This window comes from Acinetobacter sp. Ac_3412 (assembly GCF_013072675.1).
GTDB lineage: Bacteria > Pseudomonadota > Gammaproteobacteria > Pseudomonadales > Moraxellaceae > Acinetobacter > Acinetobacter higginsii.
This window is the reverse complement of the sequence record NZ_LXUJ01000014.1, coordinates 115,344-230,686: the sequence shown is the minus strand read 5'-3', so window position 1 is coordinate 230,686 and position 115,343 is coordinate 115,344. Positions and strand designations below refer to the sequence as shown.

Here is a 115,343-nt window from a genome sequence, read left to right as displayed (position 1 = left end):
GCCATATTGGCTACCCAACAGAATCACCACATAATCACAATCATCAATTTGACGACGGGCAATCGAGGTACTTAAAGGCGTACGTTGCTCTAAACCCCAAGACAGGAATCCCATTCCCACAAGAGTTTGTGCCAAAACCGCTCGCTCTGGTTGCATTTCATTGCCAGAGGTAGAAATAAAGACTTGATAACGAGTATCTTGCATAGGCGAAGCCCCAATTCATTTATCAATAATATCAAGTATGCATCTTGATTTTTATTAACAGCTAACCCCAATAAAATATATAAAACTGGCTCAATTTAGATATGAGAAACACCTAGATCGTCCAAATTTCTAACTTTCCATGTTAATTGTTCTGGTATAAGGTGCTGAAGGACTGATTGCAGTGCGACAGCATTGTTACCACTGACATAACATTCAATACGTGTAATATTATGACGCAATTTGTCACATAATAACCCATTTTTAATTAAAATATAGGTTGTTTGTCGTGCAACTGCTTGTCCAGAATCAATTAATTTTAATTTTTCTGCAAAAATCTGATGAATCGCTTGTTTTAGAAATGGATAGTGCGTGCATCCCAACACTAAATAATCAGCCCCCAGCTCAACCACAGGTTGAAGTATCTGTTGCAAGACATTTAAACACGCCTGACTCATCTCCTGACCCGCTTCTACAAACGGCACCAAGTCTAAATTCGTCACTGTTAAAACATTAACCCCAGCAGGCTCCGCAAATTTAGCGATGACATCTTTAATCAACTGACCGCGAAAGGTTGCAGGTGTCGCCAGTACTGCTACAACTTTTGACTGGGTTTGGATCACTGCGGGTTTCAATGCAGGCACTAAACCAACAATTGGAAATCGTTCACCATAATGGTCACGTAAATAATCCAAACTAAATGCCGAAGCTGTATTACATGCGACTACCGCAATTTTGCAGCCTTGACGATACAGCCATTCAATCGCTTGAGCCGTGAGCTGGCGGATTTCCTGATCGCTACGTGCCCCATACGGGACATGTGCCGTATCTGCATAGTAGATAATCCGCTCATTGGGTAAATGTCGGGCAATCTCCTGCGCAACCGACAATCCACCTACCCCTGAATCAAAGACACCAATAGGCGCATCTGATGACGCATGTGGCATAGGATTGAGTAAAAGAGGCATCGATTGAACAGCTGTCATACACACTTAGGCATTGGTTTATTCGCTCTTTTAAGCTTAAACCTCAGGTGCTCAAATGCAAGACCAAATCACCACTTTTTAGTGTTAAAACCGTCTCGCCCTGCGCATTTTCAGACAAACTGCCGTAGTTCACGAGATGATAAAAACTCTGACGTTGAATCAAGGCATTCATACCAAAGCGAACATGTACATAGGGCCTTAACTCACCGTCATATTCACGCATAAAAATGGGATGTTGCTCATCAACAATCACCACATCCTGATTGATCGTCGTCAGCTGCAAATAGGTTTTACCTTCGATTTCCACCTGATCTGCCTGATTAACGAGCAAAGGCTCATCTTCGACTTCAATTTCAATCTGTTCAACTGGGGTTTTAAGATAGAATTTGCCATCTTCTTTCCACAAGACTTTGCTAAACAGGTCGAGTAGCGCTTGTCGTTTGACCAATTGACCTTCGTGCCACCATTCGCCATTGGCTTTTATGCGTAGATCCATTTTGCCGCAATGCTTTGGATGCCACTGCTCCAATGGAGGAATTGACCTTTTGTGACTTTGCTGTACATCTTTTATGTATTGTGCAATGTCGATTAAGTTTTTATCATCAGAAAACATGATTTTTCCCTGATTTTCTAAAGGGTTTTGTGGAGAATCATTTTCATTTATCATAGTTTATGCCTTGATGACGAGAAAATATGACCGCTCAGCCAATTGGCGAGACCAAGGTTTAAAACTATACTAGCCCAAACGTTTGCGAGCACATACTATCATTTGTGTTCGGCAATTCAGAACACTCATGGCAGCACCGAATCGCAATATTACGGTTGCCACCCTTAAAAATATGAGGAGTCCTACATGGAACACATCGAACGTGAAGCGATGGAGTTTGACGTAGTGATCGTTGGCGCAGGACCTTCGGGTTTATCTGCTGCGATTAAAATTCGTCAATTAGCGATTGAAAACAACCTACCTGATCTTTCTGTATGTGTTGTTGAAAAAGGCTCTGAAGTAGGTGCGCATATCCTTTCTGGTGCTGTACTTGAACCACGTGCCATGAACGAATTATTTCCGAACTGGAAAGAAGAAGGTGCGCCACTGAATGTCCCTGTAACAGGCGACGAAACATATTTCTTATTGTCTGATAGCAAAGCACAAAAAATGCCGCATTGGATGGTGCCTAAATCAATGCACAACGATGGAAACTATGTGGTTTCTCTTGGTAACGTTGTTCGCTGGTTAGGTCAAAAAGCCGAAGAACTTGAAGTTTCAATCTTCCCAGGCTTTGCTGCCGCTGAAGTGCTTTACCATGAAGATGGTACGGTAAAAGGCATCCAAACAGGTGATATGGGGATTGGCAAAAATGGTGAGCCAACACATAACTTCACGCCTGGCTATGAACTGCATGCCAAATACACATTATTTGCTGAAGGCTGCCGCGGCCACCTTGGTAAGCGCCTGATTGCCAAATACAATTTAGATAAAGATGCTGATCCGCAACATTACGGTATCGGCATTAAAGAACTTTGGGAAATTGATCCTGCAAAACACAAACCAGGTTTAGTGATGCATGGCGCTGGTTGGCCTTTGTCTGAAACAGGTTCTACTGGTGGTTGGTGGTTATATCACGCAGAAAACAATCAAGTTACCATGGGCATGATCGTCGATTTATCTTATGAAAATCCACACATGTACCCATTCATGGAAATGCAACGTTGGAAAACACACCCAACCATCAAGCAATTCCTTGAAGGCGGCAAACGTATTTCTTATGGTGCACGTGCTGTTGTGAAAGGCGGTTTCAATGCTTTACCTAAACTTACCTTTCCAGGCGGTTGCTTGATTGGTGATGATGCTGGTTTCTTGAACTTCTCAAAAATCAAAGGCTCACACACTGCAATGAAGTCAGGTATGTTGTGTGGTGAGGCAGTATTCGAAGCGATTGCAGCGGGTGTTGCAAAAGGTGGCGATCTTGCGATTGCACGTGTGCTTGAGGGCGAAGACCACTTCGATAAAGAATTAACTGCTTACACAGATAAATATAACAATTCTTGGTTAAAAGAAGAGTTATATAGCTCGCGTAACTTTGGTCCAGCGATGCATAAGTTCGGTCAATGGATTGGTGGTGCATTTAACTTTATCGATCAAAACATCTTTAAAGTGCCATTCACTCTGCATGATCTTAAACAAGACTTTGCCGTGCTTAAAACAGTGGATGCTTCAACGTTTAAGCCAAACTATCCAAAACCAGATGGCAAGTTGACCTTTGACCGTTTATCTTCTGTATTCGTATCCAATACCGTACATGAAGAAAACCAGCCTGCTCATTTGAAGTTAACTGATCCTTCAATTCCAGTGGATGTAAACCTACCAAAATGGGATGAGCCAGCTCAACGCTACTGCCCCGCTGGTGTTTATGAAATCATGGAAAATGATGACGGTTCTAAACGCTTCCAAATCAACGCAGCCAACTGTGTCCACTGTAAGACTTGTGATATCAAAGACCCATCACAGAACATTACGTGGGTAACGCCTGAAGGTGGCGGTGGTCCGAACTACCCGAATATGTAATTCAAAATAAAAAATCCGAGTTTAGACTCGGATTTTTTTATGCTTTTGTTTTATTTGGCTGAAATGACAGTTAACCCTTCTGCACTAAATAACGATATTCCGTATTGCTGTTTTCATCTTGGCTTTCTTCTTTGAGTACCAACTCATGCCCAAGATGCATACAAAATTTTGGAATATCCCATGATGTTGATGGATCTGTAGCCAAGACCTCAACAATATCGCCCGACTTGGCTTTGCGAATGGCTTGATGCAACATCATCACAGGTTCAGGGCAACGTAAACCTCGCGTATTGATTTGCACAGCAGGAAGTTTTGGTTGTTCAGACATCATAAAACTCAAATATTCTAATTTTCACATTTTAGCATAAACTGCTGATATGAAAATCATCAGCAGCTTTTTGAAAAACTGTACGTTTTTTACATAGTATTATTGATGCATATCCGCTTTATCTTCGGTATGATGAAAATCATCTAATTGATATAGAGAGTCTTTAGGAAAGATCATGGTCGAGGAATCCAGTCCATCGTGGGGTATGCGTGGCTTAAGAAAATGGTTAGGTACCGCACCTGAAACCCGCGATGAATTACTCAAGTTAGTTCAAGACTCACGTCGCTTTTTAGAGCCAGATACTGTTGCTATGCTTGAGGGTGTTCTCGATCTGCCAGCAACCAAGATTCGAGAAGTCATGACGCCGCGTACAGCGATTATCAGTTTGCAGGAAGATGATCAATTACTTGATATTCTGCATGTGTTGATTGATTCTGCACATTCACGCTTTCCAGTATTCTCTGCGGATCAAACGGATAATGTCGTTGGTATCTTATTAGCAAAAGATCTATTGCCCTTCTTAACCGAGCGCAATGTCAAAGTCGATATTCGTTCATTGATGCGTCAGCCTGTATTTGTACCTGAAAGTGCACGTTCAGACCAAGTGTTGCGCATGTTGAAAAATACCCAAACCCATATTGCGATTGTTATCGATGAATATGGCTCGACTTCTGGTTTGGTTACCCTCGAAGATATTCTCGAAGAGATTGTCGGTGAAATTGAAGATGAGCACGATATTGCAGATGAAGAAGCACTGTATATCGTCCCAGACAATGACCCGACCACAGCCAATACTTGGATTGTGCAGGCACTTACACCAATCGAACACTTCAACACTATTTTAGATGCAGATTTTTCTGACGATGAAGTTGAAACTATGGGCGGTTTACTGCTGCAAGAGATTGGTTTAGTGAGCGATTTACAAGGTCAAACCATTGAACTTGGAGATTGGCAATTTACCATTATTGAAGCAGATGCACGTACTATCCATCTGATTCGAGCTGTCCGTCAATGAGAACCTATTTTGAGAAGCTGTTAAATCCATCTCAAGCACACACTCAGCTTCCTTTTATTTTTCCCCTATTGATTGCACTAATTTCTGGTGCAATCTTTAGTTTGGCTTTAGCCCCCTATTATTTTTGGTGGCTTGCGATTCTGTCGCCTGCACTATTGTATGCGGTATTACGTCAACGTAGTCCACGCCAAGCCTTTGCGCTCGGTTGGGCTTATGGTTTTGGTTTATGGTTTGTCGGCGCATTCTGGCTGTATACCTCAATCCATACCTATGGCGATACCAATGCCTTTCTAAGCATTTTGATGATTGTCTTTATGGCAGCCGCAATGGGCTTATTTACCGCATTTCAAACTTGGTTGTATCGTCGCTTTTTCCCAGAAACACCGTTAACTTTCGCGCCACTCTGGGTGTTATTTGAGTGGGCAAAAACTTGGGTCTTTACAGGTTTCCCATGGTTATTTGCAGGTTATGCCTTCACTGAACGCTTACTCGATGGCTATGCACCTTTATTCGGGGTCTATGCCGTTTCATTTGTCGTGATTGTATTGGCCTGTGCCTTGGTTGAGATTTTAAACCGTCGTTGGTTCTGGGCCATTCCTTCTGCACTTCTCGTATTAGGTGCTTGGGGCGCTGGTTTTATTCAATTTGTGCAGCCTAAAGCAGCGAAGCCGCTGAGTGTTTCACTGATCCAAGGGAATATCCCGCAAGATCTGAAATGGCTGACTGAATATCAGATTAAAACCTTAGAAATCTATGCCACCCTGACGCGCGCAGAATGGGGCCGTGATCTTATCGTTTGGCCTGAATCCTCAATTCCAATGTTCCAGACCGATATTCAAGAGTTCTTGGATGCAATGTCGGCACAAGCCAAGAAAACCGATAGCGCTTGGGTCACAGGTATTCCCTATTGGGATCTAGCCAAATCGCAGCAAGTGGGTGAGCCGTTATATTACAACAGTATTATGGCATCGGGTAGCGACTCCTTTGGCTTGTATAAGAAACAACGTTTAGTACCCTTTGGCGAATATATTCCATTGTCAGGCATGCTGAAATGGGTACTGCCTGCGATGCAGAACGATGTCAGCATGAGTGGTTTTTCACGCGGTGAAGCCAATCAAAAACCGCTGACTGTAAAAGGTCATGCACTGGCAGCCGCCATTTGCTATGAAGTAGCCTATCCAAACCTGACTCGTCGTAATGCTGCTAATAGTGACTTCTTAATCACCGTATCGAATGATGCTTGGTTCACGGGGACGGCTGGACCTTGGCAACATCTACAAATGGTACAGATGCGTGCCAAAGAAAATGGTCGTTGGTTTATTCGTGCCACCAATACAGGTGTGACCGCATTTATCGATCAGCATGGTCATATTGTTAAACAGGCGCCAATGGATCAAGAAGCCGTGTTACGTGGCGAATTACCTGCCATGCAAGGGCAAACTCTCTATAATCGTTTAAGTGATTACCCGATCTTGATTTTCTCATTGCTTTTATTAATCGTAGGCTGGATCTATCGTCCACGTAAAGTTGATATTAGCTTCAAATCACGTCGATAAATTACAGTAACTTTGTGCCCAGAGGAACATCAAACTCTGGGACACAAAGCGCGACATCCCCGTCTGCATTATGAAAACCTGTCACCAGACATTCGGACTGAATCGGCCCAATCTGCTTTTTCGGAAAATTGATGACAGCAACCACCAATTTTCCAATCAAATTCTCAGGCTGATACAGCTTGGTAATTTGTGCACTGGATTTTCTGATCCCCAGCTCTTCACCAAAATCCACCTGCAAAATATAAGCGGGTTTTCGCGCTTGTTGAAACACTTCCGCTTGAATGATTCTACCCACACGTAATTCAACCTTAGTAAAGTCATTCCATTCGATCTGTTGCATGCTTTTTCCTTTTCTCTCTTTTAAGCCCAGTTGCAGCATAGCGAATCTATCCAACTCAATAAATACGCTTATTTTTATTTTCAATTGCGCAACTCCATGCTAAATTAATTTTGCTGATCATAAAGCCGTAAACGTTTACGTCAATCAACGTGCTAACATATCTCCAACAAGGCTTGGAGCTATTTCATCAAGATATTTTTATCTTTGATCAGGCACTGGCGTTTGTTGGTTTACGGAGTAAAAAATGCAGAGTTCAAAATCTTCTAGTTTTAATTTTCAAAAAATTCCTAATCGTTACGCATCCATTGTTTTACCCTTCTTCTTGTCCATTATTATGACTTTTATTGTGTCTTGTATTAGTACGCTCAGAAGTATGGGGTTTGAGCAGTTCTCTTTTGCAACGTGGATGTCAGCATGGGGAATTTCTTGGCTGATCGCATTTCCTGTGCTGCTCTTGGTGTTGCCTATCGTGCGTAAAATGACAATGCTCTTGGTGCGACCAGTTTAAGTTTAGACCATAAAAAACGTAGATCTTGGGTCTACGTTTTTTGAATATCTCCGGCTTAGAAATTAATCGACAATTGCACCGATAAATACGCCACCAGACTCGATAAAAACAGCATCGGAATATATCGATAGGCTTTAAATACAAGCTGCTCATATTTAGAAATCAGCTCTTGGTTATCCCAGACACTGGTTTTTAAGGCACTTAAAAAACACAATACAAACCATGCACTCAACATACTCAATGCAAAAAAGCCGATCATGATTTGACTACTTCCTTCTGAAGCTTGCCACAAACTTAAAGCACCTTCACTAAAGGGTAATAGGCTTAAGATGAGCAATACAGATTTAAGCATTGCCCAATGAAACTGATTCAGTTCATCCAACATAAAGAATGCTTTCATCTGATTTCTCCACATCTTATTTTTCAATGGCTTGAATTTATTATGCAAAGCTTTGATCTAAAGAAATAGTCTATTTTTCTGCATAATTTCTTTTTCTTGTAACTATCAAATATGGGAATAATTCTTATTATAACTCTCACATATTCAATATTTTATTCATTTTATATTTTTCAAATAGTTATGTTGTTTTATTGAATTAAGAAACATTATCACTTCACTCTCTATTTATTTAATGCAAAAGTGAAGTGATATTTTATTCAAGCATTATGGCTGATAATAAATATCCGCATCATTGCCTTCGCCACCTTCTTTACCATCCGCGCCAAACGAATATAAATCAAATGGACGACCTTCACGACCTGGGATCACATACTGTAAATCATTCTCCCAACTGTCTTTTGGATAGCCGCCTTTGACATAACCACCCGGTAACCAGTTCTTTGCAGAAGCAGGTTGATTCACCAACGCATCTAGACCACCATCTTGCATCGATGGGTAACGACCATTGTCCAACTTATACTGATCCAAAGCACCCGCAACACCTTTTAAGGTAATACTGGTGGTATCCACTTTGGCCTTTTCACCACGACCCATCACGTTCGGAACGATCAGTGCAGCCAGAACACCTAAAATTACAATAACAACCATCACTTCAATGAGTGTAAATCCTGAGACCCGATTAAACCGAGCAGCGCTCGGTCGGGTCGCAAGACGAGAAGCTATGCTTCGAGTGGCAGGATTCAAGCTTTGTTCAACATTGTGCTTATTCATTGAATTATTCATATTCATCTCTTACATGTCACTCATTAAATCATATTGTTCATATTAATAATTGGCAACATTACCGCAATCACAATCACCAATACTATTGCTGCCATAAAAATCAGCATCAAGGGTTCGAGTAACGCCAGTAATGTGGAAATAAAGGTGGTGACCTCACGATCTTGCATGGTCGATGCCCGATCCAACATCCGATCTAGCTCACCAGACGCTTCACCACTTCGAATCATTTGTACCATCATTGGTGGAAAATAACCGCAACGCTCCAATTGCGTTGCCAAATTACCACCTTCTGTTACACGCTCCATCGCCACTTCAATGGCATCACGAATCACCCAGTTATTACTGACTTCAGCACCGATACGGAGGGCTTCAACCAAAGGCACCCCTGAACGGGTTAGAATCGATAAGGTGCTGGCAAAACGTGCCGCATTTATACCACGTGAAAGTTTACCAAATAGTGGCAGTCTGAGTGTTAATCGGTCAAATGCATAATGTCCCGCATTGGTTCTTAAAAAACGGGTAAATACAATAATGGCAATAAATGCAAGAATGAGCATGCCAATCCAAGTATGCCGAATAAAGGCACTGGCCTTCATCAATGCAACCGTGATCCAAGGCAAGGCTTCTTTACTTTGTTCAAAGGTTTTGACGATTTCAGGCACGACGTAGGTCATCAGGCCCATCACGATCCCGAAAGACATCAGCATCAGTACAATCGGATAGATCATCGCACCCTGTACTTTCTTCTGCATAGCAAAACGATTTTCGGTGTAGTCCGACAGCTGATCTAAGATTAAATCAAGATGACCTGAGCGCTCGCCTGCAGCAACGGTGGCAATATACAGTTCGGGAAAGCGACCCGATTGCTGCATACTTTTCGCCAGTGAATGTCCTTCTAGAACCTTGGACCGTACGGCGATTAATAGGTTTTGCACATGTGATTTTTCACTTTGCTTACTCACTGCACGTAGTGCTTCTTCAAGTGGAATACCTGCAGCAACTAACACAGAAAGCTGTCGGGTCATTAATGCCAAATCATAGGCACTAAAGCTTTTTTTAAACCATGAACGTTGTTGCTGTTTGTCTTTTTGCTCAACGGCATCGACCGCAATGGGTGTCCATGCTTTATCGCGTAACTGTTGACGAATTTGGCGTGCAGAATCCCCTTCCAGCACACCTTTATGTTGCTTTCCTGAGGCATCAAGCGCGGTAAATTGATAAGCAGGCATGGTTCTGTTCTAATTGTCCCAAAATAGTTGTTGTTACAGTTGCATCCGTGTTTGAAGTGAAACCTGAGCGTTTCACAAGAAATTCATCGACATAACACTTCGCACTTTAGCATAATTCCATGACATGCAGTCATGCCATTTTACCCATGAATGAAGCCTATATGCCTAGCCAAAATTCTAACGCTATTCTCTACCGTATTCGAGTCGCGATACCCGTCTATGTGTATGACACCTTTGACTATACAGTCAGTGCTGAGCAATATGCACAAGCACAAATCGGTGCACGCGTTGCCATTTCTTTTGGGCGGCAAAACCTCGTGGGAATTATTACTGAAAAAGTAGATCCTCACGAAGTATTTACAGGACAATTCAAACTTAAGGCCATCACAGAATTACTTGATCAGGAAACGATTCTAGACCAACAAGTTTTAACTTTGTTGACATGGTCAGCACAATATTACCAATTCCCGATTGGTGAAGTGATGCAAAGTGCCCTGCCCAGCTTATTAAGACAAGGGCGAGCCTTAGATATCCTGTTTCATTTATGGAAGATCATTCCCCATGAAGACCCAGCCTCTTTATTAAAACGCTCTCAAAAACAATATGATGCTTATCAGGTTCTTAAACTGCATCCAAACGGCACCACTGAAAATGTGCTCAATCTAAGTGGTGTAGAAACCTCAACCCTCAAAGCCCTAGAAAAGAAAGGCTTGGTTGAATGCTGTCTTGAACCACATGATTTCACCCCAACACCAGTACAACTGGCACAAGTACCTTTGACACCGAACGAAGATCAAAAGAAAGCGATTCAACAGATCCTCAAAGTGCAGCATCAATACCAAGCATTTTTATTGGATGGTTTGACCGGCAGTGGTAAAACTGAAGTCTATTTGCAAGTCATGTATGAGGTATTAAAACAAGGTAAACAGGTGCTGGTACTGGTACCTGAAATTGGCTTAACCCCGCAAACGGTCGCTCGTTTTAAGTCACGCTTTCATTGTGATGTTGCCTTACTACATTCAGGCTTAAATGATTCAAAACGCATGCAAGCGTGGCAACATGCGCAAACGGGCAAAGCCTCGATTATTATTGGTACACGTTCTGCAATTTACACCCCACTCCCTCAGCTGGGTTTAATTATCTTGGATGAGGAGCATGATCTCTCCTTTAAGCAGCAAGAAGGTTTCCGCTACCATACCCGTGATGTAGCCCTATATCGTGGTCATTTACAGAACTGCCCTGTCATTCTCGGATCTGCAACACCAAGTATCGACAGTTATCACTTAGTAGAGTCGAGCAAGTTACATTTGCTTGAACTGAATCAACGTGCGGGCGTGGCGGTACTGCCGAAAATGCATGTGGTTGATTTAAAAATCGCAAAAAAGAAGCACGGACTCAGCCAAACGCTCATCGAACAGATCAAGCATACGTTAGAGCGTAAAGAACAAGTGCTGATCTTTTTAAATCGACGCGGCTATGCACCGATCCTGATGTGTGAAAGCTGTGGTTGGCAAGCCAACTGCCCACATTGTGATGCGCATTTTACTTTGCATTCACAGCCCTATCATTATTTACATTGCCATCACTGCGGCACCATCAATCGCCTGCCTGATCATTGTCCTGCATGTCAGAAACAAAGCTTAAAAACCATTGGTGCAGGCACAGCAAAACTTGAAGAACACTTACAAGAGTTATTCCCACACCATGAAGTGATTCGGGTCGACCGTGACAGTACCAGCAAAGTGGGTAGCTGGCAGAAAATTTATGATCGCATTCAACAAAATAAACCCAATATTTTGTTGGGCACACAGATGCTGGCCAAAGGTCACCATTTCCCACATGTGACGCTCGTTGCGATTTTAGATATTGATGCTGGCTTGCTCAGCGTTGACCCGCGCGCGCCTGAACGTACCGCACAACTGATTGTTCAAGTTGCAGGTCGTGCTGGACGCGGTGAACATAAAGGCAGTGTTTATTTACAAAGCCTGCGCCCCGATCATCCAATGTTGACCACTTTAATTGAGCATGACTACCGTACTGTCGCCAAACAAATGCTGGCTGATCGTAAAATCGCACTACTTCCACCCTATCGCTATGCGGTATTAGTTCGGGTCGAATCTAAAGATCGAGACTATAGTCAGCAATTCTTAGCGGATATTGCACAACAATTACGGACAATGGCTGGAGATTTAGTCGACATTTGGGGACCGATTCCCGCACCGATGGAACGTAAAGCAGGCCGTTATCGTGCACATATGGTGATTTTGTCTAGCGATCGAGCAAAACTGCATTTTTATTTGCGCCAGTGGTGGCAACACGTCGTACACTTACCTCGCCAGCATCTACTGAGGCTATCGATTGATGTTGATCCGCAAGAGTTTAGTTAGAGGCTTAATCTGAGCGTGTTCAAGTTATCGAACGTTTTCCAATATCATCTTTTCAGATCATATTTTTACAGACGACTCATTTGAGTTAGTCTAGACAAAATAGAAAAATTTGAGGCATTCAATGTCTTTACTGCTACCAATTATTTTATTACTGGCTGCGACTTTAATTTTTGTTCCATTAGCAAAACGCTATGCCGCCAATACTGTTCTGGGTTATCTGATTGCAGGGCTGTTACTTGGCTCCAGTGTTTCGGGCCTGATTGAAGATCCTCAACTCATCAATCAGTTGCTGCATTTTGGTATGATTGCAGTGATGTTCTTTGTCGGCTTTGCTTTTCGACCACAACAACTTTGGCTCGAGCGTAGAGGCATTCTAAAAAACAGCGGATTACAACTCCTAATCATTACTCTTGTTCTGATTGGCGCATGTTTTTTACTGTTTAATGATGTGCTAACCAGTTTGATTCTCGGATTTGCTTTAGCACTATCCGCAGTCGCTTTACCATTACAACTCCTAGAAAAAAAACAGCAGCTCAATAACAAATTAGGACAAGCGACTTTAGCAACCTTGCAATTTCAAGCCTTTGTTGCCCTCATCTTGATTGTGTTATTTCCATTACTCGAAGACACTGCTTCTACACGACATGGCATTGCCTATTTTGCAGCAATCATCGCGACATTTTCAGGATTATTCTTAGCCAGCCGCTATTTAGTTCGGCCGGCATTCCGTTTTTTAGCCCGTAAACACAGTATTCATTTGATTCCTGTACTCAGTTTACTGGTCTTTCTTTCTGTCATCCTCATCATGGATATTTTAAATATCCATATTCTAATTGGTGCATTTCTGGGGGGCTTATTACTCGCAGAGACAGAATTTAAAAGTGAAGTTGAACGCATTCTTGAACCATTTAAAGATGCTGCAACAGGACTATTTTTTCTGGCCATCGGCTTGGGGCTTTCACTGCAACCCCTTATCCAAACACCATTATTGATCATCGCATCAATCTTTGGTTTAGTTGTGATCAAGGCTGCTGTTGTTACAGCTATCTGCTATTACCAACAACGTCATGCCAAGCTCAGTACCCTGTTTGCAATCATCTTGGCTCAAAGTGGTGAACTCAGTTTTATTTTACTCAAACTGGCAGAAAGCGAAAGTTTAGTTAGCAAAGCGTTACTAGAATCGATGTTCCTGATTATATTAGGTTCAATGCTCTTGACCCCACTGCTGTATTGGTTATTTGATTCAAAAGTTTTGCCAAAATTGCAGAAGCAGGTGGCAGTACAGATTGACGATGTCCCTCAACACCCGATTCTTATTTTGGGCTTTGGCCGTTTTGGGCAAGTCATCGCACGGGCCTTACACGCACAAGGCAAACAATTCAGTGTCATTGATAGCAATCAACCTGACGCTGATTTTATTGAACAATATGGACATCGTTTCTTTGATGCTGATGTCACCCAAGTCGAGAACTTACGTGCTGCAGGCATTGAATATTGCAAATTATTGATTATTGCAATTGATGATGTTGAAGACAGTATGAATCTGGCGCGGCATCTCCGTTTGAACTATCCAGATTTAACCCTGTTTGTACGAGCACGTGACCGCCATCATGCGCATTTACTCAATGATTTGGGCGTACAACATATTTGGCGTGAAACCTATGCTTCATCGTTAAATATGGCACAACAGGCATTGATTGAAACTGGTCTCTCCGTTGAAGATGCACATATTCAAATTGAGCGCTTTAAACAGGAAGATGAACAGCTGCTGATCCAGCAACATTGGTCCCATGATCAACAAGATGTCCTTGAAAACTATCCAAGTGCGATTGCAGAACTTGAGTATTTATTTGAAAACACAAAAACTTTAAGATCAGATCGCTTGAGCAATGATCAAAACACACAAAGTGATGCAAATTCACTCAATGAAACATCTTGAGTTTTGGCAAACTGACACCATTATTGACTGCATACCATGCACCTTTTTATAAAGCCTGAAGTGCTTTACAAGGCAAAGCGTTGCTTTGTTTTCCCCTTAGGGGGTACTGGAGAAAAATATGTCTGATTTACGCCAACGCTTTTTTATCGAAGACTGCCCTGTTCGTGGTGAAGTCGTGCACTTAGAAGAAGCGCTTCAAACGATTTTGGCGCAACGTGAATATATGCCTGCGGTACAAAGCCTGTTAGGTGAAATGCTCAGTGCAACAGCCTTACTGGCCAGTACACTCAAGATTCGTGGCCGGATTAGTTTACAGATCCAAGCAAATGGAACTTTTAAATGGGCCATGGCTGAGTGCAACCATTTAGGTGAAGTTCGCGCATTGGCCGATTATGAAGAAGATCCTCGTTTCGTTAAAGGTGGCGACAGTCGTACTGTGCTTGCAGCTTTAAGCAATCCAGTGCTGTTCATCAACATTGAACCTGAACACGGCGAACGCTATCAAGGGATCGTCCCACTTGATCAACCGACCTTGGCAGGTTGTTTGACACAGTATTACGATTTGTCTGCACAGATCCCAACCCATATTGTATTGGCAACCAATAACCAACGTTCGGGTGGTCTATTGATTCAGCTGCTTCCTCGTAATGATGAAGAAGAGCAAAAGTTGGTTGATGAAGATCTATGGCCACGTTTGACCATGCTCACTGAAACCCTTAAACCAGAAGAGTTAACCGATCTTCCTGCAAATGAAATCCTCTATCGTTTGTATAATGAAGAAGAAGTGCGTTTACCTGAAGTTGAGCAGTTAAAGTTTGGCTGTACCTGTTCGAAAGAACGTTGTGCCAATGCCTTGATCCAAATCGGCGTGACTGCAGTTCATGAAACACTGGAAGCTCAAAATCCAATCCAAATGGATTGTCAGTTCTGTAATACACGTTATGAATTTACCGCAGAAGAAGCTTTGGGCTTGTTCGGTGAACATTTAAGTTAATTAACTAAATGTTAAAAAATAAAAAAAGACGGGCTTCCGTCTTTTTTTATTTTGTATTAAGGTCTATGCGATAAAACAATGCTCAAATCTCCCAATAACATAGACCTAACATTTGACTTATGAATTACTTCGAATACTTGCTGTTTATTATTAGCGTGGTTGTACTGATTGCGACCCCTGGTCCTGTGATGATTTTGGTGGCCAGTGCTGGCCTTAAGGGTGGCTATAAAAAAGCACTAGAGACAATTTTTGGAACTAATTTCGCCTCTTTAATCCTAATTTTTATTTCCGTACTCATTCTCAAAGGTTTTCTGACTATTGATGAGAATTACCTAAAAGCCATTCGGGTATTGGGCTGCCTGTATATCGCCTATCTGGGTTATAGCATTATTAAAGAAGTACTTCAGGCACCACATCCAACCGCTATTCAAACCGTATCTGCACAAAGCGGTGGTTTTAAAAAAGGCTTTCTGGTGGGGATTTCCAATCCGAAAGACATCATTTTCTTTTCGGCTTTTTTCCCGCAGTTTATTCATATCTCACCGAACATCAATTTCAGTTTAAGCCTACTGACTGTGACTTGGATTATTTTGGACTTCCTCACCTTGTCTTTGGTGTATCTGTTCTTCCGCAGTCTCTCTCAAAGCAGTATCTATCCGAAGATTCTGGGACTATGTGGCGTCCTGCTAGTCTTGATTGCACTTTATGGTCTGGTTGATACCTTTCTCTAAAATCGACCTCAAGTCCACATTAAAAGCCATAGCGGTGTACATTTTTAGCCAAACAGAACAAGTCTTATACAATCGAATCCATTGAAATCTCTTGGATTCGTTTCATAATGAAACAAACACATCATTATATTTATTATAGATCATGGCAAAAAATTATTATGAAGAGCTGGGTGTTTCAAGAGACGCCACAGCAGATGAAATCAAAAAAGCCTATCGAAAATTGGCACGTAAATATCATCCTGATATTAGCAAAGAAGCCGATGCAGAAACTAAAATGCAGGCCATCAATGTTGCCTATGACACCCTAAGTGATAGCACCAAGAAATCAGAATATGACCAAATGCTGGATCACCCACAAGGCTTCTCTAATTTTGGGCAAGGCAATCAAAGTGGTTTTGATGGTTCACAGTTCTATCGCCAAAGTTCGGGTGATGGTGCTGACTTTAGCGGATTTGAGGACTTATTTGGCCGTTTTGGTTCTGGCTTTGGTGGAGGTCAGCAACGCTCTCAACGTCAACAACGTAGCTATCGTGGTGAAGACCAGCACGCCAGTATTCAAGTCGACGTAGATATTGCTTATCACGGTTCAACTCAACAAATTACCCTACAGATTCCGACTTATAACGTTTATGGTGAACCTGAGGTACAACGTAAAACCTTAGAGGTTAAAATTCCAAAAGGCATGAAGGAAGGTCAACAAATCCGCTTAAACGGTCAAGGTCAAACGGGTATCAATGGCGGTGAAAACGGTGATCTTTACATTGAAATCCAATATAAAGACACGGATCGAATTCGTGTCGAAGGTGCCGATGTGTATCAAACCATTGATGTCAGTCCTTGGGAAGCTGGTATAGGGCAAAGCATCGAGCTCAGTACCCCTGCTGGGCAGCTCAAAGTTAACTTACCGAAAAATGCCAAGAATGGGCAACAACTGCGTTTAAAAGACAAAGGCATTCCAAACAAAACTGCAGGACATTTATACCTGATTATTAATATTGTTTTACCGCCAGTGCACAGTGAGCAAGAGCAACAGGCCTACCAACAATTTGCCGATGCCTTTGCTTCATTCCGACCTCGCGCCTCATAAGGAGTAAGATCATGACAACCATTCAATACAAAGAAATTCAATATGACGGTCATAGCCAAGTTGAAATCATTGATGAACAATTGGCACTTGATCTTGAGCACTTCGCTGAGGCATGCGGTCAAAGTACCGACTGGGTGTTAAAACTGATTGATTACGATATTTTGCAGATTTCTGTGGAACCGCAAAGCTATCAGTTTATTGGTGAAGATGTCAGTCGGGCTAGACGTGCTTACCGTTTACAACGTGACTTCGATGCAAGCTTATCAGCCGTAGCGGTGATGCTGGATTTAATCGATGAAGTGCAACAGCTGCGTAAACAGCTCAAGCATTTTCATTAAGCCATCCTGTAAATGACCAAGCCCCTTCTATTTCAGCTTGGTCATTTTCTCCACTTCTTTCAGCGTTTGCTTAATCGGTTCATAATCCAAAAACCACAACAGATTAAAATTACGCTGCCGATGCTGCTGTGCCAGTAAATCAATCACACTGCGCTCACCACGTCCAACCAAATGCTGTCGATAAAAATAATACAGCAACATCACCGTACTCATCAGCATCACACCCAGCATAATCCAAAAACCAACAGGTGACTTCAGCCCAGGGATAAACTCAAAGTTCATCCCATAGACCCCAGTCAATAAAGTCAGTGGTGCAAAGATGGCGGTAATAATCGCCAAGATGCGCATGTTTTCATTGGTTTGATTGGCAATAGCAGAGAAATGCAAATCAATGGCCGATTGAATGGCATTTCTTAAGCGCAAAGTATGCTTTTGCACCCGCTCCACATGACTCATCAAATCGTTCAGACGTACCAACAGAATATCTTGCGCTTTGTGCTTATGTTCACCCACTACATGATGATAATTATCGACCAGTTCATCCCTAAATTCTTGCAAGGTTTCGATCTGCTCCTCACAGAGATTTTCGATTTGCTGAAAGGCCATATCTTCATGAAACAATTGATGCCACTGCTTAAAACGACGATTGCCCTGTAAAAGTTGTTGTTGCCAATATTCGACACGGCGGGTTAAGGGCGTGCGTAAATTCAGATAACCATCAATCATGCTATTCAATAAGCGTAGGCATAAATCTGCGGGGGTGCTGGCTAACTTACGTGGTTTATTCTGCTCTGTACTCGGTCGTCCCATAATGGTCTGAATACGCTGAATATAGCTCTCTACCGCCTGATTGCCCTGCTCTCTCACACTCACCAAAACCGTGGGGGTTAAGATAAAACTCATGGGTGTGGTCGCCAAACCAAAAACACTTTCATGCGATTCTGAAGCACTCTCATTTGCCAAAATCTGGTCATCTGGGCTAATCAGTTTACGGAATACCAACAGGTCATATTCCTCCACCGTATCAAATGCACAAGGATGCTCGATATTGAGTAAATCCCGCAAATGGAATTCATTCAGTACCAATCCTGTATGCTCATAAATATTCTTCTGCCAAGCCTCTGTATGATTCACCAGATCCTGCCTAAGACTATCAACCCATAAAAATTCAAGCGTATGTTCTGTTTGTTGTTCCGCACTGATAAAAATCGTATTTTCACTGTTATGACGATAAAAATAATAAAGTTGCATAGGACAATAGAAATTAGAATGGCGAGAGAAATGCTGCCACGAAGCCAGATAAAAAGCTACGGCTATTACAGGACTAAAACGACATCCAATAAAAAAGCCTCACATGCACAGCATGGAGGCTTTTCCGAATCTCAGGAAGATTACACTTCTTTCTTCTCAACCACACCATATTTAAGGGCTTGGTCAAGTTGCTCTTTGTCCAACGCATTATCCCATTTTGCCACCACGATTGTGGCACAAGCATTACCCACCAAGTTGGTTAATGCACGGCATTCTGACATAAAGCGGTCGATACCCAGAATCAATGCCATACCTGCGACTGGAATTGCAGGAACAACCGACAGTGTCGCAGCCAGAGTAATAAAGCCTGCACCTGTGATGCCTGCTGCACCTTTAGAGCTCAGCATCGCCACCAACAGAATCGTGATTTGTTGCGTGAGGGTTAATTCAATATTACAGGCTTGGGCGATGAACAATGCCGCCAATGTCATGTAAATATTGGTACCATCAAGGTTAAATGAATAACCCGTTGGAATCACCAGACCAACCACCGACTTTTCACAGCCCGCTTTTTCCATTTTTGCCATCAATGACGGTAATGCTGCTTCTGATGAGCTTGTTCCGAGTACCAACCAAAGTTCGTCTTTAATATAACGAATCAGATCAATAATCGAGAAACCATTATAGCGAGCCACTGCGCCCAAAATAATAATCACGAACAGCAAAGCGGTAATGTAGAAGGTCGCAATCAATAACATCAAATTACCGATTGAACTGATCCCATAAGCACCAATGGTAAAGGCCATGGCACCGAATGCACCAATCGGCGCAAACTTCATCAACATACCGACTAAGGTAAATACTGGCGTAGTGAGCTGCTGTAGAAAATCTGTGACTGGACGACCTAAATCACCTGATTTTGCCAAAGCCAAACCAAACAATACCGCGACAAACAGGACTTGAAGAATTTGACCTGATACAAATGGACTGACCAATGTATCTGGAATAATATTCATCAAGAAGCCCGTAATCGTCGACTCATGTGCTTTGGCAGCATATTCATCAACTTTGGTACTGTGCAAGCTACTTGGATCAATATTCAAACCGTGACCTGGCTCAATCACATTCCCGACAATCAATCCTACGATCAAGGCCAAGGTTGAAAACGTCAGGAAGTAGATCATGGCCTTCGCGGTCACCCGACCTACACTGCCGAGGTTTTTCATGCCTGCAATCCCTGTCACAACGGTCAGGAAAATTACAGGAGCAATAATCATTTTAACTAATTTAATGAAGGCTTCGCCGAGTGGCTTCAAGCTTTCACCTAATTCTGGGAAGAAATGACCTAACAATATCCCCGCGACAATCGCGAAGATCACTTGCACATAGAGAATCTGATAAAACTTTGGTTTCTTGGGAGGCTGTTGGTCATCTTGACCTGTGGCGACATGATCGACAAGCATGTGCGATATTCCTTCATATTGAGATGAACAAATAGACTTCCGACTGTCTATCTAAAACCACATAAACGCAGGCAGGCACGGAAATTTGGGGAATTCTACGTTAATTGTGAGGCACACAATTAAAGCATTAGACTAATGTCTAATATCAAGAAATTTTATGTTTATAGTTTCAGTTTTTTATGTTCTTAACAATCATTCACTTAATAAAAAAGCGCATTGTTAAAACAATGCGCTTTTTTTAAGCAAAATGCCTGCTAGCATTAAGCTTGTTCAATGTCTTTCATTGTCAACTTGATACGACCACGGTTGTCGACATCAGCAACTTGTACTTTAACGTCCTGACCTTCTTTTAATACGTCAGTCACATTCGCAATACGCTCATTTGAGATTTGTGAAATGTGAAGCAAACCGTCAGTACCTGGCATGATATTGACGAATGCACCAAATTCAACGATACGAATAACTTTACCCGCATAGATTGTACCTGGTTCAACTTCTGCAGTAAGCGCTTGGATTTTCGCAATCGCAGCTTTCGCAGCCGCTTTAGTTTCACCAAACACGCGTACAGTACCGTTATCTTCGATATCAATCGCTGCTTTAGTCTCTTCAGTAATCGCACGGATGGTTGCACCACCTTTACCAATCACGTCACGGATCTTATCAGGGTTGATGTTGATCACTTCAAACGTCGGCGCATGTGCATTGATTTCTGAACGTGCACGTGAAATGACTTTGTTCATTTCATTCAGGATGTGCATACGACCAGCAAATGCTTGGTTTAATGCCACTTCCATGATCTCTTCAGTGATCCCTTCGATCTTGATGTCCATTTGAAGTGCAGTAATACCGTTGGCAGAACCCGCAACTTTAAAGTCCATATCGCCCAAGTGATCTTCATCACCTAAGATGTCAGAAAGAACGGCAAAACGCTCACCTTCTTTAACCAAGCCCATTGCGATACCCGCAACTGGTGCTTTCAATGGTACACCAGCATCCATAAGTGACAATGAAGCACCACATACAGAAGCCATAGAAGATGAACCATTAGATTCAGTAATATCAGATACGATACGGATCACATACGGGAAACGATCAGCCGCAGGAAGAACGGCTTGAACACCACGACGTGCTAAACGACCATGACCGATTTCACGACGTTTAGGACCTGATTCACGACCCGTTTCACCTACAGAATATGCAGGGAAGTTGTAGTGCAACATAAAGTTGTCAGTTTTGGTACCAGAAAGCGTATCAACCATCAACGCATCACGTGTATTACCCAAAGTCGTTGTAACTAACGCTTGAGTTTCACCGCGTGTGAATAATGCAGAACCGTGCGCACGACCTAATACACCAACCTGAACGTCAATACCACGAACAGTCTTGGTATCACGACCATCGATACGCGGCTTACCAGACAAGATGTTGTCACGTACAGTACGGTATTTAAGATCTTCAAATAATTCGTTTACTTCATCAGCAATACCAGTTTCGTCATTTTCAGGAACGAACTGAGCAACGGCTTCTGCATAAAGTGCATCAAGTGCTGCATAACGATCTTGCTTTACTGCAATGGTATATGCTTCAGAAATTTTCGCTTCAAAAGCAGTTTTTAATTGCTCAAGAAGTGCTTCGTTTTTGCTTGGCGCAACCCAAGTTGATTCAACTGCACCAGCTGCTGCTGCAAACTCTTTAATTGCTTGAATCGCAATTTGCATTTCGTCATGACCGAAAAGAACTGCACCCAACATTTGATCTTCTGAAAGTTCTTTCGCTTCAGATTCAACCATAAGCACAGCAGATTCTGTACCCGCAACCACAAGGTCAAGATCAGATTGTGCAAGTTGTTCAAAGTTCGGGTTAAGTACGTATTCGCCATTGATTAAACCAACACGCGCACCACCAATCGGACCACGGAATGGTGTACCTGCAATCGATAATGCAGCTGAAGTACCTAACATTGCAGCAATATCGGCATCCATCGTCTTATCAGAAGAAACAACTGTTGCTGTCACTTGGATTTCGTTGAAATAACCTTCTGGGAACAACGGACGAATCGGACGGTCAATCAGACGTGAAATTAAAGTTTCAGCTTCAGAAGCACGACCTTCACGCTTGCCATAACCACCTGGGATACGACCAGCAGCATATTGTTTTTCTTGATAGTTAACAGTTAACGGGAAAAAGTCTTGACCCGCTTTTGCTTTAGGCTGAGCCACAACCGCAACGAGCACAGTCACGCCACCCATGGTAACTAAAACTGTATTTGCTTGACGTGCAACACGACCCGTTTCTAAAACAACTTGGTGTTGACCAAATTGGAATTCTTTACGAACGATATTAAACATTGACATGTATTATATTTTCCTAGTTTTATTCTAGTGAGACCCCTAAGGTTTGGCATTCAGACTACAACTGCTGTGTAGATAAATGACAAAGCTTAGAAGCCATCGCACTAGATCAAAATTTTAAATAAATTTAAACACAAAGAAGGAGCGAACAAGCGCCCCTTCTAAAAATCATCTAAGGTAAATTAGATGAAACTCTCTTTTCAGCGATAAAGCATTGCAACATGCGAAATAGCGAAAACAAAGTAAAATCGAATTAACGACGTAAACCTAATGCGCCGATCAAAGCAACATAACGACCGTGATCTTTACCGTTTAAGTAGTCAAGTAATTTACGACGTTGGTTAACCATACGGATCAAACCACGACGGCTATGATGGTCGTGTTTGTGTTCTTTAAAGTGACCTTGCAAATCATTGATTTGAGCAGTCAATAAAGCAACTTGTACTTCAGGTGAACCAGTGTCGTTTTCAGCACGAGCAAATTTAGCGATGATCTCTGCGCGATCAGTGTTAGTTAAAGCCATTCGATTTCTCCGAGATGCTTACAAAAATAAAATGATAATGATCAGTTGAAACCAACCGACTGCCGTGCATCACTACAGCAAGGCGCCCATTTTAAGTGATCTATCGCTATATTGCAAAATTGTTTTATATCTGCCGGCAATTCGGCAGCTGACAGCATTGAACAAAATAGGCACACTACCCTTGTTCTGTTTTCAATTTATGACAGAGAAGAAAGAAAACGAAAATATTGCGAGGGAATCGTGAAAATTTTATCAACCAATACCTGTTATGTACCACATGACTTAAATCAAGTGATTCGCAGTAAAGAAGAGGTCTCAGCCGAATCGGGTGGTATGACTGAGAGACAGATTCAAAAGATATGGAACAGTGTTGAAGGTCTATATAAAACAGGCAATTATCCACTCATTACTTTATGTTTACGTCGTCAGGGGAAAATTCTTTTAAATCGTAGCATCGGCTATGCGCAAGGCAACTCCCCAGATGGCTTAGCAACCAATGCCAAAATCGGCAGCCCAGATACACCAGTCTGCCTGTTCTCTGCATCCAAAATGGTCACGGCGATGTTGATTCATATGTTGGATGAACGTGGTGAGCTAAATTTACTTGATCCGATTAGTTATTACATTCCGGAATATGGCGTGAATGGTAAACGTCGTGCCACGATTTTCCATCTACTCTCCCATCGTGGTGGTATTCCACGTATCGACACTGAAGTCACACCAGAACTTCTGTTTAACCAAGATGATATTTTAAAACTGCTCTGTGCCGCTAAACCCGTTTCTCCTTCAGGGACTCATCTTGCCTACCATGCTGTTACCGCAGGTTATATTCTGGGTGAAATCGTTCAACGTGTAACAGGTCAAAGCGTTCGAGAGTTTTTGGCTGAAAATATTGAAAAACCAATGGGCTTGGATTATTTCAATTATGGTTTAAAACCTGAATATCGCGCTGATGTTGCCTTGAACTATGCGACAGGTATCCATCCAAGTTTAGGTACAGATCATTATCTCAACCATGTACTCGGTGGCGGTCTACAGCTTGCAGTCGATGTCACCAATGATACCCGTTTCATGGACACCATTTGCCCAGCTGGCAACATCTATACCAGTGCCGAACAAGCAGGACGTTTTTTTGAAATGCTATTAAGTGGAGGAGAATATCAGGGCAAACAAATTATGAGTGCTCAAACTGTATTCCGCTCCACCCTGCCAACCTCTGGTGTTAGCTTAGATCGGACCCTATTAGCTCCAATGCGCTATGCGTTGGGTCCAATGCTCGGCAGTAATCCTGTCGGCTTGTTTGGCCCAATGACAGGACAAGCTTTTGGACATATTGGCTTTTCCAATATTCTATGCTGGGCTGATCCTGAACGGGATATCAGTGTATCGCTGTTAACCACAGGCAAATCTGTGGTCGGTACCCACTTACCAGCCTTGGCAAAAACACTTTATCAAATCTCAACCAACTGCCCAAAGATTCCAAAAAATCAACGTCGCTCATTGTTCGCAACTGACAGTACTGAAGCAGATTTGGTATAAGGGCTATTCATCCAAATCACACGCACAAAAAAGCCCAAGTTAAACTTGGGCTTTTGCGCTTGAACTTATCATTCTTCTTAATTTTGTTATTTTTTATTCTTTTTTCCTATACCATTCAGACCCTCTGAATGCAGACTCCACACCCTTCTCTTTTATTGTTGTTTCTCTTGCTATTCGCTCTTCCTATACCGACTATTCTGTCAGATTCAATTGTGAAGAAAAATAGCATTTTTCTTATCTCTGTGTAAGAAAAAACGTACAAGTCTGTATAACATTTAACTTAATAATAACAAAAAATTGTCAGACAATAAGTTTTATATTTCTTCCTTTTATTTAATCATTTAATTGAAGCGAAATAGATTCATATTCCGAAAAGCATGAATTTTCACATATTCTCAGAATACTTTATGAGCGATATGGATTATGTTGATTTTATAGTGAATTTTGACATGAAAATAAAAAAGCCCTGTAGTCTCTCCCAAAACTACAAGGCTTAGCGGCTGTAAGTTTCCTCTTTTATCACTTACTTCACTGTAAGTTCGCTGTCATACGACGTTATTATTATATTTTTGCGATTTACCTAGCTTTCCATGCTAGGCTCTTTGTGTGTACATAATCTCAAAAACCTTGCGCTTGCTCTAGCGACAATATCTCGAATCCTTGTAAGCTTTTACTTACAAAATAGTGAATTCTAAAGAATAAGTTCACAATCTGTTCAAATTGATCTTTTGCACTAAACCGCTACGACGAACAGTCCGTATTGTCAATGCCTGCTGCAAAGCCTTTGAATCAGCCAAAATACTCACCACTTTTTTAGCACGGGTGACTGCGGTATAAATCAATTCCTGACTCAACAGCTTCTCGGCATGCGCATCTAAAACAATCGCGGTATGGGTAAACTCCGAGCCTTGTGATTTATGAATAGTTAAAGCAAAGGCGGTTTGCATACTGCGTGGCAGTCGATGTGCTGCAATCCACTTATTTAAGCTCGGGAAAAAGACTTCAAATTGCTGTGACTGGGTGCGATGTTTAAAACAGATTCCGATATCACCATTGGAAATTCCAAGCTGATAGTCATTATAGGTCATCATTACAGGACGCCCGATATACCAGTCTCCAACAGCGATTTGTTTGAGTTGCTGATTGAGCCAATGTCCGGCATAACGATTCAGTTGTTCAATCCCCAGTGGCCCATGTCGAACTGCCGTTAAGATTCGATAATCATCAAAGGCTTGAATCACGTTCTGAATCTGTTCGGCAGGTTCATCTGCCTGTATATAATGTTTCAAAGCTTCGATATAAGCTTGAAATCCAGCCATTAACTGATGTTGATAAGGTTCAATCTCCACATCCTGCTGCTCGGGTAGATATTCCAGCTGGATCAGGTCAGGCATATCTTTATTCAAGGAAATGGCTTGCAAAGGTGCAGCCTGAACAATTTCCGTCTCTAGTTTTGATAAGACTAAATCGGGGTCGCTTAGATCTTGTTGCGCCTGAATAAATCGAGCGAATTGCCCAATCTTGGCTTCACCAGAGAAACGACGGCTGGTCTGTAGCTGGACTCGGTTTTCAGCCAATGCCTGTACTTGCTGTAAATCAGCCAAAACCGAGCCGACATCAACCGAAGCCAACTGATTGGCATCACCAAGCAAAATAATTCGGCATTGATCTGGGACTGCCTCGAATAATAGAGTTGCCAAATTCAAATCCAGCATTGAGGCTTCATCAACCACAATCACGTCATAAGGCAAAAGCTGTTTTTGATTAAACCTCGGTATTTGTCGATTGCCCATGCCCAGTAAACGGTGCAAGGTCTGCGTGGTTTGATTACGCAACTCATCTGTAATTAAACCTGATTCCAATAATTTTGGATCATTCAATGAGTTCTGTAATGCTTCCTGCATACGTTGCGCGGCTTTACCTGTCGGTGCAGCCATGGCAATACGAATATCGGGAATGGTCTGGTTGAGGGCTGCAATAATACGTGCCAAGGTATAGGTTTTACCTGTCCCTGGACCGCCGGTAATAATGCTCAGACCTTGTTGCAGCACCATTTTCAGTGCAGCCTGCTGGTGCACGTCACTCAATAAGTCTTGATAATGTTCAGCATCAACCACCTGAATCGTTTGTCGCTTTAATCGACAAATCTGCTGTGCGAGGCGTTGCTCTAGATGCCAATATCGGTATAATGCCAAGCCCTGCTGATCATAGACACATGGGGCAACTTGAGTGACTGCATTTTCACTCGAAATGGCCAAATCGGCCAGTGCTTCAATCTGTGCTGCATCAGCCTCAATACAACTGTCTCCTTGTAAGCTGGCTTCAACCAGTTGTTGTAGTACCTGTGCAGCGTTAACGGTTTGAGTAGATTGAGAAAATGGTGCTTGTGAGAGGTAGTTACTCCACATATTTAACCATGTCATTTGTGCTGACTGATCATCAACTTGTTTGTCCACAGAGTTATCCTCAAACTTACCCACACGCTTGTCCACAAGGTTATAAACAGAGTTATTCACAACCTAAGCTTTTGTTTAATTTAAAATCATGCACTTTATCTACACCATTTTTCCAGCTTTATCCTCAGAAAAATATCCAAGTATTGCATCCAAACGCAAGATAAACTCATCCTCAGGCTTCCAATAGTAACAACCTTGCTGCGCCTGCCCATTCATGCCTCGCAAATACAGATAAGATGCGCCGCCTAAATGCTGCTGCATATCATAATCCTGCAATTTCACCGACAGATAACGATGTAGTGCCACCAGATATAACGCTGCTTGTAACCAATAACTCGACAGCGACATACTTTCTGCAATCTGAGGCTGCTGATAATCCAGTTGCTCCGCTCCCAGATAATTACTCTTATAATCGGCAATATGGTAACGCTGACCATCGAAGTAAACCAAGTCAATAGAGCCATTCAAGTAACGGGCAGATTTAGCCTCGAGTAACTCTGGCATTTCGATGCCATATTCCTCAAACAGCTGCTGTACACGCTGCATCGCCAGCACTCGATCCGATAAAGACAGATAGAAAGGACATTCAGACAAGTATTGTCCTGCAGCTAATTGCTTTAACTGAAAACCCTGATTGAGTGGCGTGTGTAATACCTCACCAAGCCAATCAGCAATCCATTGATACAGTTGCTGCTCGCTATTTTCTTGTTCAGGAAAATGCAGCTGATATTGCTGCAACAATTCTGACCATAAACTTTGATAGGTATTTTTAAAACGACGGCGAATTTCTTCCACCCACATGTGGGGTTGCTGAAAATCAATCTGCTCAAAAATCTCATGCAAGAAATTGCCAGCCAAAGTCCCTTTCGGGAAATACTGTTTAATCCAGGCAATCGGCTGAGCCGTGGTTTTATTTTCCAATTCAGCAAGATTCAACTCATCTTCAGCTTGCTCAAAATCAGTATCGATATTGGCCAAGCGATCAGCCCGAGTCGCTTTATGCTTTAAATGTTGTGCCAGATAGCTAAAACTGGTTTTTCCGCGTGCATAAAAACGTTGTGTCGGCAGTGTTTGGGCCAACAGTACGCGCTGTTGTTGAGTTTGTTGCATCTGTAAGGCTTGTGGTCGCGCTAAGATCAGCGCAGCATCGGCACTATAGGGATGTTGAAAGTTATCGCCCTGATTCTTCCAAAAAGCCAAACCTGAAAACTTATTTTTATCGCCTTTTTCCGGTTCAAACACGGCGTAAACACGGTGACTGGCACGCGTCAGTGCCACATACCACAACCGGTTTTGTTCCGCTAAAGCGCGTTGCTGATGTTGATCCAGCTCAGTTTGCTGTAAAAAATTTTTATCCGCCACGGCTACCACCCGTTGCGTCCGTATTTGACCCGTCTCAGGCAACTGGATTTCAGTGGTAGAAAAATTCAGTGTTTTCTGTACTTCAGCAAAAGCCTTATTCGCCCCCAGTAAAAAGACGATTTTAAACTCCAAGCCTTTGGACTGGTGAATAGTCATCAGTTGCACACCCGCTTCACTCGACAGCTTGTGTTCAAGCTCCCAATCGCGATCACTTGGCGAATTTAATTGTTTTAAATACCAGTGATACAGGTTTTGCATCCCTTGTACATGTTCACTGTGCTGACTCAACAGATCAGTGAGGTGGCGTAGATTCACCACGGCACGTTCATTGTCTTTACTTTGTGTGGCCACCAGTTGCTGCCAAAGACCAAACTGATTTAAGCAGCGCTGCCATGCCGATAAAAAGCCCTGATTCAGCCACATTTCACGTATATCATCAAACTGCTGAATATAATCACTCAAGCCTTCTGCACTTTGTTCTAAGGCCAATAGTCGAGCCAAATCAAAGCCAAATAAACGACTGAGCAAAGCCCGTTTGAGCTTGGCTTCATCATAAGGATGAAGCAACGCCGTGAGCAGGGCCCCCACATCCTGTGCAATGCTGGAATCAAACACACTGCGTTTCGATGGTCGATTGACCCGAATCCCCATACGTTCCAATACATATTGCACTTCATCCAGTTGGCGATGGCTACGCGAAAGAATGGCAATATCATCTTCATCAATCGCAGTCGGAACATCACCCTCTAAGTACAATTGCTTTAAATACGATTGGTTGAGTAAGTGCTGAATCTGCCACGCCACCTGTGTGGCATGTTCATTGCCTTCTTGTAGTTGTACCCAACGTAAAGGCTGCGGATTAAATTGTGCATTTTCAACCAAGGCGGGATGTGGACGTGAACCTGCTTGAATCGGGTCATAGCTGACCTGCTCACCAAAATCGATCTGGCGCTGAAATAGCACATCCACCACTTCCACCAGTTCTTTCACCGAGCGGTGGTTATGCACCAACTTATACTCACGCCCCTGTTTGGCCATAATATCCTGATAAGCATTCAGAAAGGTCAGCATGTCTCCACCACGGAAACCATAAATCGCCTGCTTACGGTCACCCACCATAATCATGCAGCCCTTTTGATAACGCTGTGGATGGCGCCAGATACTGGCCAACATATCATCTTGATCTTGGTTGGTATCCTGAAACTCATCCACTAGAATCAATGGATAGCGTGACTGTACAAATACCGCGAAAGATTGTCCTTGCTCACCTTTTAAAGCTTCAGACAGGGTTTTGATTTGCTGAGCAAAGGTGGTCTCCCCTTTTTGCTGCAACACTTGAGGCAAACGCTTTTTGACTTCAACACACAAATAAGCTTTTAAATAGACCTGTAACTGCTCAAATTCTTGCTGAGTCTGCTGTACAGCTTGAAACAGCTGTTGCAGTTGCAACACGCATGGATGTTGATAGAAGCCTTCGGCAATTTCTGCAGGACATTTCTTAAAAATTTTTTGTGCTTCGAGTTTGTCTAAAAACTTAAATACCGCATCACGTGCATCGGCAAAATAGGCATCAAAGATCTGTATATTCTCAGGACTGTTGAGTGCAGTTAATAAGGGCGGCAAGGATTCTGTAAACAGTTTATGAAAGGCATTGTTACGGAAAGAAGCACCATTGATATGTGCATAATAGGCGCCCTCTAACTGAAAGTATTCAGCCAAGCTGCTCAGGTCAATCTGCTGTGCTTGCAGTTGCCACTGCTGCAACTGAGCCAACTCAATTTCAGGCATGGCAGGTAGTTTAAATTGTGCCGAACTAAAATTCAGCGAGCTTTCCACCATCCCGACAAAATGATCGACACTTTTCAGCCCCCCCACACTATACAAGGCATTGATTACTTGCTGTGGTTGGGTCTGAATCCATTCCCGCAACACATCATGAATTAATTGACGGGTATAGCTTTTGGCATCCTCTGTGATTTCAGCGCGTTCGATTTTACCACTTTCAAAGGCAAACTCACGCAATAGCTTTTGGCTAAAGCTATCCAAGGTTCCGACGAACAATTCATCTAACTGATCAATCACCAATTTTAGCCGTTCACAGGCATAGGCAATCCGCGGCGCAAAGTTTTGTAAGACCTGTTGTTTTAAGGGATCAGACTCTTGTAATGCCTTGGCCTGAATATCTTGTTCCAATACATCACGGAAAGGCTCTAAAAATTCAAGGATTTCGACCAGACGCAAACGGATACGTGTTTTGAGTTCTGCGGCTGCAGCACGGGTAAAGGTGGTGGCAATCACCTGATTGGGCAAATATTTCTCTAAGAAAATCCGCACCATCAAACTGGATAGCGTATAGGTTTTCCCTGTCCCTGCTGAGGCTTCGATTAAATGCAGCCCTTCAAATTGAATATCACCAATCGGCCGATAAGATACGGGATACTTCGAGTTCATCTCTTACTCCACCCGTAAAAATTCAAAAATCGGTTGATACAACGCATAGGAATAATGATCACAGGCATACTGCAATAAAGCGGTTGCATCTTGTTCCTGCAAAATGAATTGCCAATCACGGTGCAATTTACAAGCTTCATTCTGGGTCATATCAAAACCCGAGAAATCACCCGTATCATTCCAGTCTTTCAATACTTGCTTTTGACTCTCTTCAGTTAACACCTGAGTTGAATCCAGCTCAATCCACACATATTGCTTGCCCTTTTCTAAAGGCTTTAACACTAAGGCAGCAGGCAAGACCACAGGCTGCTGCTGTGCATCGTGCCAAAGCTGTAACCATGCCTTTAAATAATGCTGTGCCTGTTGTGAACTTAAGCCTTCACAAATCACGGTCTGATCGCTAAACACTACAATTCGACGCTTCTCTGTAGCAGCGTCACTATTGATTAGCGCCAACCAAAGCAGATATTCCAGCCAGACTTTGGTAAAGCGCTTGGCACGTGCACTTGACGCCTCCAAACTGACCCAATCTTGGGTTAGTTGTTTCGGGGTCACACAGGCGATTTGTAATTGTTTCGAGACCCGCCAAACCCGTTGCGTGGTTTCAGTCGGTGCTGGGGCATATTGCTGCAAGCGCTCCAACAAGCGTTGCTGCTCTAAGCGACTTTGCTGCCAAGCACTGTGCTGAACTTTGCCAACGGGCAACTGATCTTGCAAAAGACTTGGAGAGAGCTGGTCATCCTGCAGCTGTAAAAAATGTCGAATGGCATATTTACCGAGACCATCGAGTAATAATGGTTCAGCTTGATCAAGCGATGCTTGTGCGGTTAAATTTTCCACACCTAATGTCTTTAAATACAGCCGCGCAGGGAAACTGATATCTTGAATCCATTGCTGACTCTCCAAAATGATCATTTCATTTTGTTCAACGGGATAGACGGTATTGGCCCACGCCTGTCGCTCACCCTTCACCTGCTGAATCTGTGAAGCGACCTTAAACCATTGGTCTTGAAAGCGCACAGGACGATCCGAAACAAAGCCGAGTGGATCGAACGGTTGTAGACGATGTAAATGATACAACGGATAAAGCTGTGCAGGGACTTGCAAAGCATTCAATCCGGCTAAATCCGCTTCGGATAAAGGAGGACCATCTTCGCGGCTAGTCGGTTTTACAATCAAAGCCAAATGCTCGCGGAAACCCTGCAACACACTGGATGGCTCTCTGACTTCGCCATCATTGAGATCAAAGCCATTATAAAACAGCCAAACCTGTTCTTGTGCCAATAAGATGGCATCCAAAAATGCCCCCTGATCATCCTCCAAACGAGAACGATCACCCAATTGCTGACGCAGTGCATCCATCAAATCAAACGGAATATGGCTATCTCGATTTGGAAATTTACCTGTATCCAAATTCAACAGTACAATCAGCCGATAAGGAATCGGACGAATCTGTCCAACCTGACTAAAGGTGATTTGTCCTGTCGGTTCAACTTGCGCAGACTGGCTTTCTAAAGTGCGTTGAATTTCTTCAACAATATAAGGCAAAGGCAAGGAAATTTGGCGTAACTGGGTTTCGGTATCTTCATAATAGCTGGCCAAAGTCAGCATACGTTCTTGCTTCTGAATAATTTCACGGATTGCTTTTAAAGCAACCACATCGGCTTGTTCAAACTCTTGCACATCCTGTTTGATGCGTTGTAACCAGACTTCAACAGGCAAACGCTGTCCTTGTTCATGCGCCACCAACCAGTCTCGCCGTGCCGATAGCTGGTGATAAATCTGAATCAAAATCCCAATCAGTTCAAAATCGCTTGGTTGCACCAGCGCATAACTTAAGATGTCTTGCACCATCACATGGGCTGGCACGGCAATCCCAAGCGCCAAACGATCGAGGGCAAATTTAAAACTATAACGGTAGTCTTGATCGTCATCACTGAGCGTTTGTTTTAAATGTTCAGCATCCAAACCACGCTTAAAGCCAGCATCATCGAGTAAACTCAGAATCCGTTGTACCTGTGTGTAATCCAACCCATAACGTTGTTGCGTCGCGGAAAGATTGAGCCAATCAGCAAAGTCATCCTGCGTAAAACGACCCTGTGTCAATTGCAAGCGTCCAAGTACAGCACGCCATGCATTTAACGCATCTAACTGCGCCACCCCAGCAATTTTAACGGGTAAAAATACTTCATGTTCATTTGCAACCGCAGGAAAGACACTGCGAATTAAAGGCTCAAGCTCGGCTAGATTCGGGGTCAAAACCAGCACATCACTTGGGCGACGCGGTGTCGTATCTGCTTGAGATAACCAATACAGCAACTGTTCTTTTAAGACTTCCAACTGTCGCACACTTGAGTGGCAAACATGAATCTGAATTGACTCGTCCTCAGGCGCAAGTTCATATTGCTGAGCCTGAGGTTCAGCTAAATAGAAAATATCAGACTGAATCTTACCGAGTAGCGTTTCAGGAAACTGCTCTACAAAGGCATCGACCCACTTTCCCTCCTCTCCTGTTGCCAGTTGTGATAACAGGGAAAAATGATCACGCGCTTGCTTACCTAACCGTGTCAGTAAGGGATGCCGAGACTCTCGATTTAAGGCATTAAACCCCAGACTAAAACTGTCGAAGAATGCGGTAATGTCTGCATCACTGGCATGGGGATGTTTGGCGATATAGCGCTCTTTCACGCCGAGGTCATAACGCTTTTTCCAGAGTGGATCGACACTGTCGGCCCAATATTCCTGCGATGGGTTATAGTGCAGAATCACCACATCCAGATACTGTCCCAAACGACGTAAAAATTGCAGTTGGCTCGGTGGTAAATCTAAAATCGTAAATACAACCACCTGACTCGGCAATTGTGCCAAAGCTCGTGATCGTGTCTGCTCATTGTCTAGAAGCTGCCAGAAATCAGCATCAATGCTTTGTATTTCAACAAAATCATCATGAAAGTAGTTTTGCCACAACCAACGCTGCCAAGCTTCCAGTTGTTCAGTTTGCTGCAAGCTAAAGGCTGAAGTGGGTTGATCCGTATGCGCAATCAATTGTTCGATATTTAAGGCTTTATTCTGTCCCCAGGTCGCTAACCAATTCCCTGCACAAGTACAATTGCTTTGGCAGCCGCGTTGACAATGACCACGATAAATCATGTAGTTGTTAAACAGTTGTGAAACCTGCTCCGCCACCCAATACAACATGCTCTGTTTTTTAAGTTGTTTTTCAGTGCCTTGTTGCAGTTGATCGGCGCTGTCGTAAATCCGTTGCACAATTGAATATAAAGGGTGCTCATTCGCAACAGTATTCTGTTCGGGTTGAATAAAAGGCTGTAAGGCTTGATGAATACGCCACTTTAAAATCAAACGTGGAATATTGGCTTTACGCACTTGCTCTTTATTTTCCAAAACTTGTTGGTAGGCATACCATTGAAAACCACGAATGCGTTGGTGAAATTGATAGTTGGCGGTCATGCCTTGTTGTTCGGCAACTTTTTGCGTCAGCCATTGTTCTTGTGCGGGGCTCGGGACAATAAAATGCTGGGTTTTAAACACCTGAAAGGGTGAGTTACTTGGCTGAGTGATTGATGCCATCACACCTTGTAATAACACGTCAAGGCGTTGACTTTGAATAACATGAATACCCATGCGTTAATATAACCCCATCAATAAATCACCATTTTGCTCTACCAAAATGTCTATCATCATCACTATACAACTTCAGATCACTATGTCACGCTAAACACACAATCCAATAAAAAAATTGTTTTGAATTTCACCACTCAATACGATTGAATGTACTATCAAGGGATAGACTTTAGGTATAACTTTATGAAAATTGAAAAAATTCCTGATGCAATTGACCCAAGTTTGAACTTGGAACAGATTCGTGATGAATGTTTGGAGCTCGCCAAGAAGCGTGCCTATTGGTCAGCGGGTGCAGCGATTGTACCGATTCCATTTTTTGATGTTGTTGTCGATTTAGGCATGCTGACACAAATCATTCCAGATATTAATGCACGTTTTGGTCTCGCTCCTGAACATATCAGTGTTTATGATCCTGAAACCAAAAAAGTTCACTGGGATGAACTACGTAAACGTGGTTTTGAGTTTTCAGGTTTTGTGGTGGCACGTACTGCCATGAAAAAATCATTTAATGGTTTTTTCACCAAAATCGCCACCAAACAAGTGACTAAATTTATTCCCTTAGGCGGGCAACTTGTTGCAGCCAGTTTAGGCTATTTCATGATGCGTAAAATCACCGAAGCGCATGTACAAGATTGCTATAACCTTGCCAAACGTATTCAGCAAAAAAGTCGCAGTACTATTGTGGCTTAAAGTTACAATGGTTAATTCGACCTGCCCTTCTTCTGCATCATTGTAAAATGAAGATATTTACAGTGATGCAACAGATCCATAAAAAAACCACACAAATACGTTAATATTCACTTAATTTTTTAAGCTTTGATAAAGATTGTATTTTTAACCTCCACATCTCGATGATAAATAGATGATGGAGCGTCATTGTGCAAACTAGCCAATCTCCTTCTCGGGTCCGTTCAATTTTCAACGTGACCAGCGGGAACTTCCTTGAACAATACGACTTCTTCCTGTTCGGACTCTACGCACAAGCCATAGGTGAAACCTTTTTCCATTCAGACAGCAGCTATGCCGCGCTGATGAAAACCTTCCTCGTATTTGCCGTCAGCTTTCTGATGCGGCCAATCGGCGCCTTGGTGCTTGGCCCTTATGTCGATCGCATCGGCCGTCGCCGCGGTCTGATGGTGACCCTGAGTATTATGGCCTTTGGTTCATTAATCATTGCCTTCACGCCCAGCTATGCCAGTATTGGCTTTGCCGCAACCATATTGATCTTCGTGGGGCGTCTAGCGCAAGGCTTTTCCGCAGGGGTTGAACTGGGTGGTGTCTCGGTCTATTTAGCTGAAATTGCGGAGCCGCATAACCGTGGTTTTATTACCAGTTGGCAATCGGCCAGTCAGCAAGTTGCCGTGATTTTCGCAGCCGTTTTGGGTTATATCGTCAGTGTGGTGTTTACCAAGGCTCAGGTCGATGCGTGGGCATGGCGGATTCCATTCTTTGTTGGCTGTGCCATCATCCCCTTTATTTTCTGGTTGCGTAAGTCACTGGTTGAAACAGAAGCCTTTGCCTCACGCAAAGAACATCCAACAACACGACAAATTTTGACCACCTTAGCGGCAAACTGGAAAATTGTATTGGCGGGTGTATGTATGGTGGCGACCACCACCACCATGTTTTATTTCATTACCGTCTATACCCCAACCTACGGCAAAGAAGTCTTGAATCTAACCCGTGCAGAAAGTTTGATTGCCACCATTATGGTAGGTGTGAGTAACTTTATCCTGTTGCCTATTGGTGGGCATCTCTCGGACAAATTTGGGCGTAAGCCACTGTTGGTCACGACCACGATACTCATCTTTATCAGTGCCTATCCACTACTCACGTGGTTGACACATACCATTAGCTTACCGCACATGCTGATGGTGTTATTGTGGTTCTCATTACTGTATAGCTTTTATAATGGTGCCTTGGTGGTTTCATTGGCTGAAATGATGCCAAGCTCGGTGCGAATTGCTGGTTTTTCAGTTGCCTATAGTTTTGCCACTTCAATTTTTGGTGGGCTGACCCCGATGATTGCAACTTATCTGGTACAGACATCTGGTAATAAAAGCATGCCTGCATTTTGGCTCATGTTTGCAGCGATCACCAGTTTGATTGCCACTTTAATCATTTTTCGCCAACAGCAGCGTACAGCGCCACAATTGGCAAATAACAATTAATTTAAATGTAACAACAACTCAAGGCAGATTAGTCCGCCTTGAGTTGTTTTAGAATCGCTTTTAATACTTCAATTCGTGCTGAATACTTATCATCGGTTGCAATCACATACCACGGTGCGTAATCCGTATTGGTTCGTTTAAACATATCTGCAGCGGCATTGAGATAATCATCCCATTTGTCACGGTTACGCCAATCTTCTTCAGTAATTTTAAAACGTTTATGTGGTGTTTGTTCACGTGCTTTAAAACGCAGCGCTTGCTCATCTTTACTAATTGCCAGCCAAATTTTAACAATCACCGTTTGGCTATCGACTAAGTTTTCTTCAAAGCGGTTAATTTCGTTATAAGCACGTTGCCACTCAACTGTAGAAGCAAAACCTTCAATCCGCTCAACCAATACTCGACCATACCAGGTACGGTCAAAGATGGTGATCTTGCCGCCATCATTCAACTTGCTCCAGAAACGCCACAAATAAGGACGGCGCAATTCATAACGCTCAGGGGCTGCAATGGTATGAATTTCATATTCTCTAGGGTCGAGCTTTTTCACGATGCGCTTAATCGCACCACCTTTACCCGCCGCATCCATCCCTTCAAAGGCAATCACCACTTTACGCTCGTCATAACGCAAGGTATCTGCCACTTTTTTGGTCAGCTTACTTAGCTCTTCTTTATAGTCATTTTTTTCTAAACTGGCTTGTTCAGGTTCAAGTAAGGCTTTGGGGATCGCAGCTTGCTGCCATTTCTGCGTAACTTTGGTTTGATGCTCAGGCAGCTCTTGCAAAGTCTGTAGTAAATACTGCGCAAAACATTGATCACGGTGTTTTTCATCTTCACCATCGACAATATACCAATCATCGGTAAAGCGCTGACTCAAACCTTGTAAGGTGTCGTACTGCTTTTTGTTGCGCCAATCCAAACCATGCAATTTATGCCAACGCTGCTCAGAAGCGTCTATCTGATCCAAACGCTTTTGTAGCGATTTCCAAGATAAATCAAACCAGACTTTGACGATATGAACGTGGTTATTTTGCAGATCATGTTCAAATGCGCGCATCTGCTCAACATAAGCATCAAATAAATTTTCATCCAAAGGGTTGGACACATGCATCGCGGTAGTTAAAAGGTCGCTATACCAGTTACCAAACATCACCACGATTTGCCCTTCCGCAGGAATAAAACGAGTATAGGACTGCCAGAAGGTTTGATTATTTGATAAGAGCTGAGGAGCATCCGCTTTCACACGTAAATAGCGAGGATCTAACCATTCTCGTAATTGTTTAACCGCCTCACCTTTACCAGCCAGCTCAATTCCACTCACTAAAACCAATACACTTTTAGCATTTTTCTTATCACGGCTATTTTTTAAGGCGTATTGTGCTTCAATCAATTCTAAAGAAAGTTCGTCTTCATCACGCAATTCAAATATTGGCTGTTGTTTACTCATATATTGCTCTAAGCGGCTCATTATTAATATTAAAAATGAGTATAGCCAAAACTAAGTTGATCCCAGAAAAACCCTTGTACAGTTTCTGTAGATTCATTTAGGTGTACTGTTATAGTGACCAATTGTTAAACATTTAGAGTTTATGCTGTCATGGTTCTCCGTTATGATGCAGCCTATGATTTTACTGTTTCATTTTAATTAAGTTTATATATGTCAAAACTCTCTGCCTTTGATGATCTATTACTCCAATACAAAGCTTTTAATTATCATAATGATGCTGTGCTTGAACAACGTTTACATGAAGTTCAAACCTGGATGAAAGAGCGTATTGCGCATACTCACCAAGAATTTTTTGCTCGCCCTGAAAATCAATTGATGGCCCAATATTTTCTCAAACGTCTTTATGGTGGACCCGACTTTGATGCTCTGGCACAACAGATTGAGGGATTACTTAAATTTGCACATAAAGTCGAAAAGTTTGTGCCTGAAAATGGGATTAAGACAGGAACCAAATCCGTTAGTCTGGCTGTGTTGGCAACTCAATTAGATGAACAGGTTGCACAGCAGTTATTAGCCGACTATCCTGCCGATACGCCACTTACCGATGAAATCATGCGCGATACGTTGGTTAAACTTGATCAAGGTGACGCACGTTATGAACAATTGCGTTTACTCGATGAGTTGGGTGTAACACTCGATAAATATATGCGTTCAACCATGATGTATGCGACCTTTAAAATGTGTAAAGGCTTGGCACATAAATACCACTTTGATGGCATGTATGAGTTTATTCAAGAAGGTTTTGCGGCAATGAAACCAATGAAATCTGCAGCGACGTTCATTCAAACCTTTACTGAAAAAGAGCGTGAGATCATTGATCGCGTTCATGCAGGACACCCAAATCCATTCCGCAATTAATCCATGTCTTATGTTCTGAGCTATTCTCAAGTAGCTCAGAACACGCTATTTTTCAAATCAACAACGCGATTAAAAACACTTTTGAGAAAGTGACTTTCTGTATATTATTCATAACAATTACATGCGAAAGCCTGTAAAAAAATACAAAATCTGTCATCATGCTTGCTGATTCGTGCCGCTAGAGCGAAAGTTTAGGAGAAAACTATGTCTAACGAAAACCAACAGCCTACCCCAGAAGTTGAGCAAAACCCAAGTTCAGACAAAGTCAGCCCTTTCTTAAACACGCCCCTTCCACAAGGCACACCACAAGGTCAACAGCAACCGATCCAACAAGGTGCAGCACAGACCTCAACAGCTTCTATCCCAAAATATAACTTACCGCGTGGTGCCAACACTGGCAACGTAGGTGCAACCACACACTTTGGTTACCAAACCGTAAATAGTGATGATAAAGCACAAAAAGTTGCAGAAGTGTTCCACTCGGTTGCTAGCAAATACGACATCATGAATGACCTGATGTCATTTGGTATCCATCGTATTTGGAAACGTTTTGCCATTAATATGTCAGGTGTTCGTCGTGGTCAACACGTGCTGGATATCGCAGGTGGTACAGGTGATTTAGCCAAAGTATTTAGCCGTGAAGTGGGTCCACAAGGTCATGTGGTTCTTTCAGATATTAACGAATCAATGTTGAATGTGGGTCGTGATCGTCTCATTGATGCAGGCTGTACCAATGTTGATTTTGTATTGGCCAATGCTGAAACCCTCGAACCATTTGCAGACAACAGCTTTGACTTATTAACCATCAGTTTTGGTTTACGTAATGTGACCGATAAAGATGCAGCACTCCAAGCCATGTACCGTGTCTTGAAGCCAGGTGGTCGTTTACTCATTCTCGAATTCTCTAAACCTGTATTTGAACCATTTTCAAAGCTCTACGATCTTTATTCATTCACCGCATTACCAATTATGGGCAAATTAGTTGCCAATGATGCAGAAAGCTATAAATATCTTGCTGAATCAATTCGTATGCATCCAGACCAACGTACCCTCAAAGGTATGATGGAAAATGCGGGCTTCCAAAGCTGTGATTACCATAACTTAACCGGTGGTATCGTTGCTGTTCACCGCGGATTCAAACTTTAAGGTTTAAGATATGTGGTCGATTTTAGCACTCGGTGCAGTCGAACGTATCATTCATCATGTGATTGATTTGGATGCGATCACTCGTATTCAAATCAATCAGTTACAAGGTCAATTATTACGTGTTGTGATTGATAGTCCACAACTCTCGGTTGATGTGTTTTTTGATGAAAATAGAGTTCGCCTAGAACCGACCGTGACGGGACAGAGTCAAACTTCTTCTATTTTTGAACAACGCCCGTTTGATCCTCAAGATAAAATCACGGATGCAACTGCAACACTCCATGTTGAAAATGTAGTTGAGCTGGTTAAATTATTGCTCAGTGATATGGATCAAATTGGTAATATTCCACTGCAAGGTGACTATCACTTATTGCAAGATATTCAAAAAATTATGCAGCAAGCTGAGCCCGATCTCGCAGCGCATTTATCGCCTTGGATTGGCCCCCAATTGGCACATGAGTTGGGTAAAATTCAACATGTACCGAAGCAATTGAAACGTTCATTACAAAGTCATTTATTTTTCGTTGAAGATGCCTTAAAAGAAGATAGCGGTTTATTTGCCCCACGTTGGCAGATGGACGATCTCAATCGTGAAACACGTCAACTCAATCAGGAAATTGATCGTCTAGAGGCAAAACTTCAACAACTCAATGCTCAATTCAATCCATCCAAACAACCCACACAAAACTAGGTAAGACTTTATATGATTCCGCATGTTACACGGTTACTCGAACTCTGGCGTATTGCAGCACACTATCGCCTTGATACCTTGTTCCCTGCGGAAGAATTACCAGTAAAAGCTCGTCATGCATTAAGCCTGATTAAAATGCATCCTGCAGCTTGGTCAAGTCGTGAGAAAAAGAATCCGCTTAAGCTGAAAGAAGCCCTAGAGGATATGGGCCCCTTAGCGATTAAGCTCGGCCAATTGCTGTCTACGCGTCGTGATTTGATTCCACCTGAAGTATTATCACAACTGGTGTTATTGCAAGATCGCGTCAAACCCTATGACACTCAGCTAGCCAAACAGCGCATTCAAGAATCACTCAAAGCAGATGTATCAACCTTATTCTCACGCTTCGATGAGCAACCGCTTGCCGCAGCTTCGATTGCTCAAGTGCATACAGCGGCTTTGCATGATGGTCGTGAAGTTGTCGTTAAAGTCACTCGCCCCGATATTCGCAGTCAAATTTTACAAGATTTTGAGATTCTGGCTTGGCTTGGCGATTGGTTGGAAAATCGTTTAGAAGCAGCGCGTGCCCTACATTTATCAGAAATTATTCAAGATTATCGTCAAATCATCTTAAATGAGCTTGATTTAAGTCTGGAAGCAGACAACACCCGCCGTATGCGTCACTATTTTACTGGCTCAAGCATGATGTACGTGCCAGAAGTCTATATGGACAGTAAAGACGTGATGGTGGCTGAACGCATCACCGGTGTCCCGATTTCGGATATTGCTACCTTTGATCGTTTAGGTATGGATCGTGCGGATCTAGCTGAAAAAGGCTTAACCATTTTCTTCACCCAAGTGTTCCGTGACAACTTCTTCCATGCCGATATGCATCCAGGCAATGTCTTTGTCGAAACCATTAACCCTAGCAATCCACGCTTTATCGCGTTGGACTGTGCCATTATGGGTGAGTTGTCTAAGCACGATCAAATGACGATTGCACGTATGCTACTGGCGGTGATGAATAGCAACTTCATGCAATTGATTCAAATTGTGCATCAAGCAGGCTGGATTCCACCAGGTACAGATCAAGATGCCCTATCCCGCGAAATGCGCCGTACCGTTGGCCCAATGGTATCCAAACCAATGGATCAACTCGATTTTGCAGGCATTTTAATCCAAGTGATGGATATTGCTCGTCGCTTCCATTTGGAAATTCCACCGCAGTTGATGTTATTGCTGAAAACACTGGTACACGTTGAAGGTCTAGGGACTGATCTCTACCCTCAACTGGATATCTGGAAACTGGCAAAGCCGATTCTAACCGAATGGGTCAAAGCCAATATGAACCCTGTCAAAAACGTAAAAGAACTGGGGCAACAAATTCCGGACCTGTTACTCGGCGCCCAAGATATTCCAGGTTTATTGATTGACAGCTTAAATGGTCTAAAAAACCAATCGGCTTGGCATGACAAACAACTGCGTGAAATTCAACAAATGCGCTTACAAATGCAACAACAGCAACGTCGTAGCTGGATATTTGGTAGCACGATGCTGATTTTGTTAACCATCGCGATTATTAGCCCATGGTTTATCTCAGTCATTCTGATAGTACTGAGTAGCTTGATTGCACTGTGGCGCATTGCTAAATAACTAGATATATACAGCAAAGGCCGTATCCATCGATACGGCCTTTGTTTTTATGCAACTTCAACATTTTTAGCTCCCCCTTTTGCCCATTTAAACACTTTCTGAAATTTCGGCAGAACCATCACATTTTAGGCAAGACTTCCATCCATCTCGGGCAAAGGCTTTTCATCCTTTAGTAGATAGACGATCATCGACCTAACATTGAGGTGCATCAACACAGATTTTAAAGGAAGAAAAGCGTGAGTTTAAGAAATAGCATCAATAACTATGGTTCGATTGCGAAATGGCTGCACTGGTCAACCGCAATCCTGTTTTTACTTGCTTACTGTAGTGTTTACTACCGCCAGTGGTTTACCGAAAAAGGCACACCCGACAACTGGACGGCTTTACAACTTCATCTTTCTATCGGTATCAGCATTGCCGTGATTATTAGCCTGCGGATTCTCTGGCGTTTGACCAATCCACAGCCCCATTTAGAACCTGCCAGCCCCTTGGCAAACTTTGCGGCACATGCAGGACATTTTGCCCTATATGCCATTATGGTCATTGCACCTTTAACAGGTTATTTGGGTACAGGCGTCAATACTGAGTTTTTCTTCTTGTTTGAGATTCCGAAATTTGAACATACCGCCCTGTTCCAGAGCTGGATGGCACAAGGCATGGGGCTCAGTTTTGAACAGTTCGAAAAACCGATTGATTTTATTCATAAGCAAGTTCTTGGAAAATGGCTGATTTGGATACTGATTTTAGGGCATGCAGGTGCGGCACTTTATCATCACTATATCAAGAAAGATCGCACCCTGATCAAGATGACCACAGGCAAAGATCAGTTAAAATAATCCGATTTGAGATTCATTCAATACCGGCAGGATGATCACGGACCTTGTAGCACGATAGATTTTATTTAAAAAAATCACCGAGATCAGTTAAGATCATGATTGACTGATCTATAAGCACTTTAAAAGAACAAATAATGAAAACACCTCATTTCGCCATTGTTGGCGCTGGCACAGCAGGCTTGGCAACCGCAATCCTGCTTGCACGTGCAGGCAATCATGTCACTATTTTTGAACAAGCGGATCAACTTTCTCCCGTCGGTACGGGTTTACTGCTGCAACCTGCAGGCTTGGCCGTGTTTGAGCATCTCGGTGTGCTTGAGCATGCTTTAAAGTTGGGTGCCAAAGTCACAGGATTGGAAGGCCAACTTCCCAATAAGCGCCTGCTAGTGAATAGTCACTATCATCAAGCAGGCCATAATCTCTATGGCCTCGGTATTCATCGCGCTACTTTATGTCATGTGCTGACCCACAAACTGGCTGAATATTCCAGTCAAGTGACATTGCGAATGGGTCATAGCATTGAACGTATTCAAGAACAGCAAAATGAAGTTCGTCTCTTCGGTTCTCAGCAGCAACAAAGTTTTGATGCCTGCTTCGATGCTGTGCTGATTGCCAATGGTGCACGCAGTCAATTACGCCCTCAAGCATGGGTGAAAGTTGATCAGGCTTATCCATGGGGAGCAGCTTGGAGTATCGTGCCTGAATGTCCGACACTCGATCCTGCAATTCTGCATCAGTTTTATGATCGCTCCAAAATTATGATGGGCGTGTTGCCTACGGGTGCCATCCCAACTGCACCTCAGCAACGACTTTCTAGCGTGTTTTGGAGTTTGCCAACTTCACAACTACAATCATTCTTAAAAGATGAGTCAGCTAAACAACAATGGTTAAAACAGGTAGCCGATCGTTGGCCCGATGTGGCAGAATGGCTCACACAACTGTTGTCGAATCAACAACATCAGCCGCAATGGTTATCTGCGCAATATCGCGATGTGGTGATGTCTCAATTTGGACAAGGTCGAATTGGAGTGATCGGTGATGCCGCCCATGCCATGAGTCCACAATTGGGACAAGGCGCCAATATGGCTTTGTTGGATGCTTGGGCCTTTTCTCAGTCACTACACGCAGCAAAACAAAATCAGCAAATGGATTGGTCAGCGCTGTGGCAGCACTATCATCAATATCGTGGTTCCTCGACCCAGTTCTATCAATTTTTAAGTCGTCTACTCACCCCACTGTATCAATCTAATCATTGGTGGGCAGGTGGCTTACGTGACTTGACCTTTCCGTGGATGTATCAGATCCCCTATTTTCGCAAAGAAATGGCAATCACCATTTCAGGCTTAAAAACAGGACTATTTCAGCAACTTGATTATCAACAAGTGGCGCAATATGCTGGGAAAGATCATGTTTTCAATGCTAAAACTGAATCACTACCTGAATATGAATGAGCACAGTGAAATATGAAAATTAGTCATCTAGATCATTTGGTTCTGACCGTTGCAGATATTGAGACAACTTGTAAGTTCTATCAATCAGCCCTGAATTTTGAGGTCATTCATTTCGGTGAAAACCGTAAAGCACTGCAATTTGGCAATCAAAAAGTCAACCTGCATCAAGTGGGCAAAGAATTTGAACCCAAAGCACTTCGCCCGACTTCAGGTTCGGCAGATCTGTGCTTTATTGCGGAAACGCCACTGAATGAAGTGATTGCGCATCTCCAAGCACAGCAAATTGAAATCATTGAAGGTCCAATCGAAAGAACGGGTGCGATGGGGAAAATTTTATCGGTTTATTTAAGAGATCCCGATCAGAACCTGATTGAAATCTCGAACTATATCAATAGTTAAAAAAATCAAAATTCATCAATAAAAATAAGACACTCAATATGAAATATAGTTTTTTATGGGCTTTGTATCGACAAGATAAAGGCAAAGCGATCAGGAAAGGATGCTGGTTTTTACTTCCCAGCTTTGCCAATTTTTTGTGTTTTCTAAATTTTCACTATCAACTCATTGAATGGCAAGTGAGCCCTCAATCTTCGATAGGAAGATTAATATCAGGGCCTCATTTTTGGTGGGTCATTTTATTTGACTGTATCCCATTTCTTTTATTAGCGACAGTCAGGCAAAGATATTTGCTTATATTATTAAAAATTTGGTTATTGATCGCAGTGAGTTTTTTCTTGATTAATGCTTGGTTTTGCGCCAGTTATCCCTACAGCACAATTCTACTTTTTGCGCTCTCTTTTGCCTCTTTAAAACAAGAACAAAATCAGCTGATGAATACCTATATTCGTCCGCATTCTTAAATGTTTTTACCCAACAAGCATAGCCAACCCTTGCCACAACCGCTACACTAGCTGCTCTCCACTCAATGGATTTTCACTCATGTCAAACTGGTTAGATGAAGTTAAATTTGATTCCAATGGTCTTGTTCCCGCCATTGCACAACATCATCAAACTGGTCGAGTGTTAATGGTTGCGTGGATGAATCGTGAGGCTTTACAACTGACAGCTGAAAAAAATCAGGCGGTGTATTACTCACGTTCACGTCAAAAACTCTGGCATAAAGGCGAAGAATCAGGACACTTTCAAACCGTGCATGAAATTCGTCTGGATTGCGATGCTGACGTGATTATTTTACAAATTGAACAACATGGTGGCATTGCCTGCCATACCGGTCGTGAGTCTTGTTTCTACCGTAAACTGACACCTCAAGGCTGGGAAATTGTTGATGCTCAGCTCAAAGATCCAAAAGCAATTTACGGTGCATCAGCTAAAGTTGAAGTCCATGATCATGGTCAAAGTGAACAAGTTGATGTACTCAGCTATTTAGGTCGCTTAATGCAAGAGCGTAAAACAGCTGAATCTGATAGTTCTTATATCGCCAGCCTGTATAAAAAAGGCATCAATAAGATTTCAGAAAAAGTCGGTGAAGAAAGTATTGAAAGTATCATCGCTGCGAAAGATTATGCAGTTCTAGCTTCACTGGAAAATAAACACGATCTAATTTATGAAGTCGCGGACTTATGGTTCCACAGTATTGTGATGTTGGGTTACTTCGATCTTGAACCACAAGTGGTGTTGGATGAGCTCGCACGTCGTCAAGGTTTATCAGGTTTAGTTGAAAAAGCTAACCGTAGCAAAGAAGTGTAATCAGAGCCTGTGTCAAATATAGAAAAACCCAAAGCCACTTATGAGCAAGCCATTGCGATAGACAATGCCCGTCTCGGCCAATCCTTTAAAGTGATTGCCTATGCTGGCACAGGTAAAACCACAACACTGCAAATGATCAGCGATGCCATGCCTGAACGGCGTGGCATGTACTTGGCATTTAACAAAGCCATCGCTTCAGAAGCGCAAAATAAATTTCATGGCAATGTAAACTGTCGAACCTTTCACTCGCTTGCATTTCGAAGTGCACCGCGTGGCGTGACCGACAAATTACGCTTACCGCGTCTTAGTCCTAGCTTTATTGCCAAAGAATATCGCCTGGAACCGATTACGCTACGTCGCCTCATGGGTGGGCGTTACGAAAAATATGTGCTGATGCCAAGTCGTTTGGCTAGCTTAGTTGCCAATGCCGTGAGCTACTTCTGCTCAACCAGTTCACAGTACCCAGCTCCTCGGCATATTCAGGCACCGAGCTGGTTACATCTAGACGATATCGACGCCTTACAACAACATCTCTACCCTGCAGTAGAACGCCGTTGGCTCGAATCAATTGATCCCAATCATCAAGCAGGTATTGGGCACGATATCTACTTAAAGCTTTGGGCTTTATCCGAACCAAATATTCCTGCCGATTATGTGTTGTTTGATGAAGCACAAGATGCCGATCCACTGATGCTTGGTATTTTACTGCGTCAGAAAAGTACCCAAGTGATTTATGTCGGTGATGCACACCAACAAATTTACGCATGGCGTGGAGCAATCAATGCCATGCAACAAATGCCATTGCCTGAAAGTCGTTTAACCACCTCTTTCCGTTTTGGCGATGCCATTGCAGATGTCGCCAACAGCTTGCTTGGCGCATTAAATGAAACCGTGCCCCTACTTGGTAATCCAAACCAAAAATCAAGTGTGGTGAATAAGCCACATACCAAGATGCGCGATGCGATTCTATGTCGGACTAATGCCCGTGCAATGGAGCTATTACTCTCTGGTCTCGTTAATGGCGATAAAGTCGGCTTACAAGCGGACCAGCAGAAACTGAGTCGTTTTGTCGATGCAGCAAGTTTATTGAAACAAGGCAAACGAATTACCGATGTTCCTGAGCTGGCTTGGTTTAACTCTTGGCATGATGTACACGAATATTGTGAAACCAATGATGGCAGTGATATCAAGCCCTTAGTCAAGCTGGTTGATGATCATGGCACTGATCCACTTAAGAAGGCACTGGCAAAAATCACCCCGATTGAACAGGCCGATTATGTGATTTCAACGGCACATAAAGCCAAAGGTTTGGAATGGAATCGTGTGCATATCGAAGACGATTACCAATTTAAAATAAATGGACTAGAACATAAAATTACAGATGAAGAGTTAAGATTACTTTACGTAGCCTGCACGCGTGCTAAAGTAAGTTTAAATATTCATCATTTATACGACTTAATACAACAATTAAAACGGTGCGCCCCCTCAAGTCTTCGTCAGTCAGCAGGTTAAAGCGCTTATGATTGAGGTCAGCTTATGCAGCTTGAATCGGTTCAATTCAAACACATCGGGATGTTTCGGGAGTTAAATCTCGAATTTCAGCCTGAGCGCTCTCCTATTACCCTGATTTTGGGTGATCAAGCCACAGGCAAAAGTACGATTTTAAAAAACATCTATCAAAGCCTGACTTGGTTTTCTGCGCGCTATAAGGATATTCGTACTGCAGGTGTGGTGATTGCTGATCAAGATATTATGCTGAATCGCTTACAGGCAAAAATTCAAATTCTAGTCCGAATGAGCAGTGAACTGAGTGGCTCTTTGACTGAAAGTAGCTCATCACAACAGACCGACACGCAAACTTGTGCATGGAAACTCTATAAAACATTTAATAGTCAAGGCGTTGGGATTAGCCAAGTGGAGACCCAACAGCTTGATCAAATGGTCACGCTCTATCAGAAAACAGGACTGCAAGATCCTTTATTCGGACTTCCACTGATTGCCTATTATCCTGCCGAACGATTTGTCCAAGACATCAATTTACAAAGCAAAAATACCCCGGGGACATTACAGGAAATTTCGGCCTACGATTTAACTGCTGTACCCTACACGACCTTTGCCCGTTTTTTTGAGTGGCTACGTGAAATCAGCGATGTTGAAAATGCACATTCAGCCCATATCGTTAGACGCTTGATGGGTAATGATTTTAATCAACAAAATCAATCAGAAGTACTGCAAGAATTACAACAAGAACTGATTAATCATCCGAAGCAACTCTCTGCGCCGAATCTTTATGCTTTGAAAAACAGCTTACATACGGTTTTCCCTGAATTAAGCGATATTTATATTCAGTATGTGCCAAAGTTACAATTAATGGTGCGTTATCACGATCAGTTGATTCCTTTTCAACAACTGTCTGCTTCACTCAAAACTTGGATTGCATTAGTTGGAGACATTAGTCGTCGGCTTTGCTTGCTGAATCAGCATTGTTTTAACCCTTGCTTAGAAGGTGAAGGGATTTTATTGATTGATCAAGTTGACCATCAACTCGATCAGAATCACTGTGCGGAAATTTTGGAGCGTCTCCATCAAGCTTTTCCACGTCTACAAATCATCGTCACAGGCAATCGAGATGCCTTGCTTGAACATGCATTACATTACCAGTGCTTAAAATTAGATCAAAAAGGTGTATACCAACTCAATTTAGAAGCATCTCAACAGCAGCTTTCAAATTTATATCAAGGTCTCACCCAGACCGAAACAGCACATTCCGTGCAAGCCCAAACCTTGCTGCAAGCCGATCCACTGACCAGCAAAGTCGATGATTTATTCCAACAAATTCAGGATTTAAACGAACAAGAAAAGAACAATTTACTCAACCTGCTCAAGATAGATGATACACCGCAAGAAACGCCCTTATAAAGACGTATCAAAAGACAGAAATTGAAATATTATCAATCAAATGATGTTGTTTGTTTCATGTAATAACATCAGATTTTTGCTGATTTTTTATAGTAAAATAAATCGTATTTTTTATTTTCAAGTTGTGCAATACAACTTGCTGCCTCCGTTAACTTGATTGGGCTTCAAGATTTAAAGTTTTTGGTATTCTCTTTGAGTGCCTGTAAGTCTTGAAAGAAAATTCACCCCTTAGGTCTTCGACCTAAATCATCGACATGGATACCAGTGTGCTACCGATTATTATCTTATTACCGCTCATACTCGGCACCACCCTTGTCTCACAATTACAGCGTATTTCGCGTGGCGTGACGGCACTTGGGGCGATTGGCATCAGCCTTAGTTGTTTTATTTTACTTTTAACTCAGGCAGAAACGGTTCTTCAGGGCAATACCCTGCAACAAAGCTGGGACTGGCTTCCACAGCTTGGAATTAATCTGAGTTTTCGCCTAGATGCATTAGGTTTATTGTTTGGTCTGCTGATTAGCGGTATCGGCACCCTAATTTATATTTATGCCTATTACTATCTCAGCCCTAAGAATTCTCTCAGTAAACTCTATCAATTATTGATGCTGTTTATGGCAGCCATGCTGGGGATTTCACTCTCAAATAACCTGATTATCTTATTGGTATTCTGGGAGCTGACCAGTATCTCCTCTTTCCTATTGGTGGGTTACTGGAGTCAATACGAGGCAGCGCAACGTGGCGCCCGTATGGCCCTCACCATCACAGGCATGGGCGGTTTGGCCATGCTGGGTGGCTTTGTCCTGATTGGACAAATCACCGGCACTTATCAGATTGATGAATTGGTGTTGATGAAGGATACCATTCAGCAACATGCACTATTTGTTCCTGCATTATTGCTGATCCTGTTAGGTGCATTCACCAAAAGTGCCCAATTCCCCTTCCATTTTTGGTTACCGAATGCGATGGCAGCGCCGACTCCTGTGTCAGCCTATCTACATTCTGCAACCATGGTCAAAGCAGGGATTTTCTTGTTGGCGCGTTTAGCTCCTATTTTTATTGGCGCTGCGCTGTATCACAATATCGTGACTTTTGTCGGTCTGTTCACCTTGTGTATGGCCGCAGGTTTTGCAATTTTCAAAGAAGACCTGAAAGGACTTTTGGCCTATTCAACCATTAGTCATTTGGGCTTAATCGTATGTTTACTCGGTATTGGCTCGCCATTGGCGGTTGCTGCCGCAATTTTCCACATCATCAACCATGCCACCTTTAAAGCGGCATTGTTCATGATTGCCGGGATTATTGACCATGAAACTGGCACACGCGATTTACGCAAGCTCAGTGGCATCTGGCAACTGCTTCCATTTACAGGCACTCTCACCATGATCACCGCTGCCTCAATGGCGGGTATACCACTGACCAATGGCTTTATCTCGAAAGAAATGTTCTTTACCGAACTATTGGCCAACTTATCTGGTCCAGTGATGGTGATTTCAGCCATCGTCGCAACGTTTGCTGGTATTTTCGCAGTCAGCTATTCAATTCGTCTCGTTCATGGGGTGTTTTTTGATGGCCCGATTGGCAAACACGTACCGAATAAAGATGCACACGAACCACATTTAGGCATGCGCTTACCTGCCATTATTTTGGCAACACTCTGTATTTTGGTCGGTATCCTCCCTGCCCTATTTGCAGGGACAATGGTCAACAGCGTCACTCGTGCAAGTTTGGCGCAGCCTGAATTTGAAGGCGTTCATCTTGCGATTTGGCATGGCATTAACGCACCACTCATTATGAGTTTGATTGCACTGATTGGCGGATCAATTTTCTATTTTGTATTGGCAAAAGACGGACGCATTCGTAAAATCGACTTAGATCCTTATCTTGGAAAATTCCAAGGCAAGATTCTGTTTGATCTATTCTTAAAAAATTTATTACTGATCAGCCGCAAGATTAAGCAAAAGACCGAAAATGGTTCTTTGCAAAGCTATATCCTCTGGATTGTGTTGTTTAGCATCATCATGGTCGGCTTACCACTATTCAACCAAGGCTTAACCACAGGCACACGTGAACTGACCCATGCACCTTGGGTGGCAATTGTACTCTGGCTGACCCTATTCTCAGGTTGCTGGATGATGCTGTGGTTCCATCATGAACGTATCAAAGCCGTTCTGATCAGTGGTGCAGTCGGTTTGGTGGTCACCATGGTTTTTGTGACCCTCTCTGCACCTGACTTGGCATTGACACAGATTACAGTTGATGTGGTAACCACTGTTTTATTACTGATGAGTTTGTCTTTACTACCACAACTTACCCCGTATGAATCAAGCCGTTCACGCCGTTGGCGAGATGCCAGCCTTGCCATCGCAGGTGGTTTAGGTATTGGTTGGATTACCTGGTTGCTGTTAACTCGCGATCACAATTCAATTTCATGGTTCTTTTTACAGCAGGCGATTCCGTTGGGCGGTGGTTCAAACGTGGTCAATGTAATCTTGGTTGACTTCCGTGGTTTCGATACCTTCGGTGAAATTACCGTACTCGGCATTGCCGCCATTGGTGCGCTGTGTCTGATGGATGGTATGCGTGCACACGGGACCACCATGACCCAAGGCTTAACCTATCGTTTTAACCCTTCACCGTTGATGTTCCGTATCACGGCGTCATGGATCTTGCCACTGGCCTTGGTGGTTAGTGTCTATATCTTTATGCGTGGGCATAATCTTCCAGGCGGTGGCTTTATTGCAGGTTTGATTACCTCAATGGCACTGATTATTCAGTACATCGTATTGGGGCAAGATCAAACCGAACAGATGATCAAAGCCAAATCAGGTCGTCTTTATGAGTTATGGATTGGTGCGGGTTTAACCATTGCAGGTCTCACCGGTATTATCGCGTGGTTGTGGGCTCGCCCCTTCCTCACCAGTGCCCATATTTATGTAGAAGCGCCATTGCTTGGAAAAATGCATCTTGCCTCTGCAGTCGCATTTGATACAGGGGTCTACATTACCGTTGTGGGTGCTGCCATGTTGTTGATCTCCGTTCTTGGAGACTCTCGTCACTCTAGTATGGCTGGTCCGATCCCAGGTGGAGATAATCAAAATGATTAGTATTGAATTTTTACTCGCGTCAGGGATTGGCTTACTCACTGCAACAGGTATTTATTTGATTCTGCGTGCCAGAACATTTCCAGTGGTCCTTGGTTTAGCCATGATTGGCTATGCCGTGAACTTGTTCCTGTTTGCCATGGGCCGCCTGCAAATCAATGCACCCGCGGTGTTGACTCAGGCCACTAAAGTGACCGACCCACTCCCTCAAGCACTGGTATTAACGGCGATTGTAATTGGCTTTGCCACCACCGCCTTTATCGTGCAACTTGCCCTACGCAGTCGTTATGAATCTGGTACAGACCATGTCGACTCGAAAGAAGAACCCACCTTGACTTATGACCCACGTGAGGATGAGCCATAATGTTTGATTTTTACAGTTTCTGGCACGCTCACGCTCCAATTATCAGTATCTTAATTCCAGCATTTACCAGTTTTATTCTGGTGTTATTGGGCAATCCAGGTTCAGGTTCTTTAAAGCAAGATTGGCGTCAACCTTGGCGTCGCGGAATTAGTATTGCTTCGGCAGTTTTGGGCTTAATCACGGCAATCAGCTATCTGAGTATTGCCAGCACAGGCCAAATTACGGTTTATCAGCTCAGTGAATGGTCGGCGCCATTTGGGATTGTCTTAGTCCTTGATCGCCTATCTGCCTTTATGTTGGTCCTGACCTATATTCTTGCAGTACCCGTGATTTGGTATGCCAGTGAGAACTGGGATACCCGTGGGCGCTATTTCCATACCATGGTGCATTTCCTACTCATGGGAATCACAGGTGCATTCCTGACAGGCGACTTATTCAACTTATTCGTCTTCTTCGAAATCCTGTTGATGGCTTCTTATGTGCTGTTATTGCACGGTCAAGGTCGTCCACGTTTCCAGCTTGGGGTGCATTATGTCACCATTAACTTGCTGGCCTCTGCCCTGTTTCTGATTGGTCTAGGCATGATTTATGGCAGTGTCGGCAGCTTGAATATGGCTGATGTCGGTCGTCTGGTATCAAGCTTAGATGGCGATCAGCACAAACTTGCCGTTGCAGGTGGACTACTGCTGTTTGTGGTGTTTGGTATTAAAGCTGCGATGTTGCCTGTTGGCTTCTGGTTGCCGAAAACCTATGCGGTTGCAAGCACACCGGTCGCTGCGATTTTTACCATTATGACCAAAGTGGGTATTTATGCCATTTTACGTGTCAATGGCACTGTGTTTGATGATGCCATGGCACAAAGCATTTTCAAGAACTGCTTATTGATCATTGGTTTGGTGACTTCCCTTTATGGTGTGATTGGTGCAATTGGTGCTGAACGCTTACGCCGTTTTGTTGGCTTCATGGTGCTGTCATCGATTGGTACACTGCTGATTTCAATTGCCATGTTCAATACACAGGCATGGGCCGCAGCGCTGTACTATTTAGTTCACAGTACCTTGATTGCAGCAGCTTTCTATTTATTCTGTGGCTGGATGACCTCGCAGCGTGGCGCTTTTAAAGATCATTTAAAAGTTGCACCACGAATCAAACAGGAAAAAGCGGCTGCTTTTACTTACTTTACCATCGCCTTGATGATGGCAGGGTTACCCCCATTCAGTGGATTTTTGGGTAAAGTTTTCATCTTACAAGCCACTGCTGAGACACCGTATCAAGGCTGGATCATCGCAGTGATTCTAATTGTGAGCTTGCTCAGCATTATTGCCATGACACGCGTTGGCTTTATTTTGTTCTGGCGTGCAACACCACCTGAAGAAGATCAGAAAGAAGCGGCTTATGCTGAGTATCAAGCCCTACCCGAGCTTGCACCAAAGCGAAATGATACTGCGATCTATATTTTACTTAGTGCATTAATGCTTTATGTGGTTTGTGCAGCGCCGATTCAGAACTATACGCTTGCAACAGCACAGCAAATTCAGAATCACGCGCTTTATAACCAGACCATTCTGAAACATGATGCACAAGGTCGCCCGATCAGCGTACAGCCTTATGATCCAAGCTACTTACCTGAAACCAAATATGGCGGTGAGGTTGAAGATCCGAACGCCTTGCTGATTCCAGATATTATTTCTAAGCCAACCCTACAAGGCGAACATATTTCTGAATATAAGCAGCGTCAAATTGCGGAGCAAGTCCTCGAAGCACCGACCATTCCGAATAGCACACAGTTAAAGCCAATGGAGGATCACTAATGCAAAAATTATCTTTGCTTGAGCGTTGGTTCCCACATCCATTTGTGTCGGTGCTGATTTTCTTGAGCTGGTTGATGCTGGCGCATAGTCTGGATCTGACCGATATTTTAATGGCGTTGATTCTCGCTGTGGCGATTGCACGGCTGGTCAGTCCATTTATTGCAAGAACACCGCATATTCATTGGCTTCCTGCGATTAAACTGGTTTTTGTAGTGCTGTGGGATATTGTCATTTCCAACTTCCGTGTTGCCAAAATGGTGCTTGGTCCAATGGATCAATTACACCCTAAATGGTATCGCGTTCCATTAGAAACTGAACATGAACAAGTGAATACTTTGCTGGCGATGATTATCACCACCACACCTGGTACGGTTTCAGCCGGAATTGATCAGGAACGCGGGGATATTCTGGTACATGCACTCAGTTCAGATAATACCGAACTGGATATTCAAGACATTAAAAAACGCTATGAAACGCCTTTAATCGAAATCTTTGATGTCAAGATTACAGAAGGAGCAAATAAATGACCATTTTGCCTTATGCATTGGGTATCGGTTTAATTGCCATTACCATTTCTATGTTTCTGTGCTTGATTCGCTTGATTGCGGGCCCTTCAGTGATTGATCGACTCTTGGCACTCGATACTTTATTTCTCAATGCGACCTGTCTAATCGTGGTTTTAGGCATTTATTGGGTCAGCACTAATCTATTCGAAGGTGCGCTATTGGTTGCAATGCTCGGCTTTGTTTCTACTGCCGCGCTTGCTCGTTACTTCACTACGGGTCATGTAATTGACTAAGGAGCAATGCCATGCAACTAATTCTTGAGATTGTGGTTTCATTTTTTGTGGTGTTTGGTGCGTTCTTTATGCTGATCGGTTCGATCGGCATGATTCGCCTACCCGACTTATTTATGCGTCTACATGCACCGACCAAATCCAGTACTTTAGGCCTTGGTAGCTTTCTGATCGCTGCCATGATTTTCGCTGCAATGCATGGTCGTTTTGGGTTTGCTGAGCTTTTAATTACTCTATTTGCATTTATCACTGCCCCCGTATCGGCAAATTTGATGGCACAAGCAGCCATTCACTTACGCTTACGCTCAACCAGTGGTGAGGTACCAGAAGCCTTAAATCGCCCATTGCCTTGGCAACGTTATCGTCGCCACCCATTGAAAAAAGATTAATCCCATCAAGCCATAAAAAAAGCCACCCGAAGGTGGCTTTTTTTATATCGATTTACTTTTGTTCATCTTGCTCTTGTTCAGGCAAATCCTTAACCGCTTCAGCAATCAGACCAAACATATAGTTACCATAGGCATTGGTCTTATCGTAATGGAAACGCAATCTTGGCGTAATACGTGTTTTGATACGACGACTCAATTCATGACGCAAGAAGCCAGACGCTTTATTCAAGACATCTAAAGTTTCTTTATTTGCTGCTTCACTTTGATCATCACCCAGCTCACGGCCCATTACAGTGACATATACTTCAGCATATCCCATATCTGCACTGACTTTCACGGCTGAGATGGTCACAAGACCACCCAGACGTGGATCTTTAAGCTCCTGACGGATAAGCTCAGACAACTCGCGTTGTACTGAATCCGCCATGCGCTTTAAGCGTTGGCTACCCGCCATTAAAGACTCCGTTTAATCAATTGAACATCATACACTTCGATCTTATCTTGTGCTTTGATGTCTTTATAACCCTTAACTGCAAGACCACATTCCATACCAGCACGAACTTCTTCAACCACTTCTTTGTAGCGACGAAGAGATTCAAGCTCGCCTTGGAACACAACCACATCATCACGTAATACGCGAATTGGCTTGTTACGATGCAATACACCTTCAAGTACCATACAGCCCGCTGCTGCACCAAATTTACTTGAGTGGAATACTTCACGTACTTCAGCCACACCCAAGATCGTCTCACGATGTTCTGGTGCAAGCTTACCGCTCATTGCAGCTTTAACATCATCAATCAAATGATAAATGACGCTGTAGTAACGAATATCGATACCATCTTGATCAGATTTTTGACGAGCAGAGTTATCCGCACGTACGTTAAAACCTAACAAGACTGCTTCTGAAGACTCAGCTAAAGTAACATCTGACTCAGTGATCGCACCAACACCAGAACCGATTACACGGACTTTAACTTCATCAGTAGAAAGTTCATCAAGCGCAACATGTAATGCTTCCAACGTACCACGAACATCAGTTTTGAGTACAACATTCACATAAGGAATATCTTTTTTACCCATAGATGCCATGATGTTTTCAAGACGCATTGCACTTGCACGCTCTAAACGCTTATGACGTTCACGGTCAGAACGAGCATCAGCAACTTCACGTGCTTTCTTCTCATCATTCACCACAAGAACTTCATCACCCGCCATTGGCGCATCAGGTAAACCTAGAATCTCAACTGGAATTGAAGGACCTGCAGAAGTAATACGTTGACCATTTTCATCAACCATCGCACGAACACGGCCATAAGATGAACCAGCAAGTACCAAGTCACCAATGTTCAATGTACCGTTTTGTACAAGAATCGACGTTACTGCACCGCGACCTTTGTCAACACGTGCTTCGATTACAACACCTTGTGCCGCACCTTCAGCTGAAGCTTTAAGCTCCATCAATTCAGCTTGGATCAAGATTAAATCAAGTAAGCCATCGATACCTGCACCAGAGTGTGCTGATACTTTAGCAATTGGAACATCACCGCCCCACTCTTCAGGTACGATACCTTTGGTGGTCAATTCGTTTAATACGCGGTCTACATCAGCCGATTCTTTATCCATCTTGTTGATGGCAACAATAATCGGTGTTCCTGCAGCACGTGCATGGTCAATTGCTTCAGCTGTTTGCGGCATAACACCGTCATCAGCAGCAACAACAAGAACCACGATATCAGTCGCTTTTGCACCACGTGAACGCATAGAGGTAAATGCTGCGTGTCCCGGTGTATCGAGGAAGGTAATAATCCCTTTCTCAGTTTCAACGTGATAAGCACCGATATGCTGAGTAATACCACCCGCTTCACCCGCAGCCACTTTAGAGCGACGGATACGATCCAGTAATGACGTTTTACCATGGTCAACGTGACCCATGATCGTTACCACTGGCGGACGAGTTGTTTGCTCACCACGTGCTTCTTCAGCAGCAACCAATAAGTTATCTTCTGCTTGCGTATCCGAAACTAAAACTGGATTGTGGCCCAATTCTTCAACTACAAGTACAGCAGTATCTTGATCAATAGCTTGGTTCTGAGTTACAAGCTCACCCATTTTCATGAGGGTCTTGATCACTTCACGAACTTTAACCGCCATTTTTTGTGCTAGATCAGCAACGATGATTTTCTCACCGATCTCAACATCATAAATTTGCTTTTTAACTGGTTTTTCAAAACCATGTTTATTTGCTTGGCTGGTTTTTAAGCCGCGCTTATGATGGCTTTTGCTGAAGCTTTGCTCAGATTGAGCATCGCCACCACGACCGCCTTTCTTACCAGCACGTGGATTTGCAGTTGCACCACCACGTTTGATTTCACGGTCTTCCTTATTAAAGGAATCTTCATACGCTTGGCCAACAAGACCAGCAGCCAACGGTGAATCATCAATCACACGAATCGTTGCAGTTGCATCATCATTTGAATATTTTGATGCCATCTGACGCATTTGCTCAAGTGTACGTTGCTGCGCTTCTTCAGCTGCTTTACGACGTACTGCTTCTTCAGTCGCTTTCAACTGAGCAGTTTGCTCTTCACGTGCTCTTTTTTGCTCTGGTGTTTCTGTCGGGCGAATAACAGGGGCTTTAATCACCTTGTCGCTATTCCGCTTTTTCACCACAACCGCTGTTTTTGCTGGTGCTTGAGCCGCATTATCAGAAGTATGCGCTGCACGCATGGCTTCTAAAGTTGCATTGGCTTTTTGTTCAGCCGTATGACGTGCAGTTTGCTCAGCATCATTACGTACTTTTTGCTCGGCACGTACTTTTGCATCCGCTTCTACACGCGCTTTTGCTTCAGCTGCAAGTAATTCTGGATTTGGTTTAGCAAAAACTTGTTTCTTGCGAACTTCAACATTAATGCTTTTCGCTTTACCTGAAGTACTTGTAACTTTAGCAGTACTCGTTGTTTTACGTTTCAACGCAATTTTTCCTGTGTTACCACTTTCCTGACCATGTACTTTTTTCAAGTGATTGACCAAAGTATCTTGCTGTTCAGTGGTAATAATGTCATCTGCTTTACGCTGTGGTAGACCTGCTTCGCGAACCTGCTCTAGGAGTTTCTCTACAGGACGTTCTACGCTGAGCGCTAACTCTTGAATCGACTTGTCCGTCATCTATTATCTCCTAGTTAAACCATGATTCACGTGCTTTCATGATTAACTGACCCGCTTTGTCATGACCCAAACCTTCGATATCAGAGATATCATCAGTTGCTTGGTCTGCCAAATCATCAACAGTAACCACACCACGCGCCGCCAATGCATACGCAATCTCAGTCGTCATACCTTCCATACCGAGAAGTTCTGCACTTGGCTCTTGAATATTTTCTTGCTGTTTCAATGCATCCGTCAAAGCAGCTTCTTTCGCACGACTTTGTAACAGTTCAACTAAATCTGCTTCAAGCTCGATTTCGTCGAATGTTTCAGCTGGTACATAAGCAATCTCTTCGAGTGAAGTAAAGCCCATTTCTACCAATGCCATTGCCAAGTCTTCTTCAATATCCAGACGTGTAACAAACATATCTAAATATTGTTGTGCTTCATTTTGCTGACGAGCACGATACTCTTCTTCTAACATCATGTCGAGTTTATAACCCGTCAATTCCGATGCTAAACGAACATTTTGTCCTTGCGAACCAATTGCACGCGCTAACTGATCATTGGTTGCAAAGATAATATCTGCACTACGTGCATCTTCATCTAAAACAATACCTGATACATCAGCTGGCTCTAATGCACTTGCAATATATTGTGCTGGGTCATCAGACCACACCACCACATCAATACGCTCACCGTTCAACTCTTGTTGCACTGCTTGGATACGTGTACCACGCATACCAATACATGCACCTACTGGGTCGATACGATGATCATTGGTTTTCACTGCAATTTTAGCACGAACACCTGGTTGACGAGCAGCCGCTTTAATTTCAATGATTTCTTCAGAAATTTCTGGAATTTCTTTTTTCATCAATGCAATCAGCATTTCAGGACGTGCACGAGACAATAATAATTGTGCACCACGGCCTTCACGATTCACGTTATACAAAATCGCATTGATACGTTGTTTAGGACGTAAAATTTCTTTGTGGATGGTTTCTTCACGCGCTAAATAAGCTTCAGCGTTGTCACCAAGATCAATGATAAAGCCATCTTTAGTTTGCTTTTTCACTTCACCGTAGATCAACTCACCGACTTTAGACTCGTAGGCATCCGCAACCAGTGCGCGTTCTGCTTCACGAATCTTTTGTACGATTACTTGTTTTGCAATTTGTGCTGCAATACGACCGAATTCAATTGATTCAACTTCCAACTCACGCACGTCACCGATTGACCACTGAGCAGGGTCTAAATCAGAAATCGCGTCTTGGCATGCTGGCATTTCATGATCTTCATCCGCAACCACAGTCCATTGACGGAAAGTACGGTAATCACCCGTTTTACGATCAATCTCAACACGAAGTTGAGCTTCTTCTGAACGTGTGCCTTCGTAAAACTTTTTCTTCGTTGCCGCAACAAGTGCTTGCTCTAACGCTTGGAAGATCGCTTCACGACTAACACCTTTTTCATTACTAACCGTTTCTGCAACGGTAAGAATTTCGCGGCCCATAAGTCACCTACCGATTTCTTATAAAATTAAGTTAATATTAGTCTTGATAGATTAAATTTGCTTTATCAATATTATTACTATCAATTTCAAGCACATGATTACCTTCAACTTCAACTTGAATCATTTCATTTTCTAAGTCTACAGAAAGTAATTTGGCTTGGAATTTACGACGGTTCTCGACAGCAGCAATTAATCGTAAAGCCACTTGTTGCCCGATATATGCAGGCAGTTGGTTCAATTGGAAAAATGGACGATCCCAGCCTGGTGAAGAAACTTCTAAAGCATATTCACCCGAAATTGGATCATGAACATCAAGCATTGCACCCACCTGTTGTGTTACGAGAACACAATCTTGAACGCCAATACCACGCCCGAGTTCAACTTCACCATCTTCTGTTAAGACAGGTTCAACATTCTCATCGACCGCTTTATCAATATAAATGCGTAATAAAGAACGTTTCCCTTGTGGTAGGAATTCGATTCCCCACAAATCTACACCACACGCAGCTACAGCTGGTGCAATTAGATCATGCAATGCTTGAGATTTATTTGATAATTTCATTTACTCTCGTCGCTCTCATACGAGCCAATCAATCTTAACCGTATAGTGAAGCACGACTATTTGACCAATTGATGTCGAACAACTACACGATATAGCTAAACAACCAATAAAAAAGGGCGTAAATCGCCCCTATGTTACACAGAAAAGCAATGCCCACTGTGCAAAAAGGCCCACCTTATTGTGAGCCTCTTTTTAGAAACTTGGTAGCGGGAGCTGGATTTGAACCAACGACCTTCGGGTTATGAGCCCGACGAGCTACCAGACTGCTCCATCCCGCATCAACGTGCAAAAATTATATACAAATATGAAAAAAAGTCAATTTAAGTTTTTTCATATTTGCTTGATTAAGTTGCACCTTAATCAAATGGTAGCGGGAGCTGGATTTGAACCAACGACCTTCGGGTTATGAGCCCGACGAGCTACCAGACTGCTCCATCCCGCAACAATACAAACACTGCACACACCAAACTTACTGGTTATTAAGCTTGGTGCGGAAGGGGGGACTTGAACCCCCACGCCCGAAAGCACTACCACCTCAAGGTAGCGTGTCTACCAATTCCACCACCACCGCAGTATTGTGGGACGCATTCTATTCCCTTAAACGCAAAAAGGAAAGCGCTAATTCAACTTATTCAGTTGTTTTTGGTGCAGTTGGTGAAGTTTCAGGCGATGTCGCTGGTGCAGACGTTGACGTTTGAACAGTTTTTAAACTATACGCATCTGTCGTCTGTTTTTTAGCAAATACAGCGAGCGTTAAACTAGTGACAAAAAACAATGCGGTAAAAATCGCAGTTAAACGAGTTAAAAAGTTACCTGCACCTGAGGCACCAAAAACGGTAGCAGCACCGCCACCACCAAATGATGCTCCTGCTTCAGCACCTTTACCTTGTTGTACCAGAACCAAAGCAATAATTAAAATTGCTAAAATGATATGTACAACGAGTATAAAACTATACATTTCAACTCCTCGTTATTTGCTTTGTGCAAATGCTTTTGCGATTTGGTAAAACGATTGTGCATTTAAAGACGCACCACCAACCAAAGCACCATTAATATCTGGACATGCTGCCAATTCAACTGCATTTTCAGCTTTTACACTGCCACCATACAGAATCGCCATCTCAGCACCAAATGCCGTGATTTGCTTTAGACCTTCACGAATTTTTGCATGCATGGCTTGAGCATCAGCAGGAGAAGCCGTCTTCCCTGTTCCGATTGCCCAAATAGGCTCATACGCTACCACAATATTTTGCCATTGTTCAGTTTTTACTACAGCGGCCATATCACAAATTTGTTGTAATACCACTTGTTCTGCTGCACCCTGTTCACGTTGCTCTAAGCTTTCGCCCACGCAATAAATGACAGTCAAACCAGCTGTTAATGCATTTTGTAATTTAGCTTTTAAAATTTCGACATCATCGCCAAATAATTCACGACGTTCAGAATGCCCAATTAAAACAAATTCAATACCACTGTCTTTTAACAGTTCGGCGCTCACTTCACCTGTATAGGCACCTGTACCTGCGACACGAGAAACATCTTGCGCAACCGTATAAATCGTTCTCGCTGCATCTTTAAATTGTGTTTGAATGCCGCTTAACGAGATTGCAATTGGCGCAACACCAATATGACATTGCTCAGCTGCAATATCTTCCTGTTGTAATAACTGTTTAAATTCTTCTACTAATTGGAAAGCATTCGCATGCATTGGATTCATTTTCCAATTGCCAACAACCCAAGGAGTAATGCTCGAGTTCGACATACTTCGCCCACCCACTGTTAATTTCTCAAAAATGCTGCATATTTTACACGGATTTTTATAAAATTCAGTTTTTTCTTTTACTGATGTATAAATGACTAAAAATCATAAAGATCAGTAAAAGCTGCTATTCTACCGTCATAATATTATGGTGTTTCAGTGTAAAATTTAAAGCTTGCCACAATTGAATTAATTTGATTATGGACAAGATTTAATTCACTGAAAGAAAATTAATTTGCAAAAAACTCGATCAGTTCAAAGTTTTCGCTATGAATCAAGGCAAAAACAACACTTTCTGTAGTAGTATTTTTGCATAACAAAAGTATAATTTTTAGAATACATATTATAAACATTTATTGTCATAAGGCGGACAGATGTCAGGATTACATACGTCTCCAAAGTTTTCGGGGTTTATTCGACGGTTGGTTGAAGATGGACACATGTCCACCACAACCATGCAAACCGCAATTGATGCGGCTAAAAAAGCACAACAAGACATCGTTGCACATCTGATTGAACAGCATCGTTTATCTCCCCTAACCATTGCTGAAACGATTGCAGCCGAATTCGGTGAACCACTTTTCGATCTGGCTGTATACGATACGGCTTTGCTACCTCGCGATCTGGCAGATAACAAACTCATTCAGAAACATAAAGTTGCGCCGTTACTACAACGTGGGCAAATTTTATATGTCGCGACCAGCAATCCGACCAATATTGAAGCATTAGATGCCATTCGCTTTAATACCAAACTCAATATTGAGCCCATCATTGTTGAGCACACAAAACTTGAAAAACTGATTGAACAGCAGTTTGGTGATTCCGGCAGTTTCGATTTTGGTGAAAGTGAAGACTTTGATCTAGATATTGATGTGAATCAAGATTCAAGCAAAGAAGAGGATGAGGCACCACAAGGCGATGAGTCTCCAATTGTCAAATACATTAATAAACTGTTGATTGATGCGATTCGTATGGGGGCATCCGATTTACATTTCGAACCTTATGAAAAAATGTACCGTGTCCGCTATCGTGTCGATGGCGTACTCCGTCAAATTACCAATCCGCCTTTACAAATGGCCACTCGTCTCGCTTCTCGTTTAAAAGTCATGTCACAAATGGACATTTCTGAAAAACGAATGCCTCAAGATGGACGTATTAAACTTAAACTTTCCAAGACCAAAGCCATCGATTTCCGTGTCAACTCACTGCCAACTTTGTTTGGCGAAAAGTTGGTGTTACGTATTCTCGATCCATCCAGTGCCATGTTGGGGATTGAAGCACTCGGTTATGAGGATGAGCAAAAAGCCTTATTTATGGAAGCACTGGATAAGCCCCAAGGCATGCTATTGATTACAGGTCCAACGGGCTCTGGTAAAACTGTCTCTTTGTATACAGGTTTAAATATCCTGAATACCGAAGACACCAATATTTCGACCGCCGAAGATCCTGTTGAAATCAACTTAGAAGGGATTAACCAAGTTAACGTGAATCCCAAAACAGGACTCACCTTCTCTGCTGCCCTAAAAGCCTTTTTACGTCAAGATCCAGACGTGATCATGGTCGGGGAGATTCGTGACTTAGAAACAGCTGAAATTGCAATTAAAGCCGCACAAACAGGTCATATGGTGATGTCAACCCTGCATACCAATAGTGCACCTGAGACACTGACTCGTTTACGTAATATGGGCGTCCCTTCTTTCAATATCGCAACTTCTGTCAATCTGGTGATTGCACAACGTTTGGCACGACGTTTATGTGGGCAATGTAAAGAAGCCATCGAAGTCCCCAAACAAAGCTTACTAGAGCTCGGCTTTACGGAACAGGATTTAAATCATCCAGAATTCCAAATTTTTCAACCCATCGGTTGTGCTGAGTGCCGTGAAGGCTATAAAGGTCGCGTGGGGATTTATGAGGTGATGAAAGTCACACCAGAAATTTCTAAAATTATTATGGAAGATGGCAATGCCTTACAAATTGCGGCTGCATCAGAGCAAGCAGGGTTTAATAATCTACGTCGTTCAGGTTTGAAAAAAGTCATGCAGGGAATTACCTCTTTGCAAGAAATCAATCGAGTAACAAGTGAATAAAATCAATAAAAAGGATTAACAATCATGGCAGCTAAAAAAGCGCAAATGATGCCAACTTTTGCTTATGAAGGGGTCGACCGGAAAGGGGCAAAAATTAAAGGGGAATTACCAGCACGTAATATGGCTTTGGCTAAAGTTACATTACGTAAACAAGGGGTAACGATTAAAAATATTCGAGAAAAGCGTAAAAATATTCTCGAAGGTTTTATGAAGAAAAAAGTTACAACTTTGGATATCACCATCTTTACCCGTCAATTAGCGACTATGATGAAAGCTGGGGTACCGTTAGTTCAAGGCTTTGAAATCGTGGCGGAGGGATTAGAAAATCCATCTATGCGTGAGGTGGTACTTGGAATCAAAGGCGAAGTCGAAGGGGGTAATACCTTTGCAGGCGCACTCAAAAAATACCCTCAATACTTTGATAATCTATTTTGTTCTTTGGTTGAGTCGGGTGAACAGTCGGGGGCGCTTGAAACCATGCTTGATCGCGTTGCGATCTATAAGGAAAAGAGTGAGTTACTGAAACAAAAAATTAAAAAAGCCATGAAATATCCTATCTCGGTCATTGTGGTTGCTGTGATTGTGACGATTATCTTGATGGTCAAAGTGGTACCAGTTTTCCAAGACTTATTTAGCTCTTTTGGTGCCGACCTTCCTGCCTTTACCAAAATGGTCGTGAATATGTCCAAGTGGATGCAAGAATACTGGTTTATTCTGATTATCGTGATTGGTACGATCATTGCTGCATTTATGGAGGCAAAAAAACGGAGTAAAAAATTCCGCGACTTATTGGACAAAATGGCACTCAGAGCACCTATCTTTGGGGATTTGGTCTACAAAGCCATTATTGCCCGTTATAGCCGTACGCTTGCGACGACATTTGCCGCTGGGGTTCCGTTGATTGATGCACTTGAATCTACTGCGGGAGCCACCAATAACGTCGTTTATGAAGAAGCCGTCATGAAAATTCGTGAAGATGTGGCAACAGGCCAACAATTACAATTTGCGATGCGTGTTTCTAACCGTTTTCCGTCGATGGCGATTCAAATGGTCGCAATTGGCGAAGAGTCTGGTGCCCTAGACAGCATGTTGGACAAAGTCGCGACACATTATGAAAATGAAGTCGACAATGCGGTGGATGGCTTAACTTCAATGATGGAGCCTTTAATCATGGCGATTCTTGGTGTACTAGTGGGTGGTCTGGTCATTGCCATGTACTTGCCAATCTTCCAAATGGGCTCAGTTGTCGGATAATTTGGTACTTAAATGCAATCTTTATTTTCTTATTTTCTCGAGAACCTAACTGCACTTTATATTGCAGTTGGGATTTTCAGCTTATGTATTGGCAGTTTTTTAAATGTTGTCATTTTTCGTACTCCCCGCATGATGGAGCAGGAGTGGCAGCAAGAATGTCAAATGCTGTTACACCCAGAACAACCCATCATTGATCAAAGTAAACTGACTTTAAGCCAACCAGCCTCAACCTGTCCGAAATGTGACTCGCCTATTCGTTGGTATCAAAATATCCCAGTGATTAGTTGGTTAGCTCTTCGTGGTAAATGTGGGACGTGCCAGAATCCGATCAGTATCCGTTATCCACTGATTGAATTACTCACGATGATCTGTTCTTTGGTTGTAGTTGCAGTCTTCGGTGCAACCATCCAAATGCTGTTTGGTCTAATATTAACTTGGGTACTGATTGCCTTAACGTTTATTGATTTTGACACCCAACTGCTGCCTGATCGTTTTACCCTACCCTTAGCCGCTTTAGGTTTGGGAATAAATAGCTATGCGATTTACACGACAGCCAGTGCCGCAATTTGGGGTTATTTAATTGGTTTCCTGTGCCTTTGGATTGTTTATTATATTTTTAAACTGATTACAGGCAAGGAAGGTATGGGCTACGGTGACTTCAAACTCCTTGCAGCCTTAGGCGCTTGGATGGGGCCAATGCTGCTGCCTTTAATTGTGCTACTCTCTTCAATGCTTGGCGCAATTATTGGTATTATCTTGATAAAAGTGCGCGGTGAAAATCAGCCTTTTGCATTTGGCCCATATATCGCCATTGCAGGCTGGATTGCCTTTTTATGGGGTGATCAAATTATGAAAGTCTATCTAGGTGGTTAATATGCGTTTTATCTTGGGAATCACAGGCGGTATTGGAAGTGGTAAATCTGCTGCGACCCAATGGTTTGAATCCCAAGGTATTGCCGTGGTCGATGCAGATGTAGTAGCCCGAGAAGTGGTTGAACCCGGCCAACCGACCTTGAAGTCAATTCAAGATGCTTTTGGGGATTGGGTCTTATTGGAAGATGGTAGTCTCGATCGGCGTGCACTCCGTGAACATATCTTCCAATTTCCAGAAGCACGTCAAAACTTAGAAAACATTACCCATCCGGCCATTCGTCAGTCGATTATTCAGCAATTACAACAAGCTGAAAGCCCATATGTGATTTTGGTTTCACCACTCTTATTTGAAACCAATCAACATGAACTGGTCCAACATACTTTACTGGTCGATGCTGATGAGCAAACACAACTACAACGTGCCAGCCAACGTGATGGACAAAGCGAAGAACAAATCCGAAAGATTATTGCAGCGCAAATGTCTCGTACCCAAAAACAACAATTGGCAGATGATATTGTCCTCAATGATGGTCTATTAGAACATTTACACCAACAACTCAAACCACTGCATTTCAGCTACTTACAGCGTGCAGAACACGCTTTTTAGCCTTGCTTCTGTTTAGCGAGTTGAGTCGCTAAAGTGTCTTTACGCAGCCATCGCCATGGCTGTAGTGCACCGACTCCCATCCCGATCAAGCCACACACAATCGCGGCATTCAGCGGCTCATTCAATAAAGGAACTGCCACAGCAGCAGCAATAAATGGTGCCAATGTGACAATGCTGCCGGTCTTAAATGCACCCAAACGCTCAATCGCAGCTACATAAGTCAACGTTGCCACGATCACCACCAAGACACCATGAAACAGCCCTTGAATCAATAAATGTACAGGAGCTGCATCTTGAAAATGCTTAGGAATAAATAAAATATAAATCGGTAAATAAATAATCGCCGACCAAATCACCACGCCAGCGGTTGCATGCCAAGCTGATAATTTCCATTGTTTCAGCAATACTGTAAAAATCCCCCACCACACTGCACTGATAAAAAGTAGTAAATCTCCTACGCCTAATGCCGAAGCTTGATCATGCAGCATGAGATAACTCATCAGCATCAAAGCTGCCATCATAATTATCAAACTGAACCAAGTGTGTTTATCAAAAGGCTGTCTAAATAATACATAAGCAGCCACAGCGGTACACAAGGGAATACAACCATTGAGAAAGATAGCGGCATGCGCTGCTGGCGCATGTAAAAAAGCGTTATAGACGGTGAGACAATAAACCAAGCCACCGATCAGTGCCAAAATGATTGGACGTGAATCCCACAAAAATGCGAAATCTTTTTTATAGATTAAGACTGGGAGCAGAATCAAAGAAGCAATCGCAAAGCGCATTGCCACCAGATCCCAGACACTGACATGCCAATGTGCATTGAGACGGGAAAAAATGGTAAATCCGCCCCAAATACACATAGTAATAAAGACAAAGAAATAGCCTTGCGTACGGATGGTCATCTGAGTTTACATTGCCAACATTTGGCTAAATTATACAGCACTACGCTGACGACACGCCTCATAAAGTGCCATACCTGTTGCCACACTGACATTCAGACTTTGTAGATCACCAGACATTGGAATATAAACGGTATGATCACATTGTGACTGAGTAATTGGACGAAGTCCCGTATCTTCTGCACCCATCACAATCACGACAGGACCTTTGAAATCACATTGTTGTATCGGCAATGCTTTCTCATCCAGCATCGTCCCGATCACACGGGTATGAGTGGTGTCTTTTAAATGCGCTAGGGTCCGAGCGAGGTTAGTGACTTGAATAAATTTCACTTTTTCAGCGCCGCCTGCTGCAACTTTACGTGCTGTCGGGGTTAAACTGGCTGAACGATCACGGGGAACAATCACCGCCTGAACACCCATCGCAGCCGCAGTACGAATACATGCGCCCAGATTATGCGGATCAGTCACTTGGTCAAGCGCCAATAACAATGCATCTGGCGACTGTTGCATGATTTCGTCCAAATCTTTTTCATTTAAGGTTGGATGTGGACGCACAGCGGCCACTACACCTTGATGAAATGGTAGCCCTGCAAGCTTTTCCAAGCTATCACGACTGGCTTTTTGTACACTGATACCAAAAGGCTCTGCCAACTGCAAAATTTTTTGCAAACGCTGATCATCACGACCTTTCAATGTAAATAAAGTCAAAACGCGTTCAGGCTCCAACTCCAACAATGACTCAACTGAATGAACGCCATAATAATATTCGGGTTTTGCCATGAACGACCTCGTTTAGAAGCTCCTCTTTTATCAAGAGGGTATTAGGGAATTTTAAAAAAATAAAAATCCTGCAAAGGAACTTTACAGGATTTTCTTTGAGCGTAGTGTACTCGATTTAAGAAGGAATAGGTTAACCTTCTAAATGGCAGACATAATCGAGTACTTCATCTGCTTCAATGTGAAACATGCTATTTCCAGGTACATAAAAAGACTGACCTGCGCGGAATAATTCACTTTCAGTGCTATCTGCGATTTTGACACGACATTCACCAGAAATAATTTCCATACGCTCTGGCACATGTGTTTCGAACGTTAACGCTTGTTCAGTAGGTAAAATAACACCTAAAGTCTTTTTTGTACCATCTTCAAATTGTACAGTATGGCTAATACACGCCCCACCAAAATACACATTCGATTTCTTAATGACCGTTACATGATCAAATTGCACTGAACTCATGCGTACTCTCCAAATAATGCCGCATTTATATTAGATTATGCTGGACGTAGTTTAATTGTGCCGTGACAACTAATCAATCCATTTTCTAGGCTAAACATAGCAATTTTCATACCTGAGCGAGGATTAACAAAGCAACGCTTTGTCCGAGCGCAAGACAAGTAGCTATGCTACGAGTGACGAGGATTAACAAAGCGAAGCTTTGTCCTGAGGAACGTTCAAGTTCCGCAAGAAGACGAGCAGCTATACTACGAATGAAGAGGATTAATAAAGCTAAGCATTACCCACGCGCAAGACAAACAACTTTTTACTGATCGCAAGAGCTAAGCATAAGGCCTACCGCTTTTTTACCCATGACTCAGAAATACAAAGTGAAACGTTCTCTTAAACTTACAAACAATCAGCAATTCCTCAGTAAATCAGGAAAATCCTGTATTCCGCTCTTGTCGTCACTTTAAAACTTCTCTATCTTTAAGCAAAAGATTCCGTGCATTGGATGCGTTTATGCTCACCCATTTAACTTTAATTAATTTTGCACTCGCCGACCATCTGGCTTTAGACATTGAACAAGGCTTCAATGTGCTGACTGGTGAAACTGGTGCGGGAAAATCATTACTGTTAGATGCACTTTCAGCATGCTTAGGTGAACGCACTGATACCAATTATGTGCGTTATGGTGCAGACAAAGCCGATGTTACCGCTGTGTTCAGTTATCAGCCCCAAAGTGCGGAAGCACATTGGCTCACCGAACATGAATTGGATGATGATTCAGGTGAAATCCATTTAAGACGTGTGATTTTTGCCACAGGTCGCAGCAAAGCGTGGATTAATGGCCGCCCAAGCAGCTTGGCAGAACTCAAAGAAATCGGACGTTTACTAGTTCAACTCTATAGTCAGCACAGCCAGCAACAATTACTCGAACCGCCTTATCCAAAACATTGGCTCGATCGTTATCATAATTTTGCCGAACCTTCGCAAGCAGTCCGTGATGCCTATAGCACATGGCAACGAAATATTCGTCAACATCAAGCCGCTTTAGATGCACAAGCGACCCGCATTCAAAAAATACAAAGCCTCGAGTCTCAAATAGAAGAACTTGAAGAGGTTGTTCAAACCGATTATCGCGAAACAGAACAAGAATTTGATCGTCTCAGCCATCATGAACATATCATGCAGGACTGTAGTTATAGCCTCAATGTCTTGGATGAAGCGGAACAAAATATCACCCAAGAAGTTGCCTCAATCATTCGTCGCTTAGAATCTCATGCAGGTCGTAGCGAACAGTTAGCCAATATTTATAACTCTTTATTAAATGCACAAAGCGAAATAGACGATGCAACCGCAAGTTTGCGTCAGTTTATTGATCGTCAAAGCTTTGACCCTGAACGCATGGAACAGTTGAATGCGACCCTCGAAGTCTTCCATCGTCTAGCACGTAAACATCGCACTCAACCGGAATTACTGAAACAAGAATATGAAACTTGGCAGCAAGAATTAGAGCAACTGCATCAACTTGAAGATCCAGAAACGCTGGCCGAACAAGTTGAAGTTTCATATCAGGCATTTATACAAGCTGCGCAACATCTGGATGAAATTCGCCGTGCGGCCGCAATTCCATTGGCGAAACAACTGACGGAACAAGTAAAACCATTGGCACTCCCTGAAGCACATTTTGAGTTTAAATTTGAGCCACAGGAACCTAATGCAGAAGGTCTGAGCTTTATTCAGCTTCTCTTTACTGCAAATAAAGGGATTCCACCACAACCATTGGCACGCGTTGCATCAGGTGGTGAGTTATCTCGTATTGCGCTGGTAATGCAAGTGATGAATGCAGAAAAAACCGATGCAGAAGTGCTGGTCTTTGATGAAATTGATGTAGGAATAAGTGGTGGCACAGCAGAAGTGGTTGGTCGTTTACTGGCTGATCTGGCACAACATGTCCAATTATTGTGTATCACACATCAGGCACAAGTTGCGGCACAGTCTGATCAACATTTATTGGTGAAGAAGCAACAGACTGATCCAGCCAGCAGTACCATCATCGAGTTGGGAGAGGAACAGCGTATCCTCGAATTGGCCCGCATGTCTGGCGGGGTCGAAATTAGCGAAACCACCTTACAACATGCACGCCAACTGCGTCAGCTTAAGTTCCAAACGGCCTAATTAAAGCGATAAAATTTCAGAAAAAGATTGGCGAAATCCGATTAACTCTTGTATGTTGATAAAAAGAACCTATATAGATAAATCAACACAATACATTGATGGAGAATCGCCTAGGTGACGAAACAATACTTAACTCACCGTTGTCTCATCGCTCCACCAGACATGGCAGATGACTTTTTTGCCAATACAGTCATCTATATTGCTCGCCATGACGAAGACGGCGCTCAAGGCATCATTATCAACCGACCTTCAGACTTACAAATCAAAGAATTACTCAATGATTTAGAGATTGATGCAGATAACGTACATCCTCATGCTGTGTTGCAAGGTGGTCCATTGCGCCCAGAAGCTGGATTTGTGCTGCATACTGGTCAGCCGACATGGCATTCATCCATTGCGATTGGTGAAAATGTCTGTATCACCACCAGTAAAGATATTCTGGATGCGATTGCACATAACGAAGGTGTTGGACGTTATCAAATTGCCTTGGGTTACGCCAGCTGGAGTAAGAATCAGCTCGAAGAAGAAATGATACGGGGAGATTGGCTGATCTGTGAGTCGGATATGGATTTAATTTTTAATTTGCCTTATCACGATCGCTGGGATGCTGCTTACAAGAAAATTGGGGTAGACCGCACGTGGTTTGCTTCTGAGATTGGCCATGCCTGATATGCAAATACCTCAATCCATCATGGCTTTTGACTTTGGTACCCAAAAAATGGGGATGGCGATGGGTCAATCCAGTATTGAAAGTAGCAATCCCCTACCATTATTTCCAATGAAAGATGGTATTCCAGACTGGGATAAATTATTAAAGATTGTCAAAGAATGGCAACCCAATTTATTTATCGTGGGCTTACCACTGAATATGGATGATAGTGAATCTGAACTGTCTGCTCGGGCGCGAAAATTCGCTCGTCGTTTACGCCACCAAACCAATATTGAAACTTGGATGGTAGATGAACGCCTAACCACACGGGAAGCCAGAGAAGAACTCGAATTTTATCAAAGTAAAGGTCAGGCAAAACGTTTATCGGCTGATAGCTTTGCAGCGGCGCTATTGATTCAGAGCTGGTATCGCGACCCAGTTGGAATTACACCTTAAAAATATCCCCATAAAATTCAATCGCCTAGTACTATGAATACCACTAGGCGATTATGCGAAACTCAAAGCACGTTTCACGAATAAAATAAGATTTTTAACCTTAATTGAATTACTTCTCGATAATTCTAACTGTTGCCGTCCGCCCAGAAACAAAGGCCAATGGATTTTTCGGCTGCTCATCCAACACAATTTTCACTGGTACACGTTGTGCTAAACGCACCCAACTAAAGGTTGGATTCACATTGGCCAATAAGTTTGAACTGCCAGAACGCTCACGATCTTCAATCCCGCTAGCAATACCTTGCACATGACCGCGAATTCTTTGCTTATCACCCATCAACTGTACGGTTGCAGCATCACCGACATGAATACGGTTCAGTTTAGTCTCTTCAAAATAACCGACGACATAGAGCTGATGACGGTCTAATAAAGCCGCAACCGCTTGCCCCACCTTCACATAATTTCCCACCCGTAAGTCAAAGTTCGACAAGGTGCCATCCGCAGGTGCAACCACTTCAGAACGATTAAGATTCAACTCAGCCAAATGTAGACTGCTGGTTGCCACTTCGATTAATGCTTGCTGCTGTTGAATGGCAGCATTGGCTTGCTCAATACTGGCACTGAGCTGCTCACGCTCAGCAACAGCTTGATCGCGGGTCGCAAAAACCTGATCTTGCTCTTGTTTAGAAATCGCACCATCCATCAAGCTGGCATAACGTGCTGCATTTTTTTCAGCCAGTTTCATATTGGCTTCAGTTTTCACTAAGCTCGCTTTCGAACCTGCTAAATTTGCATGTGCTTGTGCTAAACCTGCTTTGGCTTTGGCAAGATCTGACTTGGCTTGTTCAACATCCAAAGCCTGACGTGCCACATCAATCTTGAACAGAACCTGCCCTTTTTTTACCGTCTGGTTATCTTGTACCAAGACTTCAGTCACCAAACCATTCACATCAGAAGCAACCTGAATCACATCACCACGGATACGCCCATCACGTGTCCACGGTGCTGCATTGTAGTAATTCCATAAATGCACGATGGTGTAAACGGCAATCACAACTGCAACCAGCAATACAATTGGACGTATAACTTTTCTTACATCAAATGCACTCATGTTTATTACCTCTACCACCTTTCTTTAAATCATTAAATTTTAGAATGAGCATTTTGTTCAAGACCTCAGGCCCACAGCCAAACAAACAGACAATGCACCAGTAGCATCAAACCCAAGTAAAAGCACAAATTGAAAATACTGGGCAATGCAATCCAGCCTTTGATGACCAAACGATCAACCAAGGGGCTGAGTAGCTTAAACAGCACATAAGCAACAATGGCTTGTACCAAAAGGATTGGGATATAAACCCCATACAGATTCATTTCACCCATGAGATACCCCTAAACCATATCTGTCCGAATACATCTGTTCGATTGAGACATGACCAATACTTTCACAAATATTATTCAGTGAAATGAGCAGCCGTTGCCGCAACTGCACATCTTCAATCTGATGAGAGATGTCTTGTAAACGTTCTATTTGTTGCACAATCTGAATCGGAAAATGATGAATTGAAAGTTGCTTTTCTTGGCTTTGAAAATAATCTGCCAACTGCTGTTGTAACTGGTTCAAGCCATTTTGTAGTTCCAACAATTGTGGCAATTTTTGGCTAATTTCCTGTAAACGGACTAAATCAACAATCGAACTACTTTCAACCAATGCATTTTGAATCGCTGTTTTTACCTCAGGGTTCTGCACCATCTTGGTATTTAATACCCCGACACGGTCGAGCATACTGCGTAAATGAATTTTAAAATCACTGCCATAAGACAAATGCAAGGCTTGGCGCATTGCCTGATAATGCAAAGCTAAAATTCGCGTCGCACTGGTATCTGGTGAAACCGCTCGCACCAAATCAATCACAATCAGGGACACCAAAACGCCTAACACCATGGCAAAGGAACTATCCAGATAAGACACGGCATCCATGGTGTATTTGTTGTGTAGGTTCAGCCCCATCATGGTATTGATCCCCAGTACCATTCCTACAGGCATCAGCATTTGATTGGCCATCATGGTGACCGCAACCAGAAATACAGGAAATAGCACCAATGCCAATTGCCAGAAATGAGTGATATGCGGGAAGATCCCAAAAGCATAGATGAAAACTAAACCCGCCGAGACAATGCTGCCCCAAATAAAAATACGTAATACAGGTACAGGATTATCCAAGGCCGTTAAGATACAGGCCGTAATCGCACCCATCTGCGCCATCATAAAGCCTGCTTTCCAGCCCGAAAGAATCCAAGCTGCGGTCACAATAAAAGTAATCAACACCGCACTGATGCCACCACGAATGGCAATGCCATGATCCCGATGCAAACTCGGATACTTGGTGGTGATGGCAGTAATTTCAGTTGGAATCTCTTTATTACCTTGCTGAATCTGCTGCCAAATCAATTTCACCGCCAGCATATTGGCAATAAAGTGGCGAACGTCCATCTTCAAGGCACCCAATACAATTTGCTGTTCAGCTGTGGCTTGCGCAATCAGCTCGGCAAAATCTTCTTCGAATCTAGTGGGTAAACCCTGCAAATCACTGGGTTGAACCATGCGCTCTTGCTTTAAAAAAGCCAATGTATCTTGGCGGATACGATTTAAATGCGGCCTAAGATTGCTCAATTGCATTTGTTCAAGTTGTTTCACCCGTTGCGATAAAGCCACCAGATTGGCCACCACCAATGACACCTGGTGCAGCATTTCCTGCAAGGTTTTGGTCATGCCCTTTAACTCGCCTTTTTCATAAGCCAAATGTACGGCTAAAGCATGAATATCAGCTGTATCACGGGTAATCACCGACAAAATTTGCGTATAGTTTTCTGGTGTTTCTTGAACAGTGATCAGCTTTTCAAAGGTACTTTCCAAATCATTCAGGGTTTTATTAACCCGCTGTTTAATCATTGCACCGACATGCACAGGGAAAAAGGTTGCTGAAACCACGGCGGTTGAAATCACCCCCACAGAAATTTCAAGCACACGAGCCAAGGCAATATCAAAAATATTATAGGTATCAATATAGGTAATCGCGTTATACACAATCATGGCGGTTGAATAACCCGCTAGCATGAATACATAGCTTCGTGGTGTCCGATCAAGTAAAGAGACGTAGAGTGCAAAGCCCACCCACAAGGACAAAATAATGGTAAATAACCAAGGGGTATTAATAAAATGGGGGGTCAAAAACAAGGCAATCATGGCCCCTGCGACCGTTCCAACCAAGCGATAGACACATTTTGAAGACACCATCCCCGAATAGGGACTGGCAATAATCAACACCGTACCAATCGACCACATTGGATTAATCAAATCTAATTCAAACGAAATAAACAGTGCCAACATGCCTGCTACAAATGTTTTGCAGGCAAAGATGAGGTCAAGCCGACTCGGTCTAAAAGCCAACAGCTGTTTAAATAGCATGAGTATGTCTCGGTTCAGCGTCAGTTTAATCACGCATGTCATCACTAAAAAAGTGACAAGCTCTCCAGACTGATTTGAAACAATTCAGATCAGGGCAAGTGCGATGAGTGAAACTGGATATAAGGAGTGATCTGCAAGACTTAGCATTTTTAGGCATTTTCAGCTAAAAATAATTATCCACATAAGACATTGCATAGCTTATTTTTTCAAAATCGAGTAAATTAGTCAACATAAATTATCACCATTTGATAATTTTTCATTTTAATTTAAAATAATCACAATAAAATTTATCATTTTTCTCAGTATTCACCCTAAACGATTGATCTCGGATGATCAGATTTAAAAGTACATACACGACCTTTCGCTTTTCTGTTATAAAGCAATAAAAGTTCGGTTTTCACGTTATTTTGTAAGGAGTAGGCGTCCCATCATGGCAATTTCGAGTTTTGGTAAAATTCTTACTGTGCTGGATTTATTTTCAGTTTCACGTCCGATTATCAATGTCGATATCATTTGTGATGAGCTTGCGCTATCCAAACCTACCGCCTATCGTTATCTCAAAGAACTGGTTTCGACGGACATCTTAAAACGAATTAGTGGCACATCAGGTGACTATACACTCGGCTCTAAAATTGCCGTTTTAGATTATATTTCACATAGCACTGATCCTCTGGTTCAGATCAGTATTCCCTTTATGCGCGATATCGTGGAACGTACCGAACTGTGCTGCTTATTAACCTATTTAAATCATGATTATTGTATCGACCTACATCATGAGACCTTTAAAGATGCCGAATTACTCTCTTTTGGCCGAGGTTGTCCACGCCCTGTTTACGTCGGTGCTTCGCCCAAGATCGTGATTGCACATTTAAGCAAGCAACGTATTCAAGCCTATTATCAGCAGTTTTCAAAAGAATTGGCACAAGTTGGATTTGCTCAGACTCAGGATGAATTCATCCAGCACATGCGGAAAATCAAAAAACAGGGCTTCTACTTATCCCAAGGTGAAATCGATCCTCAACTGTGCAGTTTGTCTGTGCCGATCCGTTTCTCCAACAAAGAAGCGCCGATTGCGCTCACATTAGTGGCTTCAAAGAATCGTTTTGACTTCATCAACATTCAAAAGTTAATTGAAATTTTGCAAAATAATGCGGCTCAAATTGAACATAAATTTGCAACACTGTCTGAGAACCAAGGCAACCCCATTTGAGAATATTAAAAAACATTTACATTTTACACGGTTGTAAATTTCAGCAAATTCTCATATGATGATTATGTTCTTCAGCATACTCTCCCAAAAGAGCATGGCTTTCCTCAGAGAACTAAGCTCATCGTTGTATGGGCTTTTTTCTTGTCTAGCCATTCATCAGGCAATAAAAAAGCCCTCTTTCTAGAAGGCTTTTTAAATATTAGCTTTGTAATACGATTAAGGCTGTTTTAAGTACGGCCATGCTGCTTTCAAATAAATAAACATCGACCATAGGGTGAGAATCACAGCAGCGTACAGTAAGGCATAGGCCCATATTTCCAAAGGCTTCCAGTTCAATAAGAACACACTAATCGCAATCATTTGGAAAGCTGTTTTGTATTTTCCAACAGTCGACACCGCAACACTGGTACGAGCACCTAACTCTGCCATCCACTCACGTAGCGCAGAAACGGTAATCTCTCGCGAAATAATTACAATCGCAGCAAAAGCCATTGAAATATTTGGCTGCCATTGCACCAATACAATCAGTGCTGCTGCAACCATCAACTTATCTGCGACTGGATCAAGGAACCGCCCAAAAGCAGAGCTTTGATTTAAAGTTCGTGCCAAATAGCCATCCAACCAATCTGTCACCGCAGCAAGTACAAATACCGCTGTCAGTATCAGATGACGCATCATTCCCCCATGATGCTCAGCAATTCCAATTGCCGGTGGCCAATAAGCAATCACCAAGAAAACAGGAATTAGGGCAATACGTGCCAAAGTTAAAATATTAGGAATGTTCAGGATTTGCCCTGTACTCATAAACACCGCCATGTTGTTCGCATCAAATATGCATGTCGCACAAAGGATGTGCCGAGATTATCCATGTGTAAGCAACTTTATACGAAATGCACCGCAGTGTCGACTAGGCAAAAACGGCAACTGTCTGTCTAAGTACCGCAATTAAGCGGTTTTCACGATCCCAGATATACGCATATTCCGTTGAATAACCATGTTCTGCATATTCAGTCACAACTTTGTATTTAAACCAATCTTGAATTTGATCCACAATCGGCTGCAAATAGGTAATCTGCCAAGTCAAGGAGCTGGCTGGTGCAGGCGTTTTAAACATGGGTAAAACCCCAGGTGGCCAGACATCCATGAGTGCAAACAGATCTGCCAATTGCATGTTACGGTTTGGATGCAAACTAGGTGCAAACCGCCCCCAGCCACCAAAATCAGGCACCTTACTGCCTGCCATTGGATAACTCCCTTCTGCCCAACACAATTCAAATTGCTGTAAACATTCGGGCATTAACCCCTCAATATAGAAGGTTTTATCCAGTTGTTCGGCCGTTGGATAGTCAGGAACTGTAGGTAAGTTTTGCACATGAATCCGCGATTCACGTTGTAGGCCAAAACTGGCCACCAAAATACTTTGTACCGCATCATCCTGCCAGAGTCGGATTTCTAAAGTCGTGACTGATTTTCCTTCACGTAATATTTCAGCACTGAGTCTGGCTCGTCCTTGTTGCACTGGGCCGACAAAAGTGATGTTACAGCTTAACAGTTGTTTTGCTGCATCTTGTACCGTACTCAGCGCCTTTTGGATCATCAGTCCGGCAATCAACCCGCCAAACACTGTCCGGCCTTGTAGCCAACCTGATGGAATATCGATCCATTCTTGTTGTTCAACCTGTTGATAGAGCGGAAGCAAGGACATCATTTTTCCTTCATCATCGAAATACACTATCTTTGAATGTTTTTCGCCATTTGTGAATGATCGTTTACACCGCAATATTGGGAAGATTGTGTCAATCGGTCAAATTACTCATGTAAAATTTTATAAATCGTCCGCGCCAGAACCTCACCTAACCCCGGGACTAACATCAACTCTTTTTCCGATGCTCTGAGTACCCCTTGTATCCCCCCAAAATGCGTCAATAAATCACGACGACGCTTTGGTCCAAGTCCGGGAATGGCTTCTAAGACTGAGCTACTACGGCGCTTATCGCGCTTGGCACGGTGTTTGGTGATCGCAAAACGATGCGCTTCATCACGCACCTGTTGAATGAGGTGTAGCGCTTTATGATCTTCTGGAAGCTGAATCTTGGTGCCATCGGTAAAATGTAATGTTTCCAATCCTGGCTTACGACCTTCACCTTTAGATACCCCGATCATAAAGGCATCCAGCTCTAGCTCTTGCATAACCTCCATCGCCATATGTAATTGTCCTTTACCTCCATCAATGAGCAGAAGATCAGGCAACATATTCTTTTTATAGCGACGGATCAAGGCTTGCCGCATTGCAGCATAATCATCGCCACCCGTAATATCCTGAATGGCAAATTGACGATAGTCCCTCTTTCGTGACCCACCTTGATCGAACACCACACAGGAAGCAATTGGTGCTTCGCCCATGGTATGACTAATATCAAAGCATTCAATCCGATCAATCGGACGTCCCACCACCTGTTCAAGCTGATGAAATCGTTCAGTTAACTCTAAATGATTACTGAGCTTACCTTTAATGGCATGCTGTACATTCATTTGAGCCAACTCTAACCATTCAGCTCGAGTCTCACGGACTTTATGCTTGATCTGTACCTTTTTATTAAAAGTTTGCTGTAACGCTTCTTCCAATTGTTTTTGATCTGGCACATCAACATTCACAATCAACTCTGTCGGCACTTCATCGGCAACTTGGAAGTAAAAGTTCGCCATAAAGTCACTGAGCATTTGTCCCAAATCATCACTTAGCATATCGGGGAAATAGCTTTTCCCGCCGAGCATGCGTCCATTACGCACATACATAATCTGGACGCAAGTCACCCCAGCTTGATAAGCAATCGCCAGAATATCAGCTTCACCTTTGATTTTAAACACCGCTTGTTGCGCCTGCACTTCACGAAGTAAAGACAAACGATCTCGATAGAACACCGCCTTTTCAAATTCCAGTGCTTCAGCCGCCTGCTCCATTTTCCCAATCAGTTCTTGATTTAGTTCTTTGGTATCGCCCTGAAGGAATCTAATCGAGTTATCAACATCTTCTTTATATTCTTCAGGACTAATCAAGCCGACGCAAGGCGCGGTACAGCGTTTAATCTGATATTGCAGACACGGACGTTTGCGCTGTGAAAAATAGCTGTTCTCGCATTGGCGAACATTGAACAGCTTCTGTAACACCAATAATGTGTCACGCGCGCTATAAGCACTTGGGTACGGCCCAAAAAACTTACCAATTTGATGCTTGCCCTTACCTCGTCCACTGGCAATCCGAGGATAGGGCTTGTCTGAAGAAACAAAGATATAGACGTAGGATTTATCGTCCCGCAGCATGATGTTATAAGGCGGACGATGCAGCTTAATCAGGTTTTGTTCAAGTAATAAGGCTTCGGTTTCTGAACGTACCACCAAGCTTTCAATATCATAAATACGGGCAACCAAGGCCTGTGTTTTCGGATGCTCAATGGTTTTTACAAAATAGCTCGACACACGATTTTTTAGGTTTTTGGCTTTGCCTACATACAACAGCTCTCCATCCTTACCCAGCATTTTATAAACGCCAGGTAACTGAGTCATATGCGCCAGTATTTTTTCAATGTGTTCTCGAGCGTTTGGGTTCACGACATGCCTATTCTCTCTATTTACATCACATGATGTGATGTTTGCTTAATTTTTTTCAAGTTTTAAATGTGAATATCATGTAATAGCTAAGCTTAGAAGTGATTCAATGCTTCGAAAGGGTTTGATTTAAGGCCTTGCAAAACGTCTGTTTATCTTTAGGTGAAACCAGAATATAACTTGCAACACCATTTTTTTGATAATCAATACGCAGACGATCCAAAGATAAGGCAGGAGATGAAATTAAATGGTGACTTGTAGAGATTTTGGTAATATCTGACAGATTGATCTGCCATTTAAAACACATCGAACGAATCGTTAAAAGTTGTTCTGTCACAATATAACGCGTATTAAAAATCGGCCACCACAAAAGCGCAATGGTCAGAAAATATAGGACGGCATGTTCAGGATACTCCTGCATGGTGCCTTTCATATACATGGTCCATAAAAATTGCAGTAACAAGCCTGTCGTTGCAATCACTACACCCCAGAACCACCAATCAATTTTAGAACGAAACGTTTGCATAGATTTTCAAAGTGAATTGTTATGAATTAAAAATATTCTAAGCCAAATCCCATAAAAAACGCCCTTTCGGGCGTTGATGTTATTCAAACTTAAAAAACATAAGGACGAATAAAAATGAGGAAGAACAGACCGAGCATGATGAACCACTTCAAAAAGTAATACAGGGAACGGTTCGATTTCTTCAAAGCTTTGGCTTTAATACGAATCTGGTAAATATAGCCAAATGCTTTGTTTAAACCACCTGTTTGGTCACCCGCTTCATTGGGTGAGCTCGCAGCCGTCATCACACTTTTACCAAACCAGTGATTAAACTTCTCCATAAAGCGGGTCTTTAATGGACGCTCTACATCTGCGAAGAAAATAATGCGGTTTTGGTCAGTCGTATTTTCAGCATAGTGAATATAGGTTTCATCAAAAACCACACTCTCACCATCACGCCAAGAATAGCGCTCACCATCGACATCGATAAAGCAGCGATCATCATTCGGTGTGATTAAACCTAAGTGATAACGTAATGAACCTGCATACGGGTCACGGTGACGAACCAAACGGCTATCGGGTGCCAGCTCAGTAAACATTGCGGCTTTAATCGTTGGCAATGTCTTTAACAAAGCGGTTGTTTTTGGACAAAGTTCGGCCGCTGATGGATGCGCCGAGTCGTACCATTTCAGATAGAACCGTTTCCAGCCTGTTTTAAAGAATGAGTTAAAGCCTAAGTCATCATAGCTACTTGAAGCTTTAATACCACCTTTGTCGTACAAAGCTTTAGCTTCATCACGAATCATTTCCCAATTTTCATCCAGCACTTTTAAGTCCTGAAAATGTTGAGTGTCGATATACGGTTGATTCGGCACTTTGGAAAACATGTACATTAAAAAGTTAATGGGTGCGAGAATCGTAGAATGGTCAAAAAACTGACGATAAAACGAATGCTTTACTTTACCACGGCGCTGAATATACAAAGCCGAAATGATAAAAATCGCTAATATGATCCACTTAATCATAGATTACTCTATCTTCTTAGCTGAAAACCAAATGCTCAGTTTGATGAATCAAATCTCAAAATCGCACTCAAAATAAGCCTGCTATTCTAGCAAATTTGTCGACTTAAATACCAATGAGCTTACCTAAATCGGACAAAAGCACTTTTAAAATTTCTCATCACAATCAAAGAGTAAACGCTCTATTTTAGTCGAAAAATTTATTTTTATTCATGATTTAGCAGTTCAAGTCCAAGATTACAATAAATTGATGACCCTAGCGTCACGGCTTGATACAACTTGTTATGTCCTTTTTGGATATAGTTATCGTAAGATTAGCGAAGCTTTTTTGTGTGCTGAAGCGCACACACGCTTTATGACATCCACTCAGAATCCTCCACAACAAGGGAGATCAGGCATGATCCACGCTGGCAATGCCATTACCGTCCAAATGCTTGCGGACGGAATTGCAGAATTCCGCTTTGACTTACAAGGTGAGTCGGTTAACAAGTTTAACCGTGCAACCATCGAAGACTTCCAAGCAGCGATTGCTGCAGTGAAAGCCAATAACGATATTAAAGGCTTAGTTGTTACCTCTGGCAAATCAACATTCATCGTTGGTGCTGATATCACTGAATTCGGCCAAAACTTCGCTGCGGGTGAACAAGCGATTGTTGATTGGCTTATGCCTGTACACGAAATCTTCAACAGTTTTGAAGATTTAGATCTACCTAAAGTTGCTGCGATCAATGGTACAGCGCTTGGTGGTGGTTTTGAAATGTGCTTGGTGTGTGACTATCGTGTGATGTCAGAACAAGCACAAGTTGGCTTACCAGAAATCAAATTGGGTATCTATCCTGGTTTTGGTGGTAGCGTACGTTTAAGCCGTTTAATCGGTATCGACAATGCCGTTGAATGGATGGCAATGGCGAACCCGAAAAAACCTGCTGCTGCACTAAAAGATGGTGCTGTAGATGCGGTTGTTGCTGCGGACAAATTACAAGAAGCTGCTGTTGACTTAGTTAAACAAGCCATTGCTGGTCGTTTGAACTGGAAAGCAAAGCGTCAAGAAAAATTAGACGCAATCAAATTGAACCCACTTGAACAAATGATGGCGTTCAATACGGCGAAAGGTGCGGTTCTTGCGAAAGCAAACCCTGCTCAATACCCTGCGCCAAAATTATTGCTTGATTCTTTACAAGCTGGTGCAAGCTCAACACGTGATGACGCGTTAAAAGCAGAAGCACAAGGTTTTGCAAAAGCAGCGATTACACCACAAGCAGGTGCATTGATTGGTTTATTCATCAATGACCAAGTCGTAAAGAAAACTGCGAAAAAATATGAGAAAGGTGCTCACCCTGTTAACCAAGCAGCTGTGTTAGGTGCGGGTATCATGGGTGGTGGTATTGCTTACCAAGCGGCAAGCAAAGGCACACCAATCATCATGAAAGACATTGGTAACCCACAACTTGCACTTGGTATGAAAGAAGCGAATGGCTTGCTCACTAAGCAAGTTGAACGCAAGAAAATGAAACCTGCGCAAATGGGTGAAACACTGGCTCGCATCCGTCCAACTTTAAGCTATGACGAGTTTAAAGAAGTGGATATCGTGATCGAAGCCGTGACTGAAAATCCAAAAGTAAAAGAAATCGTGCTTGCTGATACTGAAAAGCATGTTCGTGAAAATACGATCATTGCATCGAATACATCAACGATTTCAATTACACGTTTAGCAAAAGCATTACAACGTCCTGAAAACTTCGTTGGTATGCACTTCTTCAACCCAGTACACATGATGCCACTTGTAGAAGTGATTCGTGGTGAAAAGACGTCTGAAGAAGCGATCGCAACAACTGTGGTTCTTGCTCAAAAAATGGGTAAAACACCAATCGTTGTTAACGACTGCCCAGGTTTCCTCGTGAACCGCGTATTGTTCCCTTACTTTGGTGCATTTGATCTGCTTGTAAAAGACGGTGCAGATTTCCAACAAGTTGACAATGTGATGGCGAAATTCGGCTGGCCTATGGGTCCTGCGTACTTGATCGATGTTGTTGGTATCGATACAGGTGTTCATGGCGCAGAAGTAATGGCTGAAGGTTTCCCTGACCGTATGAAGCCAGACTACAAAGGTTCGATCGAAGCGATGTACGAAGCAAAACGTCTTGGTCAAAAGAATGACGTTGGTTTCTACAAATACGTGTTAGACAAGAAAGGCAAGAAAGCGAAAACTGTTGATCCAACAGCATACGAAATTATTGCACCTTTCGTGACTGGCGAAAAACGCGAGTTTGACAACCAAGAAATCATTGACCGTATGATGCTTGCATTCTGTAACGAAACAGTTCGTTGCTTAGAAGACAACATCGTTGCCACTGCGTCTGAAGCAGATATGGCGATGATCATGGGTGTAGGTTTCCCTCCATTCCGTGGTGGTCCATGCCGTTACATCGACCAAACAGGTGTTGCTGAATACGTTGCGCTTTGCGACAAATATGCACACTTAGGTAAGGCTTATGAAGCGCCACAAATGTTGCGTGACATGGCTGCTAACAACACAAAATTCTACGGTTAAGGAGCGACGTGAATGGCTACTTTAAATCCACGTGACGTTGTGATTGTTGATGGCGTTCGTTCTGCCATGGGCAAATCACGTAACGGTATGTTCCGCAATGTACGTGCCGACAGTTTATCTGCTGAATTAGTACGTGCACTTGTTGCTCGTAACCAGTTTGATACCAACGAAGTTGAAGATGTAATCTGGGGCTGTGTCAACCAAACTTTAGAGCAAGGTATGAACATTGCTCGTAATATTGGTTTATTGGCTGACATTCCAAAAACTGCTGGCGGTCAAACAGTAAACCGTCTTTGTGGTTCTTCAATGCAAGCAATCCACACGGCGGCTGCACAAATTGCAACTAACCAAGGTGATGTATTCATCATTGGTGGTGTTGAGCACATGGGCCACGTCGGTATGATGCACGGCATCGACCTTAACCCAGAAGCATCTAAACACTATGCAAAAGCATCTAACATGATGGGCTTAACTGCTGAAATGTTAGGTCGCATGAATGGTATTAGCCGTGAAGAACAAGATGCGTTCGGTGTTGAGTCTCACCGTCGTGCTTGGGCTGCAACTCAAGAAGGTCGTTTCAAAAACGAAATCGTGGGTGTTGAAGGTCATGATGCTAATGGCTTCAAAATCCTTTGCGACATCGACGAAGTGATTCGTGCTGATGCCAACCTTGAAGCATTCAAAGCATTGAAACCAGTGTTTGATCCTAAAGGTGGTTCAGTCACAGCAGCAACTTCTTCTGCTCTTTCTGACGGTGCATCTGCAATGTTGCTTATGTCTGCTGAACGTGCTCAAGCATTGGGTTTAAAACCGCGTGCTGTGATTCGTTCAATGGCAATTGCAGGCTGTGATGCTGCGATCATGGGTTATGGTCCAGTACCAGCAACTCAAAAAGCACTTAAGCGTGCTGGTTTAACGATGGCGGATATCCAAACCATCGAATTAAACGAAGCATTTGCTGCTCAAGGCTTATCAGTCATGAAAGGCTTAGGCGTTTATGACAAACAAGACATCATCAACTTGAATGGTGGTGCGATTGCATTGGGTCACCCATTGGGCTGTTCTGGTGCGCGTATCACAACAACCTTGTTAAACGTGATGGAACAACAAGATACACAAATCGGTCTTGCGACTATGTGTATCGGTCTTGGTCAAGGTATCGCGACCATTATCGAACGTGTTTAATCAACACTGAGATAAACGAAAAATCCCCGTGCTAAGCGGGGATTTTTTTATGCGATCAAAATTCGTTTCATGGTTGTATAGAATTCTTAAAATACAAATGCCCACTGTAGACAGAACAATACACGGCAAATTATGATCGCTATTCCAACAAATAATAAGGTTCTAACAATGTTTAAAAATATGGCAGCCGATCTAATGGGAACCAGTGATATCGGTAAGATTATTGAACCTCAAGATTATGATAAAACGGATATTGATGACTATATTTTCCATGAAGACAATGAAAAAATCTTCTTCCTCATCAAAGCAAAAACGGATGAATACTGCTTTACCAACACCGCATTTATCCATCTAGACGGTACAAGTGCTGTCAGCAAGAAAAGAACCCTAAATCGTTATCCCTACAAACACTATCAAATCAGCCGAGTGCTACTTGAAACCGCAGGAACCATTGATCGCGATGTTGAAATCAAGTTCCAGTTGGGTGGTGCTGCCTATTCGATTGATATTGAGAAAGCTCAAATCGAGAAAGTGCGCGATTTATATAAAGCGTTGTTTAGTATTGGTGAAGCTTGCAAAGAAATTGAACGCCAATACACCACTCTGGTTCAAACACAGCAAGCCGTAAACAGTATGTTCTCGCTGCGTGAGTTGCCAGAACAGGTGTTACTGAATCTACCTGATATTATTTCGCAAACGACCCTGCAAGTTGAAAACAAGTTTACCGAGCGCCGCAAACAAATTGAGGACTATGATTTCTCTGCTATTTTTGAACGCTATCTAAAGCAATAATATAAAAATCCCCGTAATGTGCGGGGATTTTTCTTTATTCAATCCGGTAATTTAATATGGCTGTTTAAAACCTCTAAGCCCATCTTGAATTTGTTGTTGTAATCGCAAAATATCATCGGCATTCAACTTAATCGTACCATTACGAATCCCATCAATATTGTTTCGATTAATATTCAATGGTTCTAGCATTTTAAAAATGCCATTGGTTGGGTCTGAAGACTGTAAACCTGACGCAACAGCAAGAATGTATTGCTGCAAAACCGGCGAATATTGAGATAGATCTGGCTGTGCTGCTGCAGGCTGATAATTAACACTCACAGGGTTTTCACTGACACCCGCATTCTGCATGTCATTATGCATTTTATAGACATAATGCTGTAGCGCCTGACGAACCTGCTTGTCTTCTTGAAAGGGCACAAATCCCACTTCTTCACGTAGCTCAGATTCAGCCATGACCCGAATGGTCGGCAATGAAGTCACTTCATCATTTGCCTGTACGACAGGTATGCCCATAAAAGCCAATGCAGTGATCAGGACGGATCGTTTTAGAAAATTCATCGTTTGCTCCAAACATCCCTCATCCATAAGAAGATAATGAGTTAAATAAAAGCATCTGATAAATAGGCTACAGCAAAGTGATGTTTGATTCAGTAGAGGTCAGATAAACGGTAAATATCAATCAAATTTAAATTCAGGCACAAATGTATTCTGTCACTGCAAGTTTTGGTTAAAGCTCATAAATTAAACTAAAAGTAACTCACTTGAATGTGCGATTCATATTGTTGGAATTTTTGTTTATAGTGACAGTTCGAATCAAATTTAAAAAACAAACAATGAATTTTAAACTATTCAATCAGAAAATATTTAGCTGCTGTTTATTGTCTTGCTTATTTATGACAGGTTGCTCAAGTAATCGAGTTATTGGTGAAACCACACGAGATTTATTCACAAAATATGAATCAGGTCATCAATGGACAACATTAATCGAAGATGACGTAGTTGCCTTTGCTAAACCCTCCATTCCCCTACCCAATGAACCGACGGATAGCATTATCATTGCAGGAAAACAATATAGCTATGTGATTAACAAAGGCGGAGCCGAATTTGTGCAATTGCTTAACCAGCTTAATCCTCAGTATATTCAGATCAGTCGTGATTTAGATTTTATTGCACCCGCGGCTGATAGCAATCGCTTTAGTGGGAAATTTAGATTTGCTTATACTCCTGCAAATGGAAATCTCAGCGAAAAAGAGCAAGCACTATTTAAGCAATATGGTGTAGCTCCCTGTCACTGCATCAACAAACAAGAACCGCATCGTTTTGAATTAAGTCTTGAAGGCACGGTTTATCCTGCGATCAGTACCATTCAATCCCTACAACCACTATCGAAACCATATCACGTTAGAATTCAATATCTTGACTACAAGAGTGGCAAAGTCCCATTATCGACTAAAGAAAAGTTGGCGCATTTGCCACTACTTCCCTTTACACTCACCCTCGATGCAATTGTTTTGCCTTCTAAAGTTCTGGGTGTTATTTATCAACCCTAATATGATCGATCCTCACCATACAATAATGACAACCTTCAATCCAATCTAAGGCGCAGCTCTAAGCTTTAAAATATAAGGAACACATGGATGTTTACATCTCAAAGAAAGACTGTAATCGCACTAGCAACAATAGCAGGACTCGCGACAGGCTGTGCCACTTCAACCCTGATCAAAAAAGACAACCGCTCCTATACCCGTACCGCCAAAGTCACACTGATTGAGGACAATGTGGTGGCTTTTGGCCGTCCTGCTCAAGCAGCTGCCGATTTGCCGAAAGACAGTATCGTGATTGCAGGGCAAAAGAACAGCTATATCCTGACCCAAGGCGGCGCTCAGTTCGTCACTTTAATTGGCAAGCTGGATCCGAAAAATATTCAGATCACGCGTGACCTCAATTTCTATTCAGAAAAGAATGATGGTCATTTTTCAGGAACCTTGCCACTTTCCTATGTGAAGCTGAAAGAAGATTTAAGCAAGAAAGATCTGGAGTTTTTCATTGAAAATGGTGCCAAAGAGTGTTCATCCTCAAGTGATGAGCGCATGCAGGCGCAACGTTTCTGTTTTGATCTTAAATTGAAAGGTGTGGTCTATCCTGCAGCAAACAATCTCACCTCGTTAAAGCCGTTAAGCAAGGCTTATCAAGTCACAATCTATACAAACAAAGAAGAAAGTTATAAATCCAAATCTGGCTTGAATCCTTTTGAAAAACTGGTACTGCTGCCTTTTGCAGTCGCGATTGACGTGGTGAGCCTTCCTTTCCAAGCTGCGGACAAGATTTTTGATTAACGCTACAAAATAAAGCCTTCTCTAACAGAATGATGAAGTGACTAACTATGCGTTTCCTCTTCATCATCCCCTTCAAAGGTCTTGGAAATCTTCTCGATATTAAGACTCTTCGCCATCGCATCAAAGATGTTCTTATACACCCCTTGTTGCTGATAGAGTTGATGATGCTCACCATGTTCCACGATCATGCCATCCTGCATCACATAGGTATAATCCGCATCAATAATCTGTGACAGACTATGTGAGATGATGATCACGGTACGCCCCTGCTTGATCTCATCCAGACTATGTTTGATCTGCTCGGTTGCAATGGCATCCAGACTTGCAGTCGGTTCATCCAGAAAAATAATCGGTGGATTTTTCAGGAACATGCGGGCAATGGCAATACGCTGTTGTTGTCCGCCTGACAGTAATAGTGCATCGGATTGATAGGCCAGCGGCAATTTGAGAATCTGCTCATGAATCGAGGCTTTCTTCGCCGCAAGGATGATTTCATCCTGCGTTGCCTCCATCTTGCCGTAACGGATATTTTCCTCAATTGTGCCCTGAAAAATATGATTTTTTTGCAGTACCAGACCAATATGGTCGCGTAGATATTGGGTATCGATCTCGGTCAATGGACTTCCATTCAGTCGAATTTCACCTGACTGCGGTAAATAAAATTTATCGAGTAGACTAATTAAGGTTGATTTACCTGCTCCCGACAATCCAACCAACGCGGTAATCTTATTCGGCTGAATAGTTAAATTAATATCTTTCAGCGCATGATAGCCATTGGGATAAAAAAAATTCACCTGCTTGAGTTCAAACTTACCTGTCAGTGGCTGAGGTTTCAGTTCTCCAGAAGTTTCAATTTCATCATCTGCTTCTAAAATTTTGAAAAAACTTTCCGCATAAATCATCGCATCATTCACTTCATCATAGATGCGATGTAGGGAGCGAATCGGTGCTGAGACATTGTTGAATAACAGAATATGAAACATGATCATACCGATGCTCATATCACCAACCAGAACAAAATAGGCCGTTAAAATAATAATAAAGACCACGCCGATCTGTTCAATAAAGGTTTTTAAGCCATCAAATAGAAAACTGAGTTGGCGGGTTCGCATCTGATCATCGGTCAGTTGTTTTTGCAAAGTCAGCTGTTTTTCCGCCTCAATTTGCTCACGGTTAAAGGACTTAATCACTGTGATCGACTGAATGATACTTAAAGTCCCCTGACTTTTACGTTCGCGACCATCACGTAAATTACGTCGTGTCCCGCTGAGTTTCTGCGCCTGCTTAAAGGTAATCCAGAAATAAATTGGCACAATGCTCAACGCCACTAAACCAATCCAAAAATTGGCATAGAACATTAGGCACAGGGCGATGATGGCACTGCTAAACAATGGAAAAATATCAATAAAGAAGATCTGTACCAATCGGGTAATCGAACCGATCCCTCGATCAATCCGAGTCTGTAATTTTCCTGCTTGGTTATCATCTTGGGTAAAAAAAGCCAGACGGTATTGTAGAAACTTCACGATGATCGACTGTGCCACATCTTGTGAAATCAAAATTCGTAATTTCTCGCCAAAGAACTTTTGTCCAAACTGAAGAAAAATATTCAGTACTTCTTTGCTCAATAAAATAACACTGATGGTGAGCAGAATATGCCAGCCTGCATTTAAGCCCTGCCCTGACTCCACCACCGCATTGATCTGATCGACTGCATATTGCAAAGTCAGTGCATTGACCTGTGCGGTTAATGCACCAATCAAAGTTAGTACCAATGTCACTGCAACCAGCCACTTATAGGGAAGCACAAATGGTTTTACTTTATGAAACAGCTGCCATAAATTCATATTCTTGAGGTCTACCTCTTCTACGTCTAGGCTGAAAGCTACCTGATCGATCTTGATTACAGTTCTTCTTCTAAAACCTCAGCATTATTTTGTTTAATCTTCTCCATCTTGGCATTCAGCTTTAACACATCTTGATAGAGTGTGTTGAACTTTTTCACTTGAGCGGTCTCGCGGAATAAGATCATTTTATCCTTCCTTTGCCACTGATATGTCTTCAGCATATCGAACATGGCCTGTGCCTTTTCAATGATTTGCTGCTCGATTGGGAAAATATCATGCGCTTTATCCGCTTTCAGATTATTCTCCAATTTAGCTTGGAGCGAACTTCTCATTTCATTCTGGATTGCCAGACTTTTTGCCTGCTGCATTGAACTGGTCTGAATCTGTTGCCGTGCTTGTTCATACTCCGCTGATGCTTTGCGGACATTCACAAACATCTGTTCAGTGTCCTTATAGTTCTGCTTGCGGTCCTGATCCAGACGCTCAACATCTAAAAAGGTATCCCAATTGGTGGCTTTGAGTTCACGTAAATAATGATTACGGGCTTCTACATTTTGCATCCAGTAGTTCAGAAGAAACTCAGACATCAATTTATAATCGCCAGATAAGCGATCATCATGAATATTCAGTTGTACTGGGGTCGACCAGTCTTGTGCCTGATCATAAAGTTCGCGCATTTTCTCAGACATAACCACCTCAAACATCTGCTGATTATTGATGGCACGCTGTTTCAGGCTATGCTGATAAAAGAAAAATGAACCAATACAAAGGACTACAATAGTCACAAAGATTAAAAAACGGCGCATATTGCCTCCAAGTATAATTATATTTTTTATGTTCTGAATCTGAGTTTAATTGATAAAACACATGCAGTTATAGTCCTTTTTATTTCACTTCTCGTAACGGAGCATTACATTTTCATCGCTTTAAATTCTACACGTTCGCCCCTATTATCTGTTTAACGAGAATTGAAGAGATCCACCATGCGTGTAGATATTTGGTCAGATGTGGTCTGTCCGTTTTGTTATATCGGTAAAAAACGTCTTGAACATGTTGCCCAAGAAGCGGGTATTGAATTAGACATTCACTGGCATAGCTTTGAACTGGATCCAAATGCACCTGCTAAACACGACACCTCAAATACTGAACGCTTAGCCAAAAAGTATGGTCGTAGTTATGCGGAAATGGAAGAAATGGAACGTAATGTTGCAGCCATGGCCGCAGTAGAAGGTATCGACTTTCAATGGCAGAAAGCCAATTCAGGCAATAGCTTCAATGCACACCGCATTATTCACCTTGCACAAAGTAAGGGTTTGGGAAATGAAGCGGAAGAAGCATTCTTCCATGCTTATATGACTGAAGGTCTTGCGATTGGTGAACGTGAAGTGGTTGAAGAAATCGCCTCACGGATTGGTCTAGACAATGCTGAAGTGGAATATGTACTGGACTCGGATGAACTTGCAGATTTTGTGCGTCATGATGAACAAATTGCCCATGAACAACTCAAAGTGACTGGCGTACCATTCTTTGTCTTTGATCAAAAACTGGCACTTTCAGGTGCGCAACCTCGTGAGATTTTCTTACAGGCGATGCAGCAAGCACAGTCAGAATCAACTGAAGAAATTGAGCAAACCGATGCAGCTCAATGTAATGATGATCAATGCGAAATTAAGCCTTAAGCTTGATTAAGCCTAAAACCGTTTTCACCTCCGTATGAAAGCGGTTTTTTAATCTTTAAATTTTTACATTCCCCTTTTGTTTCAGTCTTTTATCTTTGAATAAATACCGTTTATCGACAGTCATAATTATTTCAATAATGACATATTTTTATTTGCTGAGCTTTTCACCAAGAGATATGTGAAAGTGATCACAACTCATCCATAAATTTATAGATAATTTTTTATCTTATGATCTATTTATTCGATTCATTATTTTAAAATGTTTTTATTTTCAAAGAGAAACCATGATCTATATCTCGATTTAGAATACGTAAATGAGATTTTATACTAACTTGACCGCTATAGATTTTACCTCCTTTTCTTCTATAATCGTCATAAAGTGACAATCTTTTGTGATGAAAATGTTGAGTGGTGATCTCTTTTAACACAGGTCAAATTACAAATAGATCCAAAGATCAACGCACTTGTCACACGTATAAGACAGCATACTTTATCGACTATAACTGATTACAACCTGTTTGAAATTGCTGTCACTTTGTCCTAATTCATGATTTAAAAACAGGCTCAAGCCTATCTCTAAGGAAACAATCGATGGACGTATTAGAGAAAGCACTCTTGGTTGATGAGCTCAAAACCCTCGTCGACGGGCTGAATGATGATAAAACATCACTTTTTGAAATTGCTAAGTCAAAACAACGCATCAAAGACATTTGCGCATCTTGCGACGATCCTCACTTTCAGGATCAGCTCAGCCCATTTAAAGAATTTATTCTGAATGAAGAATTCTCTGCCGATGACTTAGCGCTTTATGGCTATACCTTGACTTACCGCGGTACTTATAACTTTATGGGACGCGTAGAAAATGCCTTGTTTGCTTCGGCAGATATGGGCTGGGCCGCATTACGTCAAGCACAGCATTGGCAAGTTTGGGTGATTCGCCCTGCACTTTCATTCCTAAAAAGCCCTTGGCTCAACTCATCTAAAGATGCCTTACAATGGTTACAGAGCCATGCCAGTGAGTATGTTAAAACAGACTACGAATTACAGAATTTAATCCCAATATTAGAACCCATTCAAGCTGATGATGCTGAAAAAGCTGCAAATAAAGATAGCCTATCCATTATTAAGGAACAAACAGCTCAGTTTAAGTCACAACTCGATGCCATTATTCAAGAAAAAATTCAACCGGCTCAGATCACACCTTCTGCTCAAGCCACAGCACGTGTTAAACCGAGTTTTAGACAAAGTCCTGTTGCTTCTGCAAATCTTAACAAGGCCAAACCCTTGGCATTGAATGATTTTAGTTTAGATGGCTTACTCTGTAGATTGGAGCGGATTGATGCACGTACCTTTCCATCGCTATATCGGGTCGATCTGCATAACGAGATCGATCAGAATATAAAAATTGATTGGCTCTATCTCAAAGCAGAGAATGAAGCCCAACCACTTTGGGGATCAGCACAAATTTTTATTGCTGAGCAACTTTACGCACAAGGCCAATTTTCACATTACGTGGTCTTAGTCGGAACTCATAGTGTTGAATATGCAACCACGATTTTACAGGCCTATACCGATCAACGTCATACGCGAACCAGTTCTATTCATCAAACCAGCTGGAATAATTTTAAACAACATTATCATCAACATGAGACCTTGTTTAATGAGTGCATTATGAATGGCACTTTGGTCTGGCAGCGTGATCAACGCGTCTATCCATATATTCCAGCATCCTTTATTAACATACAGAAATTCATTCCCTTTGATGAGACTGCTGCGACCTTCTTTACGCCCGTGATTTTACTACGAGAGCGTCAAAAAATACGTGTCATCCATGGCTTAGAGCGTGTGAAGTTGTCCAATGAAGATCAAGCCTATCCATATCTACTACTCGATCGTACCGATGGCTATACATGGCAGCTGATTCGTCAAGTCATTAGCCGTTTACCGCAACCCATTTCGGTACATGATCTTTATCAGGCACTCGAAAATAGCGCTCTGCCTGAATCATCTTAACAAGGCATAGCTATACTTTTTAATTCAGGTTGCCTTATGCTGTGACTCGAATATTGGCTGTTTTTTCCAAAAGGATTTGGATCAGCTAGTCTACTTTTATTTCACTAAGCCCTTATGATTTCTAGCATTTTTATACAGCTAAATTGCTGTTTTTTGTTTCTAATACTTGATTTTATTGCCTCAATCATCAAAAGTTAACACAAGAACAATATATAAGCCTTCATTATGAATAATTTACAGCAAATGGTACCGACACGTATCTTTTTTGCTTTGCTAACACTTTCACTGGGTACGTTGAGTGTTACCAACGCAGAAAGCAACGCTCAAAACCAGCAGCCGAATTCTGCTACGAATGCGACCACAGTAAATAGCGATGAGAATGCATTGGACTATATTCCACGCTGGGTCGATGCCACGCCAACAATTTTTCCTCCACAATCCAATCAATCCACAGTCCCAGCAACTGCCGAAACTGAAGACAAAACTTGGGCGGATAAAAAACAACGCAGTATCCGTGAATGGGCGGATCGTACTTCGGTCAAAATTGATGATTGGTTTGGCGATGTCGATCCAGAAAATCCGGCCTCAGCCACTATCCGAGTGATGCTGGATAACTACTGGAACGAACATGATGGTTATGAAGTCAAGCCACGTATTCGCGGTAAAATTAAATTACCAACCTTAGAAAAAAAAGTCAGTGTGGTGTTTGGTGATGACTCTTTAGACGACGAGTTTAAAAATAACGTTGCCAATACCAATAACCAGCCCAATTCAGATCCGGATAAAAAGTTTGACTCCAAACAAACCCGAGACAGTAACGGATCCTTAGCCTTACGTTGGTCAAATTTTTCCAAGAAGCTGCCTTTTGAAACCGATGCTGACCTTGGTATCCGTTCAGGCAGTGATATTTATGCCCGCCTAAGAGCAGAAAAACATTGGGATCTACGCAATGATTTCCGCTTTAATGCAGAACAAATTTATCGCTATGGCAGCAAAAGTGAAAATTATCTGCGCACCAATTTAGAGTTGATCCACGCGCGTCCGAATCAACCCTTTATCTCCAATCAGTTCAGTTTGACCTACGCGGACAAGCAGGATGATGATCTATGGTGGGATAACCGTCTTTTCCGTCAACACCAGTTCTTTGCACATAACAACTTCAATTATGGCATTTATACCGGTGGCTATTACAATAAAGATGAACTCCGTTTAAACAGTTGGGGACCTTTCGTATCTTGGCGACAACCGCTTTGGCGTGAATGGTTCTATGTGCAAGGCGATCTGAATTATTTCAATGATCATCGAGAAGACCGTAATCATTTTGTCAGTACATTCGTTCGGCTCGAGACTTTATTCTAGTACTGAAATGATCTGTCTTGATGCCCAGTTGGAATTCCAATTGGGCATTTTTATTTAAAAAAATGAAGTCCAGTAAATAAATGATTAAGCTTAAACTGCTATGCTTGTTTTCTTTTATTTTTCTTCACTTTAACATGGATCAACGATACGCTTTGGCTGTGTATTTATTGATTGTAGGCAATCTTTGCCTCGGTGAGCTACTTACACCCTTCTTTCCAATGTTCTTACCGCTCAGCAGGCATTTCACCCGCACATCACATGTATTTTTAGATCAAAAGACCTGGCATCCTCACACTCAGAAACAAGCCACAAAAACGCTTGCTTGCGATGTTGCAACAGAAAGGCCTGAAGATCAGCTCAGTGATGCACAACTAAGTCAGGAATTGATGGCCGTTTTTGGTGAAGACTCATTATGGCAACGTGCACAACAGCCGCCACTCATAAAAAAGCTTGGTAAAACCAGTAAGCATCCATCGCATAAAAATATCAATACGCCCAATCCCGTCAGCGCGAGTTGGAGTACGATTTCAAGCTGGTTACCCTTTAACAATGATCTGGACTTAGGTTCGAACTCCAATACTGATATTTATGTGCAATTTCTTGCCAAGAAGCAATGGAACTTACATTCAGGACTGAATCTGGATACGGCGCAAATCTTTCGTTATGGCTCAAGCAGTAAAAACTATGCCGAAACCAATCTGAATTTAACCCAGAACTTTCAGCAACAGGCACTATTTTCGACTCAATTCAACCTGTCGAAGACCCAAGATGAAGACTACACTTGGCGTAATCGAACTTTCCAAAAGTTGCATTTGCTCTCCAAAGACAACCTCAGCTATGGCATCGTCAGTGAAGGCGATTATGAAAAGAAAGAACTTCGAGTCAATCAATGGGGACCTTATTTTTCTTGGAAACGTCCGATCTGGCGTAACTGGCTGTATATGCAAAATGATTTGAATTATTTAAATGTTCCTGCCGATAAACAGGACAATCATTTCAGCTATCAAATGAGCTTTGAAGCGCACTTCTGATGAAAATAACAACACCACTGTGGATAACTTGAAAATTATCCATACACACAAAAAACCTCCGCCGAAGCAGAGGTTTTTTGTGATCAAAACACTTATTTCAATAACAAGCTATTAATACGTTTAACATAAGCTGCTGGATCTTCTGGTAAGCCACCTTCTGCAATCACAGCCTGATCAAAGATCACATTAGCCAAATCATCAAACTGCGCTGAGTTCTCTAATTTTTTCACCAACGGATGCTCAGGGTTGATTTCCAAAGTAGGCTTAATTTCAGGAACAGCTTGCCCTGCTTGTTTCAACATACGAATCAGCTGTGGTGAAAGCTCCCCTTCACTAGTGACTAAGCATGCAGGAGAATCCACCAAACGCGTGGTCACACGGACTTCTTTGGTTTTGTCTTTTAACGATGAACTTAAACGATCCACCACAGGCTTAAACTGTTCAGCCGCTTGCTCTAAGGCCTTTTTCTCTTCAGCATCTTGTAGATCACCGAGATCGACTGCACCTTTAGACACGTTCTGTAGTGGCGTACCATCGAACTCAAATACAAAGTTCATGGCCCACTCATCAACGCGGTCCGCCATCAGTAACACTTCAATGCCTTTCTTCTTGAATACTTCAAGTTGTGGCGAGTTTTTCGCAGCGGTTAAATTATCCGCAGTCACATAATAAATCGCTTTCTGCCCTTCTTTCATGCGTGCCTTGTAATCGGCAAAAGAAGTACTGATCTCATCATGATTTGAAGTCGCATAACGTAATAATTTGAGGATACGTTCACGATTGCCCGTGTCTTCACCTAAACCTTCTTTCAATACTGAGCCAAATTCAGTGTAGAAGGTTTTAAATTTTTCTTGGTCTTTCTCATCTTCAGATTTTGCCAAGCCATCCAGTAAGGTCAATACACGGCGCGCATTACCTTCACGAATGGTTTTTACATCACGGCTTTCTTGTAAAAGTTCACGGCTGACGTTCAGCGGTAAATCCGCACTGTCGACCACACCTTGTACGAAACGTAAGTAGTTTGGAATCAGGTTATCTGCTTCATCCAAGATAAATACGCGTTTTACATACAGCTTGATGCCTGCTTTTGCTTCGCGAGTAAACAAATCTTGTTTGGCCTGACTTGGGATATACAGCAACTGAGTATATTCAGTGCTACCTTCGACACGGTTATGTGCCCATGCCAAAGGTTCTGCAAAATCGTGGCTCAGGTTTTTATAAAACTCGATGTATTGCTCATCCGTGATTTCACTCTTGTTACGCGTCCATAACGCACTGGCTGAGTTAATCGCTTCCCATTCATCCGTCTTCACCATTTGGCCGCCTTTCGGTTCTTCACCTTCAACGACCTCTTCCTCTTGCCACACTTCTTTTTGCATTTCGATTGGCAAGCTGATGTGGTCAGAATATTTATTGATGATTTGTTTAACTTTCCACGACTCTAAATAATCCAGTGCATCATCACGTAAATGCAAGATGATATCCGTACCACGCGTTGCTTTCTCAATCGTTTGAACTTCAAATTCACCCGTACCACCACTGATCCAACGCACAGCTTCAGCTGCATCCAGCCCTGCACGACGCGATTCAACGGTAATTTTATCGGCAACAATAAAACCTGAATAGAAACCAACACCAAACTGACCAATCAACTGGGCATCTGACTTTTGGTCACCTGTCAGTTTAGACATAAAGTCTTTGGTACCTGACTTTGCGATGGTCCCTAAATTATCAATGGCTTCTTGTTGGCTTAGACCAATCCCGTTATCTGAAATGGTTAAGGTTTTATGGTCTTTATCTAAAGTGACGCGGACACGTAAGTCTGGATCATTTTCATAATATTCAGGGTGATTAATTCCTTCAAAACGTAACTTATCGCAAGCGTCTGATGCATTTGAAATCAATTCACGTAAGAAAATTTCAGGGTTGGAATACAGTGAATGGGTCACTAAATGCAACAACTGAGCAACCTCAGCTTGGAAACTATAATTCTGTGCGACTTGTTCACTCATAAATCACTCCTTATCTGTGCTTATATCTTTGGAATGATTTATGAATGGTGCATATCTTAGATTTTTCAATCCTTGATGCTTATTTTTAAGCTAAAAATCGCACAAAAGTTACAATTAGAATGGGCCTTGGCTCAAGACGCGTGTTTGTAGAAGTTGATCTAACTGTTGCTGTCTTTGTGCATAAGCACGCTTCAGACAAGGACTATTGGCAGCACAGGAATTACGTTGTTTTAGCCATTTAAATTGTTGATCTTTCTCTGCATCACGCCCACCCATCGGTAAAGCATGCAGAATAATTTGGTAGGTGGTTGCGAGTTTGACATCAGCATCATTTAAACTGCGGTCATTGCAGATCTGTTGCTCAGCTTTTAGCTTCGCAGCTTTACAAGAGAAACTGGCTGCCTGAGCTTGGGATAAAAAAAATAAGGGTGTCAGTAATAATGCTGTCGTTATCAATTTTTTCATCATGGATCATTCACTTTTATTTAAGCTTATGTCTCAGCATACAAAACTCAAGTGTTGAGGCCTGTATCGGTTTTATATTCAAATTGCAAAAATAAAAAACCTCACACAAGGTGAGGTTCTTCAATCATTCACTGACTTAGAATTTGTAGCTATAACCTAATGTATACACCACTGGATTGAGATCTAAATCAAATTTAGTCCCATCAACCAATGTCACTTCTGGGCTAATATCTGCGTAACGTACATCGACATAAACACCCCAGTTTTTAGCATCTGCAGGTTGGAAGTTAAAACCCAGCTGACCAGCAAAGCCAAATGCCTCTTTCACATCTTTCGCTACGCCCTTTTCATTCCAAGGGATGAAGGCTGTACCACCCACACCGATGTAAGGTGTAAAGCGAGTTGAGTTTTTGAAATTATATTTTGCTGTAATCGTTGGTGGTAATTGACGAACACTAGCAACTTTTTCACCATTTAATAATACGTCATGGTTAATTGGAGTTGCTAATAATAATTCCGCTGAGAACGGTGTTTCACCAAAAAAATATTCAACTGACGGTGTAAATGCAAACTCATCATCACCTTTAACCGTTGCACCTGGGGCCAACGTTGTATCCGCAGTTGGGTTAATAACACTCGCACCCACTTTAACTTGAAAGCCCCCTGCAAATGCAGTTGAAGATAACCCCAATAATGCGACAACCAATGCTTTCTTTAACATTAAAACAACCTCTTTAACAATTTATGTTCTTGTTCAACATAATAGGCACGGGTTTTTACATTATGCAATACTTATTAATTCCGACTATTTAAATACATTTTGTAATATATTGAATATTAATAAAATATAATTGTTAAAATATGTAATATTTATTAATTCAGACTATTTTAGTCCACTTAAACCACTATAAAACCTAGTATTTTGATCAGAATACCACAATTCATAATATTAAATAAAGTTTTTAGAAAAATTCTATTTAGATGAATTTAAAAATATAATTACGCAAAACTTAATATTAAAAATACATTATAAAATTAGATTAAAAAAGAGACAAAAAATGTCAAATACTGGTATTTTTTATATTTTAATTACTAAAATAATTATGCATAAAAAATGGCTCTTAACGAGCCATTTGCATTATAAAATCATTGCGGCAATCCAGCCAAAAATAAGCAACGGGATATTAAAATGTATAAAAGTCGGCACAACTGTATCCCAAATGTGATCATGTTGACCATCTACACCTAAACCAGCTGTTGGTCCTAAGGTCGAATCAGATGCAGGTGAACCCGCATCACCTAATGCCGCAGCGGTACCAATGAGTGCAATCGTTGCCAATGGTGAGAAGCCAAACTGTACGCACAAAGGCACGTAAATCACCGCCAGCACAGGCACACTTGAGAACGATGAACCAATACCAATCGTCACGAATAAGCCGATAAAGAGCATCAGGAACGCGGCTAATGCATGGTTATCACCAATAATATGCACCACGCCATTGACCAGATGTGTGATATCGCCTGTATGGGTCATCACTGAGGCAAAACCTGCCGCAGAGATCATGATAAAGCCCACCAGCGCCATCATACGCATGCCTTGTACAAATACGTCATCAGCATCTTGCCATTTAAAAATTCCAGAAGCAGATAACACAGCAAAGCCGACCAAACCACCAAGAATCATCGAACCTGAGTACAGCTGTGCAACCAGAGTTAAACCGATCGCCAGCACAGCCATAAACATGGTTTTCTTGGAGATATAAGGTACATTCTCAGCTTCTTGTTTGAGCTCTTCCGCATCAGCCTTGAGATCATATTCTGCCTGTGTGGTGACTTTGAGTGGCTTGTCTAGGTCAATGGTTTTGACTGGCGTAATTGAACGATCCACATAAATACGTGGCTTACGATAGCTAATAAATACCGCAACTAAAGTACCGATTACCATCCCTAAAACTGGAATCGCCATACCGATTGGCATCATGCCCCGTTCAACATGCAAGCCGTAAGCTGCGCCAATCTTGTTGATATTGCCCATCAGAATCTGTTCAAGGAAGATCGCACCAAAGCCAACTGGCAGGAAAATATAGGTCCCGACTAGACCTAATGTCATCACACATGCTGCCGCTCGACGATCTAGCTTTAAATGATTCATCACTTTTAATAAAGGTGGAACCAAGACTGGAATAAACGCGATATGCACAGGAATCAGGTTTTGAGAGAAGATTGCAGCAATCAACAGAATGGTTAATAACAGATATTTCACCTTTTTCTGTTGATTTTTACCTGCTTCCATCCCCAATAAACCAATCAATTTATGCGCAAGTAAATCGGGCAATCCAGACTTTGAAAGTGCCAATGCAAATGCACCTAATACCGCATAAGCCAAAGCAACTTCAGCACCATCGCCTAAGCCAGCATTAAATGCTTCTACAGTTTGAGAAAGACTTAGACCAGCGACCAAGCCTCCAATAATGGCTGAAATCACCAAAGTGAGAACAACAGAAACTCGTGCCAGTGACAAGATAAACATCACGGCAATCGCAATTACGACAGCATTCATGAACAAATTCAGGAGCAAAGAAAAGGCGATATTCTAGCAGATTCATGATCATGAAGCTGAAAATATCGCCGAATTGTGCTGCATCTCAAGTGATTTTTAGATTAATAAATCCACTAAAGCATTAAGCAGCTTGGCGTTGCACGAATTGACGGATCAGTTCAGCAATTTTTTCTGGCTGGCTCAATACTGCCCAATGGTTGGCATCCAGTTCAACATACTCAAATTTTTCTACCCATTTTGGCATCGATTCAGTAATGTACTCTGGACTGACAAATGCATCGCGTTTTAACACAATCGCCTGTACAGGACATTGTGCATAGCGTTGACGTGGTTGAGTCAATGAAGGAATAAAGTTGGCGCGATACAGGTTAATCCCATATTTGCCATCCGCCACAATATTGGCATTCAATGGTAAATTTTTCTTCTTTTCCAAACCACTCAAAATCTTGCCCCATTTCTCAGGACTAAAGAAAGTCCATACTGTAGGTGCAACTAAAGGTAAATGGAAAGCGCCGATATACCAAGATTTGGTCAGCATTTTTAATACATTGCTTGGTGCAGATTTAAATTTTTCACGCAGATACAAAGAAGCATGATCTAAGCAAGGACCTGAAATCGTCGTATAAGATAATAAACGACCTTTTAATTTTGGTTCTGTTGCAGATTCCCAAGACTGTAATGAACCCCAATCATGTGCTGCCATATGGAAATTACGATTTGGAAGAACTTGATCCACAACCTCTTGCAAGTCTAATGATAAACGCGGCAAACGGTAATCTTTAATACGCTTAGGAATCGAAGACAGACCTGCACCACGCACATCATAAGTCACCACGTAATAATCATTGACCAGTTTTTCAATGATCGGCTCCCAAACTTCCTGATTATCTGGATAGCCATGCACTAAAACCAAAGGTGTTTTTTTCTCATCACCCCATGTTTTAACACAAAGCGTTTGCTGATCAGATGTTGTTACTGTTTTGACTTGTGCTTGCATAATTCTTTCCCATTTTGTTTTCTATCGGCTGTTCATAAAACAGCCATTGCCAGCGATGCAATAAAAATGATACTTATGGAGTATGAATAGAGTTGCAAGAAAAAAAATTGACCATGAAAGACTTTTTCAAAAGAATTCGAACCATTCCCGCAATATCCAAATTTATGCTCAATCATTACTCACCTTATCGCGGTGCAGGTATTGAGATTGAAACTATTGATTTAGATGATTATTACATTCGTGTCAAAATGCCACTGACTCGGCGTAATCGAAATATTGTCGGGACGCATTTTGGCGGTAGTCTATATTCAATGGTTGACCCCTTTTATATGCTGATTCTGATTCACCATTTGGGACATAAATATATTGTTTGGGATAAAAGTGCCACCATTAATTTTCTTTCACCAGGCCGAAACACGGTCTATGCTGAGATTCAACTGAGTCGCGATGAAATCACTGAAATCAAAAAACTGGCAGAGAATCATGAGCCCGTTTTACGTCATTACACCTTAAATATTGTAGATGATGCAGGAACACGAATCGCAGAAGTCGAAAAAGTTCTTTATATCCGCCGTAAAAAACCCAAAGCCAGTGCTTAGCACCATTCATATAAAAATGCCTGCAATCATTTGCAGGCATTTTTGAATCTGATGATCAAAAATTATCTCTTTTTCTCTTGGATTGCGGCACCAGCACCACCACCGATTGCACCACCAATTGCAGCGCCTGAGTCTCCACCAAAGATTGCTTTACCAACTACTGAACCGATACCAGCACCGATCGCGCTACTGGTGGTAGAGCTACTATTCGCGCCCTTCGCATTGGCACCTACACCTGCACCCGCAGCGGCACCAACACCCGCACCTAATCCACCACCAACATGGTTACCTAGACCACCACCGACAGCACCACCAAGGGCTGCTGTACCAATACGCTGGTCAGCGGCACTCATATTTTGACAGCCTGTAAACATTACCGCCGATAACACTAAAGTTGAAACCAAACCAATTGTTTTTTTCATGACTATACTCACTTCTATACGTTCTATAGAAAAGCATAATCTTCTTTTATGGGGAATTTGATCACATTGTGTTATCGCTATGTCCCAATCGATTGATATTTTGTAAAGGTAAATGGTCGGCCCAAGCCAGCTAATGCGGCTTATGAGCTGGGAAATACATAAAAGTAGAAATAATTTGGATATGCTGAATTAAAAATTTGGTGTATTCAGAATGCTTAAAAAAAATAGTAAATAGGCTAGATAAATAATAAATATTTCAGCTTAAAGCTCTCTCAGCAATCTTAGTTTCATCACTGAGAAAGGCTCTTTTTAAAATGACAGAGATAGAAATAACCTGATTTAAACAGTTAAATCAGCACTACTGTCATCAGCAAGTTTAAGCTCAGGCTTAGTACTTGCCTTTTTTCTCACCATAAGCAGATCCTGCACTACCACCAAGTGCACCACCTACCGCAGCACCAGAGTCTCCACCCAACACTGCACCACCAATCACCGCACCTAAGCCAGCACCGATCGCACTGTTTCTGGTATTTTTACTATTTGAACCTTTAGCATTCGCAGCAACACCCGCGCCAATTGCAGCACCAAGACCAGCACCCAAATTACCACCAACGTGCTTACCTACCGCACCGCCTGCACCACCACCAATTGCAGCAGAACCAATACGTTTGCTTTCTGGGCTCGCATTCTGGCAACCCACAAATAGCGTGCTTGACATTAAAGCAACACCTGCAATCATCATCATTTTTTTCATTTGAACTATTCCTCTCCTCAGATGTGCATAGGATAGTATTGTTTAATGAACTGTTTATTTTGATTAAGTAATCAAATACTGATGCTGTAAGGTGTTTTTGTAACAACTGCTTTATTTTTCCACAAAAAAAGGCACCCGAAGGTGCCTTTTTAATGCGTTAAGACTTAGAACTGGTCTGAGTTCAGCGCTTGACTAAATGCTTGATCAACTTCACTGAAATCGTTATGAAGTTCAAATTCAGCAGCTTCCGATTCTTGACGACGACGCTCTAAGTGATACGCAAGACCTGTACCCGCTGGGATCAAACGACCCACAACAACGTTTTCTTTCAAGCCACGTAAATCATCTTCTTTACCTGTTACAGCAGCTTCAGTTAACACACGTGTTGTTTCCTGGAACGATGCAGCAGAAATGAACGAGTCTGTAGAAAGCGATGCTTTGGTAATACCCATAAGCAGACGTTCAAACTTCGCAGGGAACTTGTTCTGAGCCAAGACAGCTTGGTTCTCTTGAACAACGCGGATGTAATCCACTTGCTCACCCTTGATGAAGCTTGTATCGCCACCATCAGTGATATCAACTTTACGCAACATTTGACGTACAACAACTTCAATATGCTTATCGTTGATTTTTACACCTTGGAGACGGTAAACGTCTTGAACTTCATTCACGATGTAGTTCGTTAACGCAACTTCGCCTTTCAAACGTAAGATGTCATGTGGGTTTTGTGGACCATCAGAAATAGTCTCACCACGGTTCACATGCTCACCTTCGAACACGTTGATCGTACGCCATTTTGGAATTAACTCTTCATAAATCTCAGAGCCATCATCCGGACTGATCACTAAACGGTTCTTACCTTTGGTCTCTTTACCGAAGCTCACAATACCAGACACTTCTGCCAAGATTGCATGTTCTTTCGGCTTACGCGCTTCGAACAAGTCAGCTACGCGTGGAAGACCACCGGTAATATCACGAGTACGTGAAGATTCTTGTGGTACACGACCAAGTACATCACCTACACCAATCGTTGCGCCATCGCGAACGGTTACGATCGTGTTTTGTGGTAAGAAGTAGAACTGTTCGCCGCCATCTGTTGTATCCAACACAATTGCAGGACGTAAATCTTTACCAGAAGCAGGACGAGCTGTTACAGGTAAAATTTCAACAGTGGTCATACCTGTTGCATCATCTGTCTTAGAAGTAGCAGTTACACCATCAGCGATTTGGCTGAAACGCGCTTTACCCGCAACTTCGGTAACAAGTGGATGTGTATGTGGATCCCAAGTCGCCACGATACCACCAGCTTCTACAGCTTCACCATCTTTCAACAAGATGCTTGCACCGTAAGGAAGTTTATAGCGCTCACGCTCACGACCTAAATCATCCGCAATACCAATTTCACCTGAACGTGAAACTGACACCAAGTGACCTTTAGCATGTTGTACAGTTTTCACGTTGTGGAAACGTACAGTACCTTTGTTACGTACTTGAACACTGTTTGCAGCAGAAGTTCGGCTTGCAGCACCACCAACGTGGAAGGTACGCATCGTTAACTGTGTACCAGGTTCACCAATTGACTGTGCAGCCATTACACCAACAGATTCACCTGGGTTTACCAAGTGGCCACGTGCTAGATCACGACCATAACATTTCGCACATACGCCGAATGCAGATTCACATGCAATTACTGAACGTACTTTAACTTCATCGACACCCGACTCTTCAAGCTGAGCAGCAATTTTCTCGTCAATTAACGTACCACGTGGAAGTACCACTTCATCATCAGATGCACGACGTACGTCTTCAGCAGTTACACGACCCAATACGCGATCGCGTAATGGTTCGATCACGTCACCACCTTGGATGAATGGTGTCATGACTAGGCCACCAGCTGTACCACAATCAGATTCAGTAATAACTAAATCTTGTGCTACATCTACTAGACGACGAGTCAAGTAACCAGAGTTCGCAGTTTTCAATGCGGTATCGGCCAAACCTTTACGCGCACCGTGTGTTGAGATGAAGTACTGAAGTACGGTCAAACCTTCACGGAAGTTTGCTTTAATTGGTGTCTCAATGATCGAGCCATCCGGCTTCGCCATCAAACCACGCATACCAGCAAGCTGACGGATCTGCGCCGCACTACCACGAGCACCCGAGTCAGACATCATATAAATTGAGTTGAATGACTTCTGTTTCTCGTCTTCACCTTGCTTGTTTTTCACAAGTGTATAAGACAAGTTGTCCATCATCGCTTTTGCAACTTGGTCATTGGTACGTGCCCAAATATCGACCACTTTGTTATAGCGCTCACCCGCAGTTACGAAGCCTTGTTCAAACTGTTGTTCGATTTCACGAACTTCAGTTTCAGCTTTGTCAATAATAGTGTGCTTATTAGGTGGAATAAGCATGTCTTCCATACCTACAGATACACCTGAACGCGTCGCTTGACGGAAGCCCAAATACATCAATTGGTCAGCGAAGATTACAGTATCTTTCAAACCAAGTTTACGGTAGCAAGAGTTGATTAACTTCGAGATGTTTTTCTTGGTCATCTCAAGGTTGATTGATTCGAAGCTTAAACCTTGTGGAACAACTTCCCATAACAAGCAACGACCAGGTGTTGTATCAACAATGATGGTTTGCTTTTCGCGCTGACCATTTTCATCGATTACAGTTTGGTGTACACGTACTTTAACGCGTGCATGGATCGCAACTTTACCCGTCGCTAAGGCACGGTTAACTTCGTGTGTATCCGCAAACACCATGCCTTCACCTTTGGCATTTACCGCATCACGTGTGATGTAGTAAAGACCCAAGACAACGTCCTGAGAAGGAACGATGATTGGCTCACCGTTTGCAGGTGACAAGATGTTGTTGGTTGACATCATCAACGCACGCGCTTCTAACTGTGCTTCAAGTGTCAATGGAACGTGTACCGCCATTTGGTCACCATCGAAGTCGGCGTTAAACGCAGCACAGACGAGTGGGTGAAGACGGATCGCTTTACCTTCGATCAGAATAGGTTCAAATGCTTGAAGACCTAAACGGTGAAGTGTTGGCGCACGGTTCAACATCACTGGATGTTGACGAATCACAGAAGCAAGAACGTCCCAAACTTCTGGTGTCTCACGCTCAACCATTTTCTTCGCAGCTTTAATGGTTGTTGCTTGGCCAGAGGCTTGTAGTTTCGCGAAAATAAATGGCTTGAATAGTTCAAGTGCCATCTTCTTCGGAAGACCACATTGATGAAGACGTAAAGTAGGACCAACGGTAATGACCGAACGACCAGAATAGTCAACACGCTTACCAAGTAAGTTTTGACGGAAACGACCTTGTTTACCTTTGATCATGTCTGCCAAAGATTTCAATGGACGTTTGTTCGAACCTGTAATTGCACGACCACGACGACCGTTATCAAGCAATGCATCTACAGACTCTTGTAACATACGTTTTTCGTTACGTACGATAATGTCTGGTGCAGCAAGATCAAGAAGACGCTTCAAACGGTTGTTACGGTTAATCACACGACGATATAAATCGTTCAAGTCAGAAGTCGCGAAACGACCACCTTCAAGTGGTACAAGCGGACGTAAGTCTGGTGGAAGTACTGGAAGTACATTCATCACCATCCATTCTGGCTTGTTGTTCGAATCGTTAAAAGCTTCCATCAATTTCAAACGCTTAGACGATTTCTTAAGTTTCGTCTCAGAAGTTGTTTGAGGAATTTCTTCACGTAAACGTGTAATCTCTGCTTCAAGATCGATATCTTTCAATAGATCTTGAATTGCCTCTGCACCCATTTTCGCAGCGAATTCATCACCGTGTTCTTCAAGTGCATTGTAGTATTCTTCGTCTGTTAAAAGTTGGTACTTTTCAAACGGAGTCATACCAGGATCGGTAACAACATAAGATTCGAAATACAATACACGCTCGATATCACGTAATGTCATATCAAGTAATAAACCAATACGGCTCGGTAATGATTTCAAGAACCAGATGTGTGCAACTGGAGACGCAAGCTCGATGTGACCCATACGTTCACGACGAACTTTCGCAGTTGTTACTTCAACGCCACATTTTTCACAAATGACGCCTTTGTATTTCATACGCTTGTATTTACCACACAAGCATTCGTAATCTTTTACTGGACCAAAAATTTTGGCACAGAACAAACCGTCACGTTCAGGTTTAAAAGTACGGTAGTTAATGGTTTCAGGCTTTTTAACTTCACCGTGAGACCATGACTTAATCATCTCTGGCGACGCAAGACCAATACGGATACGGTCAAATTCAACAGGTGCATGACCTTCTGAATCCGTTTTCTTACGCATGATATCGAGCAAGTCTTTCAATTTTTTTCTCCGTGTGTCGGGAAGCTAAGCTCACCCGACTGGGTCACAAATATTGTTTTTACTGAAATTTGAAATCTCCCCTAACCCCTCTTTAAGAAAGAGGGGAACTTCCCCCTTTAATAAAGGGGGATCGAGGGGGATTTAGTCACCATTTTTCAGTTCAATGTTGATACCTAAAGAACGGATCTCTTTGGTCAATACGTTGAACGATTCAGGCATACCCGGATCCATATAATGGTTACCATCTACAATATTCTTATAGATGCGTGTACGACCTTCGACGTCATCCGACTTCACAGTGAGCATTTCTTGAAGTGTATATGCTGCACCGTATGCTTCAAGTGCCCATACTTCCATCTCACCGAAACGCTGACCACCGAATTGTGCTTTACCACCAAGCGGCTGTTGTGTAACAAGTGAGTAAGAACCTGTTGAACGCGCATGCATCTTGTCATCAACCAAGTGGTTCAATTTGAGCATGTACATGTAACCTACAGTTACAGGACGATCAAACTGCTCACCTGTACGTCCGTCAAACAATACCGTTTGACCTGTACGTGAGATGTCTGCTAATTCAAGTAAGTCTTTGATCTGGCTTTCTTCAGCACCATCAAATACAGGTGTTGCTAATGGAACACCAGCACGTAAGTTACCTGAAAGCGCCAAGATTTCGGCATCAGTTAAGCTATCAAGCTCTTCTTGCTCACCACCGACCTTGTTATAAATCTTGTCTAAGAAGTCACGTAGTTCTAACACTGTACGTTGTTCTTTCAACATTTTTTCAAGTTTATCGCCAAGACCTTTGGCCGCCATACCTAAGTGAGTCTCAAGAATCTGACCCACGTTCATACGTGACGGTACACCCAATGGGTTCAATACGATATCGACTGGTACACCATTCGCATCGTGTGGCATGTCTTCAACAGGCAAGATGTTTGATACAACACCTTTGTTACCGTGACGACCCGCCATCTTATCACCAGGCTGGATACGACGTTTAACCGCAAGGTAAACCTTAACAACTTTCAATACGCCAGTGGTTAATTCATCACCTGTAGAAAGTTTACGCTTCTTCTCTGCAAACTTCTCATCAATTTCATAGCTCTTCTCTTTCAAGAACACTTGAATTTGAGTTAGACGCTCTGCAATTGCTTCATCAGTCGGTTGGATTTCAAGTAAATCAACAAGCTCTAAACCAGACAATACGTCTTCAGCAAGTTTATCACCGCGTTTAGTTGAACCGCCACCGTTAGACTCTTGACCTTTCAACAAACGAACAATACGTTCACGTGCTGCTTCTTCGAAGATTTTGTATTCTTCTTTCAAGTCTTTACGGTATGCATCAAGCTGAGCTTTCTCAATTGCTTGAGCACGTTCATCTTTTTCCAAACCATCACGTGTGAAGACTTGAACGTCAATCACAGTACCTTTAGTGCCAGATGGAACGCGTAAAGAAGAGTCTTTTACGTCAGCAGCTTTTTCACCAAAGATTGCGCGAAGTAGTTTTTCTTCAGGTGTTAACTGAGTTTCACCTTTAGGCGTTACCTTACCAACAAGGATGTCACCCGCAGTCACTTCAGCACCGATATAAACAATACCTGACTCATCCAACTTAGACAGTGCAGCTTCACCTACGTTAGGAATATCGGCAGTAATTTCTTCTGCACCTAACTTAGTATCACGCGCTACACATGACAATTCTTGAATGTGAATCGAGGTTAAACGGTCTTCTTGAAGTACACGCTCAGAAAGTAAGATCGAGTCTTCGTAGTTATAACCGTTCCATGTCATGAACGCGACGCGCATGTTTTGACCAAGCGCAAGTTCACCCATATCAGTCGATGGACCATCAGCCAAGATATCGCCACGAGCAACTTTGTCGCCCAAGTTGACGATAACGTTTTGGTTGATACATGTATTTTGGTTTGAACGTGTATATTTGATCAGGTTGTAGATATCTACACCTGCTTCACCCGCGATCATTTCATCTTCGTTTACACGAATCACGATACGAGATGCATCTACATATTCAATCGCACCACCACGGTCAGCAATCACACACACGCCAGAGTCACGTGCTACGTTTGCTTCCATACCAGTACCAACAAGCGGCTTGTCAGCACGTAAGGTAGGAACAGCCTGACGTTGCATGTTCGAACCCATCAATGCACGGTTCGCATCATCGTGTTCAAGGAATGGAATCAATGATGCTGCAACAGAAACAACCTGCTGTGCAGAAACGTCCATATGTGTTACGCGCTCAGGCGACATACGTACGAATTCACCTTGATGACGTACAGAAACCATTTCTTCAGTCAGGTGGCCATCTTTATCAACAGCAGAATCGGCCTGTGCAATGACAGTCCCTACTTCTTCAATTGCAGATAAATATTCAACATCATCAGTTACACGGCCATCAACAACTTTACGGTAAGGTGTTTCCAAGAAACCGAAATCGTTTGCTTTTGCATAAACAGAAAGCGAGTTGATCAAACCAATGTTTGGACCTTCAGGCGTTTCAATTGGACAAACACGACCATAGTGAGTTTGATGTACGTCACGCACTTCAAAGCCCGCACGTTCACGTGTCAAACCACCAGGGCCAAGCGCAGATACACGACGTTTGTGTGTAATCTCAGACAATGGGTTGTTTTGATCCATGAACTGAGACAACTGGCTTGAACCAAAGAATTCTTTGATTGCAGCAGCAACTGGTTTTGCGTTGATCAAATCTTGTGGAGACAAGTTATCTGTTTCTGCTTGGCTTAAACGCTCTTTAACAGCACGTTCAACACGGACTAAACCAACACGGAATTGGTTTTCTGTCATTTCACCAACAGAACGTACACGACGGTTACCCAAGTGATCGATATCATCGACTTCACCTTTACCGTTACGGATTTCAACCAATGTACGCAGTACATCGATAATATCTTCGTGCGATAAAATACCTTCAACTTCACGCGACTTCTGATCAGTACCGACTTCGTAAGGACGACCCAAACGACGGTTGAACTTCATACGACCCACTGGAGAAAGGTCATAACGCTCAGAAGAGAAGAACAAGTTGTTGAATAAGTTTTCAGCAGCTTCTTTTGTTGGTGGCTCGCCTGGACGCATTACTTTATAGATTTCAACAAGCGCTTCTTCACGGCCTGTTGTCGTATCTGCACGTAATGTATCTGCAACGAAAGAACCACGGTCGATGTCATTGGTGAATAGGATGTTAAATTGTTTAACACCACCTTCAGCCAATTTCACCAAGATTTCATGGCTAAGCACGGTATTCGCAGCAATCACATCGCCATTTTTCAATGGAATGTCTTCAGCTGTAATACGCTCATATAAATATTCATCAGGTACAGAAAGCTTCGCTAAGTTAGCAGCTTCCATTTGACGTACGTGACGTGCATTAATACGTTTACCTTGTTCAACGATCGCTTTACCATCATTGTCCAAGATATCAAATTGCGCCATTTCACCACGTAAGCGATCTGGAACAAGGTCAATCTGATAGCTACCCATATCAAGATATACAGGCACTTTTTCGTAGAACAAATTCAAGATCTGTTCATTGCTGTAATTTAAGGCACGTAAAACCACCGTTGCCAATAATTTACGACGACGGTCAATACGTACAAAGACTAAATCTTTAGCATCAAATTCAAAGTCTAACCATGAACCACGGTAAGGAATAATACGTGCTGAATACAACACTTTACCGCTTGAGTGGGTTTTACCCTTGTCATGGTCAAAGAATACGCCTGGTGAACGGTGTAATTGAGATACGATTACACGCTCTGTACCGTTGATAACGAAAGTACCGTTATCGGTCATGAGTGGCATTTCACCCATGTAAACTTCTTGTTCACGAACGTCTTTAATTGATTTCGTTTCACGATCTTTAATGATCAAACGAATTTTCACGCGCATTGGTGCTGCATAAGTTGAACCACGTAAAATACATTCACGTACGTCAAACTCAGGCTTACCAAGACTATACTCAACAAATTCTAAAGCAGCATTGCCAGAATAACTTTCAATAGGAAAAACTGAACGAAATGCGGCTTGGAGACCGATATCTTCGCGATTTTTTGGAGTTTTACCGCCTTGTAAGAATGTACGGTACGAATCGACCTGAATCGAAAGTAAGTACGGTGCTTCCATTACGTGGGGCAATTTACCAAAATTCTTACGGATCCGTTTCTTTTCGGTATATGAGTATGCCATCTGGAGTCCTCGGAAAGTAAACTAAACCCGCCTGCAGAACGGGTCTAGAAGGAATTACGCAGGCCGATATGGCCACCACTGTTTACAAATGCTGCAATTTTTAGTGGTATTAAAACGCTTAACAATATTTTTATAAGCAAAAAAATATTGGTAAGCGTTTGATTTCATGTATTTTGTTCAAATAATACGCACGCTAAACGTAAAACTAACAAAAAACGAGCCGATTATTGTAACGCAAAAAGGCTGATGACCCAAGAGCCATCAGCCATTTTTTGGAGCCGATTTTCAAAAAATCGACTCCCTACAGCATTACTTAAGTGTAACTGTAGCACCAGCTTCTTCAAGCTTCTTCTTAAGTTCTTCGCCTTCTTCTTTAGAAACGCCTTCTTTAAGAACTGCAGGAGCGCCTTCAACAAGATCTTTAGCTTCTTTAAGACCAAGGCCAGTAGCTTCACGAACTGCTTTAATTACAGCAACTTTGTTAGCACCGAAAGAAGTCAACTCAACGTTGAATTCAGTTTGTTCTTCAACAGCAGCAGCAGCTGGACCAGCAGCAACAGCTACAGCAGCAGCAGATACGTTGAATTTTTCTTCGAAAGCAGAAATAAGTTCAACAAGTTCAAGAACAGTTTTTTCAGCAACTGCGTTTAAGATTTCTTCGTTTGTTAAAGCCATGAGAGTAACTCCAAATGGATATTGAATGGTGTGAAAGTAGATTTAAGCTTAAGCAGCTTCTGACCCGTTTTTCTCTTGAAGCGCTGTAAGTAAGCGACCCAATTTCGAAATAGGAGCTTGAAGAACAGAGGCAAGCATAGTAAGCGCTTTTTCTTGGTTCGGAAGATTCGCGATAACGCTAACGTCAGCACCTTGATAAAGTTTGCCTTCAAATGCAGCAGCCTTTAATTCAAATGCTTTATTAGTTTTAGCAAATTCTTCGAACAAGCGTGCAGCTGCACCCATGTCGTCTTCAGAAGTTGAGAATGCTAAGATTGTTGGACCAACAAGGTCGTCATTCAAGATAGCGAATGGCGTATCTTGAAGAGCACGTTTAGCTAAAGTATTACGTACAACACGTGTAGCAACACCTAGTTTACGAGCTTCAACACGAAGAGCAGTTAATTGCTCAACAGTTAAACCTTGGTAGTCAGCAACAACGGCAGCGAACGCTGTAGAAGCAATTTCACTTACTTCAGCAACGATCTGTTTTTTGTCTTCGATAAGAAGAGCCATCGTAAAACCTCCTAACGGTGATTTATGCACTCATACGAGTGCACTCCCAATTCGTAAGCCCTATTCAGACTTACACGCGGAGGAGCAA

Annotated in this window: 95 protein-coding genes and 3 tRNA genes (1 of these 98 only partly in view); 48 read left to right on the top strand and 50 right to left on the bottom strand. The window is 42.4% G+C overall.

The genetic code is table 11. The features are described from left to right. The 3 genes from A7P54_RS18205 to A7P54_RS18195 all read right to left on the bottom strand — a co-directional run. On the bottom strand, nucleotides 1-204 hold the 5' end (the start) of the coding sequence (locus tag A7P54_RS18205) for a DUF4062 domain-containing protein (protein ID WP_004802409.1). Its footprint begins 825 nt before the window's first position; the window shows 204 of its 1,029 coding nt (coding positions 1-204); the start codon lies at nucleotides 202-204; the stop codon falls past the left edge of the window. Nucleotides 205-299: 95 nt separating this feature from the next. Beyond that, on the bottom strand, nucleotides 300-1,187 hold the full coding sequence (murI, locus tag A7P54_RS18200; RefSeq protein WP_171550411.1) for a glutamate racemase: 888 nt from the start codon (nucleotides 1,185-1,187) through the stop codon (nucleotides 300-302). 43 nt (nucleotides 1,188-1,230) lie between these two features. Next, the gene (locus tag A7P54_RS18195; RefSeq protein ID WP_033133222.1) at nucleotides 1,231-1,854 is read right to left on the bottom strand and encodes a DUF1285 domain-containing protein; all 624 of its coding nucleotides are present in this window, start codon (nucleotides 1,852-1,854) and stop codon (nucleotides 1,231-1,233) included. A gap of 186 nt (nucleotides 1,855-2,040) precedes the next feature. On the opposite strand from A7P54_RS18195, the gene A7P54_RS18190 reads away from it, so the two are divergent. Further along, the gene (locus A7P54_RS18190) at nucleotides 2,041-3,753 is read left to right on the top strand and encodes an electron transfer flavoprotein-ubiquinone oxidoreductase (protein WP_005192081.1); all 1,713 of its coding nucleotides are present in this window, start codon (nucleotides 2,041-2,043) and stop codon (nucleotides 3,751-3,753) included. Between the two features lie 70 nt (nucleotides 3,754-3,823). Here the strand turns inward: A7P54_RS18190 and tusA are convergent, their stop codons facing one another. After that, nucleotides 3,824-4,081 (bottom strand): sulfurtransferase TusA, encoded by a 258-nt coding sequence (gene tusA / locus A7P54_RS18185; protein WP_004802398.1) that lies wholly within the window; start codon nucleotides 4,079-4,081, stop codon nucleotides 3,824-3,826. A 175-nt stretch (nucleotides 4,082-4,256) separates the two neighbouring features. Between tusA and A7P54_RS18180 the strand changes: the two genes are divergently transcribed. Beyond that, nucleotides 4,257-5,096 (top strand): CBS domain-containing protein, encoded by an 840-nt coding sequence (locus A7P54_RS18180; protein WP_004802396.1) that lies wholly within the window; start codon nucleotides 4,257-4,259, stop codon nucleotides 5,094-5,096. After that, nucleotides 5,093-6,652, top strand: a complete 1,560-nt coding sequence (lnt, locus tag A7P54_RS18175) for an apolipoprotein N-acyltransferase (RefSeq protein ID WP_171550410.1) — start codon at nucleotides 5,093-5,095, stop codon at nucleotides 6,650-6,652. The genes A7P54_RS18180 and lnt overlap by 4 nt, the downstream gene beginning before the upstream one ends. 1 nt (nucleotide 6,653) lies before the next feature. On the opposite strand, the gene A7P54_RS18170 is transcribed toward lnt, so the two are convergent. Further along, nucleotides 6,654-6,992: a tRNA-binding protein gene (locus A7P54_RS18170; protein ID WP_171550409.1), complete on the bottom strand. Its 339-nt coding sequence runs from the start codon at nucleotides 6,990-6,992 to the stop codon at nucleotides 6,654-6,656. 244 nt (nucleotides 6,993-7,236) lie between these two features. Here A7P54_RS18170 and A7P54_RS18165 point away from each other — a divergent pair, with 244 nt between their 5' ends. Next, entirely contained in the window at nucleotides 7,237-7,500 is a 264-nt protein-coding gene (locus tag A7P54_RS18165; RefSeq protein ID WP_005200416.1) for a DUF2798 domain-containing protein, read from the top strand. A gap of 55 nt (nucleotides 7,501-7,555) precedes the next feature. On the opposite strand, the gene A7P54_RS18160 is transcribed toward A7P54_RS18165, so the two are convergent. The 3 genes from A7P54_RS18160 to gspF all read right to left on the bottom strand — a co-directional run bounded on the left by A7P54_RS18160 (nucleotide 7,556) and on the right by gspF (nucleotide 9,912). Continuing rightward, nucleotides 7,556-7,900 (bottom strand): hypothetical protein, encoded by a 345-nt coding sequence (locus A7P54_RS18160; RefSeq protein ID WP_171550408.1) that lies wholly within the window; start codon nucleotides 7,898-7,900, stop codon nucleotides 7,556-7,558. Between the two features lie 264 nt (nucleotides 7,901-8,164). After that, the gene (gene gspG / locus A7P54_RS18155) at nucleotides 8,165-8,689 is read right to left on the bottom strand and encodes a type II secretion system major pseudopilin GspG (protein WP_252728638.1); all 525 of its coding nucleotides are present in this window, start codon (nucleotides 8,687-8,689) and stop codon (nucleotides 8,165-8,167) included. 17 nt (nucleotides 8,690-8,706) lie between these two features. Next, on the bottom strand, nucleotides 8,707-9,912 hold the full coding sequence (gspF, locus tag A7P54_RS18150; protein WP_005315020.1) for a type II secretion system inner membrane protein GspF: 1,206 nt from the start codon (nucleotides 9,910-9,912) through the stop codon (nucleotides 8,707-8,709). 146 nt (nucleotides 9,913-10,058) lie between these two features. Here gspF and A7P54_RS18145 point away from each other — a divergent pair, with 146 nt between their 5' ends. The 6 genes from A7P54_RS18145 (at nucleotide 10,059) to A7P54_RS18120 (ending at nucleotide 17,388) form a co-directional block, all read left to right on the top strand. Then, on the top strand, nucleotides 10,059-12,299 hold the full coding sequence (locus A7P54_RS18145) for a primosomal protein N' (RefSeq protein ID WP_171550473.1): 2,241 nt from the start codon (nucleotides 10,059-10,061) through the stop codon (nucleotides 12,297-12,299). A 121-nt stretch (nucleotides 12,300-12,420) separates the two neighbouring features. Beyond that, nucleotides 12,421-14,238, top strand: coding sequence for a cation:proton antiporter (locus A7P54_RS18140; protein ID WP_171550406.1), 1,818 nt, complete (start codon nucleotides 12,421-12,423; stop codon nucleotides 14,236-14,238). A gap of 118 nt (nucleotides 14,239-14,356) precedes the next feature. Continuing rightward, entirely contained in the window at nucleotides 14,357-15,232 is an 876-nt protein-coding gene (hslO, locus tag A7P54_RS18135) for an Hsp33 family molecular chaperone HslO (RefSeq protein WP_004802382.1), read from the top strand. Between the two features lie 119 nt (nucleotides 15,233-15,351). Beyond that, a complete protein-coding gene (locus A7P54_RS18130; protein WP_004802380.1) occupies nucleotides 15,352-15,963 on the top strand; it encodes a LysE family translocator in 612 nt (203 codons plus the stop codon). Nucleotides 15,964-16,105: 142 nt separating this feature from the next. Then, nucleotides 16,106-17,050, top strand: a complete 945-nt coding sequence (locus tag A7P54_RS18125) for a DnaJ C-terminal domain-containing protein (RefSeq protein ID WP_004802377.1) — start codon at nucleotides 16,106-16,108, stop codon at nucleotides 17,048-17,050. An 11-nt stretch (nucleotides 17,051-17,061) separates the two neighbouring features. Next, nucleotides 17,062-17,388, top strand: coding sequence for a chaperone modulator CbpM (locus A7P54_RS18120; protein WP_004802375.1), 327 nt, complete (start codon nucleotides 17,062-17,064; stop codon nucleotides 17,386-17,388). Nucleotides 17,389-17,415: 27 nt separating this feature from the next. Here A7P54_RS18120 and A7P54_RS18115 read toward each other — a convergent pair whose 3' ends face one another. The 4 genes from A7P54_RS18115 to rpsO form a co-directional block, all read right to left on the bottom strand. After that, a complete protein-coding gene (locus A7P54_RS18115) occupies nucleotides 17,416-18,639 on the bottom strand; it encodes a magnesium transporter CorA family protein (RefSeq protein WP_005315010.1) in 1,224 nt (407 codons plus the stop codon). Nucleotides 18,640-18,779: 140 nt separating this feature from the next. Continuing rightward, complete coding sequence (locus tag A7P54_RS18110) at nucleotides 18,780-20,102, bottom strand: dicarboxylate/amino acid:cation symporter (protein ID WP_004802372.1); 1,323 nt, start codon at nucleotides 20,100-20,102, stop codon at nucleotides 18,780-18,782. Nucleotides 20,103-20,362: 260 nt separating this feature from the next. Then, nucleotides 20,363-22,450 carry a polyribonucleotide nucleotidyltransferase gene (pnp, locus tag A7P54_RS18105; RefSeq protein WP_171061149.1) on the bottom strand — a complete coding sequence of 696 codons (2,088 nt, stop codon included), beginning with the start codon at nucleotides 22,448-22,450 and terminating at the stop codon, nucleotides 20,363-20,365. Nucleotides 22,451-22,706: 256 nt separating this feature from the next. Beyond that, entirely contained in the window at nucleotides 22,707-22,976 is a 270-nt protein-coding gene (gene rpsO, locus A7P54_RS18100) for a 30S ribosomal protein S15 (protein ID WP_004656162.1), read from the bottom strand. A gap of 240 nt (nucleotides 22,977-23,216) precedes the next feature. Here rpsO and A7P54_RS18095 point away from each other — a divergent pair, with 240 nt between their 5' ends. Next, nucleotides 23,217-24,515 carry a serine hydrolase gene (locus A7P54_RS18095; protein WP_171550405.1) on the top strand — a complete coding sequence of 433 codons (1,299 nt, stop codon included), beginning with the start codon at nucleotides 23,217-23,219 and terminating at the stop codon, nucleotides 24,513-24,515. A 704-nt stretch (nucleotides 24,516-25,219) separates the two neighbouring features. Here the strand turns inward: A7P54_RS18095 and recD are convergent. The 3 genes from recD to A7P54_RS18080 form a co-directional block, all read right to left on the bottom strand. Next, nucleotides 25,220-26,971: an exodeoxyribonuclease V subunit alpha gene (gene recD, locus A7P54_RS18090; protein WP_354667342.1), complete on the bottom strand. Its 1,752-nt coding sequence runs from the start codon at nucleotides 26,969-26,971 to the stop codon at nucleotides 25,220-25,222. A gap of 99 nt (nucleotides 26,972-27,070) precedes the next feature. Further along, complete coding sequence (locus A7P54_RS18085) at nucleotides 27,071-30,784, bottom strand: UvrD-helicase domain-containing protein (RefSeq protein WP_171550403.1); 3,714 nt, start codon at nucleotides 30,782-30,784, stop codon at nucleotides 27,071-27,073. Nucleotides 30,785-30,787: 3 nt separating this feature from the next. Further along, nucleotides 30,788-34,426 carry an exodeoxyribonuclease V subunit gamma gene (locus A7P54_RS18080; RefSeq protein WP_171550402.1) on the bottom strand — a complete coding sequence of 1,213 codons (3,639 nt, stop codon included), beginning with the start codon at nucleotides 34,424-34,426 and terminating at the stop codon, nucleotides 30,788-30,790. 183 nt (nucleotides 34,427-34,609) lie between these two features. Between A7P54_RS18080 and A7P54_RS18075 the strand changes: the two genes are divergently transcribed. Next, nucleotides 34,610-35,116, top strand: coding sequence for a hypothetical protein (locus A7P54_RS18075; protein ID WP_033133207.1), 507 nt, complete (start codon nucleotides 34,610-34,612; stop codon nucleotides 35,114-35,116). 188 nt (nucleotides 35,117-35,304) lie between these two features. Continuing rightward, the gene (locus tag A7P54_RS18070; RefSeq protein ID WP_171550401.1) at nucleotides 35,305-36,597 is read left to right on the top strand and encodes a tricarballylate/proton symporter TcuC; all 1,293 of its coding nucleotides are present in this window, start codon (nucleotides 35,305-35,307) and stop codon (nucleotides 36,595-36,597) included. A 28-nt stretch (nucleotides 36,598-36,625) separates the two neighbouring features. Here A7P54_RS18070 and A7P54_RS18065 read toward each other — a convergent pair whose 3' ends face one another. Next, complete coding sequence (locus A7P54_RS18065) at nucleotides 36,626-38,044, bottom strand: phosphate--AMP phosphotransferase (protein WP_171550400.1); 1,419 nt, start codon at nucleotides 38,042-38,044, stop codon at nucleotides 36,626-36,628. Between the two features lie 210 nt (nucleotides 38,045-38,254). Between A7P54_RS18065 and A7P54_RS18060 the strand changes: the two genes are divergently transcribed. The 17 genes from A7P54_RS18060 to A7P54_RS17980 all read left to right on the top strand — a co-directional run bounded on the left by A7P54_RS18060 (nucleotide 38,255) and on the right by A7P54_RS17980 (nucleotide 55,808). Continuing rightward, complete coding sequence (locus tag A7P54_RS18060; RefSeq protein WP_171550399.1) at nucleotides 38,255-38,962, top strand: hypothetical protein; 708 nt, start codon at nucleotides 38,255-38,257, stop codon at nucleotides 38,960-38,962. A 204-nt stretch (nucleotides 38,963-39,166) separates the two neighbouring features. Next, nucleotides 39,167-40,108, top strand: a complete 942-nt coding sequence (ubiE, locus tag A7P54_RS18055) for a bifunctional demethylmenaquinone methyltransferase/2-methoxy-6-polyprenyl-1,4-benzoquinol methylase UbiE (RefSeq protein ID WP_171550398.1) — start codon at nucleotides 39,167-39,169, stop codon at nucleotides 40,106-40,108. 10 nt (nucleotides 40,109-40,118) lie between these two features. Next, nucleotides 40,119-40,799 (top strand): hypothetical protein, encoded by a 681-nt coding sequence (locus A7P54_RS18050; protein WP_171550397.1) that lies wholly within the window; start codon nucleotides 40,119-40,121, stop codon nucleotides 40,797-40,799. 12 nt (nucleotides 40,800-40,811) lie between these two features. After that, nucleotides 40,812-42,431, top strand: a complete 1,620-nt coding sequence (locus tag A7P54_RS18045; protein ID WP_004802347.1) for an AarF/UbiB family protein — start codon at nucleotides 40,812-40,814, stop codon at nucleotides 42,429-42,431. Between the two features lie 236 nt (nucleotides 42,432-42,667). Further along, on the top strand, nucleotides 42,668-43,267 hold the full coding sequence (locus tag A7P54_RS18040; RefSeq protein WP_171550396.1) for a cytochrome b/b6 domain-containing protein: 600 nt from the start codon (nucleotides 42,668-42,670) through the stop codon (nucleotides 43,265-43,267). A 134-nt stretch (nucleotides 43,268-43,401) separates the two neighbouring features. After that, nucleotides 43,402-44,718, top strand: coding sequence for an NAD(P)/FAD-dependent oxidoreductase (locus tag A7P54_RS18035; protein WP_171550395.1), 1,317 nt, complete (start codon nucleotides 43,402-43,404; stop codon nucleotides 44,716-44,718). Nucleotides 44,719-44,730: 12 nt separating this feature from the next. Next, a complete protein-coding gene (locus tag A7P54_RS18030; RefSeq protein ID WP_171550394.1) occupies nucleotides 44,731-45,117 on the top strand; it encodes a VOC family protein in 387 nt (128 codons plus the stop codon). A 38-nt stretch (nucleotides 45,118-45,155) separates the two neighbouring features. Next, nucleotides 45,156-45,578 carry a hypothetical protein gene (locus A7P54_RS18025; protein WP_171550393.1) on the top strand — a complete coding sequence of 141 codons (423 nt, stop codon included), beginning with the start codon at nucleotides 45,156-45,158 and terminating at the stop codon, nucleotides 45,576-45,578. 79 nt (nucleotides 45,579-45,657) lie between these two features. Next, nucleotides 45,658-46,425, top strand: a complete 768-nt coding sequence (gene hisIE / locus A7P54_RS18020) for a bifunctional phosphoribosyl-AMP cyclohydrolase/phosphoribosyl-ATP diphosphatase HisIE (protein ID WP_171550392.1) — start codon at nucleotides 45,658-45,660, stop codon at nucleotides 46,423-46,425. A gap of 9 nt (nucleotides 46,426-46,434) precedes the next feature. Beyond that, a complete protein-coding gene (locus tag A7P54_RS18015) occupies nucleotides 46,435-47,937 on the top strand; it encodes a UvrD-helicase domain-containing protein (protein ID WP_171550391.1) in 1,503 nt (500 codons plus the stop codon). A 24-nt stretch (nucleotides 47,938-47,961) separates the two neighbouring features. Beyond that, nucleotides 47,962-49,344, top strand: a complete 1,383-nt coding sequence (locus A7P54_RS18010) for an AAA family ATPase (protein ID WP_171550390.1) — start codon at nucleotides 47,962-47,964, stop codon at nucleotides 49,342-49,344. Nucleotides 49,345-49,598: 254 nt separating this feature from the next. Further along, a complete protein-coding gene (locus A7P54_RS18005) occupies nucleotides 49,599-52,451 on the top strand; it encodes a monovalent cation/H+ antiporter subunit A (RefSeq protein WP_171550389.1) in 2,853 nt (950 codons plus the stop codon). Beyond that, nucleotides 52,444-52,812, top strand: coding sequence for a Na+/H+ antiporter subunit C (locus A7P54_RS18000; RefSeq protein ID WP_004656199.1), 369 nt, complete (start codon nucleotides 52,444-52,446; stop codon nucleotides 52,810-52,812). Before A7P54_RS18005 ends, A7P54_RS18000 begins: the two co-directional genes overlap by 8 nt. Beyond that, nucleotides 52,812-54,623, top strand: coding sequence for a monovalent cation/H+ antiporter subunit D (locus A7P54_RS17995; RefSeq protein ID WP_005200481.1), 1,812 nt, complete (start codon nucleotides 52,812-52,814; stop codon nucleotides 54,621-54,623). The genes A7P54_RS18000 and A7P54_RS17995 overlap by 1 nt, the downstream gene beginning before the upstream one ends. Further along, nucleotides 54,623-55,150, top strand: coding sequence for a Na+/H+ antiporter subunit E (locus A7P54_RS17990; RefSeq protein ID WP_033134001.1), 528 nt, complete (start codon nucleotides 54,623-54,625; stop codon nucleotides 55,148-55,150). Before A7P54_RS17995 ends, A7P54_RS17990 begins: the two co-directional genes overlap by 1 nt. Next, on the top strand, nucleotides 55,147-55,422 hold the full coding sequence (locus tag A7P54_RS17985) for a monovalent cation/H+ antiporter subunit F (protein WP_004656203.1): 276 nt from the start codon (nucleotides 55,147-55,149) through the stop codon (nucleotides 55,420-55,422). The genes A7P54_RS17990 and A7P54_RS17985 overlap by 4 nt, the downstream gene beginning before the upstream one ends. Nucleotides 55,423-55,433: 11 nt before the next feature. Next, on the top strand, nucleotides 55,434-55,808 hold the full coding sequence (locus A7P54_RS17980) for a Na+/H+ antiporter subunit G (RefSeq protein ID WP_005200485.1): 375 nt from the start codon (nucleotides 55,434-55,436) through the stop codon (nucleotides 55,806-55,808). Nucleotides 55,809-55,860: 52 nt separating this feature from the next. Here the strand turns inward: A7P54_RS17980 and A7P54_RS17975 are convergent, their stop codons facing one another. The 9 genes from A7P54_RS17975 to tpiA form a co-directional block, all read right to left on the bottom strand. Further along, nucleotides 55,861-56,262: a ribosome-binding factor A gene (locus tag A7P54_RS17975; protein WP_004774100.1), complete on the bottom strand. Its 402-nt coding sequence runs from the start codon at nucleotides 56,260-56,262 to the stop codon at nucleotides 55,861-55,863. Continuing rightward, entirely contained in the window at nucleotides 56,262-58,976 is a 2,715-nt protein-coding gene (gene infB, locus A7P54_RS17970) for a translation initiation factor IF-2 (protein ID WP_005200487.1), read from the bottom strand. Before infB ends, A7P54_RS17975 begins: the two co-directional genes overlap by 1 nt. 10 nt (nucleotides 58,977-58,986) lie before the next feature. After that, nucleotides 58,987-60,471 carry a transcription termination factor NusA gene (gene nusA, locus A7P54_RS17965; RefSeq protein WP_004802322.1) on the bottom strand — a complete coding sequence of 495 codons (1,485 nt, stop codon included), beginning with the start codon at nucleotides 60,469-60,471 and terminating at the stop codon, nucleotides 58,987-58,989. A gap of 37 nt (nucleotides 60,472-60,508) precedes the next feature. Next, complete coding sequence (gene rimP / locus A7P54_RS17960) at nucleotides 60,509-61,033, bottom strand: ribosome maturation factor RimP (RefSeq protein WP_004802320.1); 525 nt, start codon at nucleotides 61,031-61,033, stop codon at nucleotides 60,509-60,511. A 201-nt stretch (nucleotides 61,034-61,234) separates the two neighbouring features. Beyond that, nucleotides 61,235-61,311, bottom strand: a tRNA-Met gene (locus tag A7P54_RS17955). Between the two features lie 87 nt (nucleotides 61,312-61,398). After that, nucleotides 61,399-61,475 (bottom strand) — tRNA-Met (locus tag A7P54_RS17950). 44 nt (nucleotides 61,476-61,519) lie between these two features. After that, nucleotides 61,520-61,604 (bottom strand) — tRNA-Leu (locus A7P54_RS17945). A gap of 57 nt (nucleotides 61,605-61,661) precedes the next feature. Then, the gene (gene secG / locus A7P54_RS17940; RefSeq protein ID WP_004802318.1) at nucleotides 61,662-61,991 is read right to left on the bottom strand and encodes a preprotein translocase subunit SecG; all 330 of its coding nucleotides are present in this window, start codon (nucleotides 61,989-61,991) and stop codon (nucleotides 61,662-61,664) included. A gap of 12 nt (nucleotides 61,992-62,003) precedes the next feature. After that, on the bottom strand, nucleotides 62,004-62,795 hold the full coding sequence (tpiA, locus tag A7P54_RS17935; RefSeq protein WP_171550388.1) for a triose-phosphate isomerase: 792 nt from the start codon (nucleotides 62,793-62,795) through the stop codon (nucleotides 62,004-62,006). A gap of 371 nt (nucleotides 62,796-63,166) precedes the next feature. Between tpiA and pilB the strand changes: the two genes are divergently transcribed. The 4 genes from pilB to coaE are packed head-to-tail and all read left to right on the top strand — an operon-like array spanning nucleotide 63,167 to nucleotide 67,613. Further along, on the top strand, nucleotides 63,167-64,879 hold the full coding sequence (pilB, locus tag A7P54_RS17930; protein WP_171550387.1) for a type IV-A pilus assembly ATPase PilB: 1,713 nt from the start codon (nucleotides 63,167-63,169) through the stop codon (nucleotides 64,877-64,879). Nucleotides 64,880-64,903: 24 nt separating this feature from the next. Then, entirely contained in the window at nucleotides 64,904-66,133 is a 1,230-nt protein-coding gene (locus tag A7P54_RS17925) for a type II secretion system F family protein (RefSeq protein WP_171550386.1), read from the top strand. Between the two features lie 12 nt (nucleotides 66,134-66,145). Next, nucleotides 66,146-67,006, top strand: coding sequence for an A24 family peptidase (locus A7P54_RS17920; protein ID WP_171550385.1), 861 nt, complete (start codon nucleotides 66,146-66,148; stop codon nucleotides 67,004-67,006). Nucleotide 67,007: 1 nt separating this feature from the next. Then, nucleotides 67,008-67,613 carry a dephospho-CoA kinase gene (gene coaE / locus A7P54_RS17915; RefSeq protein ID WP_171550384.1) on the top strand — a complete coding sequence of 202 codons (606 nt, stop codon included), beginning with the start codon at nucleotides 67,008-67,010 and terminating at the stop codon, nucleotides 67,611-67,613. Here the strand turns inward: coaE and A7P54_RS17910 are convergent. The 3 genes from A7P54_RS17910 to A7P54_RS17900 form a co-directional block, all read right to left on the bottom strand. Then, a complete protein-coding gene (locus A7P54_RS17910; protein ID WP_171550383.1) occupies nucleotides 67,610-68,521 on the bottom strand; it encodes a DMT family transporter in 912 nt (303 codons plus the stop codon). The genes coaE and A7P54_RS17910 overlap by 4 nt on opposite strands. A 30-nt stretch (nucleotides 68,522-68,551) precedes the next feature. Then, nucleotides 68,552-69,301, bottom strand: a complete 750-nt coding sequence (gene rlmB, locus A7P54_RS17905; RefSeq protein WP_004802304.1) for a 23S rRNA (guanosine(2251)-2'-O)-methyltransferase RlmB — start codon at nucleotides 69,299-69,301, stop codon at nucleotides 68,552-68,554. Nucleotides 69,302-69,431: 130 nt separating this feature from the next. Further along, entirely contained in the window at nucleotides 69,432-69,758 is a 327-nt protein-coding gene (locus tag A7P54_RS17900; protein WP_004802302.1) for a pyrimidine/purine nucleoside phosphorylase, read from the bottom strand. Between the two features lie 501 nt (nucleotides 69,759-70,259). On the opposite strand from A7P54_RS17900, the gene recN reads away from it, so the two are divergent. The 3 genes from recN to ruvX all read left to right on the top strand — a co-directional run bounded on the left by recN (nucleotide 70,260) and on the right by ruvX (nucleotide 73,023). Next, nucleotides 70,260-71,918: a DNA repair protein RecN gene (gene recN / locus A7P54_RS17895; protein WP_171550382.1), complete on the top strand. Its 1,659-nt coding sequence runs from the start codon at nucleotides 70,260-70,262 to the stop codon at nucleotides 71,916-71,918. A gap of 114 nt (nucleotides 71,919-72,032) precedes the next feature. After that, a complete protein-coding gene (locus tag A7P54_RS17890; protein WP_004802298.1) occupies nucleotides 72,033-72,587 on the top strand; it encodes a YqgE/AlgH family protein in 555 nt (184 codons plus the stop codon). Further along, on the top strand, nucleotides 72,580-73,023 hold the full coding sequence (ruvX, locus tag A7P54_RS17885; RefSeq protein ID WP_171550381.1) for a Holliday junction resolvase RuvX: 444 nt from the start codon (nucleotides 72,580-72,582) through the stop codon (nucleotides 73,021-73,023). Before A7P54_RS17890 ends, ruvX begins: the two co-directional genes overlap by 8 nt. 109 nt (nucleotides 73,024-73,132) lie before the next feature. Here ruvX and A7P54_RS17880 read toward each other — a convergent pair whose 3' ends face one another. The 3 genes from A7P54_RS17880 to A7P54_RS17870 all read right to left on the bottom strand — a co-directional run bounded on the left by A7P54_RS17880 (nucleotide 73,133) and on the right by A7P54_RS17870 (nucleotide 76,492). Beyond that, on the bottom strand, nucleotides 73,133-74,134 hold the full coding sequence (locus A7P54_RS17880) for an HlyD family secretion protein (protein WP_171550380.1): 1,002 nt from the start codon (nucleotides 74,132-74,134) through the stop codon (nucleotides 73,133-73,135). 65 nt (nucleotides 74,135-74,199) lie between these two features. Next, complete coding sequence (locus A7P54_RS17875) at nucleotides 74,200-74,406, bottom strand: DUF1656 domain-containing protein (RefSeq protein WP_004802293.1); 207 nt, start codon at nucleotides 74,404-74,406, stop codon at nucleotides 74,200-74,202. After that, complete coding sequence (locus A7P54_RS17870) at nucleotides 74,399-76,492, bottom strand: FUSC family protein (protein WP_171550472.1); 2,094 nt, start codon at nucleotides 76,490-76,492, stop codon at nucleotides 74,399-74,401. The genes A7P54_RS17875 and A7P54_RS17870 overlap by 8 nt, the downstream gene beginning before the upstream one ends. Before the next feature lie 430 nt (nucleotides 76,493-76,922). On the opposite strand from A7P54_RS17870, the gene A7P54_RS17865 reads away from it, so the two are divergent. Further along, on the top strand, nucleotides 76,923-77,702 hold the full coding sequence (locus A7P54_RS17865; protein ID WP_033134013.1) for an IclR family transcriptional regulator C-terminal domain-containing protein: 780 nt from the start codon (nucleotides 76,923-76,925) through the stop codon (nucleotides 77,700-77,702). Between the two features lie 216 nt (nucleotides 77,703-77,918). Here the strand turns inward: A7P54_RS17865 and pgsA are convergent, their stop codons facing one another. The 5 genes from pgsA to lpxO all read right to left on the bottom strand — a co-directional run bounded on the left by pgsA (nucleotide 77,919) and on the right by lpxO (nucleotide 82,838). Then, entirely contained in the window at nucleotides 77,919-78,506 is a 588-nt protein-coding gene (pgsA, locus tag A7P54_RS17860; protein WP_004802289.1) for a CDP-diacylglycerol--glycerol-3-phosphate 3-phosphatidyltransferase, read from the bottom strand. 103 nt (nucleotides 78,507-78,609) lie between these two features. Beyond that, on the bottom strand, nucleotides 78,610-79,407 hold the full coding sequence (locus A7P54_RS17855; protein ID WP_004802286.1) for a thioesterase family protein: 798 nt from the start codon (nucleotides 79,405-79,407) through the stop codon (nucleotides 78,610-78,612). 104 nt (nucleotides 79,408-79,511) lie between these two features. Further along, on the bottom strand, nucleotides 79,512-81,311 hold the full coding sequence (gene uvrC, locus A7P54_RS17850) for an excinuclease ABC subunit UvrC (protein ID WP_171550379.1): 1,800 nt from the start codon (nucleotides 81,309-81,311) through the stop codon (nucleotides 79,512-79,514). 103 nt (nucleotides 81,312-81,414) lie between these two features. Next, entirely contained in the window at nucleotides 81,415-81,834 is a 420-nt protein-coding gene (locus tag A7P54_RS17845; protein WP_171550378.1) for a PH domain-containing protein, read from the bottom strand. 89 nt (nucleotides 81,835-81,923) lie between these two features. Next, nucleotides 81,924-82,838 (bottom strand): lipid A hydroxylase LpxO, encoded by a 915-nt coding sequence (lpxO, locus tag A7P54_RS17840; protein ID WP_004802281.1) that lies wholly within the window; start codon nucleotides 82,836-82,838, stop codon nucleotides 81,924-81,926. 394 nt (nucleotides 82,839-83,232) lie between these two features. Between lpxO and fadB the strand changes: the two genes are divergently transcribed. The 3 genes from fadB to A7P54_RS17825 all read left to right on the top strand — a co-directional run bounded on the left by fadB (nucleotide 83,233) and on the right by A7P54_RS17825 (nucleotide 87,363). Next, nucleotides 83,233-85,386, top strand: a complete 2,154-nt coding sequence (gene fadB, locus A7P54_RS17835) for a fatty acid oxidation complex subunit alpha FadB (protein ID WP_004802278.1) — start codon at nucleotides 83,233-83,235, stop codon at nucleotides 85,384-85,386. Between the two features lie 12 nt (nucleotides 85,387-85,398). Continuing rightward, on the top strand, nucleotides 85,399-86,571 hold the full coding sequence (gene fadA, locus A7P54_RS17830; protein ID WP_004802276.1) for an acetyl-CoA C-acyltransferase FadA: 1,173 nt from the start codon (nucleotides 85,399-85,401) through the stop codon (nucleotides 86,569-86,571). A 168-nt stretch (nucleotides 86,572-86,739) separates the two neighbouring features. Further along, nucleotides 86,740-87,363 carry a PH domain-containing protein gene (locus A7P54_RS17825; protein ID WP_004802274.1) on the top strand — a complete coding sequence of 208 codons (624 nt, stop codon included), beginning with the start codon at nucleotides 86,740-86,742 and terminating at the stop codon, nucleotides 87,361-87,363. Between the two features lie 51 nt (nucleotides 87,364-87,414). Here A7P54_RS17825 and A7P54_RS17820 read toward each other — a convergent pair whose 3' ends face one another. Continuing rightward, the gene (locus tag A7P54_RS17820; RefSeq protein WP_033134017.1) at nucleotides 87,415-87,921 is read right to left on the bottom strand and encodes a hypothetical protein; all 507 of its coding nucleotides are present in this window, start codon (nucleotides 87,919-87,921) and stop codon (nucleotides 87,415-87,417) included. 275 nt (nucleotides 87,922-88,196) lie between these two features. On the opposite strand from A7P54_RS17820, the gene A7P54_RS17815 reads away from it, so the two are divergent. Together A7P54_RS17815 and A7P54_RS17810 are read left to right on the top strand one after the other, a co-directional pair. Next, nucleotides 88,197-88,913 carry a hypothetical protein gene (locus tag A7P54_RS17815; RefSeq protein ID WP_033134027.1) on the top strand — a complete coding sequence of 239 codons (717 nt, stop codon included), beginning with the start codon at nucleotides 88,197-88,199 and terminating at the stop codon, nucleotides 88,911-88,913. 87 nt (nucleotides 88,914-89,000) lie between these two features. After that, complete coding sequence (locus tag A7P54_RS17810) at nucleotides 89,001-89,699, top strand: hypothetical protein (RefSeq protein WP_171550377.1); 699 nt, start codon at nucleotides 89,001-89,003, stop codon at nucleotides 89,697-89,699. Nucleotides 89,700-89,740: 41 nt separating this feature from the next. On the opposite strand, the gene A7P54_RS17805 is transcribed toward A7P54_RS17810, so the two are convergent. Continuing rightward, nucleotides 89,741-91,546 carry an ABC transporter ATP-binding protein gene (locus tag A7P54_RS17805; RefSeq protein ID WP_171550376.1) on the bottom strand — a complete coding sequence of 602 codons (1,806 nt, stop codon included), beginning with the start codon at nucleotides 91,544-91,546 and terminating at the stop codon, nucleotides 89,741-89,743. Nucleotides 91,547-91,602: 56 nt separating this feature from the next. Further along, a complete protein-coding gene (locus A7P54_RS17800) occupies nucleotides 91,603-92,352 on the bottom strand; it encodes a hypothetical protein (protein ID WP_171550375.1) in 750 nt (249 codons plus the stop codon). Between the two features lie 177 nt (nucleotides 92,353-92,529). Here A7P54_RS17800 and A7P54_RS17795 point away from each other — a divergent pair, with 177 nt between their 5' ends. The 4 genes from A7P54_RS17795 to A7P54_RS17780 all read left to right on the top strand — a co-directional run bounded on the left by A7P54_RS17795 (nucleotide 92,530) and on the right by A7P54_RS17780 (nucleotide 97,628). Further along, entirely contained in the window at nucleotides 92,530-93,225 is a 696-nt protein-coding gene (locus A7P54_RS17795) for a DsbA family oxidoreductase (protein ID WP_005200529.1), read from the top strand. A 591-nt stretch (nucleotides 93,226-93,816) separates the two neighbouring features. Further along, nucleotides 93,817-95,238: a hypothetical protein gene (locus tag A7P54_RS17790; RefSeq protein WP_005314886.1), complete on the top strand. Its 1,422-nt coding sequence runs from the start codon at nucleotides 93,817-93,819 to the stop codon at nucleotides 95,236-95,238. Nucleotides 95,239-95,463: 225 nt separating this feature from the next. Continuing rightward, nucleotides 95,464-96,597, top strand: coding sequence for a hypothetical protein (locus A7P54_RS17785; protein ID WP_171550374.1), 1,134 nt, complete (start codon nucleotides 95,464-95,466; stop codon nucleotides 96,595-96,597). Nucleotides 96,598-96,731: 134 nt separating this feature from the next. Further along, complete coding sequence (locus A7P54_RS17780) at nucleotides 96,732-97,628, top strand: selenocysteine synthase (RefSeq protein WP_171550373.1); 897 nt, start codon at nucleotides 96,732-96,734, stop codon at nucleotides 97,626-97,628. A 92-nt stretch (nucleotides 97,629-97,720) separates the two neighbouring features. On the opposite strand, the gene htpG is transcribed toward A7P54_RS17780, so the two are convergent. From htpG to A7P54_RS17755, 5 genes are all read right to left on the bottom strand, one after another. Then, nucleotides 97,721-99,640, bottom strand: coding sequence for a molecular chaperone HtpG (gene htpG / locus A7P54_RS17775; protein WP_171550372.1), 1,920 nt, complete (start codon nucleotides 99,638-99,640; stop codon nucleotides 97,721-97,723). Nucleotides 99,641-99,754: 114 nt separating this feature from the next. Next, entirely contained in the window at nucleotides 99,755-100,105 is a 351-nt protein-coding gene (locus A7P54_RS17770; RefSeq protein WP_017402445.1) for a hypothetical protein, read from the bottom strand. A 136-nt stretch (nucleotides 100,106-100,241) separates the two neighbouring features. Further along, the gene (locus A7P54_RS17765; protein ID WP_004802248.1) at nucleotides 100,242-100,826 is read right to left on the bottom strand and encodes an OmpW family outer membrane protein; all 585 of its coding nucleotides are present in this window, start codon (nucleotides 100,824-100,826) and stop codon (nucleotides 100,242-100,244) included. Between the two features lie 417 nt (nucleotides 100,827-101,243). Next, nucleotides 101,244-102,665 carry a Na+/H+ antiporter NhaC family protein gene (locus A7P54_RS17760; protein WP_004802246.1) on the bottom strand — a complete coding sequence of 474 codons (1,422 nt, stop codon included), beginning with the start codon at nucleotides 102,663-102,665 and terminating at the stop codon, nucleotides 101,244-101,246. Nucleotides 102,666-102,786: 121 nt separating this feature from the next. After that, nucleotides 102,787-103,662, bottom strand: coding sequence for an alpha/beta fold hydrolase (locus A7P54_RS17755; protein ID WP_005314867.1), 876 nt, complete (start codon nucleotides 103,660-103,662; stop codon nucleotides 102,787-102,789). Nucleotides 103,663-103,775: 113 nt separating this feature from the next. On the opposite strand from A7P54_RS17755, the gene A7P54_RS17750 reads away from it, so the two are divergent. Next, nucleotides 103,776-104,261 carry a DUF4442 domain-containing protein gene (locus tag A7P54_RS17750; RefSeq protein WP_026057579.1) on the top strand — a complete coding sequence of 162 codons (486 nt, stop codon included), beginning with the start codon at nucleotides 103,776-103,778 and terminating at the stop codon, nucleotides 104,259-104,261. Between the two features lie 62 nt (nucleotides 104,262-104,323). Here A7P54_RS17750 and A7P54_RS17745 read toward each other — a convergent pair whose 3' ends face one another. From A7P54_RS17745 to rplJ, 6 genes are all read right to left on the bottom strand, one after another. Further along, on the bottom strand, nucleotides 104,324-104,683 hold the full coding sequence (locus tag A7P54_RS17745) for a YMGG-like glycine zipper-containing protein (RefSeq protein ID WP_004802240.1): 360 nt from the start codon (nucleotides 104,681-104,683) through the stop codon (nucleotides 104,324-104,326). A 388-nt stretch (nucleotides 104,684-105,071) separates the two neighbouring features. After that, complete coding sequence (locus A7P54_RS17740; protein ID WP_005200545.1) at nucleotides 105,072-105,437, bottom strand: hypothetical protein; 366 nt, start codon at nucleotides 105,435-105,437, stop codon at nucleotides 105,072-105,074. A 164-nt stretch (nucleotides 105,438-105,601) separates the two neighbouring features. Continuing rightward, complete coding sequence (rpoC, locus tag A7P54_RS17735) at nucleotides 105,602-109,795, bottom strand: DNA-directed RNA polymerase subunit beta' (protein WP_004802235.1); 4,194 nt, start codon at nucleotides 109,793-109,795, stop codon at nucleotides 105,602-105,604. Between the two features lie 141 nt (nucleotides 109,796-109,936). Further along, the gene (gene rpoB, locus A7P54_RS17730; RefSeq protein WP_004802234.1) at nucleotides 109,937-114,025 is read right to left on the bottom strand and encodes a DNA-directed RNA polymerase subunit beta; all 4,089 of its coding nucleotides are present in this window, start codon (nucleotides 114,023-114,025) and stop codon (nucleotides 109,937-109,939) included. Nucleotides 114,026-114,334: 309 nt separating this feature from the next. Continuing rightward, nucleotides 114,335-114,700, bottom strand: a complete 366-nt coding sequence (gene rplL, locus A7P54_RS17725) for a 50S ribosomal protein L7/L12 (protein ID WP_004802232.1) — start codon at nucleotides 114,698-114,700, stop codon at nucleotides 114,335-114,337. Between the two features lie 48 nt (nucleotides 114,701-114,748). Continuing rightward, a complete protein-coding gene (rplJ, locus tag A7P54_RS17720) occupies nucleotides 114,749-115,255 on the bottom strand; it encodes a 50S ribosomal protein L10 (RefSeq protein ID WP_004802230.1) in 507 nt (168 codons plus the stop codon). Between the last annotated feature and the right edge of the window lie 88 nt (nucleotides 115,256-115,343).

What these genes read in the sequence shown, in the direction of transcription:
- murI (WP_171550411.1), bottom strand. Translation starts at nt 1,187, where the DNA reads ATGACAGCTGTTCAATCGATGCCTCTTTTACTCAATCCTATGCCACAT.
- A7P54_RS18195 (WP_033133222.1), bottom strand. Translation starts at nt 1,854, where the DNA reads ATGATAAATGAAAATGATTCTCCACAAAACCCTTTAGAAAATCAGGGA.
- A7P54_RS18190 (WP_005192081.1), top strand. Translation starts at nt 2,041, where the DNA reads ATGGAACACATCGAACGTGAAGCGATGGAGTTTGACGTAGTGATCGTT.
- tusA (WP_004802398.1), bottom strand. Translation starts at nt 4,081, where the DNA reads ATGTCTGAACAACCAAAACTTCCTGCTGTGCAAATCAATACGCGAGGT.
- A7P54_RS18180 (WP_004802396.1), top strand. Translation starts at nt 4,257, where the DNA reads ATGGTCGAGGAATCCAGTCCATCGTGGGGTATGCGTGGCTTAAGAAAA.
- lnt (WP_171550410.1), top strand. Translation starts at nt 5,093, where the DNA reads ATGAGAACCTATTTTGAGAAGCTGTTAAATCCATCTCAAGCACACACT.
- A7P54_RS18170 (WP_171550409.1), bottom strand. Translation starts at nt 6,992, where the DNA reads ATGCAACAGATCGAATGGAATGACTTTACTAAGGTTGAATTACGTGTG.
- A7P54_RS18165 (WP_005200416.1), top strand. Translation starts at nt 7,237, where the DNA reads ATGCAGAGTTCAAAATCTTCTAGTTTTAATTTTCAAAAAATTCCTAAT.
- A7P54_RS18160 (WP_171550408.1), bottom strand. Translation starts at nt 7,900, where the DNA reads ATGAAAGCATTCTTTATGTTGGATGAACTGAATCAGTTTCATTGGGCA.
- gspG (WP_252728638.1), bottom strand. Translation starts at nt 8,689, where the DNA reads ATGAATATGAATAATTCAATGAATAAGCACAATGTTGAACAAAGCTTG.
- gspF (WP_005315020.1), bottom strand. Translation starts at nt 9,912, where the DNA reads ATGCCTGCTTATCAATTTACCGCGCTTGATGCCTCAGGAAAGCAACAT.
- A7P54_RS18145 (WP_171550473.1), top strand. Translation starts at nt 10,059, where the DNA reads ATGAATGAAGCCTATATGCCTAGCCAAAATTCTAACGCTATTCTCTAC.
- A7P54_RS18140 (WP_171550406.1), top strand. Translation starts at nt 12,421, where the DNA reads ATGTCTTTACTGCTACCAATTATTTTATTACTGGCTGCGACTTTAATT.
- hslO (WP_004802382.1), top strand. Translation starts at nt 14,357, where the DNA reads ATGTCTGATTTACGCCAACGCTTTTTTATCGAAGACTGCCCTGTTCGT.
- A7P54_RS18130 (WP_004802380.1), top strand. Translation starts at nt 15,352, where the DNA reads ATGAATTACTTCGAATACTTGCTGTTTATTATTAGCGTGGTTGTACTG.
- A7P54_RS18125 (WP_004802377.1), top strand. Translation starts at nt 16,106, where the DNA reads ATGGCAAAAAATTATTATGAAGAGCTGGGTGTTTCAAGAGACGCCACA.
- A7P54_RS18120 (WP_004802375.1), top strand. Translation starts at nt 17,062, where the DNA reads ATGACAACCATTCAATACAAAGAAATTCAATATGACGGTCATAGCCAA.
- A7P54_RS18115 (WP_005315010.1), bottom strand. Translation starts at nt 18,639, where the DNA reads ATGCAACTTTATTATTTTTATCGTCATAACAGTGAAAATACGATTTTT.
- A7P54_RS18110 (WP_004802372.1), bottom strand. Translation starts at nt 20,102, where the DNA reads ATGCTTGTCGATCATGTCGCCACAGGTCAAGATGACCAACAGCCTCCC.
- pnp (WP_171061149.1), bottom strand. Translation starts at nt 22,450, where the DNA reads ATGTTTAATATCGTTCGTAAAGAATTCCAATTTGGTCAACACCAAGTT.
- rpsO (WP_004656162.1), bottom strand. Translation starts at nt 22,976, where the DNA reads ATGGCTTTAACTAACACTGATCGCGCAGAGATCATCGCTAAATTTGCT.
- A7P54_RS18085 (WP_171550403.1), bottom strand. Translation starts at nt 30,784, where the DNA reads ATGAACTCGAAGTATCCCGTATCTTATCGGCCGATTGGTGATATTCAA.
- A7P54_RS18080 (WP_171550402.1), bottom strand. Translation starts at nt 34,426, where the DNA reads ATGGGTATTCATGTTATTCAAAGTCAACGCCTTGACGTGTTATTACAA.
- A7P54_RS18075 (WP_033133207.1), top strand. Translation starts at nt 34,610, where the DNA reads ATGAAAATTGAAAAAATTCCTGATGCAATTGACCCAAGTTTGAACTTG.
- A7P54_RS18065 (WP_171550400.1), bottom strand. Translation starts at nt 38,044, where the DNA reads ATGAGTAAACAACAGCCAATATTTGAATTGCGTGATGAAGACGAACTT.
- A7P54_RS18060 (WP_171550399.1), top strand. Translation starts at nt 38,255, where the DNA reads ATGTCAAAACTCTCTGCCTTTGATGATCTATTACTCCAATACAAAGCT.
- ubiE (WP_171550398.1), top strand. Translation starts at nt 39,167, where the DNA reads ATGTCTAACGAAAACCAACAGCCTACCCCAGAAGTTGAGCAAAACCCA.
- A7P54_RS18050 (WP_171550397.1), top strand. Translation starts at nt 40,119, where the DNA reads ATGTGGTCGATTTTAGCACTCGGTGCAGTCGAACGTATCATTCATCAT.
- A7P54_RS18045 (WP_004802347.1), top strand. Translation starts at nt 40,812, where the DNA reads ATGATTCCGCATGTTACACGGTTACTCGAACTCTGGCGTATTGCAGCA.
- A7P54_RS18035 (WP_171550395.1), top strand. Translation starts at nt 43,402, where the DNA reads ATGAAAACACCTCATTTCGCCATTGTTGGCGCTGGCACAGCAGGCTTG.
- A7P54_RS18030 (WP_171550394.1), top strand. Translation starts at nt 44,731, where the DNA reads ATGAAAATTAGTCATCTAGATCATTTGGTTCTGACCGTTGCAGATATT.
- A7P54_RS18025 (WP_171550393.1), top strand. Translation starts at nt 45,156, where the DNA reads ATGAAATATAGTTTTTTATGGGCTTTGTATCGACAAGATAAAGGCAAA.
- hisIE (WP_171550392.1), top strand. Translation starts at nt 45,658, where the DNA reads ATGTCAAACTGGTTAGATGAAGTTAAATTTGATTCCAATGGTCTTGTT.
- A7P54_RS18010 (WP_171550390.1), top strand. Translation starts at nt 47,962, where the DNA reads ATGCAGCTTGAATCGGTTCAATTCAAACACATCGGGATGTTTCGGGAG.
- A7P54_RS18005 (WP_171550389.1), top strand. Translation starts at nt 49,599, where the DNA reads ATGGATACCAGTGTGCTACCGATTATTATCTTATTACCGCTCATACTC.
- A7P54_RS18000 (WP_004656199.1), top strand. Translation starts at nt 52,444, where the DNA reads ATGATTAGTATTGAATTTTTACTCGCGTCAGGGATTGGCTTACTCACT.
- A7P54_RS17995 (WP_005200481.1), top strand. Translation starts at nt 52,812, where the DNA reads ATGTTTGATTTTTACAGTTTCTGGCACGCTCACGCTCCAATTATCAGT.
- A7P54_RS17990 (WP_033134001.1), top strand. Translation starts at nt 54,623, where the DNA reads ATGCAAAAATTATCTTTGCTTGAGCGTTGGTTCCCACATCCATTTGTG.
- A7P54_RS17985 (WP_004656203.1), top strand. Translation starts at nt 55,147, where the DNA reads ATGACCATTTTGCCTTATGCATTGGGTATCGGTTTAATTGCCATTACC.
- A7P54_RS17980 (WP_005200485.1), top strand. Translation starts at nt 55,434, where the DNA reads ATGCAACTAATTCTTGAGATTGTGGTTTCATTTTTTGTGGTGTTTGGT.
- A7P54_RS17975 (WP_004774100.1), bottom strand. Translation starts at nt 56,262, where the DNA reads ATGGCGGGTAGCCAACGCTTAAAGCGCATGGCGGATTCAGTACAACGC.
- infB (WP_005200487.1), bottom strand. Translation starts at nt 58,976, where the DNA reads ATGACGGACAAGTCGATTCAAGAGTTAGCGCTCAGCGTAGAACGTCCT.
- nusA (WP_004802322.1), bottom strand. Translation starts at nt 60,471, where the DNA reads ATGGGCCGCGAAATTCTTACCGTTGCAGAAACGGTTAGTAATGAAAAA.
- rimP (WP_004802320.1), bottom strand. Translation starts at nt 61,033, where the DNA reads ATGAAATTATCAAATAAATCTCAAGCATTGCATGATCTAATTGCACCA.
- secG (WP_004802318.1), bottom strand. Translation starts at nt 61,991, where the DNA reads ATGTATAGTTTTATACTCGTTGTACATATCATTTTAGCAATTTTAATT.
- tpiA (WP_171550388.1), bottom strand. Translation starts at nt 62,795, where the DNA reads ATGTCGAACTCGAGCATTACTCCTTGGGTTGTTGGCAATTGGAAAATG.
- pilB (WP_171550387.1), top strand. Translation starts at nt 63,167, where the DNA reads ATGTCAGGATTACATACGTCTCCAAAGTTTTCGGGGTTTATTCGACGG.
- A7P54_RS17925 (WP_171550386.1), top strand. Translation starts at nt 64,904, where the DNA reads ATGGCAGCTAAAAAAGCGCAAATGATGCCAACTTTTGCTTATGAAGGG.
- A7P54_RS17920 (WP_171550385.1), top strand. Translation starts at nt 66,146, where the DNA reads ATGCAATCTTTATTTTCTTATTTTCTCGAGAACCTAACTGCACTTTAT.
- coaE (WP_171550384.1), top strand. Translation starts at nt 67,008, where the DNA reads ATGCGTTTTATCTTGGGAATCACAGGCGGTATTGGAAGTGGTAAATCT.
- A7P54_RS17910 (WP_171550383.1), bottom strand. Translation starts at nt 68,521, where the DNA reads ATGACCATCCGTACGCAAGGCTATTTCTTTGTCTTTATTACTATGTGT.
- rlmB (WP_004802304.1), bottom strand. Translation starts at nt 69,301, where the DNA reads ATGGCAAAACCCGAATATTATTATGGCGTTCATTCAGTTGAGTCATTG.
- A7P54_RS17900 (WP_004802302.1), bottom strand. Translation starts at nt 69,758, where the DNA reads ATGAGTTCAGTGCAATTTGATCATGTAACGGTCATTAAGAAATCGAAT.
- recN (WP_171550382.1), top strand. Translation starts at nt 70,260, where the DNA reads ATGCTCACCCATTTAACTTTAATTAATTTTGCACTCGCCGACCATCTG.
- ruvX (WP_171550381.1), top strand. Translation starts at nt 72,580, where the DNA reads ATGCCTGATATGCAAATACCTCAATCCATCATGGCTTTTGACTTTGGT.
- A7P54_RS17880 (WP_171550380.1), bottom strand. Translation starts at nt 74,134, where the DNA reads ATGAGTGCATTTGATGTAAGAAAAGTTATACGTCCAATTGTATTGCTG.
- A7P54_RS17875 (WP_004802293.1), bottom strand. Translation starts at nt 74,406, where the DNA reads ATGGGTGAAATGAATCTGTATGGGGTTTATATCCCAATCCTTTTGGTA.
- A7P54_RS17870 (WP_171550472.1), bottom strand. Translation starts at nt 76,492, where the DNA reads ATGCTATTTAAACAGCTGTTGGCTTTTAGACCGAGTCGGCTTGACCTC.
- A7P54_RS17865 (WP_033134013.1), top strand. Translation starts at nt 76,923, where the DNA reads ATGGCAATTTCGAGTTTTGGTAAAATTCTTACTGTGCTGGATTTATTT.
- pgsA (WP_004802289.1), bottom strand. Translation starts at nt 78,506, where the DNA reads ATGAGTACAGGGCAAATCCTGAACATTCCTAATATTTTAACTTTGGCA.
- A7P54_RS17855 (WP_004802286.1), bottom strand. Translation starts at nt 79,407, where the DNA reads ATGTCCTTGCTTCCGCTCTATCAACAGGTTGAACAACAAGAATGGATC.
- A7P54_RS17845 (WP_171550378.1), bottom strand. Translation starts at nt 81,834, where the DNA reads ATGCAAACGTTTCGTTCTAAAATTGATTGGTGGTTCTGGGGTGTAGTG.
- lpxO (WP_004802281.1), bottom strand. Translation starts at nt 82,838, where the DNA reads ATGATTAAGTGGATCATATTAGCGATTTTTATCATTTCGGCTTTGTAT.
- fadB (WP_004802278.1), top strand. Translation starts at nt 83,233, where the DNA reads ATGATCCACGCTGGCAATGCCATTACCGTCCAAATGCTTGCGGACGGA.
- fadA (WP_004802276.1), top strand. Translation starts at nt 85,399, where the DNA reads ATGGCTACTTTAAATCCACGTGACGTTGTGATTGTTGATGGCGTTCGT.
- A7P54_RS17825 (WP_004802274.1), top strand. Translation starts at nt 86,740, where the DNA reads ATGTTTAAAAATATGGCAGCCGATCTAATGGGAACCAGTGATATCGGT.
- A7P54_RS17820 (WP_033134017.1), bottom strand. Translation starts at nt 87,921, where the DNA reads ATGAATTTTCTAAAACGATCCGTCCTGATCACTGCATTGGCTTTTATG.
- A7P54_RS17815 (WP_033134027.1), top strand. Translation starts at nt 88,197, where the DNA reads ATGAATTTTAAACTATTCAATCAGAAAATATTTAGCTGCTGTTTATTG.
- A7P54_RS17810 (WP_171550377.1), top strand. Translation starts at nt 89,001, where the DNA reads ATGTTTACATCTCAAAGAAAGACTGTAATCGCACTAGCAACAATAGCA.
- A7P54_RS17805 (WP_171550376.1), bottom strand. Translation starts at nt 91,546, where the DNA reads ATGAATTTATGGCAGCTGTTTCATAAAGTAAAACCATTTGTGCTTCCC.
- A7P54_RS17800 (WP_171550375.1), bottom strand. Translation starts at nt 92,352, where the DNA reads ATGCGCCGTTTTTTAATCTTTGTGACTATTGTAGTCCTTTGTATTGGT.
- A7P54_RS17795 (WP_005200529.1), top strand. Translation starts at nt 92,530, where the DNA reads ATGCGTGTAGATATTTGGTCAGATGTGGTCTGTCCGTTTTGTTATATC.
- A7P54_RS17790 (WP_005314886.1), top strand. Translation starts at nt 93,817, where the DNA reads ATGGACGTATTAGAGAAAGCACTCTTGGTTGATGAGCTCAAAACCCTC.
- A7P54_RS17785 (WP_171550374.1), top strand. Translation starts at nt 95,464, where the DNA reads ATGAATAATTTACAGCAAATGGTACCGACACGTATCTTTTTTGCTTTG.
- A7P54_RS17780 (WP_171550373.1), top strand. Translation starts at nt 96,732, where the DNA reads ATGGATCAACGATACGCTTTGGCTGTGTATTTATTGATTGTAGGCAAT.
- htpG (WP_171550372.1), bottom strand. Translation starts at nt 99,640, where the DNA reads ATGAGTGAACAAGTCGCACAGAATTATAGTTTCCAAGCTGAGGTTGCT.
- A7P54_RS17770 (WP_017402445.1), bottom strand. Translation starts at nt 100,105, where the DNA reads ATGAAAAAATTGATAACGACAGCATTATTACTGACACCCTTATTTTTT.
- A7P54_RS17765 (WP_004802248.1), bottom strand. Translation starts at nt 100,826, where the DNA reads ATGTTAAAGAAAGCATTGGTTGTCGCATTATTGGGGTTATCTTCAACT.
- A7P54_RS17760 (WP_004802246.1), bottom strand. Translation starts at nt 102,665, where the DNA reads ATGAATGCTGTCGTAATTGCGATTGCCGTGATGTTTATCTTGTCACTG.
- A7P54_RS17755 (WP_005314867.1), bottom strand. Translation starts at nt 103,662, where the DNA reads ATGCAAGCACAAGTCAAAACAGTAACAACATCTGATCAGCAAACGCTT.
- A7P54_RS17750 (WP_026057579.1), top strand. Translation starts at nt 103,776, where the DNA reads ATGAAAGACTTTTTCAAAAGAATTCGAACCATTCCCGCAATATCCAAA.
- A7P54_RS17745 (WP_004802240.1), bottom strand. Translation starts at nt 104,683, where the DNA reads ATGAAAAAAACAATTGGTTTGGTTTCAACTTTAGTGTTATCGGCGGTA.
- A7P54_RS17740 (WP_005200545.1), bottom strand. Translation starts at nt 105,437, where the DNA reads ATGAAAAAAATGATGATGATTGCAGGTGTTGCTTTAATGTCAAGCACG.
- rpoB (WP_004802234.1), bottom strand. Translation starts at nt 114,025, where the DNA reads ATGGCATACTCATATACCGAAAAGAAACGGATCCGTAAGAATTTTGGT.
- rplL (WP_004802232.1), bottom strand. Translation starts at nt 114,700, where the DNA reads ATGGCTTTAACAAACGAAGAAATCTTAAACGCAGTTGCTGAAAAAACT.
- rplJ (WP_004802230.1), bottom strand. Translation starts at nt 115,255, where the DNA reads ATGGCTCTTCTTATCGAAGACAAAAAACAGATCGTTGCTGAAGTAAGT.